General features: G+C 65.2%; 106 protein-coding genes, 1 tRNA gene, 1 other RNA gene, 3 pseudogenes and 1 riboswitch (1 of these 112 cut by a window edge). Of the genes and pseudogenes, 59 read left to right on the forward strand and 52 right to left on the reverse strand.

Translation table 11 applies throughout. The annotated features are described in order from the left end of the window. Both NXY83_RS03515 and NXY83_RS03520 read left to right on the forward strand, forming a co-directional pair. Window positions 1-90: the end of a hypothetical protein gene (locus tag NXY83_RS03515; RefSeq protein ID WP_258804717.1), read on the forward strand. 525 nt of this gene lie to the left of the window's left edge; 90 of the gene's 615 nt are visible here — the last part of the coding sequence; its start codon lies off the left edge, out of view; it ends in the stop codon at window positions 88-90. A gap of 69 nt (window positions 91-159) precedes the next feature. Further along, the gene (locus tag NXY83_RS03520; protein ID WP_258804718.1) at window positions 160-1200 is read left to right on the forward strand and encodes an alpha/beta fold hydrolase; all 1041 of its coding nucleotides are present in this window, start codon (window positions 160-162) and stop codon (window positions 1198-1200) included. Here NXY83_RS03520 and NXY83_RS03525 read toward each other — a convergent pair. Beyond that, the gene (locus NXY83_RS03525; protein WP_258804719.1) at window positions 1197-2027 is read right to left on the reverse strand and encodes an HAD-IIA family hydrolase; all 831 of its coding nucleotides are present in this window, start codon (window positions 2025-2027) and stop codon (window positions 1197-1199) included. The two genes, NXY83_RS03520 and NXY83_RS03525, sit on opposite strands and share 4 nt — an antisense overlap. A gap of 70 nt (window positions 2028-2097) precedes the next feature. Here NXY83_RS03525 and NXY83_RS03530 point away from each other — a divergent pair, with 70 nt between their 5' ends. The 3 genes from NXY83_RS03530 to NXY83_RS03540 all read left to right on the forward strand — a co-directional run bounded on the left by NXY83_RS03530 (window position 2098) and on the right by NXY83_RS03540 (window position 4349). Beyond that, window positions 2098-2766, forward strand: coding sequence for a TrmH family RNA methyltransferase (locus NXY83_RS03530; protein WP_258804720.1), 669 nt, complete (start codon window positions 2098-2100; stop codon window positions 2764-2766). Window positions 2767-2901: 135 nt separating this feature from the next. Next, the gene (gene fbaA / locus NXY83_RS03535; protein ID WP_142063048.1) at window positions 2902-3921 is read left to right on the forward strand and encodes a class II fructose-bisphosphate aldolase; all 1020 of its coding nucleotides are present in this window, start codon (window positions 2902-2904) and stop codon (window positions 3919-3921) included. A 2-nt stretch (window positions 3922-3923) separates the two neighbouring features. Continuing rightward, window positions 3924-4349 carry a DUF3151 domain-containing protein gene (locus NXY83_RS03540; RefSeq protein WP_258804721.1) on the forward strand — a complete coding sequence of 142 codons (426 nt, stop codon included), beginning with the start codon at window positions 3924-3926 and terminating at the stop codon, window positions 4347-4349. A 187-nt stretch (window positions 4350-4536) separates the two neighbouring features. Here NXY83_RS03540 and NXY83_RS03545 read toward each other — a convergent pair whose 3' ends face one another. Together NXY83_RS03545 and NXY83_RS03550 are read right to left on the reverse strand one after the other, a co-directional pair. Next, window positions 4537-5166 carry a uracil-DNA glycosylase gene (locus tag NXY83_RS03545; protein ID WP_258804722.1) on the reverse strand — a complete coding sequence of 210 codons (630 nt, stop codon included), beginning with the start codon at window positions 5164-5166 and terminating at the stop codon, window positions 4537-4539. 214 nt (window positions 5167-5380) lie between these two features. Then, window positions 5381-6589 carry a cobalamin-independent methionine synthase II family protein gene (locus NXY83_RS03550; RefSeq protein WP_258804723.1) on the reverse strand — a complete coding sequence of 403 codons (1209 nt, stop codon included), beginning with the start codon at window positions 6587-6589 and terminating at the stop codon, window positions 5381-5383. 12 nt (window positions 6590-6601) lie between these two features. Beyond that, window positions 6602-6706: riboswitch (SAM riboswitch) on the reverse strand. A 219-nt stretch (window positions 6707-6925) separates the two neighbouring features. On the opposite strand from NXY83_RS03550, the gene NXY83_RS03555 reads away from it, so the two are divergent. The 5 genes from NXY83_RS03555 (at window position 6926) to NXY83_RS03575 (ending at window position 11871) form a co-directional block, all read left to right on the forward strand. Further along, window positions 6926-7990 carry a M14 family zinc carboxypeptidase gene (locus NXY83_RS03555; protein WP_258804724.1) on the forward strand — a complete coding sequence of 355 codons (1065 nt, stop codon included), beginning with the start codon at window positions 6926-6928 and terminating at the stop codon, window positions 7988-7990. 243 nt (window positions 7991-8233) lie between these two features. Beyond that, complete coding sequence (locus NXY83_RS03560; RefSeq protein ID WP_258804725.1) at window positions 8234-9523, forward strand: adenylosuccinate synthase; 1290 nt, start codon at window positions 8234-8236, stop codon at window positions 9521-9523. Window positions 9524-9922: 399 nt separating this feature from the next. Further along, window positions 9923-10474: an RNA polymerase sigma factor gene (locus tag NXY83_RS03565; RefSeq protein ID WP_258806056.1), complete on the forward strand. Its 552-nt coding sequence runs from the start codon at window positions 9923-9925 to the stop codon at window positions 10472-10474. Further along, window positions 10471-11382, forward strand: coding sequence for a hypothetical protein (locus NXY83_RS03570; RefSeq protein WP_258804726.1), 912 nt, complete (start codon window positions 10471-10473; stop codon window positions 11380-11382). Before NXY83_RS03565 ends, NXY83_RS03570 begins: the two co-directional genes overlap by 4 nt. A 63-nt stretch (window positions 11383-11445) precedes the next feature. Next, window positions 11446-11871, forward strand: coding sequence for a CoA-binding protein (locus tag NXY83_RS03575; RefSeq protein WP_258804727.1), 426 nt, complete (start codon window positions 11446-11448; stop codon window positions 11869-11871). A 30-nt stretch (window positions 11872-11901) separates the two neighbouring features. On the opposite strand, the gene NXY83_RS03580 is transcribed toward NXY83_RS03575, so the two are convergent. Then, on the reverse strand, window positions 11902-12927 hold the full coding sequence (locus tag NXY83_RS03580; protein WP_258804728.1) for an isopenicillin N synthase family dioxygenase: 1026 nt from the start codon (window positions 12925-12927) through the stop codon (window positions 11902-11904). 45 nt (window positions 12928-12972) lie between these two features. Here NXY83_RS03580 and NXY83_RS03585 point away from each other — a divergent pair, with 45 nt between their 5' ends. The 4 genes from NXY83_RS03585 to NXY83_RS03600 are packed head-to-tail and all read left to right on the forward strand — an operon-like array spanning window position 12973 to window position 14557. Further along, window positions 12973-13368 (forward strand): MmcQ/YjbR family DNA-binding protein, encoded by a 396-nt coding sequence (locus tag NXY83_RS03585; protein WP_258804729.1) that lies wholly within the window; start codon window positions 12973-12975, stop codon window positions 13366-13368. Continuing rightward, the gene (locus NXY83_RS03590; RefSeq protein ID WP_258804730.1) at window positions 13361-13918 is read left to right on the forward strand and encodes a DUF1990 family protein; all 558 of its coding nucleotides are present in this window, start codon (window positions 13361-13363) and stop codon (window positions 13916-13918) included. The genes NXY83_RS03585 and NXY83_RS03590 overlap by 8 nt, the downstream gene beginning before the upstream one ends. Beyond that, entirely contained in the window at window positions 13915-14232 is a 318-nt protein-coding gene (locus tag NXY83_RS03595) for a putative quinol monooxygenase (protein ID WP_258804731.1), read from the forward strand. Before NXY83_RS03590 ends, NXY83_RS03595 begins: the two co-directional genes overlap by 4 nt. Before the next feature lie 31 nt (window positions 14233-14263). Then, window positions 14264-14557 carry a DUF503 domain-containing protein gene (locus NXY83_RS03600; protein WP_258804732.1) on the forward strand — a complete coding sequence of 98 codons (294 nt, stop codon included), beginning with the start codon at window positions 14264-14266 and terminating at the stop codon, window positions 14555-14557. Here the strand turns inward: NXY83_RS03600 and NXY83_RS03605 are convergent, their stop codons facing one another. The 4 genes from NXY83_RS03605 to purS all read right to left on the reverse strand — a co-directional run bounded on the left by NXY83_RS03605 (window position 14558) and on the right by purS (window position 18900). Next, a complete protein-coding gene (locus NXY83_RS03605) occupies window positions 14558-15385 on the reverse strand; it encodes an SGNH/GDSL hydrolase family protein (protein WP_258804733.1) in 828 nt (275 codons plus the stop codon). A gap of 182 nt (window positions 15386-15567) precedes the next feature. Then, window positions 15568-17877 (reverse strand): phosphoribosylformylglycinamidine synthase subunit PurL, encoded by a 2310-nt coding sequence (gene purL / locus NXY83_RS03610; RefSeq protein ID WP_258804734.1) that lies wholly within the window; start codon window positions 17875-17877, stop codon window positions 15568-15570. After that, on the reverse strand, window positions 17874-18647 hold the full coding sequence (gene purQ, locus NXY83_RS03615; protein ID WP_258804735.1) for a phosphoribosylformylglycinamidine synthase subunit PurQ: 774 nt from the start codon (window positions 18645-18647) through the stop codon (window positions 17874-17876). The genes purL and purQ overlap by 4 nt, the downstream gene beginning before the upstream one ends. Window position 18648: 1 nt before the next feature. Further along, window positions 18649-18900 (reverse strand): phosphoribosylformylglycinamidine synthase subunit PurS, encoded by a 252-nt coding sequence (gene purS, locus NXY83_RS03620; protein WP_003798434.1) that lies wholly within the window; start codon window positions 18898-18900, stop codon window positions 18649-18651. 255 nt (window positions 18901-19155) lie between these two features. On the opposite strand from purS, the gene NXY83_RS03625 reads away from it, so the two are divergent. Together NXY83_RS03625 and NXY83_RS03630 are read left to right on the forward strand one after the other, a co-directional pair. Next, the gene (locus tag NXY83_RS03625) at window positions 19156-19341 is read left to right on the forward strand and encodes a hypothetical protein (RefSeq protein ID WP_258804736.1); all 186 of its coding nucleotides are present in this window, start codon (window positions 19156-19158) and stop codon (window positions 19339-19341) included. Between the two features lie 275 nt (window positions 19342-19616). Further along, on the forward strand, window positions 19617-22724 hold the full coding sequence (locus NXY83_RS03630) for a S8 family serine peptidase (protein WP_258806057.1): 3108 nt from the start codon (window positions 19617-19619) through the stop codon (window positions 22722-22724). 82 nt (window positions 22725-22806) lie between these two features. Here the strand turns inward: NXY83_RS03630 and NXY83_RS03635 are convergent, their stop codons facing one another. The 4 genes from NXY83_RS03635 to NXY83_RS03650 are packed head-to-tail and all read right to left on the reverse strand — an operon-like array spanning window position 22807 to window position 25176. Beyond that, complete coding sequence (locus tag NXY83_RS03635) at window positions 22807-23139, reverse strand: serine protease inhibitor (RefSeq protein WP_258804737.1); 333 nt, start codon at window positions 23137-23139, stop codon at window positions 22807-22809. Further along, a complete protein-coding gene (locus NXY83_RS03640; RefSeq protein ID WP_397427557.1) occupies window positions 23136-24077 on the reverse strand; it encodes a 3-methyladenine DNA glycosylase in 942 nt (313 codons plus the stop codon). Before NXY83_RS03640 ends, NXY83_RS03635 begins: the two co-directional genes overlap by 4 nt. Then, window positions 24046-24609, reverse strand: coding sequence for a subtilase-type protease inhibitor (locus NXY83_RS03645; RefSeq protein WP_258804739.1), 564 nt, complete (start codon window positions 24607-24609; stop codon window positions 24046-24048). The genes NXY83_RS03640 and NXY83_RS03645 overlap by 32 nt, the downstream gene beginning before the upstream one ends. Window positions 24610-24624: 15 nt before the next feature. Further along, entirely contained in the window at window positions 24625-25176 is a 552-nt protein-coding gene (locus NXY83_RS03650; protein ID WP_258804740.1) for a MarR family winged helix-turn-helix transcriptional regulator, read from the reverse strand. 77 nt (window positions 25177-25253) lie between these two features. Here NXY83_RS03650 and NXY83_RS03655 point away from each other — a divergent pair, with 77 nt between their 5' ends. Both NXY83_RS03655 and NXY83_RS03660 read left to right on the forward strand, forming a co-directional pair. After that, complete coding sequence (locus NXY83_RS03655; RefSeq protein WP_258804741.1) at window positions 25254-25496, forward strand: hypothetical protein; 243 nt, start codon at window positions 25254-25256, stop codon at window positions 25494-25496. 188 nt (window positions 25497-25684) lie between these two features. Beyond that, complete coding sequence (locus NXY83_RS03660) at window positions 25685-25900, forward strand: hypothetical protein (protein WP_258804742.1); 216 nt, start codon at window positions 25685-25687, stop codon at window positions 25898-25900. Between the two features lie 99 nt (window positions 25901-25999). On the opposite strand, the gene NXY83_RS03665 is transcribed toward NXY83_RS03660, so the two are convergent. Continuing rightward, entirely contained in the window at window positions 26000-27358 is a 1359-nt protein-coding gene (locus NXY83_RS03665; RefSeq protein ID WP_258804743.1) for an aspartate kinase, read from the reverse strand. A 220-nt stretch (window positions 27359-27578) separates the two neighbouring features. On the opposite strand from NXY83_RS03665, the gene NXY83_RS03670 reads away from it, so the two are divergent. Continuing rightward, a complete protein-coding gene (locus NXY83_RS03670; protein ID WP_397427588.1) occupies window positions 27579-28535 on the forward strand; it encodes an ABC transporter ATP-binding protein in 957 nt (318 codons plus the stop codon). Further along, window positions 28532-29665, forward strand: a complete 1134-nt coding sequence (locus NXY83_RS03675) for an ABC transporter permease (RefSeq protein ID WP_258804745.1) — start codon at window positions 28532-28534, stop codon at window positions 29663-29665. The genes NXY83_RS03670 and NXY83_RS03675 overlap by 4 nt, the downstream gene beginning before the upstream one ends. A gap of 23 nt (window positions 29666-29688) precedes the next feature. Here NXY83_RS03675 and recR read toward each other — a convergent pair whose 3' ends face one another. The 4 genes from recR to NXY83_RS03695 form a co-directional block, all read right to left on the reverse strand. Beyond that, window positions 29689-30288 carry a recombination mediator RecR gene (recR, locus tag NXY83_RS03680; RefSeq protein ID WP_258804746.1) on the reverse strand — a complete coding sequence of 200 codons (600 nt, stop codon included), beginning with the start codon at window positions 30286-30288 and terminating at the stop codon, window positions 29689-29691. An 84-nt stretch (window positions 30289-30372) separates the two neighbouring features. Then, window positions 30373-33867 (reverse strand): DNA polymerase III subunit gamma and tau, encoded by a 3495-nt coding sequence (locus NXY83_RS03685; RefSeq protein WP_258804747.1) that lies wholly within the window; start codon window positions 33865-33867, stop codon window positions 30373-30375. Between the two features lie 21 nt (window positions 33868-33888). Next, an RNA gene (ffs, locus tag NXY83_RS03690) (signal recognition particle sRNA small type) lies at window positions 33889-33985 on the reverse strand. A 45-nt stretch (window positions 33986-34030) separates the two neighbouring features. Continuing rightward, the gene (locus NXY83_RS03695; RefSeq protein ID WP_258804748.1) at window positions 34031-34354 is read right to left on the reverse strand and encodes a hypothetical protein; all 324 of its coding nucleotides are present in this window, start codon (window positions 34352-34354) and stop codon (window positions 34031-34033) included. A 324-nt stretch (window positions 34355-34678) separates the two neighbouring features. Between NXY83_RS03695 and NXY83_RS03700 the strand changes: the two genes are divergently transcribed. Then, window positions 34679-34763, forward strand: a tRNA-Ser gene (locus tag NXY83_RS03700). A 73-nt stretch (window positions 34764-34836) separates the two neighbouring features. Here NXY83_RS03700 and NXY83_RS03705 read toward each other — a convergent pair. Next, window positions 34837-35760, reverse strand: a complete 924-nt coding sequence (locus NXY83_RS03705) for an oxygenase MpaB family protein (protein ID WP_258804749.1) — start codon at window positions 35758-35760, stop codon at window positions 34837-34839. A 608-nt stretch (window positions 35761-36368) separates the two neighbouring features. On the opposite strand from NXY83_RS03705, the pseudogene NXY83_RS03710 reads away from it, so the two are divergent. The 4 genes and pseudogenes from NXY83_RS03710 to NXY83_RS03725 form a co-directional block, all read left to right on the forward strand. After that, a pseudogene (locus NXY83_RS03710) lies at window positions 36369-36674 on the forward strand (M23 family metallopeptidase); the annotation flags it as partial. 164 nt (window positions 36675-36838) lie between these two features. Further along, complete coding sequence (locus NXY83_RS03715; protein ID WP_258806409.1) at window positions 36839-36991, forward strand: hypothetical protein; 153 nt, start codon at window positions 36839-36841, stop codon at window positions 36989-36991. A 687-nt stretch (window positions 36992-37678) separates the two neighbouring features. Then, window positions 37679-38191, forward strand: coding sequence for a glutathione peroxidase (locus tag NXY83_RS03720; protein ID WP_258804750.1), 513 nt, complete (start codon window positions 37679-37681; stop codon window positions 38189-38191). Window positions 38192-38353: 162 nt separating this feature from the next. After that, window positions 38354-39283, forward strand: coding sequence for a phosphodiesterase (locus tag NXY83_RS03725; protein ID WP_258804751.1), 930 nt, complete (start codon window positions 38354-38356; stop codon window positions 39281-39283). Window positions 39284-39385: 102 nt separating this feature from the next. Here the strand turns inward: NXY83_RS03725 and NXY83_RS03730 are convergent, their stop codons facing one another. Then, window positions 39386-41023: a stealth family protein gene (locus NXY83_RS03730; RefSeq protein WP_258804752.1), complete on the reverse strand. Its 1638-nt coding sequence runs from the start codon at window positions 41021-41023 to the stop codon at window positions 39386-39388. Window positions 41024-41085: 62 nt separating this feature from the next. Beyond that, window positions 41086-42015: a hypothetical protein gene (locus tag NXY83_RS03735; RefSeq protein WP_258804753.1), complete on the reverse strand. Its 930-nt coding sequence runs from the start codon at window positions 42013-42015 to the stop codon at window positions 41086-41088. Window positions 42016-42162: 147 nt separating this feature from the next. On the opposite strand from NXY83_RS03735, the gene NXY83_RS03740 reads away from it, so the two are divergent. After that, on the forward strand, window positions 42163-42462 hold the full coding sequence (locus NXY83_RS03740) for a type II toxin-antitoxin system VapB family antitoxin (protein ID WP_009358464.1): 300 nt from the start codon (window positions 42163-42165) through the stop codon (window positions 42460-42462). Beyond that, window positions 42455-43132 (forward strand): LytR C-terminal domain-containing protein, encoded by a 678-nt coding sequence (locus NXY83_RS03745; RefSeq protein WP_258804754.1) that lies wholly within the window; start codon window positions 42455-42457, stop codon window positions 43130-43132. The genes NXY83_RS03740 and NXY83_RS03745 overlap by 8 nt, the downstream gene beginning before the upstream one ends. Window positions 43133-43204: 72 nt before the next feature. Here NXY83_RS03745 and NXY83_RS03750 read toward each other — a convergent pair whose 3' ends face one another. Both NXY83_RS03750 and NXY83_RS03755 read right to left on the reverse strand, forming a co-directional pair. Next, window positions 43205-43855, reverse strand: coding sequence for a TetR/AcrR family transcriptional regulator (locus NXY83_RS03750; RefSeq protein WP_258804755.1), 651 nt, complete (start codon window positions 43853-43855; stop codon window positions 43205-43207). 55 nt (window positions 43856-43910) lie between these two features. Next, a pseudogene (locus NXY83_RS03755) lies at window positions 43911-44608 on the reverse strand (DsbA family oxidoreductase). A gap of 212 nt (window positions 44609-44820) precedes the next feature. Between NXY83_RS03755 and NXY83_RS03760 the strand changes: the two are divergent. Both NXY83_RS03760 and NXY83_RS03765 read left to right on the forward strand, forming a co-directional pair. After that, entirely contained in the window at window positions 44821-45882 is a 1062-nt protein-coding gene (locus NXY83_RS03760; protein WP_258804756.1) for a glycosyltransferase family 4 protein, read from the forward strand. A 59-nt stretch (window positions 45883-45941) separates the two neighbouring features. Further along, entirely contained in the window at window positions 45942-48113 is a 2172-nt protein-coding gene (locus tag NXY83_RS03765) for a glycogen debranching N-terminal domain-containing protein (RefSeq protein ID WP_258804757.1), read from the forward strand. Here the strand turns inward: NXY83_RS03765 and NXY83_RS03770 are convergent. Together NXY83_RS03770 and NXY83_RS03775 are read right to left on the reverse strand one after the other, a co-directional pair. Further along, complete coding sequence (locus NXY83_RS03770; protein ID WP_258804758.1) at window positions 48110-48685, reverse strand: GNAT family N-acetyltransferase; 576 nt, start codon at window positions 48683-48685, stop codon at window positions 48110-48112. The genes NXY83_RS03765 and NXY83_RS03770 overlap by 4 nt on opposite strands. A 15-nt stretch (window positions 48686-48700) precedes the next feature. Continuing rightward, window positions 48701-49660 carry a D-2-hydroxyacid dehydrogenase family protein gene (locus tag NXY83_RS03775; protein WP_258804759.1) on the reverse strand — a complete coding sequence of 320 codons (960 nt, stop codon included), beginning with the start codon at window positions 49658-49660 and terminating at the stop codon, window positions 48701-48703. 163 nt (window positions 49661-49823) lie between these two features. Between NXY83_RS03775 and NXY83_RS03780 the strand changes: the two genes are divergently transcribed. Continuing rightward, window positions 49824-51017, forward strand: a complete 1194-nt coding sequence (locus NXY83_RS03780) for a CynX/NimT family MFS transporter (RefSeq protein ID WP_258804760.1) — start codon at window positions 49824-49826, stop codon at window positions 51015-51017. 288 nt (window positions 51018-51305) lie between these two features. On the opposite strand, the gene aceB is transcribed toward NXY83_RS03780, so the two are convergent. Together aceB and aceA are read right to left on the reverse strand one after the other, a co-directional pair. Next, the gene (gene aceB, locus NXY83_RS03785) at window positions 51306-52958 is read right to left on the reverse strand and encodes a malate synthase A (protein ID WP_258804761.1); all 1653 of its coding nucleotides are present in this window, start codon (window positions 52956-52958) and stop codon (window positions 51306-51308) included. A gap of 92 nt (window positions 52959-53050) precedes the next feature. After that, window positions 53051-54367 carry an isocitrate lyase gene (gene aceA, locus NXY83_RS03790; RefSeq protein ID WP_258804762.1) on the reverse strand — a complete coding sequence of 439 codons (1317 nt, stop codon included), beginning with the start codon at window positions 54365-54367 and terminating at the stop codon, window positions 53051-53053. Between the two features lie 182 nt (window positions 54368-54549). Between aceA and NXY83_RS03795 the strand changes: the two genes are divergently transcribed. After that, the gene (locus tag NXY83_RS03795) at window positions 54550-56037 is read left to right on the forward strand and encodes an XRE family transcriptional regulator (protein ID WP_258804763.1); all 1488 of its coding nucleotides are present in this window, start codon (window positions 54550-54552) and stop codon (window positions 56035-56037) included. A 385-nt stretch (window positions 56038-56422) separates the two neighbouring features. Here NXY83_RS03795 and NXY83_RS03800 read toward each other — a convergent pair whose 3' ends face one another. Both NXY83_RS03800 and NXY83_RS03805 read right to left on the reverse strand, forming a co-directional pair. Further along, window positions 56423-57355 (reverse strand): TIGR01777 family oxidoreductase, encoded by a 933-nt coding sequence (locus NXY83_RS03800; RefSeq protein WP_258804764.1) that lies wholly within the window; start codon window positions 57353-57355, stop codon window positions 56423-56425. A 34-nt stretch (window positions 57356-57389) separates the two neighbouring features. Continuing rightward, on the reverse strand, window positions 57390-58046 hold the full coding sequence (locus NXY83_RS03805) for a TetR/AcrR family transcriptional regulator (protein ID WP_258804765.1): 657 nt from the start codon (window positions 58044-58046) through the stop codon (window positions 57390-57392). Window positions 58047-58240: 194 nt separating this feature from the next. Between NXY83_RS03805 and NXY83_RS03810 the strand changes: the two genes are divergently transcribed. Next, window positions 58241-58966 (forward strand): queuosine precursor transporter, encoded by a 726-nt coding sequence (locus NXY83_RS03810; protein WP_258804766.1) that lies wholly within the window; start codon window positions 58241-58243, stop codon window positions 58964-58966. Between the two features lie 22 nt (window positions 58967-58988). On the opposite strand, the gene NXY83_RS03815 is transcribed toward NXY83_RS03810, so the two are convergent. The 6 genes from NXY83_RS03815 to NXY83_RS03840 form a co-directional block, all read right to left on the reverse strand. Further along, window positions 58989-59819, reverse strand: coding sequence for a hypothetical protein (locus NXY83_RS03815; protein ID WP_258804767.1), 831 nt, complete (start codon window positions 59817-59819; stop codon window positions 58989-58991). Window positions 59820-60008: 189 nt separating this feature from the next. Continuing rightward, window positions 60009-61313, reverse strand: a complete 1305-nt coding sequence (gene tgt, locus NXY83_RS03820; protein WP_258804768.1) for a tRNA guanosine(34) transglycosylase Tgt — start codon at window positions 61311-61313, stop codon at window positions 60009-60011. A gap of 51 nt (window positions 61314-61364) precedes the next feature. Further along, on the reverse strand, window positions 61365-62090 hold the full coding sequence (locus tag NXY83_RS03825; RefSeq protein WP_258804769.1) for an SRPBCC family protein: 726 nt from the start codon (window positions 62088-62090) through the stop codon (window positions 61365-61367). Between the two features lie 49 nt (window positions 62091-62139). Beyond that, on the reverse strand, window positions 62140-63192 hold the full coding sequence (locus NXY83_RS03830; protein WP_258804770.1) for a DUF6707 family protein: 1053 nt from the start codon (window positions 63190-63192) through the stop codon (window positions 62140-62142). An 88-nt stretch (window positions 63193-63280) separates the two neighbouring features. Further along, the gene (locus NXY83_RS03835; RefSeq protein WP_258804771.1) at window positions 63281-63820 is read right to left on the reverse strand and encodes an NUDIX hydrolase family protein; all 540 of its coding nucleotides are present in this window, start codon (window positions 63818-63820) and stop codon (window positions 63281-63283) included. A gap of 9 nt (window positions 63821-63829) precedes the next feature. After that, window positions 63830-64582 carry a VOC family protein gene (locus NXY83_RS03840; protein WP_258804772.1) on the reverse strand — a complete coding sequence of 251 codons (753 nt, stop codon included), beginning with the start codon at window positions 64580-64582 and terminating at the stop codon, window positions 63830-63832. Window positions 64583-64679: 97 nt separating this feature from the next. Between NXY83_RS03840 and NXY83_RS03845 the strand changes: the two genes are divergently transcribed. Both NXY83_RS03845 and NXY83_RS03850 read left to right on the forward strand, forming a co-directional pair. Further along, on the forward strand, window positions 64680-65282 hold the full coding sequence (locus tag NXY83_RS03845) for a YdeI/OmpD-associated family protein (RefSeq protein WP_258804773.1): 603 nt from the start codon (window positions 64680-64682) through the stop codon (window positions 65280-65282). 133 nt (window positions 65283-65415) lie between these two features. Then, on the forward strand, window positions 65416-67407 hold the full coding sequence (locus NXY83_RS03850; protein ID WP_258804774.1) for a glycoside hydrolase family 32 protein: 1992 nt from the start codon (window positions 65416-65418) through the stop codon (window positions 67405-67407). Here the strand turns inward: NXY83_RS03850 and NXY83_RS03855 are convergent. Next, complete coding sequence (locus NXY83_RS03855; RefSeq protein ID WP_258804775.1) at window positions 67382-68695, reverse strand: glycoside hydrolase family 76 protein; 1314 nt, start codon at window positions 68693-68695, stop codon at window positions 67382-67384. The two genes, NXY83_RS03850 and NXY83_RS03855, sit on opposite strands and share 26 nt — an antisense overlap. A 136-nt stretch (window positions 68696-68831) precedes the next feature. On the opposite strand from NXY83_RS03855, the gene NXY83_RS03860 reads away from it, so the two are divergent. Together NXY83_RS03860 and NXY83_RS03865 are read left to right on the forward strand one after the other, a co-directional pair. Continuing rightward, window positions 68832-69623, forward strand: coding sequence for an SDR family NAD(P)-dependent oxidoreductase (locus NXY83_RS03860; RefSeq protein WP_258804776.1), 792 nt, complete (start codon window positions 68832-68834; stop codon window positions 69621-69623). Next, on the forward strand, window positions 69620-70831 hold the full coding sequence (locus NXY83_RS03865; RefSeq protein ID WP_258804777.1) for an acyl-CoA dehydrogenase family protein: 1212 nt from the start codon (window positions 69620-69622) through the stop codon (window positions 70829-70831). The genes NXY83_RS03860 and NXY83_RS03865 overlap by 4 nt, the downstream gene beginning before the upstream one ends. A 96-nt stretch (window positions 70832-70927) precedes the next feature. Here NXY83_RS03865 and NXY83_RS03870 read toward each other — a convergent pair whose 3' ends face one another. Continuing rightward, window positions 70928-71764, reverse strand: a complete 837-nt coding sequence (locus NXY83_RS03870; RefSeq protein ID WP_258804778.1) for a DUF1684 domain-containing protein — start codon at window positions 71762-71764, stop codon at window positions 70928-70930. Window positions 71765-71939: 175 nt separating this feature from the next. On the opposite strand from NXY83_RS03870, the gene NXY83_RS03875 reads away from it, so the two are divergent. From NXY83_RS03875 to NXY83_RS03885, 3 genes are all read left to right on the forward strand, one after another. Further along, window positions 71940-72485, forward strand: coding sequence for a hypothetical protein (locus NXY83_RS03875; protein WP_258804779.1), 546 nt, complete (start codon window positions 71940-71942; stop codon window positions 72483-72485). Between the two features lie 113 nt (window positions 72486-72598). After that, a complete protein-coding gene (gene ppc, locus NXY83_RS03880) occupies window positions 72599-75409 on the forward strand; it encodes a phosphoenolpyruvate carboxylase (protein WP_258804780.1) in 2811 nt (936 codons plus the stop codon). 113 nt (window positions 75410-75522) lie between these two features. Further along, entirely contained in the window at window positions 75523-75828 is a 306-nt protein-coding gene (locus NXY83_RS03885) for a hypothetical protein (protein ID WP_258804781.1), read from the forward strand. A gap of 6 nt (window positions 75829-75834) precedes the next feature. Here the strand turns inward: NXY83_RS03885 and NXY83_RS03890 are convergent, their stop codons facing one another. From NXY83_RS03890 to NXY83_RS03900, 3 genes are all read right to left on the reverse strand, one after another. After that, complete coding sequence (locus NXY83_RS03890) at window positions 75835-76452, reverse strand: DedA family protein (RefSeq protein WP_258804782.1); 618 nt, start codon at window positions 76450-76452, stop codon at window positions 75835-75837. A gap of 92 nt (window positions 76453-76544) precedes the next feature. Continuing rightward, window positions 76545-77510 (reverse strand): RluA family pseudouridine synthase, encoded by a 966-nt coding sequence (locus NXY83_RS03895; RefSeq protein WP_258806058.1) that lies wholly within the window; start codon window positions 77508-77510, stop codon window positions 76545-76547. 110 nt (window positions 77511-77620) lie between these two features. Further along, entirely contained in the window at window positions 77621-79120 is a 1500-nt protein-coding gene (locus tag NXY83_RS03900) for a PLP-dependent aminotransferase family protein (protein ID WP_258804783.1), read from the reverse strand. A 61-nt stretch (window positions 79121-79181) separates the two neighbouring features. Here NXY83_RS03900 and NXY83_RS03905 point away from each other — a divergent pair, with 61 nt between their 5' ends. Beyond that, entirely contained in the window at window positions 79182-79802 is a 621-nt protein-coding gene (locus NXY83_RS03905; RefSeq protein ID WP_258804784.1) for a YczE/YyaS/YitT family protein, read from the forward strand. Window positions 79803-79838: 36 nt separating this feature from the next. On the opposite strand, the gene NXY83_RS03910 is transcribed toward NXY83_RS03905, so the two are convergent. Genes NXY83_RS03910 through NXY83_RS03920 form a run of 3 tightly spaced genes read right to left on the reverse strand, consistent with a single transcriptional unit; the run spans window position 79839 to window position 87329 of the window. Then, complete coding sequence (locus NXY83_RS03910; RefSeq protein ID WP_258804785.1) at window positions 79839-80669, reverse strand: Fpg/Nei family DNA glycosylase; 831 nt, start codon at window positions 80667-80669, stop codon at window positions 79839-79841. Then, window positions 80662-85722: an ATP-dependent helicase gene (locus NXY83_RS03915; protein ID WP_258804786.1), complete on the reverse strand. Its 5061-nt coding sequence runs from the start codon at window positions 85720-85722 to the stop codon at window positions 80662-80664. The genes NXY83_RS03910 and NXY83_RS03915 overlap by 8 nt, the downstream gene beginning before the upstream one ends. 56 nt (window positions 85723-85778) lie before the next feature. Beyond that, entirely contained in the window at window positions 85779-87329 is a 1551-nt protein-coding gene (locus NXY83_RS03920) for an FAD-dependent oxidoreductase (protein WP_258804787.1), read from the reverse strand. Window positions 87330-87512: 183 nt separating this feature from the next. Between NXY83_RS03920 and NXY83_RS03925 the strand changes: the two genes are divergently transcribed. After that, entirely contained in the window at window positions 87513-87980 is a 468-nt protein-coding gene (locus NXY83_RS03925; RefSeq protein WP_258804788.1) for a DUF4383 domain-containing protein, read from the forward strand. 144 nt (window positions 87981-88124) lie between these two features. Here the strand turns inward: NXY83_RS03925 and NXY83_RS03930 are convergent, their stop codons facing one another. From NXY83_RS03930 to NXY83_RS03950, 5 genes are all read right to left on the reverse strand, one after another. Further along, window positions 88125-88781, reverse strand: a complete 657-nt coding sequence (locus tag NXY83_RS03930) for a DUF4232 domain-containing protein (RefSeq protein ID WP_258804789.1) — start codon at window positions 88779-88781, stop codon at window positions 88125-88127. A gap of 102 nt (window positions 88782-88883) precedes the next feature. Next, a complete protein-coding gene (locus NXY83_RS03935) occupies window positions 88884-89627 on the reverse strand; it encodes a YcnI family protein (RefSeq protein ID WP_258804790.1) in 744 nt (247 codons plus the stop codon). A 79-nt stretch (window positions 89628-89706) separates the two neighbouring features. After that, entirely contained in the window at window positions 89707-90339 is a 633-nt protein-coding gene (locus NXY83_RS03940) for a hypothetical protein (RefSeq protein ID WP_258804791.1), read from the reverse strand. Window positions 90340-90472: 133 nt separating this feature from the next. Further along, window positions 90473-91549, reverse strand: coding sequence for an NAD(P)H-dependent flavin oxidoreductase (locus NXY83_RS03945; protein WP_258804792.1), 1077 nt, complete (start codon window positions 91547-91549; stop codon window positions 90473-90475). Between the two features lie 155 nt (window positions 91550-91704). Next, the gene (locus NXY83_RS03950) at window positions 91705-91914 is read right to left on the reverse strand and encodes a hypothetical protein (protein WP_258804793.1); all 210 of its coding nucleotides are present in this window, start codon (window positions 91912-91914) and stop codon (window positions 91705-91707) included. A 211-nt stretch (window positions 91915-92125) separates the two neighbouring features. Between NXY83_RS03950 and NXY83_RS03955 the strand changes: the two genes are divergently transcribed. Further along, entirely contained in the window at window positions 92126-92473 is a 348-nt protein-coding gene (locus NXY83_RS03955; RefSeq protein ID WP_258804794.1) for a hypothetical protein, read from the forward strand. Window positions 92474-92568: 95 nt separating this feature from the next. On the opposite strand, the pseudogene NXY83_RS03960 reads toward NXY83_RS03955, so the two are convergent. After that, window positions 92569-92781, reverse strand: a pseudogene (locus NXY83_RS03960) (glutaminase); the annotation flags it as partial. A gap of 107 nt (window positions 92782-92888) precedes the next feature. Here NXY83_RS03960 and NXY83_RS03965 point away from each other — a divergent pair. The 9 genes from NXY83_RS03965 to NXY83_RS04005 all read left to right on the forward strand — a co-directional run bounded on the left by NXY83_RS03965 (window position 92889) and on the right by NXY83_RS04005 (window position 102992). Continuing rightward, a complete protein-coding gene (locus NXY83_RS03965) occupies window positions 92889-93947 on the forward strand; it encodes a LacI family DNA-binding transcriptional regulator (RefSeq protein WP_258804795.1) in 1059 nt (352 codons plus the stop codon). 84 nt (window positions 93948-94031) lie between these two features. Then, complete coding sequence (gene uxaC, locus NXY83_RS03970; protein ID WP_258804796.1) at window positions 94032-95438, forward strand: glucuronate isomerase; 1407 nt, start codon at window positions 94032-94034, stop codon at window positions 95436-95438. Further along, complete coding sequence (locus NXY83_RS03975; RefSeq protein ID WP_258804797.1) at window positions 95435-96901, forward strand: mannitol dehydrogenase family protein; 1467 nt, start codon at window positions 95435-95437, stop codon at window positions 96899-96901. Before uxaC ends, NXY83_RS03975 begins: the two co-directional genes overlap by 4 nt. Beyond that, a complete protein-coding gene (manD, locus tag NXY83_RS03980; protein ID WP_258804798.1) occupies window positions 96898-98127 on the forward strand; it encodes a D-mannonate dehydratase ManD in 1230 nt (409 codons plus the stop codon). The genes NXY83_RS03975 and manD overlap by 4 nt, the downstream gene beginning before the upstream one ends. 10 nt (window positions 98128-98137) lie before the next feature. Continuing rightward, complete coding sequence (locus tag NXY83_RS03985) at window positions 98138-98674, forward strand: gluconokinase (protein ID WP_258804799.1); 537 nt, start codon at window positions 98138-98140, stop codon at window positions 98672-98674. A gap of 204 nt (window positions 98675-98878) precedes the next feature. Continuing rightward, complete coding sequence (locus tag NXY83_RS03990) at window positions 98879-99085, forward strand: hypothetical protein (RefSeq protein WP_258804800.1); 207 nt, start codon at window positions 98879-98881, stop codon at window positions 99083-99085. 335 nt (window positions 99086-99420) lie between these two features. After that, the gene (locus NXY83_RS03995) at window positions 99421-100620 is read left to right on the forward strand and encodes a pyridoxal phosphate-dependent aminotransferase (protein WP_258804801.1); all 1200 of its coding nucleotides are present in this window, start codon (window positions 99421-99423) and stop codon (window positions 100618-100620) included. Further along, entirely contained in the window at window positions 100617-101576 is a 960-nt protein-coding gene (locus NXY83_RS04000) for a 2-hydroxyacid dehydrogenase (protein ID WP_258804802.1), read from the forward strand. Before NXY83_RS03995 ends, NXY83_RS04000 begins: the two co-directional genes overlap by 4 nt. Window positions 101577-102479: 903 nt before the next feature. Next, complete coding sequence (locus NXY83_RS04005) at window positions 102480-102992, forward strand: hypothetical protein (RefSeq protein ID WP_258804803.1); 513 nt, start codon at window positions 102480-102482, stop codon at window positions 102990-102992. 128 nt (window positions 102993-103120) lie between these two features. On the opposite strand, the gene NXY83_RS04010 is transcribed toward NXY83_RS04005, so the two are convergent. Together NXY83_RS04010 and NXY83_RS04015 are read right to left on the reverse strand one after the other, a co-directional pair. Continuing rightward, window positions 103121-103303, reverse strand: a complete 183-nt coding sequence (locus NXY83_RS04010) for an Lsr2 family protein (protein WP_258804804.1) — start codon at window positions 103301-103303, stop codon at window positions 103121-103123. A gap of 70 nt (window positions 103304-103373) precedes the next feature. Next, the gene (locus NXY83_RS04015; protein WP_258804805.1) at window positions 103374-103871 is read right to left on the reverse strand and encodes a hypothetical protein; all 498 of its coding nucleotides are present in this window, start codon (window positions 103869-103871) and stop codon (window positions 103374-103376) included. A gap of 772 nt (window positions 103872-104643) precedes the next feature. Here NXY83_RS04015 and NXY83_RS20980 point away from each other — a divergent pair. Next, the gene (locus NXY83_RS20980; protein ID WP_397427558.1) at window positions 104644-104778 is read left to right on the forward strand and encodes a hypothetical protein; all 135 of its coding nucleotides are present in this window, start codon (window positions 104644-104646) and stop codon (window positions 104776-104778) included. 28 nt (window positions 104779-104806) lie between these two features. Here the strand turns inward: NXY83_RS20980 and NXY83_RS04025 are convergent, their stop codons facing one another. Continuing rightward, window positions 104807-105697, reverse strand: a complete 891-nt coding sequence (locus tag NXY83_RS04025; RefSeq protein ID WP_258804807.1) for a hypothetical protein — start codon at window positions 105695-105697, stop codon at window positions 104807-104809. A 403-nt stretch (window positions 105698-106100) separates the two neighbouring features. On the opposite strand from NXY83_RS04025, the gene NXY83_RS04030 reads away from it, so the two are divergent. Beyond that, the gene (locus NXY83_RS04030; RefSeq protein ID WP_258804808.1) at window positions 106101-106388 is read left to right on the forward strand and encodes a hypothetical protein; all 288 of its coding nucleotides are present in this window, start codon (window positions 106101-106103) and stop codon (window positions 106386-106388) included. A 33-nt stretch (window positions 106389-106421) separates the two neighbouring features. Here NXY83_RS04030 and NXY83_RS04035 read toward each other — a convergent pair whose 3' ends face one another. Further along, window positions 106422-108227 (reverse strand): RDD family protein, encoded by a 1806-nt coding sequence (locus NXY83_RS04035; protein ID WP_258804809.1) that lies wholly within the window; start codon window positions 108225-108227, stop codon window positions 106422-106424. A gap of 185 nt (window positions 108228-108412) precedes the next feature. On the opposite strand from NXY83_RS04035, the gene NXY83_RS04040 reads away from it, so the two are divergent. The 6 genes from NXY83_RS04040 (at window position 108413) to NXY83_RS04065 (ending at window position 112791) form a co-directional block, all read left to right on the forward strand. Next, a complete protein-coding gene (locus NXY83_RS04040; RefSeq protein ID WP_258804810.1) occupies window positions 108413-108709 on the forward strand; it encodes a WXG100 family type VII secretion target in 297 nt (98 codons plus the stop codon). A gap of 195 nt (window positions 108710-108904) precedes the next feature. Beyond that, window positions 108905-109186, forward strand: coding sequence for a hypothetical protein (locus NXY83_RS04045; RefSeq protein WP_258804811.1), 282 nt, complete (start codon window positions 108905-108907; stop codon window positions 109184-109186). Then, window positions 109186-111270 (forward strand): alpha/beta hydrolase, encoded by a 2085-nt coding sequence (locus NXY83_RS04050; RefSeq protein WP_258804812.1) that lies wholly within the window; start codon window positions 109186-109188, stop codon window positions 111268-111270. Before NXY83_RS04045 ends, NXY83_RS04050 begins: the two co-directional genes overlap by 1 nt. Before the next feature lie 5 nt (window positions 111271-111275). Beyond that, window positions 111276-111890, forward strand: coding sequence for a hypothetical protein (locus tag NXY83_RS04055; protein ID WP_258804813.1), 615 nt, complete (start codon window positions 111276-111278; stop codon window positions 111888-111890). Window positions 111891-112008: 118 nt separating this feature from the next. Further along, a complete protein-coding gene (locus NXY83_RS04060; protein ID WP_258804814.1) occupies window positions 112009-112539 on the forward strand; it encodes a hypothetical protein in 531 nt (176 codons plus the stop codon). A 123-nt stretch (window positions 112540-112662) separates the two neighbouring features. Continuing rightward, window positions 112663-112791, forward strand: coding sequence for a hypothetical protein (locus tag NXY83_RS04065; RefSeq protein WP_258804815.1), 129 nt, complete (start codon window positions 112663-112665; stop codon window positions 112789-112791). The last annotated feature ends 336 nt before the right edge of the window (window positions 112792-113127 follow it).

Raw genomic sequence — 113127 nt, forward strand, 5'->3', positions numbered from 1 at the left:
CGCTACAAGGACATCGGCCAGGAAATCCAGCGGCGCCAGCAGCAGGCTGAATCGGCATTTCCTTCGGCCGAGGGCCAGGCTGCCAGCTGAGGCAGCGTCACTGAATGGTTACACCCCGCTTCTTGCGGCAGCGTCTTCGGTTGTGCCTACGGTAGAGGCGTGCCGTATGAGGGGGAAGTAAATCCGCAGGGCCGGCGCGGGGCTTCCGCTGCCCGGCTGCTGGCGGAAGCCGCTGCCCTGAAACAGTTCTCCCGGCGCGGTTTCCTCACAGGGGCCGGCGCCTCAGGCTTGCTGGCCGCGGACATGCTGCTCACCCGGGAGGTTCAGTCGCAGCGCCGGACCAACCGGATCCTCGCGGTCCCGGACGAGTTTGCCGACGCCTACTACCCGGACGCCAGCTGGTTCCTTTTCCCCGGCTACAAGACCAGTTGGGAAGAGGCGCAGTGGATCCTGAACTCCCTGCGCGGTGCGCTTAACAAGCGGGCCCGGCTGGCCGCCGTCGGGTACTCCAACCAGGGGCTGGACATTGACAGCCTCGTGATCACCCTGATCGAGTACGTCCGTGCCGAGAACCTCACCAAGCTGTTCTTCTACGGACACAGCTTCGGCGGCATGGTGGCGACCCAGGTGGCCGCCAGGCTCCTGGAAATCCATGGTGTGGAGGTCGAGTTCATCGTGCTCGACTCCAGCCCGTACAGCAAGCACGACGTCCTTGACCAAAGCTGGTTCGACGGCGTGGTGTTCCTTTACGAGCGGGGCTTCCGTTTCCCGTCCGCCCTGCGCGGCGGCTACGAGCTGGGCGAACGGGTCATCCACAAGGATGAACGCAGCTGGCGGCAGATCATGGACCAGACGCTGGAACAGCTGTCACCGATCGCGCCGTCCAGCGTGCTCATCCAGGCGGAATCCGCCTATATCTACTATTTCGAGGGTGCCCGATTTGCCGGCAAGCTCGGCAGCGCCAAGATGGCGTACATCGGCAACCCCCGGGACCGGACCGTGCGCTACCAAACTGCGGTCGAAGCGTGGGCGGTGGCATTCAAGGACAACATGGTGTCCACTGACCTGCAGACCACAGGTGCCGCCCCCGCACACGCCAGCCCGGGCTGGAACCCGAACATCTACCGGCCCATCCTGGAAGAGCTGCTGGACGGGTTCTTCCCGCTTCCCCGCGGCGGGTCCAGGGTGACCGTGTTCTAGATCTGGTTCTTCAGGTCCGCCACGGAGGTCAGGACCTGGTTGGGCCGGAACGGGAAGGCCGCGATGTCCTCGCGCTGGGTAATGCCGGTCAGGACCAGGACCGTGTGCAGCCCTGCCTCCATACCGGCGACGATGTCCGTGTCCATCCGGTCGCCGATCATGGCGGTGGTCTCGGAATGCGCATCAATCTGGTTCATGGCCGACCGGAACATCATGGGGTTCGGTTTACCCACCACGTAGGGCTCGCGGTCCGTGGCCTTGGTGATCAGCGCGGCGATCGCGCCGGTGGCAGGCAGGGGGCCGTCCTTGGAAGGACCGGTGGCGTCCGGATTGGTGGCGATGAAGCGGGCGCCGGCCAGGATAAGCCGGATGGCGGTGGTGATGGCCTCAAAGGAATACGTGCGGGTCTCGCCCAGCACCACAAAGTCCGGGTCCTGGTCGGTGAGGATGAAGCCGGCCTCATGCAGCGCCGTCGTCAGCCCTGCTTCACCGATCGTGTAGGCGCGGTTGCCCGAGCCGGAACCCTGCACCTGGTCCTTCAGGAACTGGGCGGTAGCCAGCGCGGACGTCCAGATGTTCTCCTCGGGTACTTCGAGTCCCGAAGCCCGGAGCCGGGCGGCAAGGTCGCGGGGAGTGAAGATGGAATTGTTGGTGAGCACCAGGAAGCGCTTGGACGTGTCCACCCACCGCTGGATGAGCTCCGCGGCACCCGGCACGGCCTGGTTCTCGTGGACCAGCACGCCGTCCATGTCCGTCAGCCAGCACTCGATGTCCTGGCCGCTGCGGTAAACCGCCGGGTTTCCCTTGACCTTGTCCGCTTCTGCCACGCCTACCTCCGCCTGTGATGAAAGCCCGAAAGGTCCAGTCTAGTGTTGAGGGGTGAACCAAACGCCCGGCATGACAGACCAGCCAAACCCAGTACCCGGGGAGGCGCCAGAGGAGCCGGCAGAGCCTAAACCGGAAGTCGGCGTCGGGCCCTGGGAAGGTGAACTGCCGGAAGGTGACCACTGGGACCCCGATCTCCTGGCCGACGGAGACCGGCGCAATGTCCTGGACCGGTACCGCTACTGGAAACACGAGGCGATCGTGGCGGAGCTGGACTCCAGGCGCCACAACTTCCATGTCGCGATCGAAAACTGGCAGCACGACCTCAACATCGGAACGGTGGTGCGCACAGCCAACGCGTTCCTCGCCAAAGAGGTGCACATCATTGGGCGACGGCGGTGGAACCGGCGCGGGGCCATGGTCACCGACCGGTACCAGCACGTCCGGCACCACCCCACGGTTGCGGACTTCGTGGCCTGGGCGCAGGGGGAGGGGTTGGCCATCATCGGGATCGACATCTTCCCGGACTCGGTTCCGCTGGAGACGTATGAGCTGCCCAGGGACTGCGTGCTGGTATTCGGCCAGGAAGGCCCCGGGCTGAGCCCGGAAGTCCATGACGCTGCAGTCACCACCCTGTCCATAGAGCAGTTCGGCTCCACCCGGTCCATCAATGCCGCCTCGGCGGCGGCAATCGCCATGCATGCCTGGGTGCGCCGGCACGTTTTCAACCAGCACGTGTAGCGGCCCTGCGGGTGCGGGTGCGGGTGGGGCGTAACCCACAGCACTCCATCCGCGGAAATGGCTAGGATGGTGCCTAGCCGTAAAGCGGTCTACGGGTTACCAGCCCACAGACGAAACTCAGCCATAGGAGTCAGCATGCCCATTGCAACCCCAGAGATCTACTCCGAGATGATCGACCGCGCGAAGGCAGGCGGCTTCGCGTTCCCGGCCGTGAACGTGACGTCCTCGCAGACGCTGAATGCCGCGCTCCGCGGGTTCGCCGAAGCTGAGTCCGACGGCATCGTCCAGGTCTCCACCGGCGGTGCCGCGTACTGGTCCGGCGCCTCCACCAAGGACATGGTTGCAGGTTCCCTCGGCTTCGCTGCGTTCGCCCGCGAAGTGGCCAAGAACTACAACGTCAACATTGCCCTGCACACGGACCACTGCCCCAAGGACAAGCTGGACGGTTTCGTCCTGCCCCTCCTGGCCGCTTCCGAGGCCGAGGTCAAGGCCGGCCGCAACCCGCTGTTCAACTCCCACATGTGGGACGGCTCCGCGGAGACGCTGCAGGAAAACCTGCGCATCGCCCGCGAACTGCTGGAGCGTACCGCTGCCGCCAAGATGATCCTCGAGGTTGAAATCGGCACCGTGGGCGGCGAGGAAGACGGCGTTGAGAACGAGATCAACGAAAAGCTCTACACCACCGTCGAGGACGCCCTGGCCACCATTGAGGCACTGGGCTCCGGCGAGAACGGCCGCTACATCACCGCACTGACCTTCGGCAACGTCCATGGCGTCTACAAGCCCGGCGGCGTCAAGCTCCGCCCGGAGATCCTCAAGGACATCCAGGCGCAGGTGGGTGCCAAGATCGGCAAGGACAGCCCGTTCGACCTCGTGTTCCACGGCGGCTCCGGCTCCTCGGACCAGGAAATCGCCGACGCCGTCTCCTACGGCACCATCAAGATGAACATCGACACCGACACCCAGTACGCCTACACGCGTCCGGTTGCCGACCACATGTTCCGCAACTACGACGGCGTCCTGAAGGTCGACGGCGAAGTGGGCAACAAGAAGACCTACGATCCCCGCGTCTGGGGCGCGTCCGCCGAAGCCGGCCTCGCCGCCCGCGTTGTCGAGGCCACCAAGCAGCTCGGCTCGGCCGGAAAGACCTTCTAGGAATGTCCGACGAGTTCCGCAGGAACCTGATGGGCCCCGAGCCCACGCTCCTGCCTGCCGAGACTGATGTCTACCAGCAGCTGGAAGCGGGGCAGGAAGCCCTGGACCTCGTGGAAAAGCACCCTACATCCTCGCTGTTGTGGGCCGTGCTGGCGGAAGAGGCCTGGGCTGACGGGCGCACCATCGATTCCTACGCCTACTCACGCGTGGGCTACCACCGCGGCCTGGACTCCTTGCGCCGCAACGGTTGGCGCGGCGTCGGCCCCATCCCGTGGGAGCACGAGCCCAACCGCGGTTTCCTGCGGGCGCTGTACTCGCTCGGCCGGGCAGCTGCGGCCATCGGTGAGGCGGAGGAGCCGGAGCGGATCGAGAAGTTCCTGAACGATTCGGACCCGACCGCCAAGGCAGCCATCGAAGCGAAGCTGTAAAGATGGGCCCACGCCCGCAGGGTTCCCTGGCCGTGGAGCCGCTCCGGCGAGGGCCCCGGCCCGAGCCTGGGAAGGTAGGGAGCCGGCGTGGACTTGCGGGGCCAAGGGTGCGGGTGGGGAACGACGGCGGGCCGTCACCTTTCTGGAAGGTGACCGCCCGCCGTCGTTAAGCGCGTGGGCAGTGGGGCTATGCCTTCTGCAACCCCGTGCGGGCCATGGCGTCGGCGTAGGCCACGCGCATGTCTTCGAGGTACTCCTCCTGGCGTGCCGGGGAACCGGCGAAAGCCCGGCCGCTCAGTGAGCGCACCTTGTAGGTCTTCAGCCCGCGGCGCCAGAGCAGCGGCACCTCGGTCTTCAGCAGAAGGTTTGCGAGGCGGTTGGCTTCGGTGCCGTGGGCCACGATCACGGAGGCGCGGGGGACCAGCGCCAGGAACTTAAGCAACGGCTTGAGGCCAGCCTGGATCTGGTCCGGGGTGAACTTCCCGTTGACGTCGCCCGGGACGTGCCACGGGTGCACGTTCCACGGCATCACAAACTCGGGGCGCAGGCCCAGCTTCCACTGGATACCGAGCATCCGGGTGGCTGCGTCGTGGTCCCCGGCAGTGATGAAGCCGGATTTGTCGGCCTCGCCGATGTTTGAGTACAGGCTGATGATGCGGCACTCGTCCACATCATGCATGGGGTCGACGTAGGGCACCACCGTGCCGGGCTTGGCGTCCTGCAGGGAATCGCACAGTTCGTTGACGGCGGCGACGTTGGGTTCGTATCGGCGGCTCAGGAGCTGCTCATGGAAAGATTCGGGTGCCAGGGCTGTCATGTAGTGCTTGATCTCCTGCGGGGATTGGCGATGCTGCCGCCGGCAGATGCAGGCGCACGAAAGCGAAACACATCAGCGGCGGTTGAAATGGGGTGGGCCGATTCCGGGTCAGCCTGTATCAGTTTAGCAAGCCCCGCGAAACGAAACGCCGGTCCCGTGCACCCAATCGAAGTGGGGCAGGGACCGGCGGGTTTTTTCGGCAACGGGCAGGGCGCTACCAGAGGCGCTTTGTGGCCCGGCGGGCGCCTTCGCCCAGTGCTTCCAGCTTGGCGATGGCGATCTGCGGGTGGACGCGCCCGCCCAGGCCGCAGTCCGTGGAGGCAATGACGTTCTCGCGGCCCACTACCTCCGCGAAACGGACGATGCGGTCCGCCACCAGGTCCGGGTGCTCCACCACATTGGTGGCGTGGGAAACGACGCCCGGGATGATGACCTTGCCCTCGGGGAGCCTGGTGTCTTCCCAGACCCGCCACTCATGTTCGTGGCGGACGTTTGCCGCTTCAAAGGAATACCCGCCGGCGTTGACCTGCAGGACCGATTCAACAATGTCCCCGAACGGGATGTCAGTGGTGTGCGGTCCATGCCAGGATCCCCAGCAGACGTGCAGGCGGATCTGTTCCTGAGGCAGGTCCCGCAAGGCCCAGTTTGTTGCCTCAACCCGCAGTTGGATGAACCTGAGGTAGTCCTCCAGGGACGGCTCAGGATTAATCTGGTCCCAGCTTTCAGCGAGTGAGGGGTCGTCGAGCTGAACCGTCAAACCGGCGTCGATGATGGCCTTGTACTCCTCCCGCATGACGTCAGCACACGCGTAGAGCAGTTCCTCATCGGACTTGTAGTACTCATTGGCGACCCGGGCACAGGAACCAGGCGAAAGGGACGCCACAAAGCCCTCCGTAAGTCCGGCGGCTGCCAGGCCCTTCTTGAGGTTGGAGATGTCCGAGGCCACCAGGTCCTGCCCCGTATAGGTGAGGGGACCCGTGATCTTGGGCTGGGTAACGCTCTTGCGGTGTGCCAGGATCCCGGACGACGGATCGGTATAGGCGTCATTGAACGCCAGCCGGTCCCGTCGGTCCGGGAACGAGGTGAGCACGATATGCCCGGGGGAAGACCGATGGACTGTGGCATCCTTCCAGCGGTCCACGTCAGTGGGCTCCAGACCCCCCAGCCGGGCGAAGGAGTAGTTCCACCACGCGCCGTAGTCGACCGAATTGGACATGCTGTGCCCGTATTCGCCGTCGTTCGGAATATCCACTCCGAGGTCCTTCTGCCGCTTGACGACATCGGCAACTGAAGCTTCGAGAAGTTCCAGGAACGCAGGCGTGATGCCTTCTGATTCCTTAGCGGCATTGGCGGCGATCAGTTCCGGGGTGCGGGGCAAAGAACCGGCGTGGGTGACGCGGATATGGTCAGTGTTGAGGGACATGCTGGAATTTCCTTTCCATCGGTCCTGGCAGTAGCACCGTCACAGGCAGGATACCTGCTGAATGTGGGGTTGCTGCGGCTTCAACGATCCAGGTCTCTCAGCCGCTCCGGATGGGTACTCACACTTAAATCCAGCACGGGGGGCGGTGGCAAATTCGCTTCGCTTTGTGTCGCGCCCGGTGGGCCGGACGGCAGACTTTCGATTCGTAATAACTGGCTGCATATTCCTGTCATGTCCATTGACAGTATTTGTCCACGTTGGTTGGCTGATGTCACAGCCGCAATGGGGGACATGGCGGCTGGTGGCAAACCAACGCACTCGGAAGAGGTAAAGCACGTGAGAAAATCCCTGGCAACTTTCAGAACTGTGGCCGTGTCCGGAGTCCTGGCACTGGCAGTCGTGGCAGGACCTGCCCCGCTGGCCAAGGCCGTTGGTGAAGGCCCCAACTATGACGGGAACGGCCAGATCACGACCTCGAAGCTGGCCACCTATGACCAGATGGTTTCCTTCTTGAAGGACCAGGACGCCCGCCAGTCCGCCATGGAACTCGAGGTCATCGGACAGACGGTCAAGGGACGCGACATCCACTTGGTCAAGTACATTTCGGACCCGGCCAAGCCGACCATCCTGTACCTGACGCAGCAGCACGGCAACGAGCAGCTCACCACCGAGGGCGCCCTGGAATTCGTGAAGCACCTGGGGCCGGGTAAGTCCGCCGACATCCTGGATGGCGTGAACATCCTGATTGTGCCCATGCTCAACGCGGATGGTGCCATGGGGGACGTGAACTTCCCGCTCGACGGCTATCTGGCCAAGGGTGACCGCCACATGACCCGCTACAACGCGGAGGAGGTGGACTTGAACCGCGACCACGTGGCCAAGATCCAGCCGGAAACCCAGGCATTGCACAACAACGTGATGCGCAAGTACAAGATCGACTACATGATCGACCTGCACCATCAGGGCACCCGCAGTGAACGCCACGGAAAGCTGGTGTCCGGCTCCATCCTGTACCCCACGACGCCGAACGCCGATCCTGCTGTGGTGGAGAAGTCCAAGCAGCTGGGCGCGGTGGTGTTCCACAACGTGGACTCCACCGGCTGGGGACACCTGGGCAAGTACGCGGGCGGCAGCGCCGAAACCATCAGCCGCAACGGCATCGCCGTCGAGTACGGGATCGCAACGCTGCTGTTTGAAATGCGCGGCATGTCCGACCACTACCTGGACGGTTACGCCCTGGGCCTCCGGAGCAACGGGTACCTGATCAAGCAGACGGTCACCACGCTCACCGCTACCGCCGCCGCCATTGCAGACGGATCAATCGCCGCCGCTGACACCTCCTTCTGGGACAGCCTCGCCACCCAGACCTCCCGGCCGGGTGAGGAAGCCGACGACGAGTAGCACCACCGCTGACAGTCCGCCGCGGTCCTTTACCCTGCAAGAAGGACCGCGGCGGTCCAGCGAGTGGATAAAGTCGCCCATCGGCTAAACTTGGGTGGTAAGAGCCCCGGAACTCTTGCGTCGCTGTGCTGCCCCGCGGACCAGCGAAGGCCGGTCCATTCGGGGCATTCTCATGAACGGCGCTTCGCCGGCCAGCCACTTTGTGGCCGGACCGGGCAGCCCGAACGAATGGGGGAGGATCCCATGCCAGCAATTGTGATCGTAGGAGCCCAATGGGGCGACGAAGGAAAAGGCAAGGCCACTGACCTTCTGGGTGGCCGCGTCGACTACGTTGTCAAACCCAACGGCGGCAACAACGCCGGGCACACCGTCGTCGTAGGCGGTGAAAAGTACGAACTCAAGCTGCTGCCGGCAGGCATTCTCAGCCCCAACGCGGTCCCCATTATCGGCAACGGCTGCGTTGTTAACCTGGAAGCACTCTTCCAGGAGATCGAAGGCCTCCAGGCCCGCGGCGCCGACACCTCCAAGCTCCGCGTCTCCGCGAACGCGCACCTTGTTGCTCCCTATCACCAGGTGCTGGACAAGGTGACGGAGCGCTTCCTCGGAAGCCGCGCCATCGGGACCACCGGACGGGGCATCGGTCCTGCCTACATGGACAAGGTTGCCCGGCTGGGCATCCGTGTCCAGGACGTGTTCGACGAGTCGATCCTCCGCCAGAAGGTGGAAGGTTCGCTGCGCCAGAAGAACGAACTCCTGGTCAAGGTCTACAACCGCCGTAGCGTGCTGGTGGATGAGATCGTGGAGTACTTCCTGTCCTTTGCCGAGCGGCTCCGCCCGCTGGTCATCGACAGCACTTTGGTCCTGAACACTGCACTCGACGAGGGCAAGGTGGTCCTGATGGAAGGCGGCCAGGCGACGTTCCTGGACGTGGACCACGGCACCTACCCGTTCGTGACCTCCTCCAATCCCACCGCCGGCGGCGCCTCCGTGGGATCCGGCATCGGGCCCACCCGCATTTCCCGCTCCATCGGCATCATCAAGGCGTACACCACACGCGTCGGCGCCGGCCCGTTCCCCACTGAGCTTTTTGACGAGATGGGCGTGTACCTCCAGAAGACCGGCGGCGAGTTCGGCGTGAACACTGGCCGCCCGCGCCGCTGCGGCTGGTACGATGCCGTCCTGGCGCGGCACGCTTCCCGGGTCAATGGCTTCACGGACTACTTCGTCACCAAGCTGGATGTCCTGACGGGCATCGAGCAGATCCCCGTATGCGTGGCTTACGACGTGGACGGCGTGCGGCACGACGAGATGCCCATGACGCAGACCGAGTTCCACCACGCAAAGCCCATCTTCGAATTCTTCGAGGGCTGGACCGAGGACATCACCGGCGCCCGCACCCTGGCCGACCTGCCGGAGAACGCCCGCAACTACGTGCTGGCCCTGGAAAAGCTGTCCGGCACCCGGTTTTCCGCCATCGGCGTGGGCCCGGACCGTGACCAGACCATCGTGGTGAACGACCTCATCAACGACTGAAATACCAAAGCACGACGGCGGCGGGTCACCCTGGTGGGTGCCCGCCGCTTCTTTTGGCTCCAGGGGGCCGCGCCGGCAGGGGGTGCGCCATGCTGACCACGGCTGCCCGCTGAACCGCCCAGGAAAAAGTTTTAGAAGTTTTTTTCAAAACGCGTAACCCTTTCGCCGTCCCTGGCGATTACCTCTACGTAGCGCCGGTCTGGAACTTGTCCCCCATCACGTTCCAGGCCGGCTCTTGCATTTCTCCGGCGGCAGGGAACGCTGCCATGTGCCGGGGCCGGTAGCGCCCGTGGCGTCACGGTGCAGTGGTTACCGGGGGGTAAAGTATGCAGGGAAAAGGCATTCCAGTGGATGGTTTCCCCGGCAAACAATCCCTCTATGACTGAAAGCACTATGTCCGTGACCGATGCACTGACAGAGGAGGCTCTGCGGGACGAGTCCCGTCAGCCAGCTCTGTTCAACCTCGTCTACCGGACCTATGCATCACAGGTTCTGGGGTATCTCGCAGCCCGGGGAGTCGAGGATCCGGAGGCGGCAATGCAGGAGGTGTTCCTCTCCGTCCTGCCTCGGCTGAACGGCGTGCACGGTGGTGCCGCAGGGCTTCGTACCTTCATTTTTTCGGTGGCTCACGCCCGCATGGTCGATGACCACCGCCGGCAAAGCCGCACTCCCGTGAAGCTGCCGTTTGAGCCTGAGCTGGACCAGCGGGAAGATTCGTCGGCGGAAACCGAAGCGCTGGAAAGTATGTCGCCCCAGGAAGTCCTCCGGCTGCTGGACGGGCTTGCCGACGACCAGCGGGAAGTCCTGTCACTCCGCCTCGTTGGCGGGCTCACCGTGGAGCAGGCGGCAGACGCCATGGGCAAGAGCGCCGGTGCCGTGAAACAGCTTCAGCGGCGGGCGCTCCTCAAGCTCAGGGAACTTTCGGCCGTAAAGGAGTACCTCAAGCCATGACACGCCATGCTGACAGCCTGCGGGACATGGTGGATGACATGCTCCTCGACGCAGGCTACGCCGGGGACGCCGGGGACGCCGAACTCCGCGGAGCACTTCTTTCACTGGGATCACTGGCAGCCCTTCAGGTGCCTCCTCCCTCCGGTCAGCTTGCCCGCATGCTGGCAGGCGCCGGTGAGGAGCCACCGGCCGCTCCATTTGAGCTGCCGGACGGATGGCAGGGTCATGGGAAAAGCGATGCTGGTGACGAGCTGGCGTCGCGGCGGCAGCTGCGCCGCCACCGGCCCATGGTCCTGGGCCTTGCCCTGATAGCAGGCATGGGTACGGGAATAGGCGGAGTCGCTGCCAGTTCCCCCGCCCCCGGCCACGCCGGGAGTTCCTCGGTCCAGCAGCTGCTGGAGGATTGGTCGCCCTCCTGGAGCCTGCCGGCGCAGGCAGCGGCAGGCGGGTTCCTGCAGACTGATACCGCAAAGGGCGCGGAAGATGCCATGAGCGGGCAGCCTGCCACGGAACCGCGCCCAACGGGACCTGGCCCTGCTGATATTCATCAGCTGCGGCAGGACCAGCCTGCCGGGCAACAGCAGGTTGTGGCGCCCCCGCCGTCGCCGGCGCCTCCTGAAGCGGCGGACACGCCTCCTGGCAGTGTCCACGACGGCGGCCAGGCACCCGGCCAGGACCAGGGCAGGGCGGCTGCTGAAGCTGCTGTGGCGGATGGCGGCGAGGCGGGGCAGCCGCCCCGGCACGGCAGGGTCATTGGCGGGGAAGGACAACCGGCTGACGGGGCGGGCCCGGCGGTTGAAGCTGCCGGGAAGCCGGTCAAGGAAGTTGTACGCCAGGCCGGGGATGCAATCGGAGCAGCAGGCAAGCCATCACCAGGCAACAGCTGGCTGGAGAAGTTCAAGCGGTAGTTTCGGGCTGGAAGGCCCTGGTTGTCCACCTCAGTGGAACCTGCGCGCGGGTAGGCTAAGCGAATGGGCCACACCAACGATCCTGCTGTCCTTGAACGCCTTATGCGGACCAAAGGGCGGTGGGCCATCGTGGGCCTCACCACCAACCAATGGCGCGCCGCTTACGACACCTCGCTGTTCATCAGGGACCGGCTGGGGATGGAGATCATCCCCGTCAACCTGCCCGGCGATCCGGTGCACGGCGAACAGGGGTACCGCACCCTGGCTGACATTCCGGCCGAAAAGCATCCGATCGACGTCGTGGACTGCTTTGTGAACTCACACAGAGTGGGAGCGGTGGTTGATGAGGCGATTGCGGTGGGCGCCAAAGCAGTCTGGCTTCAGCTTGGAGTGATCGATGAGGCTGCGGTGGGGCGTGCCAGGGCTGCGGGACTGGACGTGGTCATGGACGTTTGCCCGGCGCAGCTGGCCTGGAAGTTCAATCTCTGATCCTGCGGCACCGTTCCGGGACCGGCAGGCTCAGCGCCTCATCAGTTGGGGGTAGTGGCGCTCGGTAACATCCGGGTGGGCGCGCATGCGGCCCTTCAGCATGTTGAGGCCAAACGAGGCCAGGAGCGGGTTGGCGGGGTCGTCCGTAATGCCCCTCGCAGCCGCCTTCAGCTCCGGTGGCAGGGGGACCGGCTTGATCACGGCATCCAGCCGCGGGGACCAAAAGAACGGGACAGAGTACCGGTCGACGCCCGGGGGCGGTGCCTGGACCCGGTGGATGGTGGCCGCCAGGTATCCCTCCGTTGCCACTTCCAGCATCTCGCCGAGGTTCACTACCAAGGCGCCGGGGATAGGCTCCACAGGCAGCCACTCCGTGACGCCTGGAGGCTGGACCTCCAGCCCGCCCACCTCGTCCTGCAGGAGGAGCGTGACGAATCCGTAGTCCGCATGCGCGCCCACTCCCTGGTCGCCGGCTGCCTCGACCACGCCGCCGACGTAGTGCACCAGCTTGCCCATCCAGGCCGGTGAATCACGGAAGGGCTCGTCGAAGTAGTCCTCGGGCAGTTCCAGGGAAACCGCTATGGCACGAAGGAGTTCCATTCCAACCATGGACATCAGCTCGGCCCACTCCATCGCCGCCGGTTTGAGCTCGGGGAAGGACTCGTCCGGCCACAGGTTCGGGCCCTGGAGCAGCCAGTACGGCTGGTCGGCCGGATAGTCACTGACCGGCTCACGCTCGGGAGAATAGTCAATCTGTTCGCGCGCATCCGCCCTGCCTTGGGTCACCTCCGTGCCCATCCGGGTGTATCCCCGGAAGTGGGGTGACAGGCGGTTGTCCAGCTTCATCCGTTCCTCCAGGGGCAGGCTGAAAAAGCGCCGAATGACATCCAGGAGATGTTCGGGCTGGCCCGGCGCCGCACCGTAACCGGTGATTTGGAAGAAACCGACGTTATGGGTGGCGTACCGCAGCTGTTCAATGAATTCCGGACTGAAAGACCCGTAGGGCTGCCGCGCGGTGCTCAGGTCCAGAACAGGTATCCCCTGATCATGTGACATCCTCGCAGACTAGCACCGCAGTGCCCTGCTTTATAGGCTGACTTCATGGACCCTGACGCGCTAAGGAAAATCTGCCTGTCATTCCCGGGCGCCTTCGAGGACTATCCTTTCGGCCCGGAGACGGCAGTGTTCAAGGTGCGTGCCCGCATCACCGGCGGTGCCCGGCACGAGGCCAAGCTCTTTGCCCTGTCCTCAATGGACCTCCAGGACTTTTACGTAAACCTCAAATGCGAACCCTCCCTGGCCGTGCAGTTGCGTGCTGCCCACTCCGAAATCACGGGTGCCTGGCACATGAACAAGACGCATTGGAATGGTGTCCGGCTCGACGGGACGCTGCCGGACGACATGGTCAGGGACATGGTGGAGGACTCCTACGACCTTGTGGTGGCGGGCTTAAGCCGGAAGCAGCAGGAGCAGTTGGGGTGGGCACCGGATGAGTGACAGGAAGCGGGCTGCGAAAGGCGGGCTCAACTACCCCGGAATCGGGAACACGCAGCAGGGCAACGCTCCGGGGGTGTACTCCCGGGTACGGAAGGAGGTCCGCCTGGGCAGCGGGCTGGCGCTGTACCGGAGGGTTGCACGCGGCATCCTGGGCTGGGAACTGCAGCGGCGGGCAGGGCTTCGTGTCCGTGCGGAAGCGCCGACGGCGGTGCCCGGAACGCGGGTGGTGAGCGGCTTCGGCATCGGGCCTTTCAGGCTGGACGCACCGTGCGAGGTGGTCTGGGTCCGGCACCCGGCGCCGGACGGGGCGCCGCAGTCGGCTGGATTCGGCTACGGGACACTGCCCGGGCACCCGGCCCGCGGCGAGGAATCCTTTGAAGTCGAGATTGACAGCCAGGGCGAAGTGTTCCTCCGGATCCAGGCCTTCAGCAGGCCCGCCAACTGGTTCTATGCCGTGGGCGGGCCGGTGGCCCGCGCAGCGCAGCGCTACGTTACATCCCGGTACATTGAAGGGGCACGCACACTCGCCGCGGAAGGAACGCCCCCGTGATCTTTATCGTCGTCAAGTTCAAGGTCAAGCCGGATTGGTCGGGGCGCTGGCTCGACCTGGTGGCCGGCTTTACCCAGGCCACCAGGGAGGAACCGGGCAACCTGTGGTTCGACTGGTCCCGGAGCGTGGAGGACCCGAATGAGTTTGTCCTGGTGGAGGCCTTCAAGGACGACGCCGCGGGCGACCATGTCAACAGCGCACACTTCAAACAGGCCATTGCCGACATGCCCCAGGCCCTCGCGGAAACGCCCAGGATTATCAGCCGCCAGCTTGACGGTGATGACTGGGACCGGATGGGCGAACTCACCATCTAAGCCTGCAGCATGGTGTCGGTAGGCTGAAGCCATGTGGATCGGCTGGATCGAATTCGACATCCTCCTGGGCGACGTTCAAAGCCTGAAGGAGAAGCGCTCCGTCATCAGGCCTTTGCTGGCTGAGATCAAGCGCCGCTACGACGTCTCCGTCGCCGAGGTGGGTGACCACGATCAGTACCGGCGCAGCCAGGTGGGCGCCGGACTGGTGGCAGCGGACCGGGCACATGTAGTGGAGGTGCTGGCGGCCGTCGAGCGCCTTGTGGCCGGGCGCCCTGAGATCCAACTGCTCAGCGCGCGCCAGCGGGAGCTGCACAGCGAAGACTGACTACCGGTCCTCCCAGGCCGCGTCCCAGGTTATCCCGGCGAGCCTGGCCTGACCTAGCATGCTTGGGTGGAAGTAGTCGAGGACACTGACATCCGCTGCGCTGAAGGGGTAGCTGTAGACGGCGCCGCCGTCGTGGCGGCAGATTTCTCTGTAGGATCCGCAAGCGGCAGCCAGGATACTGTTGAAGGCCTTCTCCCGCTCGACAACCTGCCGGCGCGTTTCCCCGGTATTGCCTGCCGCAAGCATGGATTGGCAGACCTGCCCCGCCGACCAGACGGACTGGGCCGTAGGATCGGTGTGCAGGACGTTCCACAACTGATGGAGGTCCGGAATGCTGCTGACGAATACTTGCGGGCGCGGCCGCATGCTGTCCAGGACGGCCAGCGCCTGGTTCACACTGATCGTAAAGTCCTCCACAGACGTCATGCTGTCTGCAGAAGGGGCGCACAGGTCGTTGGCCCCTATCAGGATGGTGACATATTGGACCTGCCGGCCGGCGGCAACGGCAGCCTGGCGGGGAAGGTCGGAGACAGTCGCACCGCTCCTGGCCTCGTTGAAGCTGTTTCCCCGGATATGGGGCGTCAACTGGAGCAGCCGTTCGTAGTGGCTGGTCACGCCGTCGCTCGGACCGTCGCCGGTGGACCAGGAGTGTGGTAGCTGGTCACCCTGACGGCAGCATGCGTTGAAGGCCCTGGTCATGGAATCCCCGAGGGCGGCCATGCTGTTGGGGTAGGCCGCGTCCGGCGGCGATGGTGGTGTTGGTGCTGCAGCCAGCGTGACAAGGATCAGTAACAGCAGGAGACTGAGAAACCGCGGCAACTTGCCCACAGCACGATTAAAGCGGAAATCCGCGCCCCTCCGGAAAGGGGGCGCGGATTTCCGCTTACGAGGGAGGCGGTGGGCCCACGCCGCCAGGGTTCCCTGGCTGAGCTTGCGAGGCGAGGGAGGCGCTGGGCCCACGCCGCCAGGGTTCCCTGGCTGAGCTTGCGAGGCGAGGGAGGCGGTGGGGACTAGCCGAAGTACTTCGGCAGGGTCCCCTCGTGGGCTTCCCGGAGCGCGTCCAGGGACAGGCTCTCAACGCCGTTGATCTCCAGGGTGCCGCTGGCCGCGTCCACCACGCCAATGCGGGTGTGGGCGAAGCCGCGGGCGGTGCACATGTCCGTGAACCGCACTTCCTCCGAGCGGGGGACACCCACGACAGCACGGCCCTGGGACTCGGAGAACAGCGCCGTGAACAGGTCCACGCCGTCCCGGTCCAGGACATCCTGCAGTGCGATCCGGGCACCGACGCCGTAGCGCAGCGAGGATTCCACGAGGGCCGCCGCGAGGCCACCCTCGGACAGGTCATGGGCAGAGTCGATCATGCCGTCACGCGACGCGTTGATCAGGATTTCGCCCAGGGCACGTTCGGTGTCGAGGTCCACCTTCGGGGGCAGCCCGCCCAGGTGGCCGCGGATGTTGGCCCACTCCGAACCGTCCAGTTCGGCAGCCGTGGTACCCAGCAGGTAGATGGCCTGGCCGTCCTCACGCCAGCCCGACGGCGTGCGGCGGGCAACGTCGTCGAGCTTGCCCAGCACAGCCACCACGGGGGAGGGGTGGATGGGCGTGGTGCCCGTCTGGTTGTAGAGGGAGACGTTGCCGCCCGTGACCGGGATTCCCAGCGTCATGCACGCGTCGGACAGGCCGCGGATGGCCTCGGCCAGCTGCCACATGACGTCCGGGTCCTCAGGAGAGCCGAAGTTGAGGCAGTCGCTGACGGCCATGGGAACGGCACCAGAGGTGGCCACGTTGCGGTAGGCCTCGGCCAGCGCCAGCTGCGCGCCGTGGTACGGGTCAAGGTAGGTGTAGCGGCCGTTGGCGTCGGTGGCCAGGGCAACGCCAAGGCCGGTTTCCTCATCCACGCGCACCACGCCGGCGTCGTCCGGGAACGCCATGGAGGTGTTGCCTCCGACGTAGCGGTCGTACTGGTCCGTGATCCAGGACTTGGAGCACATGTTCGGCGACGCCACCAGTTCGGTGACGGCCTTGGCAAGCTCAGCCGGTGCGGAGGGCCGGCCGGCGTCCTGCACAGACCCGGTGAAGGAGTCAGCCTGGACGTTGTCCTGCCACTGGGGACGGGCAAACGGACGGTCGTAGACCGGGCCGTCGTGAGCCACGGTGCGCGGATCAACGTCGACAATCACCTCGCCTTCCCAGGTGATGATGAGGCGCCCGCTGTCCGTCACCTCGCCCAGCCAGGCGTATTCCACAGCCCATTTGTCCATGACGGCTTCGAACGCTTCAACGTTCTCCGGGGTGACCACGGCCATCATGCGTTCCTGCGACTCGGACATCAGGATCTCGCCCGGGGTCAGTGTGGGGTCGCGCAGCAGCACGGAGGTCAACTCGACGGCCATGCCGCCGTCACCGTTGGAGGCAAGTTCGGAGGTGGCGCAGGAGATGCCGGCGGCACCCAGGTCCTGGATGCCCTCCACCAGGGAGCCCTTGAAGAGTTCGAGGCAGCACTCGATGAGGACCTTCTCGGCGAAGGGATCACCCACCTGGACAGCGGGGCGCTTGGACGGCTTGGTGTCGTCGAAGGACTCGGAGGCCAGCACGGACGCGCCGCCGATGCCGTCACCGCCGGTACGGGCACCGAACAGGACCACCTTGTTGCCCTTGCCGGACGCGTTGGCCAGGCGGATGTCCTCGTGGCGCATAACGCCCACGGCCAGCGCGTTCACCAGCGGGTTGCCCTGGTAGACGGAGTCGAACACCATTTCGCCGCCGATGTTGGGCAGGCCCAGGGAGTTGCCGTAGCCGCCGATGCCGGCAACGGCACCGTGCATGACGCGCGCCGTGTCCGGGTGGTCGATGGCGCCGAAGCGCAGCGGGTCCATGACTGCCACGGGGCGGGCGCCCATGGAAATGATGTCGCGGACAATGCCGCCGATGCCGGTGGCGGCACCCTGATAGGGCTCCACGAACGACGGCGAGTTGTGCGATTCGATTTTGAAGGTGACGGCCCAGCCGTCCCCCAGATTGGTGACGCCGGCGTTCTCGCCGATGCCCACCAGCATGTCCTTCTTCATCTCCGCGGTCACCTTTTCGCCGAACTGGCGCAGGTGGTTCTTCGAAGACTTGTAGGAGCAGTGCTCACTCCACATCACCGAGTACATGGCCAGTTCGGCGCCTGTGGGGCGGCGGCCCAGGACCTTGATGATCTCGTCGAACTCGTTGCGCTTCAGGCCCAGCTCGGCCCAGGGCAGCTCGGTATCAGGAGTCTTCGCGGCGTTCTCGACTGTGTCGATGTTGAACTTCTTGGTGGTTTCGATGCTCACTTGGCGCCTCCCACAATCTTGGTCAAAACGGAAGTGAAGAAGCCCAGTCCGTCGGTGTCCGAACCGCCGATGCCGTCCAGGGATTCGGGTCCGAAGCCCACCTCCACGGCGTGCTCGGGGTGCGGCATGAGGCCAACAACGTTGCCGGCCGCGTTGGAGATGCCGGCGATGTCGCGGCGGGAACCGTTCGGGTTGAAGCCCACGTAGCGGAACACCACGCGGCCTTCTGCCTCAAGCGCGTCCAGCGTCTTGTCGTCCGCGATGTACTGGCCGTCCTGGTTCTTCAGCGGGACGGTGATCTCCTGGCCCGCTTCGTAGTCCACGGTCCAGGCGGTGTTGCTGTTTTCGACGCGCAGCACCTGGTCACGGCACATGAATTTCAGATGGTCGTTCTTAATCATTGAACCCGGAAGCAGGTGCGACTCGGTGAGAATCTGGAAGCCGTTGCAGATGCCCAGGACCGGCAGTTTGGCATCGGAGTTTGCTGCGTCGATGATCTTGGACATCAGTGGTGCGAAGCGGGCAATGGCGCCGGCGCGGAGGTAGTCGCCGTAGGAGAATCCGCCGGGAATCACGACGGCGTCAACGTCACCAAGCTCAGTGTCGGCGTGCCAGAGTTCGACGGCGGTGCCGCCGGCCAGGCGTACGGCGCGGGCGGCGTCGCGGTCATCCAGGGTGCCGGGGAAGGTAACGACGCCGATGCGCGCGCCTGCCAGGCGCGGCTCGGCCGCGGCTGCAACGGCTTCGCCGATCAGGGGAAGTTCAGTCATCTCAGGCCTCGACGACCTCGACGTTGACGACGTCCTCGATCACGGGGTTGGAGAGGAGGGTCTCTGCGGCGTCGCGGGCCTGGGCCAGGATGTCCTCGGTCACCTCGCCGTCGACCGTCAGTTCAAAACGCTTGCCCTGGCGGACAGAGCTGAAGCTGGTGAAGCCCAGCCGGGGGAGAGCGCCGACGATCGCCTTCCCCTGCGGGTCCAGAATCTCGGGCTTGGGCATGACGTCAACAACGATCCGGGGCATCCGGTAACTCCTGTGCGTGAGCTTGGGTAAGGGCGCAGCGGAGTGGTGCCGTCTCACGCCGTACCGGGTTGTGATGACTGTTGGTGGACAGTGAGGACGGGCGCTCCGCGAGCTTGCCATATCATTCTACCGGCCGGAATGCCTGCGCCTGTATTCGGCCGAATCGGCCCCCTGGCCGTTACAGCATGCAGCGTTCGACGGCCCCACCGGCCAGTGGTTCTGGAGTTGCCGGAGCCGCTTCATTAGGATTGCTGGATGACAGAGAAATCGAGGTCCGTCCTATTGCCGATGGTTGCCGCGGCCGTGTTCGCCGGTCTGGGCCGGATGGTGCTGCAGAAGGTCAAGGCTGACCGCCTGGCGCGGCAAAACCGGGTGGCTGGTCCGCTTGATGAGAAGACCCGGCAGTGGATCAGCGAGGTGGTCCGGACGCCGCGGCAGTAGCGAGGCCCGTTCTTCAACGCCGTGACGAGGGCGCCCTTCGGGGCGCCCTTTTTTCGTGTCTGGCTCATCTCCGCACTGCCCTGTGACCCGTCCAAAATTTACGTTTATGTCCTATGTCATATCTGGCTATCACTCTGTACTGTTTGAACGAGCTGGTCATATTCATTGACAAGATCTGTAATTGGATGTGCCACGCCTGTCGTTTCGGGCCCCCAACCATGGCTGGGCCGGTACATCGTGAAAGGGTGCAGGTGGGATCAACTGGAAAGAGCACCATCCGGGGCGGGGGACTCCGGAAGGCGGCGGCGCTGGCCGTCGGGTTGCCGCTTCTCCTGACGTCAATGGCTATGAGTCCCGCCACCGCGGCGCCGGCCAGCCAGGAGAAGCAGGCAGCAACAACAAGCCCGGCCGCTGCCCACTTCGAGGACGGCCGCTACATTGTGGTGCTGGCAGGGGCGGCTGCAGCGGCCTATGAAGGTGATATTCCCGGCCTGGCTGCCACCAAACCCCGGAAGGGCAGGAAGCTGGACGCCGGCAGCCCCAACTACAAGGCCTACGACTCACACCTCCGCAAGCAGCAGCGGGATGTGGCGGCTGCCCAGGGCGTTACTCCCGACAAGCAGTACACCGCAGCCCTCAACGGATTCCGTGCCGAACTCACCGCTGCCCAGGCCATGGCCCTTTCGAAGGACAACCGGATACTGGTGGTGGCGCCCGATGTGGAGAACGCCCCCGATTACACCACCACGGATTTCCTCAGGCTCACGGGCTCCGATGGCATCTGGGCCAAACAGTTCGGCGGGGAGGCAAACGCGGGTAAGGGCGTGGTGGTGGGAGTCATCGACTCCGGCTACGCACCCGACAACCCGTTCCTGCAGGGCGAACCGGTGCAGCCGCTCCAGGGCCCGGCGCAGGTGGGCGTTCCGTACCGCACGGCAGAAGGCCGGATTGCCATGCTGAAGGCTGACGGCACCACCTTCGAAGGCGAATGCCAGAAGGGCGAGGGAACCGGTGCTGCATTCGACGGTTCGTTGTGCAACTCAAAGGTCATCGGTGCGCGCTACTTCGCCGACTCCTTCCTGCAGTACGTTGCCCCTGAAAACCGTGCACCGGAAGAACTTATTTCCCCCGTTGATGTTGGCAGCCACGGAACCCACACCGCCACCACGGCCGCCGGCAACGCGAACGTTGAGCAGGTGATCGACGGCGCCGGCTTCGGCAAGAGCTCAGGTGTTGCTCCCGCCGCCAAGGTGTCGGTGTACAAAATCTGTTGGGAAGACACCAACCCCGCCACCGGCGGCTGCTACTCGTCCGCTTCCGTCGAAGCGGTGGAAGCGGCCATCAAGGACGGCGTGGATGTCCTGAACTACTCCATTTCGGGCAACAACAACAGCACCACAGATCCTGTTGCGCTGGCCTTCCTGAATGCCGCCGCGGCCGGTGTGTTTGTTTCCGCATCAGCCGGGAACTCAGGCCCCGCCGTCTCCACGGTCAACCATGCCTCACCCTGGCTAACCACCGTTGCCGCCTCGACTTTCCCCAGCGACCTGCTCGGAACGGTCAAGGTCTCCGACGGCTCGCAGTACCGCGGCGCATCCATCATGAAGACTGAAGTGGCAGACAAGCCGGTGATGGTCGCTGAGGCCGCGGCCGCGGCGGGAGCAGTGAACCCCAACCTCTGCGCTCCCGGCACCCTGGATCCAGCCAAGGTGGCCGGCAAAGTAGTGGTGTGTGACCGGGGAGTTGTAGACCGGACAGCGAAGAGCCAGGAAGTCCAGGACAAGGGCGGCGTGGGCATGATCCTGGTGAACCTCACCAGCAGCTCCGAGGACGCCGACAACCACGTGCTCCCCACCGTTCACGTCAACGCTCCCAAGAGCCTGCAGCTGAAGTCCAGGCTGGAGGCGAACCCGGCACTGACGGTCAGCCTGGTCAAGGGCGACCTGACCGGTGAACCGCCGGCTCCGGCCCCGCAGATCGCCGGCTTCTCCTCCCGCGGCCCCACCCTCGCATCCGGGAGTGACCTGCTGAAGCCGGATATTGCAGCACCCGGGGTCAACGTCCTGGCAGGCGTCTCCACCATCGGCAACGACGGCGACCAGTTCGGCTTTATGTCCGGTACGTCCATGGCGGCTCCCCACATCGCAGGCTTCGGTGCCCTGGTGCTCAGCAAGCAACCCGCCTGGACCCCGGCCATGGTGAAGTCGGCGATGATGACCACGGCCTACCCGCTGGTTAACCCGGACGGTTCCGCCAACAACGACCCCTTCCAGGGCGGCGCCGGCCACATCGACTCCACCCGGGTCCTCGACCCCGGGCTGGTCTACAACTCGGGCATCAAGGACTGGCTCGGCTTCCTCAACGGACAGGGAGTGGACACCGGCGCGCCGCAGGCCGGCACCATCGCCGCCCGGGACCTCAACCTGCCCTCCATCGCACTGGGCAGCCTCGTGGGAGAAGTCCAGGTCAAGCGTCAGCTGACTGCCCTGGTACCAGGCATGTACCGTCCGGAAGTCAATATGCCCGACTTCAACGTCCAGGTGGAACCCAAGGCCCTGAACTTCGCCAGGGCAGGCCAGACCCGTGAAGTAACTTTGACGATCCGGAACGGCAGCGCCCCGGTCGGCAAGTTCAGCACCGGAACCCTGGCATGGAAGGGTCCCCGTACGGTGAGCTCACCGATAGCCATCCGGCCCGTCGATGCGCAGATCGCTCCGTCGTTCTCCTTCAGCTCCGCAACCGGCAATGGAAGCGCCACGATGGAACTTGTGTCCGGTTCGGACAGCCCAATCGCCGTGGGCGTGGAGGGGCTGGCGCCCCTGGGCCAGACCGCCATCACGAAGACGCCCGGCGAGTACGCGCCCACAAACGATGCGCACAATGCACTGCTGCAGATAGATGTTCCTGCGGGAGCATCGTTCGCCCGGCTGGGCGTCCAGGCCCAATCCGACGACGTCGACTGGGACATCGTGGTGTACGCACCGAACGTTTTGGGCGGCTTCACCGCCACCCAGGTGGCCACCGCCTCCGCCAGCGAATTCCTGGACCTTGAGTCTCCCCGTGCCGGGACGTATTACATCGTGGCCAACCTGTACTCCACCCCGGACAGCGGCGCTGCCACGGCGTCCGTTCAGGCGGTGTCCTTCGCGGGCGACGCCGGCAACCTCACGGTGGAGCCAAACCCGATTGCCGCACCGAACGGCACCGCCACGTCGGCCACGCTGTCCTGGTCCGGGCTGTCCCAGGGGTCCTATCTCTCACGCCTGAGCCTGGGCGGGAACGGCATCCGCACCTGGGTGAGCGTCCAGATTGGCCCGGCAGCCTCCGCAGCTCCGGCCGGGGCTCCTGCGCTGGCCCTGGCGCAGGCGGTACCGGCAGCCTGACAACTGCATCCTGGGAGGAAAGCGGGTCCCGGACGGCGAACACCGTCCGGGGCCCTTTGCTTTTCCCGGCCGGCCGAAGGGCTCAAGTGGCGGCGCCGCCCAGCAGTGGTGCCATGGTGTTCCAACGGGATATCTCGCAGCCATCAGTCCGGGAAAAGGCGGACTCCACCTGCCGCCCATTGAAGGTGCCGCTGACCACTGCAACCTGTGGTCCCCCATACTGCTGCGTGCAGAGCTTTGGCGGCCCCGGTTCCGGAAAGAAAATCTGCTCACCGAACTGTTCCACGGCGGCCAGCGCCGCCTGTGGGTCCGGCACTGTGCTTTGACCCACCGGCCGTCCGCCGTCTGCCACGAGGCGGAACACATGCTCGGTGGCATCGGGATGTTCACGCAGCCGGATGGTCAGGTCGATCATTCCAGCACACCGGCCGATGCCTCCGCCAGCACAACTGCCAGCCTCTCCCGCAGCACGGCAGCCTCCGCCGAGAAGGACCGTTGGTACTCCACATACGCGGCCTTGCCCTGCGGTGTCTCGATGGGAATTGCAGGGTAGCCCCATTCGGCCAGGTCGTACGGGGAGGCCTGCATGTCCATGGCGCGGATCCGCCAGGACAATTCGAAGCAATCCATGACCAGTTCGCTGGGAAGCAGGGGCAACAGTTTGTAGGCCCACTTGTACAGGTCCATGTTGGCGTGCAGGCAGCCGGGCTGTTCCATGTGCCGCTGTGTTTCCCGGCTGGGTGCAAGCTCGTTTAGGGGAGTGGCATCCGGTGTGTAGAAACGGAAGGCGTCGAAGTGCGTGCAGCGGATCCGGTTCTCCTCCACCACCTTGTCCGTGCCGGCAGGCCCGAGGCGGAGCTGCAGGTACTCGTGGCGCTGGTCGAACCTGTCCTGGTGGTAAACCATCGCCCATTCGTGCAGTCCGAAGCAGCCGAACTGGGCCGGCCGGGCTGCCGTGCCCCGCAGGATGATGCCGGCAAATGCCACGGCGTCGCGGCGGTCGGCGAGGAAGGCGTTTCGGTCAACGGTGACCGCGGTGCTTTCCGCCGGCAGCCCCAGGGAGGCGAGCTCGGCGTCGTCGAGCGCCCGGTAATGTTTCCAGCTCCTGCGCGCGGCCGCTGCGTCACCCACCAGGACAGCCCCGGCCCCGGGATGCCAGCGCCGCAACTGTCCTGGTTTCTGGGTGTAGTAAGTGAAGAGGAAGTCCTCCACAGGGTGCTTCCGGCCGGCGGACCTTCGTGCCAGGTAGGGATCCGCGTAACGGTCAACGCGTTGGTGGTGGGCTGCTTCCCGTGCCTGCCGTTCGTCCGCCGCCAGGAGCCTAAGCTGCTCCACCGGCGGCACCAAGTACATCCTTCGCAGCATCCCAGGCGCTGATCTCACAGCCGTTGGTGCGGGCGAATTCAGCGTCCACGGGAACGCCGTCCACCATGCCCGTTACGGTAGCTTTTTGGGGTCCGCCGTACTGCTGGGTGCATGCCTGGTCGGTGCCGGGAGCAGGATCGCTGAGCAATGCGGCGTTTTGCTTAAGGGCTGCGCACGCGGCTTCCGGTGCGGGGTGGCTGCTTTCGGCGGCAGGGATGCCTGCTTCACACACCAGGGTGTGGCTCACCTCGGGCTCGCCTTCGGCCGGGATGATGATGATGGCCAGCTCGGCATTGCCCTGGCCCGGCCCTGCAGCGGGTGGCTGTGGGGGTTCCGGCGCGGGCGCCGGAACGGAGGTCTCTGCGTCGGGTGAGGGTACAGGAGTCCCGGGAGCCGTCGCGGAGGGGGAGGTCTGCATTGGCGAAGGCGAAGGGGACCCACCCTCCGGTGCGGGGGTGCAGGATGTCAGCATCCCTGCCGCGATGGCCAGCGCTGCAGCCTGGAGTCGCAGATTACGCATCGCCCGACGCCTCATTCATCCCTTGATTCTACCCGCAAGGCGGATGTGGTTCCTGCTTGTCCCGCTGGCCGGATCGGCGGCTTCCGTGGATCCCGGCGGCCAGGAAGTGCTGCTGGAGGTGGCCGCAATGAGACCCATCATGGCTGCGTGGAGTTCGGTGACCTGCTCCCGGGTCAGCCCGAGCCGTTCCATCATTGTTCCCGGTACTCTAAGGGCCTCCTGCCGCAGCGCAGCTCCTTTCGGGGTAAGTGCGACGGCGAGGGCACGCTCGTTTCCGTCCGCCCGGCGTCGGGTGATGAAGCCGGCTGCTTCGAGGCGCCGGAGCAGCGGCGAGATTGTGGCCGGTTCCTGTGCCAGGGCCTCGCTGATGTTGCGCACTGTCCGGGGGCTGGATTCCCAGAGGCACAGCATCACGAGGTATTGCGGGTGGGTGAGGTTAAGCCTCTCCAGGACCGGCTTATAGGCACCAACCACACTGCGGGCCGCAACGGTCAGTGCGAAGCACAGCTGGTGTTCCAGGAGCAGGTCATCGTCCTGCGTGGTGTCCAGAGTGGTGTCCGTTGTCACTGCGCCTCCAATTGTTAGTGCACTAATGATTAGCGTACAGTCATCTCAGGAGCAGGATAAAGCGGAAGGAACCGTTCATGGCCAAGGGGAACTCTCAGGACAAGGGCAACGCTTCGCAGCGGTTTATGCGGGCAACCGGCAAGCTGCGGGCCATCTTCGGTCCGGCCAACCGTTCCTCCCTCGTCCACGACATGACAGAGGAAAACCGCAGGCTGCTTGCCCAGCGCGAAGCTGAAAGCCGGCAGTGGGAGACCGTTACGCGGCCCGACGGCAGCACCTACGTGCTGCCCAGGAACCCGGACGACAAGTCGCTGCGCTGACCGGTTGACGGTTGCCCGCCGGACGCGTCCGTCCCGCCCTGTCCGCCCTGCCACCTCCGGGCGCCCTCACATCTGCCGCCGGCCCCGCAGCGGAGCCTTTTACTCCACCCCGGCGTAAAATAAGGGCACTGGCTCCGGCAGGAGGCAGCGGCACTTTCCCCCGGAATGCGGGAAGGGGGTGGAAAACAGTGGCACATGTCATCAGTGGATTTATGGGCCTCACGGACAGGCTCCGCTTCGTCTTTGGGCCTGCCGCCCGGCTGGACGCCGATACGCCGGTGGTGCACAAACACGATGAGTTTGAACAGGCCTCGGAAGAAGAACTTTCGCACTTCCTGGTTGAAACGGATTCATCCGGCCATCACTACGCTGTCCGCCGGGAAGACCTGGAGCGGGAAGCTTAAACCGTTAGCTGGAATTCCGCGTCAGCCAACTAAAAAGCCGGGGCGTGTTCCGAAGTTCGGAACACGCCCCGGCTTTTTGCCGCTTGTGGTTCTGTGGGATTAGCGGCCGGTGCCGCCGTAGACCGTTGCCTCGTTGTCGCTGTCCAGCTCGAAGGCCTTGTGGATCACTCGAACCGCTTCATCGAGCAGGTCTGCGTGGGTTACCACCGAGATGCGGATCTCCGAAGTGGAGATCATGTTGATGTTGATGCCGGCGCCGGACAGCGCTTTGAAGAATGTTGCCGAAACACCGGGGTGCGAGCGCATGCCCGCGCCAATCAGGGAGAGCTTGCCGATCTGTTCGTTGTACTCGATGCTCTCGAACCCGATCTGGTCCTGCGCTGCGTGCAGGGCGGCCAGGGCGTCGGCACCTTCGACGATGGGCAGCGTGAACGAGATATCTGTTCGGCCGGTGCCGTGGGTGGATACGTTCTGCACGATCATGTCGATGTTTGAGTGGGCATCAGCAATGACCTGGAAGATTGCAGCCGCTTTGCCGGGAATGTCCGGAACGCCGACAACTGTGACCTTGGCTTCGGAACGGTCGTGTGCAACGCCGGAGATGATTGGCTGCTCCAAGGCAACTCCCTCTTGTGTGGTGATCTTGTCTTCGGCGCTGGGGATGACCCAGGTGCCTTCATGCTGGCTGAATGAGGATCGGACGTGCAGCGGCACGCCGAACCTGCGGGCATACTCGACGCACCGCAGGTGCAGGATCTTGGCGCCGGAAGCTGCAAGCTCGAGCATTTCCTCGCTGGAAATGGTCCCAATCTTTTGGGCAGAGGGGACAACGCGGGGATCGGCCGTGTAAATGCCGTCCACATCCGTGTAGATTTCGCAGACGTCGGCTTCCAGTGCGGCAGCCAACGCAACAGCGGTGGTGTCCGAACCGCCGCGGCCCAGGGTGGTGATCTCGTTGGTGGACCGGCTCATGCCCTGGAACCCGGCAACAATGGCGATGTTTCCCTTGTCGAGGGCGGTACGGATCCGGTGCGGGTCGACGTCGATGATCCGCGCCTTACCGTGGATGCCGTCGGTGATCATGCCGGCCTGGGAACCGGTAAAGGACTGGGCGGAGGCGCCCAGCTTGTTGATGGCCATGGCCAGCAGCGCCATGGAGATGCGTTCGCCGGCGGACAGCAGCATGTCCATTTCACGGGCGGGGGCAGAATCGGTCACCTGTGCGGCAAGGTCCAGGAGTTCATCGGTGGTGTCGCCCATGGCGGACACCACAACCACCACCTCGTTGCCGGCTTCCTGCGCGTCAACCACTCGCTTGGCAACCCGCTTAATGCCGTCAGCGTCCGCCACGGAGGATCCACCGAACTTCTGCACGATGAGCTGTTTAGTCACCGCACGGCCGGTGGGCAGCACCGTGGGCTGCGTTGCGTTGTGCACTTCGGTAGTGGGCGTACTCATGCGCGTACCTTCACTGGATCAATTGGAGTTCTGGAGGCCAGGCAGCCTGACGCCAGGACGGCGCGACTTCCTCCGACAGTTTATCGCCGCCCCCGCTGTGGTGTTGAATTGTGACCGAATCTCAGCCCATAAGGGGAGGAGCGGGGAAGGACGGCAGGCGTACGCTCAAGGGGTCAATGCATGGAAACTCTGGGGGACAGGTGTGCGATAAATGGCAATGATGCCGGAAACTTCGGAAGGGCCGGATGGGCAGGGACCCGACGGCGGGATAACGGCCACGGGGGTCAGCCGCAGCTTCGGCGCGGTGCACGCCGTCGAGCACATGGACTTCCATGCCCCGGCCGGCAAGGTCACGGCCCTGATCGGGCCCAACGGCGCAGGCAAGACGACGCTCCTGCTGATGCTGGCATCGCTGCTCGCCCCGGATGAGGGCACCATCAGCGTAGGCGGGCTTGATCCCAACACGCACCGGGTCGAGGTCCGCAGCCGGCTCGGCTGGATGCCTGACACCCTGGGCGTTTGGGAGTCGTTGACCGCACGCGAAATCCTCACCCAAATTGCCCGCTTCTACCGGCTCCCCGCTTCCCGCATTGGGCAGCGGGTCGCCGAGATGCTTCAACAGGTCCGGTTGGACGACCTGGCCGACCAGCCCGCCCGGGTATTGTCCCGCGGGCAGCAGCAACGGCTCAGCCTTGCACGGGCGCTGATCCACGATCCCTCTGTCCTGCTCCTTGACGAGCCTGCATCGGGGCTGGACCCGGGCTCGCGGGTTGAGCTGCGGATCATGCTGAGGCAGCTTGCCGCCGAGGGCAAAGCGGTAGTGGTTTCCTCTCACGTCTTGAGTGAGCTCGATGAAATCGCGGACGGCGCCGTCTTTGTGAACAAAGGACGAACTGTCCGGCAGCAGACCACTGAGGAGGCCGCCGCCGCCGGCCGCCGGTACGCCATCTACGCATCGGACATCTCCGCGCTCGCCGGCAAACTCACTGAGCTGGAACTGGTGTTCCGGCGGGAGGACGGGCGCCGCCCGGGGGTAAGCCTCATGCTTCGGACCGAAGGCGACGCGGAAAGGCTCCTGCGGGACCTGGTGCTTGCCGGCGTCGGAATCAACTCCTTTGCTCCTGCCTCCGGAGCCCTTGAAGAGACGTACATGAACCTCGAGGGGGACCGGCAATGAGCCATCAGACAGACAACCGGCAGGAAACCGCCCGCTCCGGCCAGGCGGGAGCCTACTTCGCCGGCATCGGCCATGTGATGGCCCTGGAACTGAAACAGCGGCTGCGTTCGCGTGGCTGGTACATCATGCTGGCCATCTGGTTCGTCCTGACGGCCTTGGTCACCTGGCTGACATGGGCGAGCTGGAACGCCTCACAGGCTGCCCAACGTGCCTACGAAGGCTACGTTCCTCCCGGAGCCACCGGACCGGGCTCCATGATTTTCGAAGTGGTGCTTGCGTTCGTCCTGTTGTTCGCATTGTTGGTGGCACCTGCTCTCTCGGCCAATGCCGTGAACGGCGACCGTGCGGGCGGAACACTGGCGATACTCCAGGTGACCCTGCTGGAACCCGGCCAGATCCTGTTGGGAAAGTTCTTTGCCGCCTGGCTGGCAGCCCTGGCATTTCTCGCGGCGAGCACACCGTTCCTGGTCATCGGGGTGGCACTCGGCGGACTGACACCGGGCCACGTGCTGGTGTCACTGGTGATGCTTGCCGTGGAAGTGGGCGTCGTGTGCGCTTTGGGTGTGGGGATATCCGCGCTCGCCGGCCGGCCGTTGTTTTCCATCGTGGTGACCTACCTGGCGGTGGCCGGCCTGGTTTTTGGAACGTTGATTTCCTTCGGTCTCGGCACAGGGCTGACGCAGGGAACGGTCATGGCCAACAATCCGCAGTACCGTGAATACGCACCATTGCAGTCCGGACGCCTGGAACCGACGTACACCTGCTCGGGACCGCTCCGCGAACAACCGGCCGTCCACACCGAGCGCGTGGCGTGGACGCTGGGAATGAACCCCTTTGTTGTGGTGGCGGACGCCATTCCCTACCCGGACCGCACAACCCAGCAGGGTTCTTCGTCCGTGGGGGCCATCGAGGGCATCAGCCAGGCAGCACGCCAGGCCATGGCGGGTCCGGAAGGCACCGTCCCCTGTGCGAACGGCACGGTGCAGCCCACCTACCTTGCGCAGAAAACACCTTTGTGGCCCCTCGGCCTTGGCCTTCAGCTCTTGTTGTCCGGGCTCCTGCTGTGGCTGGGCTGGCGTGTTCTCAGGACGCCTGCGCACCGCCTTGCCCTGGGCACGCGTATCGCCTAGCGGGGCCGAACCTGGCCGGCGGGTCAGGTCAGCGCGTTCCGCCTGCCTTCGAATGCACGTCCCAGGGTGACCTCGTCCGCGTATTCAAGGTCGCCGCCCACCGGGAGGCCGGACGCGAGCCTGGTCACGGTGATGCCGATGGTCTTGAGCATGCGGGCGAGGTAAGTTGCCGTCGCCTCGCCCTCAAGGTTGGGATCGGTGGCGATGATGACTTCCTGGATGGCGCCGTCGTTAAGGCGCGTCAACAGTTCCCGGATCCGGAGTTGTTCGGGGCCAATGCCGGCGATCGGATTGATAGCCCCGCCCAACACGTGGTACCGGCCGCGGAACGAGCGTGTGCGCTCCACGGCCAGGACATCCTTGGACTCTTCCACCACACAAATGACGGCGGGGTCGCGGCGGGGATCGCGGCAGATATTGCAGAGTTCCTGTTCCGTCACGTTGCCGCAGACCGTGCAAAACTTCACCCGGTCCTTGACGCTAGTGATGGCGTCCACCAGCCGTTTCATGTCCTGCGGATCTGCTTCGAGGATATGGAATGCCAGCCGCTGTGCGGACTTGGGTCCCACGCCGGGAAGGCGTCCGAGCTCGTCTATCAGCTCCTGGACAGCACCTTCGTACACGTTTTCCTCTTTAGCTTGATGTGGACAGCGGGTAAAGCAAAAGCTTGCGGAACAGTAACGCCCGCTTCAGGACGGTCAGGCCCGTCAGTATCGGGGCGGAATGGGACTTCCGTCAGGGGAACGCTCCTCAATCAGCTTTCCGCCCAGAATACGCTCCACGGCCGCCCGGCCGAACACTCCGGACTCCTCGATGGTCTCGTCATCAGCGCTCGGAATGTCCTGGACGTAGGTGGCGGCTGCCGCAACCGCCCGGGCAGGTGCCTTGGCACGCCCGGCCTCGGCTTCAGGGCTGTTCGACAGCCGCTGGTAGAGGCTTTGCCGGGTTTCTCCCGTCCCGGCCGCAGGGGCCACGGCCGGAGAAGGCGCACTGCTCCTGGAAATCGTGGGAGCCGGAGATGCGGCAGGGGCCGGCCGGGACGGAGCAGCCGCGGCGGGACCGGCAGTGGGCACAGCCGAAGCCATGGCGTACTCGGGTGCCCTGACGGGCTTACTTTCCGACGAGCCCGTCAGCGGGTAGGACTGCATCGGAGATGACGGCGCTGGGGTGGTCGCCCAGGATGACATCGACTGTGACCGGTCCGCATCGGTGGGGGCAGGGGCTGAAGCAAGGCCCCAGTCGGGCTCTGTGGGCGTCCCCGGCGTCGTCACCGGGATGGACGGCGGGACCTGGGCCGTGGCGGGCTCGTAACGGGGCGTTGGGACGCTCCCGCTTTCCTCCTCCGGGGTAGTGGCGGGAGGTGTCCTGCCTATGTTGCTCTCGTTTCCAACCACCCAGACACCCGGGGCCTGCTCGACGGCGCGGGTCCAGGGATCGTGGACAGCATCAGGTGCCGCGGGACGCTTGGGCTCGACCGCTCCGGACGTGGTGCCGGTTTCCTGTTGGCTGCCCGCACTGACAGGGTTCCGGGCTGAGGCTTCAGCAGACGTGGATTTGCTCCCCGCTTGCGCGGAAGGCTGCCAATCCAAGGGCGGTTCCTCATCCAGCGGGGGAGCGTCTTCGTCCCGCGGCGGACCCCAGTCATCGTCTGAGTAGGAGTAGTCACCGGCCAGTGCGGTGTAAGGGTCTGCACCAGTGGCCGCAGGCGCCGCACTCTGAGGCTGCTGAGTGGAACCTGCAGCCGGCCGCCCAGGTGCTTCCTGTGGCGGGCGGGCGGGGACCGACGTCTCGTGATCGGCGTGCGCGTGACCGGTACCGGCTGCGGCGGCACCTCCAGCGCCCGCCACCGCGCTGCTTCCTGATCCGCTCCCCTTACGGGTGGCTGCGGGCCGGGGTCCTTCCGGGCCGGGACCGGCTGCCGAGTGTGGGGGTGCGGGCGAAACAGAAGCTGTCGGCGCGGCCGAAGCAGGAGCCGTGCGTGCGGATGCGGGGGCCGTCTCGGCAACGGTGGAGGGGGCTGGGGCAGCCGTGGGTGCGGCAGAGGCTGACGGGGCAGGCGCGGGTGCCAGGCCCCAGGCGACGTCAGCTGAAGTGGCCGGAGCTGCTTGGCTGGTTAGTGCTTTTGGGTTTGGCTCAGAGCTCGCCTGGCCGGAGCCACCAGCCACCGCATGGATCTGGCAGTCAATGCCCACCGTCTTATGAATAGCCTGGCGCAGGTTTTCTGAGTGGTCGGCACGGCCAAAGGCGCCCGCTAGTCCGGTTGTTGTGAATGAAAGAGTGAGCACGGTTCCGTCGAAGGCACTCACTTGGGCATTGGGTTCCACGAGTGCCCATGTGCTGCGCTTGATCTTGGACAGCGTCTGCAGTACGTCCGGCCAGGCCCGGCGCAGGACTTCGACGTCACCCATGGCTGCGGGAGCAACGGGCTGCGCGGCGGCGGCGCCGGCGTTGGTGGCGGGGAGGGCAGCCGCGGCACCCTCTGTCCGGGCAGGAGCCAGTGCAGCCGGAGGAGCAGCAGGTGCATGATCGGAGCGTTCCGGGGCGGGGCGTGCCGGAGCAGGGCGTTCAGCCGGCGGCCGGACGGCCGACTTTTCTTCCACCGGCCAGTCGCTGGTGCTCACGCGGGGAGCAGTCAGAGGTTCCCGGCCGGCGGCAGCCGTAGCTGCATCGCCAGCGGGTCCGGGGACATCCCGGCCTGCTGCCGGGTGTGCCGGTCCGGCCATGACCGGTTGGGGTGAATCGTCGCCCGGCGACAGCGGCGGTACCGGAAGCCCGGGAGGTTCCGGCTGGGTCGGGCGCGCTTCGGGGGACTGCGCCGACCTGGTGTTGGCCCCGGCCCCCACTACTGGTGGCGCCGGCACGGACTGCGCGGCTGCCTGGGGCTGCATCGCCACAGTTGCAGCAGCTGCCGCCGCCGGCTGCGAAACGGGGGAGCCCCCACCGGATGCGGTGGCTGCGGCGCCGGCCGCACCCGGGCCAGCGGGAGCACCGACGTCGTTCCCGGCGTAGTTGAGGCGCCGTTCCACCCGGTCAATCCTCGCCGCCATGCCGCGTTCGTTCTGCTCTGAACTGGGGAGCAGGATCCGGGCGCACAGCAGCTCAAGGTGCAGCCGCGGGGACGTGGCGCCTGTCATCTCGGTCAGCGCCGTATTGGTGACGTCAGCAGCCCGCGACAGTTCGGCGGCGCCCAGGTTGTGGGCCTGGTTCTGCAGCCTGGCGATCTGGTCCGCGGGCATTCCCCGCAGGATGGCCTGGGCGCTCTCCGGCATGGCCTGCACGATAATCAGGTCGCGGAACCGCTCCAGCAGGTCCTCCACGAACCGCCGGGGGTCATGGCCGGTCTGGATGACGCGGTCCACGGCCCGGAACACAGTGGCGGCGTCGGACGCGGCAACGGCCTCCACCACATCGTCCAGGAGCGAAGCGTGGGTGTAGCCGAGCAAGGCGACGGCGAGTTCGTAATCGAGGCCGTTGGGACCGGCGCCAGCCATCAGCTGGTCCAGGACGGACAGCGAGTCGCGGACGGACCCGCCACCGGCTCGGATGACCAGCGACAGGACCCCAGGTGCAACCGGAACGTTTTCCTGGTTGCACAGGAGTTCCAGGTAGGCCATCAGCGGCTCGGGCGGCACCAGGCGGAAGGGGTAATGGTGCGTGCGGGAGCGGATGGTCCCGATAACCTTGTCCGGCTCGGTGGTGGCAAAGATGAACTTGATGTGTTCCGGCGGTTCTTCAACAATCTTCAACAGGGCGTTGAACCCGGCCGAGGTGACCATGTGGGCCTCGTCAATGATGAAGATTTTGTAGCGGTCCCGGACCGGGGCGTAGGTGGCCCGCTCCCGGAGGTCCCGCGCGTCGTCCACGCCGCCGTGGCTCGCGGCGTCGATCTCGATAACGTCGAGTGATCCCGAGCCGCCGCGGGCCAGTTCCAAACAGCTGGGGCAGGTGCCGCAGGGGGTGTCGGTAGGGCCTTTGGCGCAGTTCAGGCAGCGCGCCAGGATGCGGGCGGAGGTGGTTTTTCCGCAGCCCCTGGGACCGGAAAAGAGGTATGCGTGGTTGACCCGGTTTTTCCGTAGCGCCGTCATCAGCGGCTCGGTGACATGCTCCTGACCGATAACGTCAGCGAACGAGTCGGGACGGTATCTGCGGTAGAGGGCGGTAGTAACTGTCACAGAGAAAACCCTACCAATCCGGGCTGACATCCTGCCGCCCTGTGGGGGAATAGTAAAGACCCCCCATGCACCCGCCAGAGCCCGCCTACCCTTGCTACCTTCCGGTCCTGGGGGAGTTCAACAGGATGACGCCACATGAGGGGCCGTCAGACACTTTACCCGAACATCCCGCCCGACTCGAATCCGCCGTTCCTCACCGCCAGCCGTGCACGGGCCAGGTCATAAAAGCCGGTTCCTCGTAGGGGTGGGCTGCGCGCAAAGCGGCAACCACTCCTTCCAGGAAAGGCTCCTCGACCACGCATTCAATCCGGTCCTCCACCACCATTTCGGGCCTGCCCACTTCCCCAAGGAAAGGCTCCGCTCCAGCTTGCGGCGTGAAGCGGCCGGTTCCCGGCGAGACAAAAGAGCAGTGGGAATAGTTTCCGATCCTGCCTGCTCCGGCGTCGCCGATTGCCCTCAGGACCAGGTCCGTATGGGTTGCGGGGGTGTAGGCCACCAGGGCATGAAGCTCTGTCATGGGCTTAATCGTGCCGGAAGATTCCGCGGATTCCATGGAATTTCATTGCTTATCCCTGCGCCACCCACGATCATGGGTATGTACACCGATTGGGGCAATCTCAAGGTTGTGAACTGTGTGGCCTGGCTAAACGGCGCCGGACCCGGCAGTTCAACGGAGTACCAACGGAATGGGCGCGTTGGGGGCGTCCATTTCTGCGTTAAAGCTGCGGGGAAGCGGCTGCCGGGCAGCGGCCGCGGTAGCAAAAATGGTGTCCTTGCGGCCGATTGGGCGATGCGCAAAACATCAGGTACTCTAGTATCTGCTTTTGATTCAGAAGCAGCTGGAGAATTCGCCTAGCGGCCTATGGCGCACGCCTGGAACGCGTGTTGGGTTAACGCCCTCGGGGGTTCAAATCCCCCATTCTCCGCCGGTTAAGAACCCGGTCCCGCAGTCTTGGGACCGGGTTCTTGCGTTAAGGCCAGCCGCTGAATTTCCGAAGGCTAACCTTCGTCTACCGCCGGCAGGCCGAGGCGACGCAGCCGCGCCCTGGCTGCAAGTTCGCTGGGTCCCCGCGGGCCAAGGGCCAGGCGGACGACGCCGAGTACCGCCTTGGTGGCCAGCCTCACCGGCAGGGGAAAGGGACCCAGCCGTGGAACCTTTAGCCCGAGCATCCGGCGATACCTTGGCTCCAGGCTGTACACCGCTCCCGCGAACAGGATGCGGTAACCGGGACGCAGCATTGGATGCAGCGGCGCGTTGCGAATGAATTCCACGGTCTCAGCCACACGTTTGTCAACGCGGAGTTCGCCGCTGGCATACCAATGGTCCAGCTCCCTGCGCATCTCTGCCTCCGTCAACGGCGGCTCGTCCACTCCCATCAGCCTGCCCGCCTGCGCCCACTCCCTAACGTACTCGTCGGGCCCGCCCGGGATTGGCCCGCCCCAGATCTTGTGTGCGGTGAGGAAGGCGTCCGTGAAGGCGATATGGATCCAGCTGGCCAGTTGGGGATCATTGGCGCTGTAGCTGCGCAGCGCTCCCTGGTTGTCGCTGTAGTTCCCCTGGACCTGTTCGTGGAGCCGGCGGACCATACGCGAAGCGTCCTCGGCCGCTTCCTTCGAGCCGTACGTTACGGTGAAAATCCAGCGGATGGTGTGGGCGAGCCGGCCCAATGGGTCTTCGCGGAAGTTGGAGTGCTCGTGGACGCCGGCCAGGGCTCCCGGATGGAGGGACTGCATCAGCAGGGTCCGGATTCCCGCCACGATGGGGGACATGGAACCGTGCACCGCCCAGACCGCCGAGCCGGGCAGGTGGTAACCGGGGTCAGCGCCTTCTTCCAACCGCAGTGCCCAGCCTGGCGGCGCATCGGCCTCCCCCGTAAACGTCTTTTTGAGCTCGTCCTGCCATTTCCGAAGGAAACTCCGCATACCCCATTGTTGCCCAACAGGACCCCCTGGGGGAGGGTACCCATTAGGGGCAACCCCCTTATTTTCCGGGTGATATCCACAAAAAAACCGCATAGTCGAGGTGCAGGGTTCACACCGCATCGGCTCTGTGTTCACATGGGAGATACCGTCAAGACAGCGTGCGGGTGGGACACCTTCGGGGAGTCAGTTCATTGGGCAAGAATCGGGCATCCGGCACGGGCAAGAAAGCCCAAAATTCATATCTTCCCGCTACCCGCGTCCTGGCAGCCGCCGGTGCCTTGGCCGTTTCCTTTTCCGCCGTCAACCTCTCGGGCGGCTATCACGCGCCACGAATGTCCTCGGCCTCGGAGTTGCCAAAGGGCAGTGTTCCGGCACCAGCAGGCAATCGCGCAGCTTCCGGTCCTGAAGTGCAGGCCACAGGCCCCGCGGGCGTTGTGTTGCCGGCGCCTGACAGCCATGGTGCGCGCGCCCTGCCCCCCGCGATTCTTACAGACCCACATGCGGTTTTGTCGTTTCCGCGGTCGATGATCAGCAGTTCCATTCCGGATATGCCAGCGCCAGCGGCAGTGGGATTTTCGGGTATAGGGAGGCCTGCCGTCGGTTACCTGATGGCCCCACTGGAGCTCCTGAACCCCAGCTCGCCCTTCGGGTTTCGGGTCAGTCCCCTGACCGGGGCGGCCGGCGATTTCCATTTGGGTCAGGATTATGCGGCTCCCTGCGGAACCAAGGTATACGCTGCGGATTCCGGAGAGGTGCGTGCTGCTGGCTGGCATCCATGGGGCGGCGGCAACAGGGTTGAAATTGACCACGGCAACGGACTGGTCACCACGTACAACCACCTCGAGTCGGTGGCGGTCCGCCGAGGGGACACAGTCCAGGTGGGACAGGTCATCGCCCGGGTGGGGAGCACCGGATGGTCAACAGGCTGCCATCTGCATTTTGAGACAATCCTGAACGGCAGGCACACGAGCCCGCTGAAGTGGAGGCTGGTTGGCCTTCATGCCGTCGCTGGTGCCGGCCCCGCGGAGGCACTGTCGTACGGCCCCGACTTTGTTTGGCCCTCCGATGAAGGGACCCGTTGGACATTTCCGTTCAGAAAGAGCACAGCGCCTCTGCGGGGAGCAGCGGCACAGTCTCCCACGACGGCCGCCCCACCTCCGCCGGCATCGCTAGTGCCGGCGTTCGCGCCCACCGGGCCAGCGCCGTCACCGGCATGGCCCTCGTCCACTGAGCCTTCGACATCGCCGTCGCCGTCGCCGACTGAGCCGTCGCCAACCCCGACTGAGCCGTCGCCAACCCCGACTGAGCCGCCGCCGTCGCCGTCGCCAACCCCGACTGAGCCGTCGCCGTCGCCGACTGAGCCGTCACCGTCACCGTCGCCGACTGAGCCATCGCCTTCACCGTCACCGTCACCGTCACCGTCGCCGTCGCCGTCGCCGTCGCCAACTGAGCCTTCGCCGTCGCCTACAGAACCAGCGCCGTCGCCCACCCAGCCAGCGCCATTGCCTGTTGAGCCGGCGCCATTGCCTGTTGAGCCGGCGCCTGCCCCAGTTGAGCCGGCGCCTGCTCCGGTTCAGCCGGCGCCTGCTCCGGTTCAGCCGGCGCCTGCCCCGGTTCAGCCGGCGCCTGCCCCGGTTGTGCCCGCGCCTGCCCCGGTTGTGCCGGTGCCTGCCCCGGTTGTGCCGGTGCCTGCCCCGATTGAGCCGGCACCGTCGCCGGTTGAGCCGGTACCTACTCCGGTTGAGACGTGGACGGTTGAGCCGGTTCCCACCACCACTGCCGAACCGACCAGCCCGGCAACCGAAACATCGGCTTCGGCGGCCCCGACCCTGTAGCAGAACCCGTAAAGCCGAGGAAACAGTTCAGGAAACTCCCAGCCCCGACCAGTACCTTGGGTTGCTGGCAACGAACTTCCGGCATGGACAACTTCCTGAGGACGCAACCTTTGGCACCCTTGTACCCGATACCCCTGACCCTCAACGACGGAACTGAGACCGACTTCGGCAGATTCAGGGGAAAAGTGGTGATGGTGGTCAACGTGGCCTCCAACTGCGGCTTTACACCCCAGTACGCCGGCTTGGAGACGCTCTACGGGAAATTCCGCGACCGCGGATTCGAGATCCTGGGGGTTCCCTGCAACCAGTTTGCCGGACAGGAACCGGGCAGCGACAGTGAGATCGCAGAGTTCTGCCAGCGCAACTTCGGCGTCAGCTTTCCCCTGACGGTCAAGGCCGAGGTCCGTGGGAAGGACCAGCATCCACTCTACGCGGAGCTCACAAAGTTCAAGACGGGCCTGCTGCCGGGGCTGGTGAAATGGAACTTCGAGAAGTTCCTGGTGGGCCGCGACGGCCAGGTGGTGGACCGCTTTGCTCCCACTCTGGAGCCGGACTCGGCACAAGTCATCGACGCCATCGATAAGGCTCTCGGCTGAAAAGAAGTGCTTTCACGCATCAGGTCTGCAAAAGCGCAGTTCTTTTACCTTTTTCCACATCGGCCACGGCGATTTGCCCAAAGTTTGCCAAATGTCTGATTGGATAAATATTACTGAAGGGTACAAGGGAAGCGCCGTTTCCCACCGACCACAGAGGCAGCAATGGAGCACATCGAGGCCGAACACCCCCGGCCACGCCACTTCCTACTCCACCTGAGTGATCCCCACTTGATGGCAGGGCCCGACCCCCTTTACGGCGTGGTCGACAGCGAATCGCGGCTCATCCAACTCTTCGAAGAGGTGAAGGCATCCGGTGCGCGGCCGGAGGCTGTCATCTTCACCGGGGACCTTGCCGACAAGGGAGACCCTGAGGCCTACGTCAAACTCCGTGCCATCGTTGAGCCCGCTTGTGAAGAACTCGGCGCAGAAGTCATTTGGGCGATGGGCAACCACGACAACCGTGCCAACTTCAGGAAGGGCCTGCTGGACGAGCCGGCAAATGACGCCCCCGTGGACAAGAGCTACTTCATCAATGGGCTCCGTGTCATCACCATGGATACATCCGTGCCGGGATTCCACCACGGCGAGCTGAGCCCCTCCCAGCTGGACTGGCTTACGGGGCAACTGGACACTCCCGCCCCCGACGGCACGGTTCTGGCGCTGCACCACCCGCCCGTTCCGTCCGTCCTGGATCTTTCGGTCCTGGTTGAGCTGCGGGACCAGGCTTCGCTGGAGGCGGTCGTCCGCAATTCGGATGTCCGCACCATCCTTGCCGGCCACCTGCATTACTCAACGACGGCGAGCTTCGCCGGCATCCCCGTGTCCGTGGCCTCGGCCAGCTGTTACACCCAGGACCTCAACGTTCCGGTTGGCGGCACCAGGGGACAGGACAGCGGACAGTCCTTCAACCTGGTCCATGTCTACGAGCACACGATCGTGCACTCGGTTGTCCCCATGGGCAGGTCGACGACGGTGGGCGAGTATGTCTCCCCCGAAGAGACAAAGCGTCGGCTGGCCGCCGCCGGAATCCGGATCCCGGAGACCGCGAAGCAACGCAGCACCCTCAAGCCCGGAGTGCCGTCCGGCCGCTAGGGAACGCCTTACGCCGACAGCCATGACTTACGCTGAAGGCCGGTCCCTCAGGGGACCCGGCCTTCAGCTCCAGGGGCTGCCATAGCGCCGCTCTAGGGGGCTCTACTTTTCCCAGGGCGCCTTGATGGGGAAGTACTTCTCCAGGAAGTCGGTGACCAGGTCGGCGCGCTCGTCGGCATCCACCTCGGGGAAGCTGCCGTCGTTCAGGCAGAAGAAGTCTTTGTTGCGCTTGGACAGCAGCTTGGGCAGGTACTTGAGCCCGGACCGCATAGTGGTGTCCACGTAGCGGACCTTCGCCGCTGTCTGGGTTACCGCGCGGCCCGTGAGCAGGGCGTAGTAGTGGTAAAAGGAGTTGGTGACGGAAATGTTGTCCGCCGCCCGAAACCGGCTGGCCGCCGTCTTCCGGAATTCCTCCGGGAACTCGCGCTCCATTGTGGCCACAACGCTGCGGCGCAGCGGAGCGGCACTGTGCTCAAGGTGCCGGGTGGTGATCCGCCCGAACCGGTTCCACAGGAGTTTGCGGTTGACGCGGGCCGCGTTCTCGAATCCGCTGCGCTCTGCGGCGTTCTCACCCAGGCCGATCCGGGTTTCCGCCTCGATGAACTTGGTGATGCCGCCCGGCGTGAAGAACATGTCGGGACTGACCGGCCGGCCGAAGAACATGTCGTCATTGGAGTACAGGAAGTGCTCCGAGAGGCCTTCGATGTTGTGGAGCTGGCACTCCACCGCCTGGGAGTTGTGCGTGGGAAGCACTGAGGGGTCAGAAAAGAACTCCTCACTGCGGACGATGGTCACCGAGGGATGTTCCGCCAGCCATTCAGGTGCCGGCGAATCGGTGGCGATGAAGACGCGACGGATCCAGGGAGCGAACATGTAAACGGACCGGAGTGCGTACTTGAGTTCGTTGATCTGCCGGAAGCGGGCTTCGTGGTCGTCGCCTTCGCCCAGGACGACGTCCTTCTGCTGGGCACGCCGGGCGGCAATGTACTCCGGGGAGCTTCCATCAACCCAGGAGAACACCAGATCGATGTCGAAGCTGATGTCACTGGCGTGGTCAGCGAACATGTTCTCGATGGTGGGCCAAGTGTGGCCGTAGCGCTCAACGGTGCCACGGACGGCATCCTGCCGGAGCAGGGTCCTGCGCGTGAGGGAGTTCTCGATCGGCAGCGTGATCTCATTGGACTTGAAGGACCAAAGCTCAATCTGCACACCTGCGGAAGCACCGAATTCGAAGCCGCCGGCGGGCTCCACGCGGGGCCTGTACAGGCGGAAGATGCGCGCCTCCTGATTGGAGGAGAGCTCGCCGTCCGCAACCAGCAAGGAGGTTTTCTTCTTGGCATCCACGGTCATGGAATAGAAAGGCTCGTCCCGGCAGGCTTCCACCAGGGCCGCCCGTAGTTTCTTCCTGTCTTTCCAGTCCAGGGCAATGACGGGGCGGTCATTGTTGCCCCTGACCAGCAGGTACTCCAGTTCCGCGTTGGCAAGAACATTGCGTACGAACAGCAGGTCCTCCACCATGGCCTGGTAGGGAGTCCTGTTGTGGTTGATCAGCGCGATGCGGCCCTTATGCGTGATGACATCAGGGCGGGGGTTAAGCCGCTGTTCAGCTTCGGGGGAAGTGATTTCCGCGTGAATTTGTTCCTCTACGGATGCCTGGCCGCCGTAGTAGACCTCGTCTTGAACCGGTGCTTCTGTAATGGTCGTCTCCGTGCTCGTCAAAGTAAGCGTTTCTACCTGCATGATAGCCGCGCGGCGGAAACAGCAGGTTTCGGACAGGGCGCAGCCCGCGCCGGGGAACCGGCTTAGGGGCCCAGCTCTTCCCGCCAGCTGCGCAGGAAAGCGCCGCCGGCGTCGTCGTGGATTACGGAAGCCTCAAGCCCCAGATCCCCGGCCGTCAGGACCGGGTACGGTTTGTCCGGGATGCCGTCGGCCGGGCGGACGTCCACGTGCTTGACTGCGTGGTCGTTGTGGTGGAGCCAGTCTGCCATGGCATAGTCGGTGCGCGAATCGCCCACCGTCCGCCAGGCTGCCGGGGTGATGCCTTGCGCGGCAAGCAGCTCCACAGCCCGGCTGGCGCCCAGGTCCTTTCCAAGCCGCACCGACTCGATGTCCGTGGAGATGATGGTGGGATCCACCCGGTAGTCCACCTCGTCGTCGGAATTGGGGGCGTGGTGGTCCAGGCGCACCACTCCCAGCCCGTGGCGGGTCATCAGTTCCATCGCGTCGGCGTCGAAGAGTTTCTGCTCCGCGAGGTAGTCGGCGCCGGGTACCTCGATGTGCTGCTCCACGGACACCATGGCGCGCTTCGTTTCATCAAAGAACATGTGCGCGGCGTAGTCCTCCGCCACCATGCGCCGGATGTCGTCCCCGTAGGCTGCGGGAACGGCCAGTTCCCGGTCAACGTGGATGGGCCCGGGCCCGGCGGACGTGTAGCTGAACCAGACGGCGCCCTTTTCGCAGACGGCGTGGATGATGGTGCCGGCCGGGATACCGGCCTCGATCATGGGTTCCATGACCTGTTCCCGGATGAAGGCGTCGGAGCGCCCGGTGTTGAAGATGACGGGGATGCCGGCCGCAGCCAGTGCCACCAGGTCGGCGACAATTTCCGGTTTGACGTCCCGCGTCAACGGGCTTGCCACCGGCCCGTCAACATCCAGCAGGAGTGCCAACGGAGGCGAGGACGGCAGGCGGACACCGGGCATGGATACGGCGAGGGACTCGGATGCTGTCATGGCTCCATTCTGTCAGCAGCGCCGGCAGCTCCCGTGCGGGCAACCGAAAGATCACCGCGTATGACGTATGGTCACCGTTTGGCTACAACCTGCCGCCGCCCGGGCTGGGTACTTTCGCTGGGCCGGCAGGATGCCTAGGGTGGCATGGTGATATTCAAAGCTGTGGGCGAGGGCCGCCCTTACCCGGACCATGGTTACAGCACGCCCAAGGAGTGGGCTTCGCTGCCGCCACGGCCGGTCCGGCTGGATGAACTGGTGACCACCAAACGCACCCTGGACCTGGAAGCGCTGCTGGCCGAGGACTCCACCTTTTTCGGCGACCTTTTTCCGCACGTGGTTCAGTACCAGGGAACCCTTTACCTTGAGGACGGACTGCACCGCGCAGTCCGTACCGCGCTGCACCAGCGCACGGCGATCCACGCCCGGGTCCTGGTGCTCGATGGCTAGGAAGCGGCTCAAGGACCCGAGCATCCTGCACGGCCACCACGTAGTCAGCGGCCCGGAGCTGCGCGCCACCTTCGAAGCAGCCGCCCGCGGCGCCGACGATACCGCCCGTGTGCGCCGCCGCGTCCTTCACGGCGTGGTCCTGGTGCTCCTGATCGGCCTGATCGCCGCGGCAATCATCGCAGCCCTGGCAATCATCAACGGGAAGCTGGCCATCCCCACCGCCGAACCTGCGCAGGAAACCGTCTCCACCTGCCCGGCCGGGACGTTCGACTACACGCCGCCCGAGCAGATCAACCTCAATGTGTACAACTCCACCAGCCGGCCCGGGCTGGCCCGTTCGGTGGCCGACGAGTTCCTTGCCCGCAAATTCATGGTGGCTGATGTGTCCAACGTTGATGCCGGCTACCGGGGCGTCGCGGCAGTGATTTCCGGAGCCGCCGGGCACTCTGCGGCCTTTAGCGTCCAGCGCAACCTGCCCGGGTCGGACTATTTCCAGGACGGCAGGACGGACGGCAGCGTGGACGTGATCCTCTCCCAGGACTACAGCGCCCTCACTCCACCGGACCTTGTGGACCAGACACCCGGCAAGCTCAGCTGCCCGCGGGAAAGCCGCCGCATCGCCGACGACGACATGTGGCCCGTCATACCGTCCGCGCCGGCAACGCCCTGAAGCCTTCCAGCAGTTGCGCTGTCACTTGGGTGCCTAAACCGGCTGCAAGGGGACGGAAACTGACAGGGCAACTCAGCCAGCCACAGAGGGAAGCGGGGCCAGCCGGATGGGGCGGCCCTCGTCGTCGAACCTTGCTCCGGCACCCAGCTGGATGAACCGCACCGTCCTGGCCACCCGCGCCTCCAGCTCTCCGGGCTCGTCGCTGCCCCTGGCCGCGCTGGAGGACAGCGTGCCAAGGATCAGCTGCGCCTGCTGGCCGATGTCCGCCACCGGCAGGTAGCCCTGCTCCATCCCCTGGCGAAGGATGCCCTGCAGCAGCACGCTCAGCTCGCCCACGTGGTCGGCAAGTTTGGCGAAGGACGACGGCGACAATACCGCGCCCATGGCAGGGCCGGGCGGCAGGTGGCGACGGCTGAGGTCCACCACCTGGGCGCGCACGTACAGGGCCAGCTGTTCCACCGGGTTGTCCAGTCGGCCGAGGGAGTCGCGCAGCTCCGCGAGGAACTTCTCTGTCTCTTCCAGGGCGTAGGCGATCAGCAGCTCTTCGATGTCCGCGTAGTAGTTGTAGACGGCGGTGCGGCCCACTCCGGCATGGCGCGCCACGTCCGTCATTGTCAGGCCGGGCAGGCCGTGGGAGAAGAGGAGTTCGCCGAAGGCGGTGAGGATACGGCGCTGCGTATCTGCGCGTTGCTCGGCATTGCTGGCCGCTGAAATCCGGGGCATACAGACACTTTACCGCTATGTGTCAGTAAACGGAGTGCCGGACCTGCCGCAACGGCTAGGCGGAGCAGCCGTCCGGGCCGCAGGCGTCCCCTTCACCGGAATTGACCAGCACCAGGGGATTGGCGTCCTGCCACGCCTGGTTCAGCGCGGCCGTGAACGTCCCGGTGGGCTGGGCGCCGGAGAGGCCGAACTTGCGGTCAATTACAAAGAACGGGACGCCGCTGATGCCCAGGGACCGCCCCTCCTCGAAATCGAAACGCACGTCATCGGCGTATTTGTCCGTGCTGAACAGCTCGTCCACCTCGCCTGCACCGATGCCGAGGTCCTTGCTGAGGGACGTCAGGTACTCGCGGCTGCCGATGTCCTTGCCGTGCTCGAAGTGGTCGCTGAGCAGGCGCTCCTTGGCAGCGTCCTGCTTGCCATGCGCGGCCGCGAGGTGGATCAGGCGGTGGGCTGTGAAACTGTTGGCTACCACCACAGAATCGAAACTGTAGTTCAGGCCCTCGTCCCTGCCCTGCTTCGCAACATGGTCGAACATCTGCGAGACCTGCTGCGGAGGCATGCCCTTGCGGGTGCTCAGGTACTCCAGTTCCGTGCCGTCATAGTGCTCCGGAAGGGGGGGGCCAGCTGGTAGCTGCGCCACTTCACCTCGACGGCATCCTTGTGGGGGAAGGAGGCCAGGGCAGCTTCGAAGCGGCGTTTGCCGATGTAGCACCACGGGCACGCGACGTCTGACCAGATCTCAATCTTCATGCTGGGCATAACCTGCCGGTCCCGGCTGCCATTCCGGGTGCACGGTGTTAGATACCCCACAGTAGGACTTGTGGCCGGATGGATCGTGGGCAATAGTCAGAGTTAGGTGAAGCAGACGCCGTAGAAAGCCAATACCAAGGGCCGTACAGGCCCGGATGCGGTTGTGCCCGGCCAGCTGGGGAGCCCGGCCTTTATTTCCCTGGAGGCCAGGAATGCGGATCGGACTAATAGCGGGACCATGGATTCCTGTTCCCCCACCAGCCTACGGAGGGACCGAGAGAGTGGTGGACACCCTGGCCCGGGGCTTCACTGCCGCCGGGCATGAGGTCCTGCTCGCCGCTCCCTCGGACAGCACCTGTCCGGTGCCGGTCATCGACGGCATGCGGCCCTCCACACCTGACGATATGGGCTTCACCCTCTCCGAGTTCAGCCACGTAATCAGGGCTTACCAGGGCCTGCAGGACGTGGACATCATCCACGACCACACTTTGGCCGGACCGCTGTACCTGCACAGGCCGGACCATATCCCGCTTGTCACCACCATCCATGGCCCGCTCACCATCCAGGCCACGGACATCTACCGGGCCATTGCTCGAAAGGGCGCCATCATTGCCATCTCCCGCGACCAGGCCTCGCATGCCCCCGAAGTGCCTGTCACCCGGGTCATCCACCACGGCATGGACATCCGGTCCGTGCCCGTAGGGACGGGCCGCGGGGGCTACCTGTGCTTCGTTGGCCGTTCCTGCCCGGACAAGGGATTGCTGGAGGCCATCATGATTGCCCGGCAGGCGGGCATCCCGCTGCGCATCGCCGTCAAGATGCGGGAGCCGGACGAGGTTGACTACTTCCGGGACGTCATCGAACCGATGCTTGGACCCAACGAGGATTTCGTCGGGGAAGTGGACAATGCAGCCAAGTACCGGCTGATGGGTGAAGCCATTGTGTTCCTGAACCCGATCCAGTGGTCCGAGCCGTTCGGGCTGGTGATGATCGAAGCACTGGCCACCGGGACGCCCGTGGTCGGCACGCTGATCGGTTCCGCCCCGGAGATCGTTGAGCACGGACGGACCGGCTGGCTGGGCAGCATGGAGCAGTTGGCCGGGTTTGTCGAAGCCGCCGCAGGGCTTAGCAGGGCCGACTGCCGGGCGGCCGTGCTGGAGCGGTTCAGCATGGAGCGGATGGTGGCGGACCACCTGCAGCTGTTCACGGAACTAATTGATGCGAGTACCCCGGCGGGGGTTCCGGATGCGCCGCGCGTGCACCAGAATCTTTAAGGGCAGTTGTGGCCGGATTTCCCGGCAGCATCCCATTCGTTTGAGGAGGGAGCCCTTCCATGACCGCATGGAACGCCGATACTGAGGCCGCCGCATCCGAATCCGGGTCGGTGACAGTGGTGGAAGGGTCCTCGTTTTGTATCTCGTCGGGCAGCGGGGACATCACGTCCGACGGCGGCACGAACGGAGCGTTCTTCCAGGACACCCGCATTATTTCGAGCTGGGTCCTGCGCATTAACGGCGCGCTCCGCGAACCGCTTGTGGCGCAACGGCCGCAACCGTTCCAAGCCACGTTCGTGGGACGGGCCAAATGGCCGGACGGCAGGTTTGACAGCCCGCTGGTAGTCCGCCAGGTCCGTCACATCGGCCCCGGCCTGCAGGACGACATCACGCTGGAAAACCACTCCGCGGAACCGGTGGACTGCGACATAGAGCTGCAGGTCGACGCGGACCAGGCTGACCTCTTCGACGTAAAAGGCAGCCGGACCCCGACCCCGGACAATGCCGTGCGGACGGTCCGCGACGGCCATCTGATGATCGAGCACGTCCGCAACGGCCAGCAGCGCGGCACCGCTGTCCGTGCACGCGGTGCCGAGGTCAGCACCGAGGGGCTTCGCTTCCGGACCACAATACCGGCCCGGGGCAAATGGGCCACCAGCATCATCGTGGTACCCCTGGTCAATGGCGAGGCTCCGCCCGAAGCCTTCACCGAAACCGGGCTTCCCCACCACCGGGAAGGGGTACGCCGGCACCGGGACTGGGAAGAAAACGTCCCCCTGATCACCGTGACGGACAGTAAACTGCAGGCCGTGCTGAACCGCAGCCAGAAGGATCTTGGCTCGCTGCGGATCTTTGATGTCCACCACCCGGAGCGTGCCGCCGTGGCAGCGGGTGCGCCGTGGTTCATGGCGCTCTTTGGCCGTGACTCGATCCTGTCCTCCTACATGTGTCTTATGGTTGATCCGAATCTTGCTGCCGGCACGCTGCAGACCCTGGCCGGACTCCAGGGCTCCACCGTCGATCCGGACTCGGAGGAGGAACCGGGCAGGATCCCGCACGAAGTCCGGCTGGGCGTGACGGCAGGGCTGTCATTGGGCGGCACCGCCTACTACGGCACGGCAGATGCCACCCCGCTCTTTGTCGCACTCATTGGGGAGGTGAGCCGGTGGGGGCTCTCCGGGGACATCATCGAATCGCTCCTGCCCCATGCCGACCGCGCCCTGGACTGGATTGAGCAGTACGGGGACCGGGACGGCGACGGGTTTGTCGAATATCTGCGGCCCAACGACCATGGGCTGGTCAACCAGGGTTGGAAGGACTCCTGGGACGGCATCAACTTCGCGGACGGAACCATGGCTGAGGCGCCCATTGCCCTGTGTGAGGTGCAGGCCTACGTCTATTCGGCCTACATCGGCCGTTCCCTGCTCGCCCGCTGGAGCGGTGACGGGGCACTGGAGCACCATTGGGCGGAGCGTGCGGCCGAGTTGAAGAAGGCCTTCAACGAAAAGTTCTGGTTGCCGGACAAGGGCTACTTTGCCGTCGCCCTCGACAAGGACAAGCGTCCTGTGGATGGGCTCACGTCCAACATTGGCCATTGCCTCTGGCTGGGCATCGTGGACGAGGATAAGGCGCCGTCGGTGGTGGAACACCTGATGTCGCCCCAGATGTTCACCGGCTGGGGCATCCGCACGCTCGCTTCTGACATGGGCGCCTATAACCCGGTGAGCTACCACAACGGCTCGGTCTGGCCGCATGACACGGCCCTGGTTGCCACCGGCCTGATGCGGTACGGATTCGTGGAGGAGGCCCGGCGGGTGGCAACCGGCCTCTTCGAGGCTGCCGAACATTTCGGCGGGCGGCTGCCGGAGCTGTTCTGCGGCTTCGACCGCGGCGAGTTCGCCGGTCCGGTCCCGTACCCCACAGCATGCTCACCCCAGGCCTGGGCAGCTGCGGCGCCGGTGCAGCTTGCCAGGATACTCCTGCGCTTCGACCCCGATTTCACCCGGAAAGTAGTGCACCTGGCGCCCATCCTTCCTGAGGACATCGGCGAGTTCCGGGCCGAGAACGTGCTGCTGGATGCGGCCCGGGTAACCATCACGGGCCGCGGGACCGAGGGCAACATCGACGGTCTTCCGCCGGGACTCAAGCTGCTCAGGGAGCCCCGCCCGCCCCTGGAATCCCTGCTGGCGGAGTTCGGCGAAGGGCGGGAGGCGGCCAAAGCCGGCAGCTAGCACCGCTCCATGGTGCCGGCGTCGGAGGAAATAGGGGGCTCGTCCAAGGCCAGCTCCAGGACGAAGTCGTGCTCCACGGTGGTGCCCAGCTGGAAGGACTTGGTGCCCACCTTCCGGAAACCGGACTTCTCATAGAAGCGGATGGCCCGGGCGTTCTGGCTGTTGACTCCGAGCCACACCCCGGCCCCGCCTGCATCTGCTGCTGCCCGGAGGCTGGCGTGCATCAGTTCGGCCGCAGCACCGAGGCCGTGGTGCTCCGGATGGACATAGCACTTGCTGAGCTCCACCGACGGCACCAACGTGAGTACCGATGCCACATCAGGGTCCGCCGCCGGGCGGTTCACCAGCAGGCTGTACCCGTTAAGCCGGTCGCCGGAGTCGAGGACCAGGATGGTGATGTCCGGGTCCGCGAGGTAGCGCTCGAAGTGCTGTTCGCTGAGGGTGTTGGCCAGGTGGGCGGCGATGTCCTCAGCCGACGACGACGGCGGGCAGGCGAGCGGAAAGGTGACGGCTGCCAGCGCGGCCAGCGCCCCGGCGTCGTCCGCTGTTGCTTTGCGGATGGTATGGCTCATGTGGTGACTCCCCGATCATGCGGGGATGGTACGGATGGGCGAGCCGGCCAGCCAGGCAGTCACGTCCTCGAAAGCGCCGCCGTAGAACTGCCGGTAACTCTCCTGGGTGACGTATCCAAGATGCGGGGAGAGCACGGTGTTTGGAGCGGCCAGCAGCGGATGCCCGGCCGGCAGTGGCTCCTGGTCGAACACATCCAGGGCTGCCCCCCGGATCCAGCCTTGGGTGAGAGCCCGGATCAGGGCGTCCTGGTTCACCAGGGGGCCCCTGGCCGTGTTGACCAGGATGCCTTCGGGGCCAAGCAGCCGCAGCTCCTCTTCACCCACGGTGTTTTCGGAACGTGCAGACAGCCGAAGGTGGAGCGTGGCGATGTCCGACACGCGGAACAGTTCTTCCTTCGGCACGAGCCGTGCCCCGGCGTCCGCGGCGGCCTCCGACGTCAGGTTTTGGCTCCAGGCCACCACGTCCATCCCGAACGCCTTCCCGTAACCGGCGATCCGGCGTCCGATTTTGCCAAGCCCCACGATGCCCAGGGTCTTGCCCGCCAACTCGAATCCCACCGTGGACTGCCACGTCCCGGCGCGCAGGGAGCTCTCTTCTGCGGGCAGGTGCCGCGCGACGGCCAGCAGCAGCGCCCACGTCAGCTCGGGGGCAGCGGTGGCGGAACCGGGTGTGCCGCAGACCGTCACGCCGTGCTCCGCGGCAGCGGCAACGTCAATGGAGGCGTTGGCCATCCCGGTGGTCACCAGCAGCTGGAGGGCCGGCAGTTTCTCGAATACTTCCCGGGGAAACGCAGTGCGCTCCCGCATGGCGATCACAATGCTGACGTCCGCAAGTGCCGAGACCAGTGCGTCCGGTGACGCAAAGGGTTCCCGGAACGTGGTTGTGGTGACGCCCTCCGCTTCCAGCGCCGACCAGTCCGCGAAGCCGTGGGCCACGCCCTGGTAATCGTCGAGGATGGCAAGGCGGTGCTGCATGGCGCTGTCCTTCGTCCCGGTGTTCCTGGCGTGAACTTCATCGTAAGGCAGTACATCATCCGGTTGCCCGCACCAACCCGCGATCACCCGCGATCAACCCGCGATCAATCGGCGTGATAGCAATGGGAGTAATGAAACTGCCGCCTATTCCGTTCTCCGCTGCATGAGCGGCCGGATCCTCTCCCGAATTCCCAACAGCTGGATCCTGCTGGCCTGCATTGGGCTGCTGGCGTTGAACCTCCGGGGCCCGTTCGTTGCGGTGGCCCCCGTGGTAGGCCTGATGCAGGCAGAGTTGGCCTTCTCACCGGTCATGCTTGGCCTGTTGACCAGCATCCCCGTACTCTGCTTTTCCCTCGCAGCGCCCCTGGCTTCCCTGGCGGCGAGGAGGTTCGGTGCCGAGTTGGCCGTGACCCTGACCATCCTCGGCGTGCTGGCTGGCGTGCTGGTCCGCTCGGCGGGTGGACCGGTTCTGGTGGTGGCTGGAACGGTGATGATTGGCCTTGCCATTACCGTGGGCAACATTGCGGCGCCCCTGATCATCCGCCGTGATTTCGCGACTGCCCGGCAGGGGACGGCGATGGGGATCTACACCGCCGCGCTGAACATCGGGTCATTCCTGACCTCCGTGGCCACCGCGCCGTTGGCGGGCCTCGCGGGGTGGAGGTTCGCGCTCGGCTCGGTCGCTGTCCTGGCCGTCGCCGCCATAATCGTCTGGACCCTTGCGGTGGGTCCGCGCAATGCGTTCCTGGCATCGCCGGAGGACGGCGGGGACACCAGGCTGCCATCGGTGACCGGTGCGGGCTGGACCACAGCCGGCCTGACGGCAGGCTTCGCCGGACAGGCCTTCTCCTACTACGGAGTCACGGCGTGGCTGCCCACCTACCTGCATGACGAGTTGGGCATGTCCCTCTCCGAGGCCGGCGCCGGGTCCTCAATTTTCCAGATCCTGGCCATCGTGGGTGCCTTGGGCGTGCCCTTCGCCGCCAAATTCATGGGTACGACGGCGGTGGCGGTCACCGTGGGGGCGTTGTGGACGGCCGTGCCGGCCGGCCTGCTGCTGGCGCCCCAGCTCTGGTGGCTGTGGTCCACCTTCGGCGGGGCCGCCCAGGGCGGCGGCATCACCATCATCTTCATCGCCATCATCAGGCTGGCCCGCGACCAGGCGTCGGCCGGGCGGATGTCCGCCACGGTCCAGGGGCTGGGATACGCCTTTGCCGCCGTGGCACCGCCACTGGTGGGTTTCGTGCACGATGCGTCAGGATCATGGACACCGGCGTTGCTGGTCATCCTGGTGTCGGTGCTGACCTTCTTCGTCAGCACCACCCTCTCCGTCCGGCGGGTGCCGAAGGGCCGCTGAGTCCTGGCCCGCCGTCGTACGTTCTTTCACCCAGCTTCCGTCGCTCTCTCAGATCCTGCAGCAAATGCCAGGACGCTCTCTCGCTTTCCAGAAGAAAGTGAGAGAGCGTCCTGGCTTTCCCCGCAATAAAGGAGAGAGCGTCCGGGGAGTGCAACAGGTGGTGCCTCCTGCCGTCGTCTCTTTGCTCAAGGGTGTTCCGTTGCCGGACCGGCTCCCCGGATTTCGGGGTGCCTGTTGCGGAGGGCGTGCCGGCCCGGCGGACGGAAGTCTGGACGGGTTGCCCGCTGGTTAGGCCGCTGCGAGTTCCTCGGCGGTTGCCTTCTCGCGGGCCTCCGTCAGGTACCGCGCGTAAGCGGGGAGGGTGAGGAAGGACGGGAAGTCCCGGGCGAGGGTGACTTCTTCGAAGATGTCCCGGGCGTCTTCGAAGCGGTCGCCGTCGAAGCGTTCCAGCCGGGCAAACTCCTCGTCCAGGAGCTCCTCCACCCAGTGGTGGTTGATGATTTCGCCGTGGTCGGTGATGGCACGGGCGTAGATCCACTGCCAGAGCTGGGAGCGGGAAATTTCGGCGGTGGCGGCGTCTTCCATGAGGTTGTGGATGGCTACTGCACCGTTGCCGCGGAGCCAGGATTCGATGTAGCGGATGCCTACTTCGATGTTGTTCCGGATGCCCTGTTCGGTGATGGTCCCGGTGGTCGCGGCCACGTTGATCAGGGCGCGGTCGTCCGGGGTGACGTCCTCACGGAGCCGGTCCAGCTGGTTCGGCTTCTCGCCCAGGATGGAGTCGAACACTTCCCGGCAGACGGGAACCAGGTCCGGGTGGGCCACCCAGGAGCCGTCGAATCCGTCGTTGGCCTCGCGGGTCTTGTCAGCACGGACCTTCTCCAGGGCGTTGGTGTTCGCTTCGGGGTCTTTGCGGTTGGGCACTGCGGCTGCCATGCCCCCAATAGCCATGGCACCCCGTTTGTGGCAGGCGCGGACGAGCTGTTCGGTGTAGGCGCGCATGAAGGGCTGGGTCATGGTCACCTGGGCGCGGTCCGGGAGGACGAAGCGGGGGCCTCGGGTGCGGAAGTTCTTGATGAGGGAGAAGATGTAGTCCCAGCGGCCGGCGTTCAGGCCGGCGGCGTGGTCACGCAGCTCGTAGAGGATCTCCTCCATTTCGAAGGCTGCGGTGATGGTTTCGATCAGGACCGTGGCGCGGATGGTGCCCTGGGGGATGCCGAGCAGGTCCTGGGCGAGGATGAAGATGTCGTTCCAGAGCCGGGCTTCGAGGTGGTTTTCGATCTTGGGCAGGTAGAAGTAGGGGCCCTTGCCTTGGGCGAGCAGGCGGCGGGCGTTGTGGAAGAAGAACAGGCCGAAGTCCACGATGCCGCCGGCGATCGGTTCGCCGTCGATCAGCATGTGCTTTTCCGGCAGGTGCCAGCCGCGGGGACGGACCACGATGGTGGGCAGTTCCCCGGCGGGACGGAGCTTGTATTCCTTGCCCTCCGGGCTGGTGTAGTCGATCCGGCGCTCCAGTGCGTCGGTGAGGTTCAGCTGGCCCTTGATGACGTTGCGCCAGGTGGGGGTGGAGGAGTCCTCCATGTCCGCGAGCCACACCTTCGCGCCGGAATTCAGGGCGTTGATGGTCATCTTCTTGTCCACCGGGCCGGTGATTTCCACGCGGCGGTCCTCCAGCCCGGGTGCCGGGGGAGCAACCCGCCAGGACGGGTCATTGCGGATGTCCTCGGTTTCCCGGAGGAAGCGTGGGTCCTGTCCGGCGGCAATCTCAGTACGCCTGGTCCGGCGGGCCTGCAGCAGTTCCTGGCGCCGCGCCGCCGTCGCCCGGTGCAGCCTGGCCACGAACTCCAGGGCATCCGGAGTAAGAACCTCGTTCTGCCGGCAAACCGGCTGCGCGGTCAGGGTTATCCCGTTGATGGTGAAACTGTCTGTGAAACTGTTCATTTCTGTCTCCTGGTGCAGGACCCAACTGGGTAGCAGTAAGTGTCGTTTTGAGCCTCCAAAACGACACTTAGTGCTACTTACTTGGGAAAGATTTAGTGGAATTGGCCCTCTTCGGTCGATCCGACCAGTGCGAGGGTGGAGGCGTTCGGGTTGAGCGCGGTGGCGATGTCGTCGAAGTAGCCGGTGCCGACTTCGCGCTGGTGCTTGGTTGCGGTGTAGCCGCGGGATTCGGAGGCGAATTCCTTTTCCTGGAGTTCGACGTAGGCGCTCATGCCGTCGCGGGCGTAGCCGTGGGCGAGGTCGAACATCGAGTAGTTCAGGGCGTGGAAGCCGGCCAGGGTGATGAACTGGAAGGTGAAGCCCATGGCGCCGAGTTCGCGCTGGAACTTGGCGATGGTGGCATCGTCCAGGTGCTTGCGCCAGTTGAACGACGGTGAGCAGTTGTAGGAGAGCATCTGGTTGGGGAACTCGGCCTTGACGGCTTCGGCGAACTTGCGGGCCAGCTCCAGGTCCGGGGTGCCGGTTTCCATCCAGATCAGGTCCGAGTAGGGGGCGTAGGCCTTGGCGCGGGCGATGCAGGGTTCGATGCCGTTGCGGACCTTGTAGAAGCCCTCAGCGGTGCGCTCACCGGTGATGAACTCCTGGTCCCGCTCGTCGACGTCGGAGGTGATGAGGGTTGCTGCTTCGGCGTCGGTGCGGGCAATGACCACGGATGGGGTCCCGGCGACGTCGGCTGCCAGGCGGGCGGCGTTCAGGGTCCGGACGTGCTGCTGGGTGGGGATCAGGACCTTGCCGCCCAGGTGGCCGCACTTCTTTTCCGAGGCGAGCTGGTCTTCCCAGTGAACACCGGAGGCGCCGGCCTGGATCATGGATTTCATGAGCTCGTAGGCGTTCAGCGGCCCGCCGAAGCCGGCCTCGGCGTCGGCGACGATCGGGACCAGCCAGTCCTCAACGGTCTGCACGCCCTCGGAGAATTCGATCTGGTCAGCGCGGAGGAGGGCGTTGTTGATCCGCCGCACCACGGTGGGCACGGAGTTGGCCGGGTAGAGGGACTGGTCCGGGTAGGTGTGGCCGGAGTTGTTGGCGTCCGCAGCAACCTGCCAGCCGGAGAGGTAGATCGCGCGAAGGCCGGCCTTGACCTGCTGCACGGCCTGGTTGCCCGTCAGGGCGCCCAAGGCGTTGGTGTACTTGCCTTCCTTGTGCTCCTGGGTGAGCTGCTTCCACAGCTTCTCTGCGCCGCGGCGGGCCAGGGTGTGTTCTTCGGAGACACGTCCCCGGAGACGGACGACGTCGGAGGCCTTGTAGTCCCGGGTCACACCTTCCCAGCGGGGGTTGGCGGCCCACTCAAGCTCCAGGGCGGCGGCCTGCTGTTCGGGCGTCTGCTGGGTGGGCTCAAATGCTGCAGTCATCGTTGATCTCCTTGATTGAGCTCCGGGGCGGTTTACGCCGGCAGGAACTGCTCCTTTGCAGTCCCCGCCGGCTGCCCCCGGTGCGGTGTTTCTTTCCGTGAACACCACTTTTCAGCACTTTCAAAGGGGTTTCTAGATGAAAAGGCTGGAAAGAAACGCACTTCTTCGCGTATTCTTCAAAAATGTCGCCTTCAAGCTGGAACAGGGAAGTTTCACAGCCGCCGTCGTCCACCCCGGCCGCCCAACTGGATGTCATCAGCCTCGGCCGCCGCGTGCGCCATCTGCGCAAACAGGCCGGCCTGACGCTGGAAGCCCTCAGCGCCGCCGTCGGGACAGCGCCCAGCCAGCTGAGCCTGATCGAGAACGGCAAGCGGGAACCCAAGCTTGGCCTGCTGCAGCACCTGGCCGCGGCCCTCAACGTCAGCATCGACCAGTTGCTCGGAGCAGAACCTCCCAGCCGCCGCGCCGCCCTGGAAATCGAGCTCGAACGCTACCAGCGCGGACCCCTCTACGAGTCCCTGAACCTGCCAAAAATCCGCATCAGCTCGCGGTTGCCGGTGGACGTCCTGGAGGCGCAGGTGGGCCTCCTGCATGAGCTCGAACGCAAGATGAACGAGCAGGTGGCCACGCCGGAGGAAGCCCGCCGCGCAAACGGCGAACTGCGCGCCATGATGCGGGAGCGTGGCAACTATTTTCCGGAATACGAGTCCGAGGCACAGAAGGTCCTCAAGGAGGTGGGGTACACCACCGGCCCGCTCAGCCAGCACGTCATCGCGGACATCGCCGCGCACCTGGGGTTTACCCTCCATCACGTGGGCGACCTGCCCCATTCCACTCGTTCCGTGACCGATTTGAAGAACCGCAGAATTTACCTGACCCAGAGCCAGCGGCAGGACCACGACCCACGGTCCGTCCTCCTGCAGGCCCTGGGCCATTACGTGCTCGGCCACGAAACGCCCCGCAACTATGGTGACTTCCTGGCCCAGCGCGTCGCCACGAACTATTTTGCAGCCGCGCTTCTCCTGCCGGAACAGGCAACCGTGGAATTTCTGCAAAAAGCCAAAGCCGCGAAGGAAATCGCCGTCGAGGACATCCGGGACGCTTTCGCCGTTTCCTACGAAACCGCGGCCCACCGCTTCACCAACCTGGCTACCAAGCATCTGGGCATCACCACCCATTTCCAGAAGACGCACCAGAGCGGCATCATCTACAAGGCCTACGAAAATGACGGCGTGGACTTTCCCCAGGACCACACGGGCGCCATAGAAGGGCAGCCGTCGTGCAAAGCATGGACGTCCCGGGCCGTATTCGACGTCCCGGACAAGTTCAGTGCCTACAGCCAGTACACCGACACGCCGTCCGGCACCTACTGGTGCACGGCCCGCACCGAACGGTCGGCGAGCGGTGAGTTTTCGCTCAGCATCGGGGTGCCGTACCAGCATGTGAAGTGGTTCCGCGGGCGCGAGACGACGGCCCGGGCCACCTCAAACTGCCCGGATCCCACCTGCTGCAAACGCCCGCCGGAAACGCTGACATCAGAATGGGCAGGCAACGCCTGGCCCTCGGCGCGGGCCCACTCCCACCTCCTGGCCGCGATGCCGCCGGGGGCCTTCCCCGGCGTGGACGAGACCGAGGTGTACAGCTTCCTGCAGGCGCACTCAGGGAGCTGAAGCACGCTCTCTCACGTCTTGCCCCTTTTCCCGAAACCCTCTCCCGCATTTTGCAGAAGTTCCCGCGCCGTTCTCTCAATCTGTGCGATAGGGCTTTGCGTTATTCCGCGGAAGGTGAGAGAGGGTTTCGGTTTATTCCGCGGAAGGTGAGAGAGGGTTTCGGTTTTGCACGGCCCTCCGCCACGCCGCGCCCATTTCAGGGCTACGGGTGCCGAGGGACGCGCACCACAGGCGGGGCGGTTACGGACGATGTTGCATTCGCGGAAACGGAAGTCATGCACCCGTCCTGCCAGCCGCCGGCGGGCGATTTCCTTGTGTTGCCGTACAGCGGAAAGGGATCGGGGGTGTTCAGGGCCACAAGCGCCGTTGTTTTCGCCGGAGCCGCTTACGCTGTTCCCTTGGCGATCTGAAGCAGTGCCCTGCCCAGTTCAGGCTGGCTGTAGACGAACCCGGTATCCAGCAGCTTTTGGGGCTGGACCCACCGGCTCTTGAGCACCAGCTCTGTTTCGGTGCGGATCAGGACTGCCCCTGCACGAAGCAGCCAGGCAGGGGTGGGAACACCGAAGCGTGCCCCGTAAGCGCGTCGCACCAGCCGCATCAGCTCGCGGTTACTCACCACATCGGGCGATGCCACGTTGACGGGCCCGGTGATGTCCGTCCGTGCATGCAGGAACCGGGCGCACCGGTACAGGTCCTCCACGTGCACCCAGCTGAACTTCTGCGTACCCTTGCCCATGGACCCGCCAAGCCCGAGCCGCGCGAGGTTGGCGAAGGGCCGCAGCGCGCCTCCTCCCCGGCCCAGCACAATGGCTATCCGGAGCGGAACCTTACGTGTCTTTGGCGTGACGGCAGCCTCCAGCTCCGCCTCCCAGGCGCGGGCTACCTCTACCGAAAATCCAGTCCCCAATTCACCGTCAGTCTCTGTTTGCGGGGAGTCCCGGGCGTCCCGGTAGATCGTGCCTGTGCTGGCGTTCAACCAGGTCGACGGCGGTTGCGGGCATTGCGCGATGGCCCGGCCGAGTGCCGCCGTTGTGGAGACCCTGGACCCAAGGATGGCCGCCTTGTTCCGCGCGCTGTAGCGGCAGGACACGGACCGTCCGGCAAGGTTGATGGCAAGGTCGCTGCCGTTGAGCACCTGGATGATGGCGGCGTCGTCGTCCCATGATGCCGACGTTGTCCCGGTGGCACCTTTGCTCCCGGTGGTGGGCGCCCGGCCGATGGTGTGGACAGTCCAGCCGTCCTGCTCAAAGCGGGTGCGGAGGTACTTGCCGATGAACCCGGAAGCCCCGGCGAGCACGACTGTCTTGGACCTGGCCATTCTTCTCCTGCGGTGGTTTGTTGCTGTCCGGGGGCTATGCACGGATACTCCGGCTGAGCCTGAGGATATCGTCCAGGGCCTTGCCGGCTCCCGGGACGCGCGCCAGCGAGAGCACTTTGGCAATCAGCGGAACAGCCCCGTCCACAAGCTTCCTGGTGCGCTGCTGCCCCTCGGAGGTGTCGTAGACCCAGAACAGCGTCACGCCCATGTAGCCGAGCCACAAAAGTTCGGGAAGTTCGCCGCGGAGTCTTTTTGGTGCCTGCGGCCGCGCGCCATCCACCGCCGACCGGAAGATGTTGAGGGAAGCTTCCCGGGCCGGTGCGGAACGCGCAGCGAAGGGGTTCACCGGGGACGTGGGGCGGATGGCCGTGGTGAGGAAGTCGGCCCCGAAGCGATGGTACGGCGCCATGGCATCCAGGCCGGCGTGGAGGGTAGCGCGGAGCCTGCTGGTGAGATCGGTGGCACTTTCCAGGGCGGCCCTTGCCCTTGCCGCATGCTCTTCCTGGACCTGCAGGTACAGTTCCTGGACCAGATCGTCCTTGGAAGCGAAATAGTAGTAGGCGTTACCCACTGAGATGCCCGCCTCGGCAGCGATAGCGCGCATGGTGGTCTTTGCGAAGCCCACCTCGCGGAACATCCTCAGCGCCACATCTGCCACACGTTGCCGTGTCTGCTCGCCTTTTGCCGCCATGGTTCCCTTTTTTGAACGTGTTCAAAAAGTATTCCACACATTTCAACATGTTCAGTTTCTGTTGTTGCCTGCAATGATGCTGCCCGTCGTGCTGCGGACCCTGCCGCTGGTGGGAGAATGGTCCGACAGTGCTAATACAGCCGGTCTCCTGCACAGCTCCGGGACCGCGCGAACCACTTTGAACGGACTCCTTCATGTCATCTTCCTCAGGCCGGAACGCCCTGCCCGAAACCAGCCCCACCGGAACCGCTGCCAGGTTTGCCTCCATCGGGTCCCCGTACTTCGGCATCATGCTGGCGGTCATGGCGGTGGTTCTGATCCTGTCCAACATCGGGGCGTCCAAGGGCGTGGTCCTGGGGCCCATCGTTACGGACGGCGGCTTCTTCCTCTTTCCGCTGGCGTACATCCTTGGTGACGTGATCAGCGAGGTGTACGGCTTCAAAGTGGCGCGCAAGGCCATCCTGACCACGTTCGCGCTGTCGGTCTTCGCCTCTCTCTGCTACTGGGTGATCATTGCCCTCCCGGGCTTCGATGATGAATTCGGGACATCCAAACAGGCAGCCCTTGAGGGGGCCCTGGGCCCGGTGCCGCAGATCGTGCTGGCCTCGCTCCTGGCATTCCTGGCCGGGCAGACCATCAACTCGTGGATCCTGGTGAGGATGAAGGCCCGTTCCGGGGAAAGGTCCCTGTGGGCCCGCTTGATGGGGTCCACGGGTGCCGGCGAGTTCGTGGATACGCTGATCTTCTGCAGCATCGCCGCGTCCGTCATCGGCATTACGGATTTCGGAACCTTCGTGAACTACGTGGTGGTTGGCTTTGTGTACAAGACCCTGGTGGAGTTCATCCTGGTCCCGGTGACGTCCCTGGTGATCGGCTGGATCAAGAAGCGGGAGCCGAGCTACGGCACGGCGACCAGCTAGTTGTACCCGTTTCGACGGTTCCCTACGAAGACGACGTCCCGCGACGCCGTGTGGGCAGGGAACCGTCGAAATGGAGACTGGTGCGATCACCACTGGGCACCCCGGTTCGGAGCCCGAAGCACCCGGTACTTGAATTCGGCCTCGTCAAACAGGTCTTTCCATTCCAGGCGGATAAAGGTCCAGCCATCCTCCGTGAGTGCTTTTCGCGCCGGCGTTCCTCAAACAGGACCTCGTTGGTGGGGTGGTAGTCGAAATACTTGGACCTGCCGTCATATTCAAGGGCCACCTTGCGCTTCGGCCACGCGAAGTCCAACCGGTGGCGGCCGATTTGAGTGCGAACCTCGAATTGCGGAACGGGAAGCTCAAGTTTGAACCTTACAAGTAGCTCCCTGGTCAGGGTTTCGCCGGGGGATTCCGCCAGGGGATCCGCAGCAGACAGGACACGGCGCAGGGTTCTGGCTCCGCGCCGGCCGTCGAGGGCTGCAGCCCTGTGCTCCAGGAAATCCCGGTCCGCGCCCAGGCGAAGTGAATGGTCCATGAGTATGAGCGATTGCCGGTAGGGCAGCAGGAGGCAGCTGTCCACTACGGTCCGCTCCAGGCTGGTGGTCCGCAGCCCGCCGACAACTGCTGTGTCATATTCATCCACTCCGGCGGTACGGCAAACAACTTCGCATGCATGACGGTCGTTCGAGGCCCGCACCGGTTGGCTCACGTGGATGCGGCTGTCCACGTTCCAGAGATACACCCCGTGGAGCCGCGCTGCGGAGGTGTGGCTGTAGACGAAGCTGCCGGTCGTCGTCGTGCGTGTTGCGTGGGCGTGGGCCGTCAGGGCGCGCTGGCCGATCCCCGGCAAGACTGGCGGGTGCGCCAAAGGTTTCCGGTCGCAGGGAGGAGCTCTGTAGCCATTGAACAAGCCTCGGCGCCTGGCTGGCAGCCCTCAAGGTGCCGACGTCGGTATGTGCATAATCTGAGTTCGCGGGAGCGCATGCGGGATCGCTGTATAACTCCGGCGATTCCGAAGGCTTCCCGCGAACTCGGCGGATCAGGAGTAGTACTGCCCCAAGGTCTCGGCCTTGAAGTCGAAGAACGTGCCGGACTCGATGGCCAGGCGCGCGTCGTCCACCATCTTCACTACGAACCGCTCGTTGTGGATGGAGATCAAGGTGGCGGACAGCATCTCCTTGGCCTTGAACAGGTGGTGGATGTAGGCGCGTGAGTAATGCGTGCATGTGTAGCAGTCGCATCCCTCCTGCAGGGGCCCGAAGTCGCGCTTGTACTTGGCACCGGACAGGTTGAACCGCCCGAAAGGCGTGTAGAACGCCGAGTTGCGGGCCACCCGGGTGGGGGAGACGCAGTCGAAGGTGTCGGCGCCGTTTTCGATGGCGGTGAAGATGTCGTCCGGCTCGGAAATGCCCAGCAGGTGGCGGGGCTTGTCCTCCGGCAGTTCCTCATTGCACCAGCGGACAATCGTGCCGAGGTTCTCCTTCTCCAGCGCGCCGCCGATGCCGAAGCCGTCAAAAGGCATGGCCCCCAGGTCGCGGCAGGCTTTCCGGCGCAGGTCCTCGTACTGGGCCCCCTGGATCACGCCGAACAGGGCCTGGTACGGCTTTCCCACCCTGGCGGAGGTCAGCCGGAAATGCTCCTCGATGCAGCGCAGCGCCCACAGCCGGGTCCGTTCCAGGGACTCCTCCTGGTAGCCGCGGGAGTTCTGCAGCGTGGTCAGCTCATCGAAGGCGAACATAATGTCCGCGCCGATCCGGTGCTGGACCTGCATGGAGATCTCAGGGGAGAACCGGTGTTTGTCACCGTTGAGGTGGCTCTTGAACCAGACGCCGTCGTCATCGATGTGGGCCAGGCGCTCCTTGCCCGGCGCCACGGCGTCGTCGGGCCCGGAGGCGTCAACGGACTTCATGTCGATGACTTTCTTGAAGCCCGAGCCCAGGCTCATCACCTGGAACCCGCCCGAGTCCGTAAAAGTGGGTCCGGACCAGTTCATGAAGGCCCCCAGCCCGCCGGCCTCATCCAGGACGTCAGCTCCGGGCTGCAGGTACAGGTGGTAGGCGTTGGCCAGCAGAGCCTGCGCGCCCAGGTCCGCCACGGATTCGGGCAGCACGGCTTTGACCGTGGCTTTGGTCCCGACGGCGATGAACGCCGGGGTGCGGATCTGACCGTGCGGGGTGGTGATGGTCCCCGTGCGGCCCAGGAAGTAGCCGCCGTTCCCGGCCACCTGCCCGGCAGACGGCGGGCAGGACTCAGCCAGGCGGGTGCTCACTTTGAAGGAGAACTGGGACTGGTCAGCGCCGGAAGCAGGGTCAGCAGGCAAAGCGGAGGCAGGGTTGGCTGGCACCGTACCAGTGTGCCAGCAATCAGCGCGGCGCCAGGAAACGAACCAGGCCCGTCAGCTGACCGGTTCCGACGTGGGGTAGTTCTCAGACCGCCAGGAGTCCCAGGATGTGCGGATCGCATCAAGCCTGGCGGCGCCCAGGTCATAGGTGGAGGCGATGATCAGGGAGCCCTCACCCTCCTCTCGCACGTCCTTGATGGCAGGATGATCGGCCACCACCAGGAGCCCCTCGCCGTGCTCTGCGTAGCTGTGCACCGTGAGCCCCACCTGGTGGCTGGTCCGGTACCAGACCTTGCCGGAGATTTCCTCGCCGGTGCCCAGGGTCAGCTGATAAGGCTCCCCGGGTGCAGGGAGGTCAGACATTCCGAGCTTCTCAATCGCCGAGCCCGGCCCGGGAAGCTGCAGGAAGAGGGTGTGGCGTTTACCGTGCGGGTGGCGTTCCAGCGCGAAGCGGAGCTGCTGCAGGAACGTCAGCCAGCCCTGGGTGATGTCCTCATCCCAGGCGGCCCACTCCGAGTTGTGGTCCAGGGCCCCCCGCGTCACGCTGACCCGGGTTCCATTGGCTACGGGATGGAGCTCGAAGGTGTCTCCGCCATGGACGGTCAGGCTGGTGTGGTCCGGGGATTCCTCCACGTCGCCGGAGAAGTAGATCTCCTTGATTTCGGCGTCCAGGTCCTCGGCCTGCCAGCCATGCCATTGGGCGACTTTGGACGGTTCACGCAGCATGGTCCAGACCTGCGGCGCGTCGGCGTTGATCACTACGCTGAGATTGTTCGTCATAGCCCCGAATGTACAGCCCAAGGCAGGGCGCCGGGTAGGGGTTATTTGTTCAGGAACGGACGGCCTCAAGCTCGTTGCTGATGCGCCGCTGCAGTTCGCTCATGCCGATGGTTTCGGACCCGCCGTGCGCCCGCAGGAACAGCAGGGATTCCAGCCGCAGCAGGCGCCATTCCCGCTCGGCGTCGTGGTTGGAGTTGTCGATGGCGCGGAAAATTTCCTTGTCGTACAGGTTGGGCTCGTTGAGTGAGCGCTGCCGGACCTTGGCTGCCATCCGGGCCTTGAAAGGGTCCGTTTCCTGGTTCTCGGGGGTCCGGATCAGCTTTTCGTACACCGCTGCCCGCTCATTCTGGCCGTCCTGCCGGCAGATGTAGCTGGCCAGCGCCAGGGAGGCCTCCACGGACGTCCAGCGGCCGGGGTTTCCGTCGTAGGGGAGGACGGTGAGGAGGTCCGCGACAGACAGCGAGGTTTCAGCGTCCTTGAGTGCGATGAACAGTTCGTGTGCGAGGTCGCTGAGGTCCTTGAGGCAGCTTCCGGACTTGAAGTTGACGCCCTTTGCCAGCCGGTCGGTCAGCAGCAGGACACCCACCGCATCCGGATGCGCCTCCGCGGCGGCTTCCACCACGGCTTCCGGGGTACCCTTCGGGGCCGGGATCAGGGCAAGTTCCTCTTCGCTGGGGCCGTTGGCGGCCGGCGGGACGGGAGGAAGGGGAGGCACGACGACGGCGGGCCCACCCGCTGCCGGCGCCGGCGTTTCGCCGGGCTGCTCCCGCGCTGGTTCCGTCAACTGCCCGGCGCCCGGGGACTGGACTGCCTCCGGGGACTGCGCCACCCCCAGCGGCTGGGCAGGTGCCAGCGGAAGGTGCGCGACGTCGTCGGGCGTTCCCTCAACAACTGTCACTGTGCTGCCGACGGCGATGCGCAGTGTTCCGCCGCCGGAAAGGCTGGCGAGCACCAGGGCGGGGGCACCGAAATCGTCCCGTTCAAGCTCCACCTGGTGGACCTCGGCCATCCGTTCACCATCCGGCAGGAGGATGAGGCTTCCGGTGGTCAGGGATCCAGCCTGCTGTTCACGATGGTGCCTGGCGGCTGGTGTTTCGGTCATGGGAGTCCTTAAGTTCTCTTGCGGTCCGCCCTACAGTCTACAAAGGCAGGCACCTGAAATCGGGGACCCCCAGGTTCCCGCGAGGGTGTCAGGAGCCTACGCCGGCGAAGGCCAGCGCCTGGCGGATCAGCCCGCCGCGGCCGCCGGCGAACTCCATCTGGACGCCGGGGCTGAGGACTTCCTCGGGGGTCATCCAGGTCAGTTCCAGGGCGTCCTGGCGGGGCTCGCACTCACCCGTCACCGGGATGACATAGGCCAGGGACACGGCGTGTTGCCGCTCGTCCGTGAAGCCGGTCTGGGACGGTGCCGGGAAGTATTCGGCCACGGTGAAGGGCACCGGGCTGATGGGCAGCTGGGGGAACGCCAGCGGCCCCAGGTCCTTTTCCATGTGCCGCAGCAGGGCCGCCCTGATGGTTTCACGGTAGATGACGCGGCCGGACACCAGGGACCGGATCATGGTCCCGTCCTCGTCGGCCTGCAGCAGGGTGCCCACTTCGTTCACGTACCCCAGGGGGTCCAGCCTGACCGGCACTGCTTCCACGTACACCATGGGCAGCCGCCCGCGCGCCTCAAAGAGGTCTTCTTCGGAGAGCCAGCCGGGATTCGGGTCAGGTGTGCGCACGTTCATGGTTAAGTTCTACCCCATGGGACGGTGCTGCGAGATCCAGACGGTCGCGGGCACGGAGGGCGCGTCGGCCCCGGCTGCGTCCGGGTTGGCAACGTGAAGGGTGCTTCCGAAGGCTTCCTCGGTGAGGCTGACGTCGAACCCGGCTGAGGCGAGGCGGCTCCGCAGCGGTTCCAGCCCGCCGTCGTACTCGAAGCCCAGGCCGGACCGCGGCGGCCCGGACGCGGGCCGCACCAGGAGGACCCCGCCGTTCTTCGCGGTGAAGTCCGCGGTTTCGTCGTTGTCAGGCACCGGCCGCGGCCTGGCCCCGATGTGGCGCAGGGTGCGGGCGGCAGCGTCGGGATCCGGCGTGAACCAGACCCCGACGACGGCCAGGGCCTGGTCGGCGTCGGCGCACTGGGCGCCGTGGGCGGCTTTGTCCGCCAAAAAGCTGAACCCGTCAGGTGCGGTGATCCTGCATGCTTCGCCGTGGTCCGCGGTGACCAGTTCGGCGGTAACCAGGTCCGCGGGCGTGGCCGCGTCGTCCCCGGCGGCGAGGTTGGTGCGGCGGGCGAATTCAGCCAGGTCGCCAACCTCCACGGCCAATGCCGTGGTCCCGTCCTCTGCAGCCCCTTCCGGAACGGCGTGGAGGGCCAGCCGGCCTGCCGCGGAGTCGAAGACGCGCCACCCGCCGTCGCCCTCGGTCAGGATCAGGCCCAGGGCCGCGAGGAGCCGCTGCCAGGAGTCGATCCTGGACGTGAAATGCAGGGGACGGACGCGGAGCATGGGTGTCCTTTGTGTCGGCAAGGGGACGTTATGGCCATCATGCCACGGAGACCGGGCTTCAGGACATGCCCTTGCACTTCAGGGGCAGAATAGGCTCATGGGCATTGAACTCGAGGAACTGCTGGTGCCCGATGCTGCCGCCTGGCGCTCCTGGCTGGAGGCGAACCACAGCACCAGCCCCGGAGTATGGCTGGTCCTGCACAAGAAGGGCGGGCAGGTCACCGAACTTGATTACGCGGCAGCCCTCGACGAAGCCCTCTGCTTCGGTTGGATTGACGGCCAGGCGCGGCGCCGGGATGACGGGAGTTCCTACCAGCGGATGACGCCCCGGGGACCCCGCAGCATCTGGTCGGCCAGGAACGTTACCTACGTGGCGCGGCTGGAGGAAGCGGGAAAAATGGCCGACGCCGGCCGGGCAGCCGTCGAGGCCGCCAAGGCTGACGGACGGTGGGACGCCGCCTATGCCGGGCAGGCGACGGCGGAAGTGCCGGCCGATCTTGCCGCCGCCATTGCTGCGGTTCCGGCAGCCCAGGCGATGTTCGATGTCCTCACCAGGACCAACCGTTACGCCTTGATCTTCCGGACCAACTCGGCCAGGCAGGCCGCCACCCGGGAGCGCAGGATCGCCGGTTTTGTGGAGATGCTGGCACGCGGGGAGACTCCTTATCCCCAGAAAAGGCGTCCGGGGGATGCGTCCTGACCGCGCGCGCGGACGGTAAACAGGCAAAATTGGGTTCCGCCCGTCCAACCGGTAAAGTAGACGGTTCACTTGCGCTGGTGCCGTTCCCCGATCCGGGGGACGGCACTTGTGCGTTCAGCGACGGATTGAAACCATGCCTCGAAATATCCTCGGAAACGTACTCCCCGCACTCAAACGCTTCGCCCCTGGCCGGCACCACCTGCTGTGGGCCGTGGCTGTGGCGGCGGTCCTGGTCCTGGCCGTCTCCCTGGTGGTCACCGGGAACGCACGGCCCGGCGCAGCCACTGCCGCCGGGCGGGTGCTGGATGAGGTGGCGGCGGCCCAAACCGCAGCCAAGGACCGGAGCGGCGGTTATGCCTCGCTCTGGATCAAGGGCAACGATGCCACCCTGGTTGAACGCGGCGGAAACATCCGGGCCGACGGGGCGGAGGACGTCCGCAGCATCGAATGCGGCACCGGCTGGCTGGCCGGGGTGCGGGCTGACGGCAAGGTCTACCTTCGAAGCAACGTTGCCGGCGCTGTGGAGGAGGACCACGCAAAAGTACAGCTTCCGGACTGCATCAGCCCGGAGGCCCGGGACGCCCTGCTCGCCGATCTGGGCAGCCAAAAGACGTGGCCGGAACCGGATGCGGCGCGGCTGGACGTACCGGCAGAGGACCCGGGGTTCCGCCCCGCCTACCACCTCACCCCGGACCAGCGCTGGATGAATGATCCCCAGCGGCCGTTTTTCCTGGACGGGCTGTGGCACTACTACTACCTCTACAACGTGGACTACCCCGAGGGGAACGGCACCGAATGGTTCCACGCCACGAGCACCGACCTGGTGCACTGGAAGAACGAGGGCGTTGCCATTGAGAAGTTCCGCAACGGACTGGGTGACATCGAGACCGGCTCCGCGGTGGTGGACACGGAAGGAACAGCGGGTTTCGGCAGGGGTGCCGTGATCGCGGTCCTCACCCAGCAGCACGAGGGCGTCCAGCGCCAGTCCCTGTTCTATTCCACGGACAACGGCTACAGCTTCCAGAACTACGAACAGAACCCGGTGATGGACAATCCGGGCGCCGAGCACTGGCGTGATCCCCGGATCGTGCGGGACGAGTCCGGCAACCAGTGGCTGATGCTGCTCGCCGAGGGCCACAAGATCGGTTTCTACACCTCTCCGGACCTCAAGCAGTGGACCTACGTCTCGGCTTTCGGACGGGACGGACTGGGCATCCTTGAGTGCCCCGACTTCTTCCAGATGGACGTGGACGGCGATCCCGCCAAACGCACCTGGGTCCTGGCGGCCAGCGCCAACGGCTCGGAGGAGGGACGCACCACCGGCCTGGCGTACTGGACCGGCAGCTGGGACGGCAAGGGCTTCACGCCCGAGGGCAGCCACCAGTGGCTCGACGCCGGCTCCGACTTTTACGCGGCCGTCACCTGGGATGATCCGCGCCTGACGGACGGGCAGCGGAAGGCTTCCCGGCACGCCATCGGCTGGATGAACAACTGGGCCTACGCCCGGCAACTTCCCACCGAAGGCTGGTTCGGTGCAGCCTCGGTGGTGCGGGACATCAGGTTGTCGTCCGACGGCGGCCGGCCGGCCCTCGTGTCCACGCCGACGCCCGCGCTGCAAGCACTGGAGGGGGAGCCGGCCCCGGTGCCCGGCGGTCCATTGGATGGCCTGCCCGCACTGCCGGTGCCGGAGAGCGGTGCGTTCAAGGCCGACATCGAGCTGGAAAAGCCGGCCTCAGGAACAGGGGAAGCCAGGATGCTCCTGCAAAGCGGAGGCAGGACCTACGCCACAGTGGGCTACGACTTCGAAGCCGGCAAGGCGTTCATCGTCCGGGACGGCGATGCTGTTGCCGCGGAACCGGAGCGGGCGGCCGGAGAAGGTAAGCGCACCGGGCCAGACGAGTACCGGCAGCTGCGCGCCGTTGACGCCGCGTCCGGCGGCGACACCGTGCGCCTCACGGTCTATGTTGACCGGTCCTCCGTCGAGGTGTTCGTGGACGGCGGCCGCCGGACGCTGACCTCGCTCGTGTTCCCGCCGGAGGGCAGGAAGGAAGCACGGTTGGCGGCCGGGAGAGGCCCGGTATCGCTCACGGCCGGCACCGTCACGCCCCTCGCGGCGATCCGGTAGGGAGCGGGCCGGAGGGGCCGGAGTTCATAACCGCAGCCGCCTCAAGCGTCATCCATGCCTGCAGTTGGGTGGACAGCTCGACGGCGGTGCCCGGCGGATACGTCTCCTGCGCCGGGTGCCCGGCGTTATGGGAAAAAATGCTTTTGCCCCGCTGGTTTTCCGGTGCCTCCCCGGCGTCCAGGACGCGCCTTCCAGCCCAGAAGGCCTGGGCGGTATCCGTGACCAGCCGCGCGGCGGTGGTGCGGGTTCCTTCGGGAAGCCGGGGATCTGCTGCCGTGAGCGCAAGGTAGCGGCAGAGGATGCCGGTGAACAGGCCGCCGTCGCCCGTCCCGTCACAGCGCAGCACGGTGCCACCGGAAGCGGTACCCGCGTTGCCGCCATGGGCCCTCCTGGCCAAGGCGGGCACGGTCAGCAGCCGGTTCACCCCATCCACCACCTCGGCCACCCGGGCAAGGTTCGCGTCCCCACCAAGCTCCAAAAGAGCGCCCAGTACCGGACCCTGGTTGTAGGTGTACACCGCCCGGTCCACCTGGACCTCCCCGGCGGCATTCAGCCGTACGCCGTCCAGGTAGAGGCCCTGGGCGGGATCGAAGAGGGTCCTGTCCAGCCAATCGACTAGTGCTTGTGCCTTTGCCTGCTGGCCGCTGCGGGCATAGAAGAGTGCCACGGGAGCCGTTGCAGGGGTGTTCTTAAAATCCCGTTTCCTGCTCCAAAAGACGCCGCCACCCATGTGGTCCGTGCTGGCCGCATCGAACTGGAGCGCGAGCGTTTTGCGGACGGCGGCATTGCGCCGGCGTCCCGGTTGCCCCGTTTCCAAAGCCAACGCGTCCAGGCGGAGGGTTGCCAGGGCAAGCCAGGCCATGTCGTCGTAGTAGTTGTTGACGTAGGTGCCTGCGTTGCGCAGCCTGATCCCCGTCAACAGCCGGGAGGCGAGCCTGCCGGCGCCGGGCTTTTGGGGCCGGAAAAGAGGCCCGCTGAATCGTGCCGCGGTCGTTGCCTCCGTTGCCGGTTCCTGCCCGCCACGTTGACGCCTCCCTGTATCCACCAGGCAGTCGACGTAGTGGGCCTGCCACCAGTAGTGCCACGGAACCTGCAGGGCCGCGAGTGAACCCAGCCGCTGCAGCGCCGCCTGCCATTTCAGTGTCGGCTGCCGGGGGTTCCAGGTCACGGCGGCCAGGTGGGTGCCAGGCACGAACAGCAGCTTCCGTCCGAAGAGTGCGGTCACTGATTGTGCGGCGTGGTTGGCACGGTCCTGCCAGACCGGATCAGGGGCGTGGCTGGAGGTCATGGTTTCCACCCTAGCGGGGTGCCCCGGCCTCCCCGGAAGCGGCGGATAGTGCGGGCGGAGTGCATTTCAGTTAACATTCACTAACTGTTACTCCGTGGTCCTGCCGCGGGGACGGGGGCCACATCAAGGAGGATGGATGGACATCACTGGCAGTGTCGCGCTTATCACCGGGGGTGCGTCCGGACTGGGGGCCGCGACCGCCCGGACCCTGTTCGACGCCGGCGCGTCCGTAGTGCTCCTGGACCTTCCGCAATCCGCCGGGTCAGCCCTCGCGGAGGAGTTCAACCGCTCAGCGGACGGAAGGACGGCCGTCTTTGCCCCGGCCGACGTGACCAATGAGGATCAGGTGCAGGCCGCCGTCGACACCGCCTCCGGATTGGGGCCGCTGCGGATCGTGGTGAACTGCGCGGGAATCGCCACCCCCGGAAAGGTGCTGGGGCGTGAGGGAGTGCTGCCCCTCGAGGCATTCAACCGGGTGGTCCAGGTCAATCTCCTGGGAACCTTCAACGTGCTGCGCCTGGCGGCCGCGGCCATGGTGGCCACAGAGCCGGCCATCACTGACCTGGGCGGGCCCGAGCGGGGCGTCATCATCAACACCGCCTCCGTGGCCGCGTTCGAGGGGCAGATCGGGCAGCCGGCCTATGCGGCGTCCAAGGGCGCCGTGGCGGCCATGACCCTGCCCCTTGCCCGGGAGCTGGCCCGCTCGCTGGTCCGGGTGGTCACCATCGCGCCCGGAATCTTCGAAACGCCAATGATGGCGGGCCTGCCCCGGGACGCGCAGGAATCCCTGGGTGCACAGGTGCCGCACCCGTCGCGGCTGGGGAAACCGCAGGAATACGCCAGGCTGGTGGCGCACATTGTGGACAACGCCATGCTGAACGGTGTAACCATCCGCTTGGACGGCGCCATCCGGATGGGGCCGAAATGAGCGCCGCCGGAAGCAAACTGCCGGACCTGCCCGCGGCCGATTTCTTCGCCTACGAATCCCTGCTCAGCCAGCCGGAACGGGACAAGCTTGCCGAACTGCGGGCCTTCCTGGCGGCCGAAATCGCTCCGTATGCGGGGGAGTGGTGGAACAAGGCCGAGTTCCCCGCCCAGATCCTGCCGAAACTGGCCGCCCTGGAACTGAGCACCCCGGCGCAGCGCGGCTACAGCCACCTGTTCGCCGGCCTGGTGATCGCCGAGATGACTCGCGTGGACACTTCCATTGCCACGTTCTTCCTGGTCCACCACGACCTCTTCGTGGAGTCCCTCTACGCCTTCGGCACGCCGGAACAGCAGCAGCGGCTGCTGGCGGACGCCGCCAACCTGCGGATCACCGGCGCCTTCGCCCTCACCGAGCCGAACCACGGCTCGGACGTGGCCGGCGGGATGGAAACGAGAGCCAGGAGGATCTCCTCCGCGACAGGCCGGCCCGACGGCGGCGGGGACGCCTGGGTGCTGAACGGCGCCAAGCGGTGGATCGGCAACGGGACGTTCTGCGACTACATGCTGGTGTGGGCCCGGGACGAGGCTGACGGATCGGTCCGCGGCTTCATTGTGGACGCCACGCTGCCGGGCGTCAGCCGCAGCCGGATCGAGAACAAGATTGCCCTGCGGACAGTACAGAACGCTGACATAGTGTTCGAGGACGTCAGGGTGGCGGAAACAGACCGCTTTGCCGCAATCAGCAGCTTCGAGGACACCAAAGAACTCCTGCGTGGCTCCCGGATCATGGTGGCATGGCAGACGGTGGGCCAGCAGCTGGCGGCGTTCGACGTCGCCCGGCAGTACGCCGTCGAACGGCACCAGTTCGGCCGCCCGCTGGCCCAGTTCCAGCTGATCCAGCAGCAGCTGGTGACCATGCTTGGCAACGCTGTGGCGAGCATGGGAATGATGGCTGGACTTGCCCGGCTGCAGGATTCCGGCGCCGCAGACATGCCCCAGGTGGCCCTGGCCAAGTCGTACCTCAGCGCCCGGATGCGCGAAACCGTGGCGATGGGCCGTTCCATTCTTGGCGGGAACGGCATCCTCACCGATTACCGGATGGCGAGGATCTTCTCCGACGCCGAAGCCATCTACACCTACGAGGGGTCCTTCGAGATCAACACCCTGATTGTTGGCCGCGCCGTCACCGGGGTGTCGGCCATCGCCTGACACCGGCGGGTTGTGCCTGCCTGTACCGGACTTCAGCAGGCTCGACAATCGGTGCCGGGCTCCTCACCGGTGCCGGGCTCCTCACCGGTGCCAGGCTCACTCAGGGGCGAAGGGCAGCTTTTCGCCGGCTTCCACGCGGATGTCCAGGCTGTTGTTCCGTACGGGCATGGGGCAGGTGCCGTAAGGCGTGAAGGCGCTCGGATAATTGATTGCCCGGTTGAAGTCCAGGACCACGGTGGCAGTGCCGTCCGCGTTCGGCCTGGGCCGCGGTGCCGAAAGCTTCCGCCAGTCGTCGGTGGTGTCCCCGTTGGTCTCGTCATGGAAGGTGACAGTGAGGGCGCCGAGCTTCTCCTCCTCGGCCTGGAGGCGGAATTCGTGACGGCTGCCGGGCAGGGTGAACACCACCTCGCCCACTGTCCGATGGATGCCGTCCACCAGCGGGTTGGCCGTGGCGATGGGCACGTCCACCGGCTCCGGGTAGGGCTCAAAGCGCGCCGTTACTTCCCAGTCCGGGTTGTAGGCGTACGTGGGCACGCCGTCGAACTCCGTGAAAACGGGCGAGCTGGAGTCCCTGGTGCGGATTGCATAGCGCCCGCCGCGCATCGCCAGCTCCACCACTACCTGGGCGCCGTCCGCGCCGCCGAACCGCACCCACATCAGGGACTCTTCGCCTGCGAGGACGGCCGTGATGGTGCCGTCCACCGCTTCACCTGTCTGGACCAGCGTCAACCCGTCCGCCGGCACCGCGGTGAGTGCCGCCGTCGTACCGTCCGTGGACCAGAGGCCCGGAACCAGTTCGACGGCGGCGGGGGATGCCTCCAGCCATTGGAAGGAAGTGAGGGTGAGCCAGCCGTGGGGTGCCGCGAGGGCTTTGTTCCGGTTGTCGCGGAAGCGCTGCCAGCGTTCCACCTTGGCTGCTGGGATGGTGGGCATGATTCCTTCCGGTCGGTGCTTGCCCCGGTACAACTGCCGCGGGCCCGGCTTCATTCCGGAGGGCTGGCAAAAACCCGGAGCCGGGATGCTGCTGCCCCTCTGGTTGCGGCTCTACACGGTCCTGCGCACAGCGCACTTTAACATTCAAGGCGGTCCGCGCGGTTGAATAGGTGATGTGGATATCCTTGCGGGAGTAAGCAGTGAGTGGCTCAAGGCGCTCACCTGGATCGCGGCCCTGGCCTGCGGAGTGGCGCTGTTGTTGTGGCGCCCCAAGCGCCCGGATCTTGCGGCGCTCGCCGCCGTCCTCGTTTTTATGGCCGCCAGCGTCGGCGCCGGCATCTACGTCCTGAACCATTTGGCGGATGGGCGCTGGGGCGGTGACAAGGAGGCAAGGCTCCACCCGCCGTCGTTCTCGGAAACGCCGGTAGTGGGGCAGTTCCTGGAACCCCTGGACGGGATGATGGCAGGCGTGGCCGACGGCGTCAACGACTTCGTCGACTTCCGCTCTGCCCTTCCCGTGGCGCTGGACTACTTTGCGGCGGCCGGGTGGGCCTTGGCCGTTCTTGTGCCGCTGGGGCTCGTGGCCGTGACCATCAATGCGGGGCGGGCCCGACGGCGGGATGCGGAGTCCGCCGCCTACCGTACCGAGGTGGCCGAGCTCCGCGCGGAGCTCGAGCGGGTGAAGCGCCATGTTGGTTACCCGGCGGACGACATTTTCTGAGACGGATTGACCCGCGGCCCCGCCCTGCGGGTAGCATCTTTAGCTAGTAACGTGGCTCACAGTATCCAGCGCAGTGTACGAGCCAAGTCCGAAACACTCGAAAGATAGCTTCCATGGCTCACACTGCAGCACACCCCGAAACTGACCTTGCCTCTGAACTGAGGGCAGACGTCCGGCGCGTTTCCACCCTTCTGGGCGAATCACTCGTCCGCCAGCACGGGCCTGAACTCCTGGACCTTGTGGAGCAGGTCCGCCTCCTCACCAAGGAGTCCAAGGAGGCCGCCCGCGGCGGCGCCCATGCCACAGGGCCTTGGAGCGCGCACGACGTCGTTGCCCAGGTCCGCGAACTTCTCGGCTCCTTGCCCATTGAGCAGGCCACGGACCTGGTGCGTGCCTTCGCGTTCTACTTCCACCTCGCCAACGCCGCCGAACAGGTCCACCGCGTCCGCGGGCTGCGGACCCGTGCGGAAAAGGACGGCTGGCTGGCCAAGACCGTAGCTGAGATTGCCGGCCAGGCCGGACCCGCGGTTCTGCAGGAAGTGGTCAACAACCTGGATGTCCGGCCCATCTTCACGGCCCACCCCACGGAAGCCTCCCGCCGCTCGGTGCTGGACAAAATCCGTAAACTCTCGGACGTGCTGGCCCAGCCCACAACAGAGGGCACCACGGCACGCCGCCGCCAGGACCGGCAGCTCGCTGAAATCATCGACCAGATGTGGCAGACCGATGAACTGCGGCAGGTCCGGCCCACGCCTGTGGACGAGGCCCGCAACGCCATCTACTACTTGGGCGGCATCCTGACAGATGCCATGCCGGAGATGCTGACGGAACTGTCCGAACTGCTGGGCGAACACGGAGTCAGCCTGGCGTCCCAGGATGCCCCCATCCGGTTCGGTTCATGGATCGGCGGTGACCGGGACGGCAACCCCAACGTCACCGCGGCGGTTACCCGCGAGATCCTGCAGATCCAGAACCAGCACGCCATCCGCATCAGCATCGGCATGATCGGTGAACTGATCTCCATCCTCTCCAACTCCACCGCGCTCGCCGGTGCGGATCGGGAGCTGCTGGATTCCATCGATGCGGACCTGGAGAAGCTGCCGGGCCTGGACAAGCGGGTCCTGGAACTGAACGCCCAGGAGCCCTACCGGCTGAAACTCACCTGCATCAAGGCCAAGCTCATCAACACGGGAAAGCGTGTTGTTGCAGGGTCCAGCCATGAGCACGGACGTGACTACAGCGGCACCGACGAACTGCTGGCCGACCTTGAGCTGCTGGAACTCTCGCTCCGCAACCACTCGGCATCCCTCGCCGCCGACGGCGCCCTGGCCAGGGTCCGCCGCGCCGTCGCATCCTTCGGCCTGCACCTGGCCACCCTGGACATCCGCGAACACGCCGACCACCACCACGACGCGGTAGGCCAGCTGATGGACCGCATCGGCGGACCGGGCCTGCGGTACGCCGAACTGAGCCGCGGTGAGCGTTTCGAGGTGCTGGGCTCCGAGCTCGCCTCGCGCCGCCCGCTGTCCGGCCACCCGATCAAGCTCGACGGCGCCGCCGACGGCACCTACGACGTCTTCCGGGAAATCCGGCGCGCCCTGCGCACCTACGGGCCGGACGTCATCGAGACCTACATCATCTCCATGACCCGCGGCGCAGACGATGTCCTCGCAGCCGCCGTCCTGGCCCGTGAAGCCGGCCTGGTGAACCTCTTCGGCGAGAAGCCCTACGCCAAGCTCGGGTTTGCGCCGCTGCTGGAAACCGTGGAAGAGCTGCGTGCCTCGGCCGAGATCATCGACCAGCTGCTCTCCGATCCTTCATACCGGGAACTCGTGCGGCTGCGCGGCGATATCCAGGAAGTGATGCTGGGCTACTCGGACTCCAACAAGGAATCCGGCGTAATGACCAGCCAGTGGGAGATCCACAAGACCCAGCGCAAGCTCCGGGACGTGGCCGCCAAGCACGGGGTGCGCGTCCGCCTGTTCCATGGCCGCGGCGGATCCGTGGGCCGCGGCGGCGGACCCACCTACGACGCCATCCTGGCCCAGCCCAACGGCGTCCTGGAAGGTGAAATCAAGTTCACCGAGCAGGGCGAGGTCATCTCGGACAAGTACTCCCTGCCGGAGCTGGCCCGCGAAAACCTCGAGCTGTCCCTGGCCGCCGTGCTGCAGGGATCAGCCCTGCACCGCGACCCCCGCACCTCGGCGGACCAGCGTGAACGCTACGGGCACGTCATGGAGACCATCTCCGATGCCGCCTTTGGCCGCTACCGGAACCTGGTGGACCACCCCGACCTGCCCGCCTACTTCATGGCGTCCACCCCGGTGGAGCAGCTCGGCTCCCTGAACATCGGCTCCCGCCCGTCCAAGCGCCCCGATTCCGGAGCGGGACTCGGCGGCCTCCGTGCCATCCCGTGGGTATTCGGCTGGACCCAGTCCCGCCAGATCGTTCCTGGCTGGTTCGGCGTCGGGTCCGGGCTGAAGGCGGCCCGCGAGGCCGGCAACTCCGCGGAGCTCGTAGAGATGATGGAGCACTGGCACTTCTTCCGCTCCGTGCTGTCCAACGTGGAGATGACCCTTGCCAAGACCGACCTGGACATCGCGGGCTATTACGTGGACACCCTGGTGCCCAAGGAACTGCACCACATCTTCCGGACCATCCGGGAAGAGTACGAGCTGACCGTCGCCGAGGTCCAGAACCTCACCGGAGAGCGCGTGCTCCTGGATGCGCAGCCCACGCTCAAGCGTTCACTCGAAGTCCGTGACCAGTACCTGGACCCCATCAGCTACCTGCAGGTGGAGCTCCTGCGCCGCATCCGTACCGAAAGCGGAAGCATCAGCCCGGCGGAGATCGACGAACGGCTCCAGCGCGCCATGCTCATCACCGTCAACGGCGTGGCGGCGGGCCTGCGCAACACCGGCTAGCCAGACGCTCTCTCACCTTTTGCGGCTTTTCCCCAAACCCTCTGGCGCGGCGTGCCAGAGGGTTTGGGGTTTTGCGGCGAAAGGTGCAAGAGGGTTTGGATAGGGTGGAGGGCATGCCTTCGTTCCAGACCCGCCTGAAGATCACCGGGCTCCGGCCGGGCAACCCGCCGGAGTCGGTCATGGAGGCCGCCGTCGAGGCCCTGGGGACACGCCATCACGTCGAATCGCACCAGCTGCAGATCGCCGGCGGCGTGCCGCAGCTCAACCTGCGCTTCCTCGTGGAGGCGACCGAATACAGCGGCGAGAACCAGCAGGCGCGGGAATCGGCAGCCATGATGCGGGACGCCGTCGAACGCGTTGCCCTCACCGGCTCCCTCAGCGTGCTCCGCCGCAGCCGCGGCCGCTGGGCACCTGTTTAGTGCCTGTCAGCCCAGGGGCCCGGGTTCCTCCACGGGAGACCGGTTGCCGCGGCGCCGGGTGACAATAATTCCGACGACGGCGCCGACAACCAGACCGAGCCCCACCCCGATAAGCGAGCTGGCCCAGAACGGCAGCCCGGTTGCTGAACCTGTGTAGTAGCCCAGGCCCACGAGCCAGCATGCCCACAGCAGGGCGCCCAGCCCCGCGCAGAGGCTGAAGCCGCGGACGGAAACGTTGGCGATGCCGGCCGCGGCCGACGTGGCCAGGCGCCCGCCCGGGATGAACCTGGCACCGATGATTGCGCCGTAGGTGGATGATCGTCCCGCTTTGGCGAGCGCATCGTGGATGCCTTGGTGGACCCGGCGTCCCCACTTCCAGCGGTCGAGTACGTGGCTCAGCCGCTTCCGGAACAGTTGGAAGACCACCATGTCGCCGAGCCAGGACGCCACCGCAGACAGGGCCCCCACCAGGAACACATTGGTCCGGCCATCAGCGGAGAGCGCCCCGCCGGTGATAACCACCATTTCGGATGGGATGGGCGGGAAGATGGCGTCACCGAGGACTACGGGGATGATCCAGAAATAGATCGCAGTCCCCCAGCTGTCAGCGCTGCCGAAGTCCATTGCCACAAGTTACCGCACTTTCGCCGGGCGGGCTTCCGGGTTTTTCTCGCAGGCCGGACGGCCTTTGATTTCAGGCGATCCGCAGTCCGCGCTCAGGGGGCCCGGGACGCCTCGCTGAGTTCCAGGCTGCTGCGGTACTCCACCGGTTGTCCGGAAATGGGATCCATGAAACGGATGCCGCGGGCCAGGAGCTGCAGGGGCCTGGCGTAGTCGTCCGGGGCCTTGTCCAGCAGGTCCGGGTAGAAGGCGTCATTGAGGATGCCCAGTCCCAGGGACGCCATGTGCACCCGCAGTTGGTGCGTCTTGCCGGTATGCGGCTCCAGGCGGTACCGGGCAAGCCGGCCACCGCCGGCCCTGCCTGGGGCACCCGCGGCAGCGCCGCCGTCGAACGTTTCCAGCCGCTCAATCCGGGTTTCGGCGTTGGGCTCGCCTGCGGTCACCTCCGCGAGCAGATAGCTGCGGGACTTGGTCATCCGGTTGCGCACCACCACCGGGAACTCGACGGCGGGATGCCCGGGTGCGGGTTCGGCCGCCGATACGCACTCGTACTCCTTCTGGACCTGCCGCTTTTCGAAGAGCACCTGGTATTTTCCGCGCGTCTGCGGGTTGGTGGAAAAGAGGAGCACCCCGGCTGTCATGCGGTCCAGCCGGTGCATGGGAATGAGGTCCGGCAGGCCGAACTGGTTCCGCAGCCGTACCAGGGCAGACTCCTGGATGTAGGTGCCGCCCGGAGTGGTGGGCAGGAAGTGGGGCTTGTCCACCACCAGCAGATGCCCGTCCTGGTGGAGGATGCTGATGTCCACGGGAATCCGCGTCTCCGGTGGCAGCGTGCGGTAGTACCAAATGAAGGTGTGGTCCTGCAGGGGAGTGCTGCGGTCAAGCCGAATACCGCCCTCACCCACGATCTCGCCGGCGTCAAACCTGTCCTCGATGCCCTGCGGATCGATGTGCCCCCAGCGGTGCATCATGTAGTCCATCGCCGTATCCCACGGGCCCTCTCCGGGGAGGCGCAGGCGGGTGGCGTTGACGCCGTCGCGTACAGGGAGGGGGGATTGCATCACCGGTCCATTCTACCGGGGGCGCATTGCCTGCCGGATCCGATCGGGACCCGGACTCCGGAAATTGGTTCAGCCCGGATTCGGCCATATCCCGGCGCCCCGTGAAAGCTTTACGCGATGGCGACGGCGGGCGCATTCTTGAGGGTGCGCCGGAGCTGGGGGGCGGCATCGAGCCGGTCCTGGGCTGCGCGCAGCGCCAGCACCGCTGCCTCGAGCTGCCCGGGCGGCAGGGTAAACGGCAGGCGGAGGTTGCGTTCAAAGGCGCCGCCGATCCCGAACCGCGGTCCTGCCGCAAGCCTGATGCCATAATCAGGGGCGATGACGGTCAGGGCCGTGCTTGACGGCGCGGGCAGGCGGCACCAGACCGAGAGGCCACCTGCGGGCCGGGTGGTTGTCCACTCCGGCAGATGTTCCCGAAGCAGCTCAAGCAGGGCTGCCCGGTTGTCGCGCAACGCCTGCAGCCGGGCGGGCAACGGCTCCTCCAGTGCCCGGACCAGGTGGGCGGCGGCAAGCTGTTCCATCATCGGGCCGCCCAGGTCCAGGGTGGTCCGTACCGCGGCAAACCGCTGGATCATCCCTTCCGAAGCCCGGATCCACCCGGTCCGGAGACCACCCCAGTGTGATTTGCTGAGCGAGCCGATGGTGACCACGGCGGAACTGAAACCTGCTACCGGAGTGGTGGCGACGCCGTCGAGGTTCAAATCCCTCAGGGTCTCATCCACCACCAGCACCGTTCCCGCCGCTGCCGCGGCACGTGCCAGCCGTCGTCGCTGGGAGTCGGGCATGGCCATGCCGGTGGGGTTGTGGAAGTCCGGCACCACGTAGGCCATCCGGGGGCGTTGCTGGGCCAGGGTCGCCTCCAGGGCCGGCAGGTCCCAGCCCGCCGCCGCGAAGGCGACAGGAACGGGACGGCACCTGGCTGCCCTGATGGCATCCAGCGCGTTGGGGTAGCTGGGGTGCTCCACGAGGACCCGGTCCTGCCGGTCCGCCAGGGTGCGGATTACGATGGTCAGCGCATGCTGGGCTCCGGAGGTGACCATGATTTGCCCAGGGTGGGTTGGCACTCCTTCCGCTGTATAACGGTCCGCGATCGCCTCGCGCAGGGGCAGCAGGCCGATGGCGTCGTATCCGAAGCCCGGCAGCAGCGCAGGAAGTTCGGTGAGTGCTGCAGCGAAGGCCCGGTGCACAACCTCGCCGCTGGCCGGGAGGGCCGAGTACGCAAGGTCAATCAGGCCCTCCGGGGCGGCAAGCCCGGGAGCGGTCATGGACTGGAGCCCCCTTGGTGGTGCCGGGCCCAGGAGCGCCGGTCCGGAAGGGGTGAGTTCGGGAATGCGTGTCCTGCCGCGGCTGCCCTGTCCGCTGCTGAGGAAGCCCTGTTCGCGGAGGCTGGCATAAGCGGCGGTCACAGTGGTCCGGCTGATGCCAAGGGCTTCAGAAAGGGCGCGCTCGCTGGGTACGGCGGTTTCAAGAGGCAGCCGGCCGTCCAGGATGAGGAGGCGCACCACGTCCGCCAGTTCACGGTAGGCAGGAGCCGCCCCGGTGTTCCATGCCCCGAGGAGGCGGGACATCGCTGCTGCGTTCAAGCCTGCGGTGTTCAGGGAGGAGGGCATAGAGCCAGTATCTCAAACTGGCTATTCAATTCAATGCCAGTTGCATGGAACAGTTGTTTCCATGATGACCCGCAGACTGATCCAGCTCTTCTCCGGCCTTGCCATGTACGGCATTTCCCTGGCCCTGTTCATCCGGGCCGGCCTGGGACTGGATCCATGGGACGTCTTCCATCAGGGAGTTGCCAACCGGACGGGCCTGAGCATCGGTGCGGTGGTGATCATTGTGAGCTTCCTGGTGCTGCTCTTGTGGATCCCGCTGCGGCAACGGCCGGGTTTCGGAACCTTGTGCAATGCCGTCCTGGTGGGCGTGTTTGCGGATGTCGGGTTGGCCCTGATCCCGGCCGTGTCCCATCCGGTCGCCCAGTTTGGGATGCTTGCCGGGGCGGTCCTGCTGAACGGCGTCGCCTCGGCCTGCTACATCGGTGCCCGCTTCGGACCGGGAGCGCGGGACGGACTGATGACCGGGCTGGCGCGGCGCACGGGTTGGTCGGTCCGCTTGTCCCGCACCCTCATCGAGATCTCCGTCCTTGCCATCGGCTGGCTGTTGGGCGGTTTGGTGGGCGTAGGAACCGTTGTCTACGCGCTGGCCATCGGACCCTTGGTCCAGCTGCTGCTGCCATGGTTTATGGTTCCCACCGCCGTTCCGCGGCCTGCCGGGAAAGCTCCCGCGCCGGTTCCATGACCCGACGTCGTGGACGCGGAGTTGGGACAGGCAGGATCAGGACGGAACCGGCTGGCACTGCGGGCAGAAGTAAATGTCCCGTTCTTCCTCGCCGTTGTGCCTGCCCAACAGGCCGCGGCGGATCGGCGTCCCGCATTTCAGGCATGGCTGGTGCTCCCGCCGGTAGACCCAGTATCCGGGGCGCCCGGCCATCCTGCCCACCGGCATCCCGCGGGCGTTCAGGATGGTGACGCGGCGGCCGGGACCCAGATTGACCTCCAGTAACTGCTTGGCGTCGGTCATCATGGTCCCCAGGTCCGCGACATCGGATACAGGCGTGGCGGGATGCACGCCGGAGAGGAAGCACGCCTCGCACCGGTAGATGTTGCCGATGCCGGCGAGGTTGCGCTGGTCCAGGAGGGCCACGCCGACGGGAATTTCCGGCGCAGCCCTGACCCGGCGTTCGGCCTCATCCGGGTCCCAGTCCGGGCCCAGAAGATCCGGGCCAAGGAACCCCACAATGGAGTCCTCATCCGCTGTGGCCACGACTTCCAGGAGACCCAGGGAAAATCCGACGGCGTCCGCAGCTTTGGTGCGCAGCACGCACCGTGCGGTGTAGCCGGGCTTGCGCCACTTGCCTCCCGGCGGATAGACCTGCCAGGTTCCCTCCATCTTCAAATGCGAGTGGATGGTGAGTCTCTTGTCACCGGGCCCCGCCACCCGCATCAGGAGGTGCTTGCCGCGGGGCACCACCTCGATGATGGTCCAGCCGGCCAGGTTCAACGTGGCGAACCGTGGAACGCGGAAATCGGAGGCGAGCAGGACCTGCCCCGCCAGGGCCTGGTGCAGCTGGTTTGCCGCACGCCAGACGGAATCCCCCTCAGGCACGGATCCGCAACCCCTTCGGGGTGGAGTAGGCTCCGGCGGAGCTGAGGGCGGCCGCCACGGAAGTGTCCAGGATGCCGTGCCCGTTGACTTTCTCCATGATGAGCTTGTCTACCGCCCCGCGTGTCACGACGCCCACCAACGCCGCGCCCGCTGCAGCCAGGACGGCTTCGTCCTCGCTGAAAGCCAGCAGTGTCTTCCCGCCCCGCTCCACGTAGAGGACCAGTGCCCCGTCCACCAGGACAACCAGCGCCCCGGCCTTTCGTCCGGGACGGTGCCCGGTGCCGGCGTCGTCCTGCAGGGCGGGCCAGGGAAGGGCGGCGCCGTAAGGGTTGGCTGGATCTGTGGCTGCAAGTGCGAGGGCAACGGGATCCGGCTTGGCGAGTTGCGTGTCCTCGGCGTAGGAGCGCAGCCGGTCCACAGTGGCGGGTACGGCGAACTGGGCTGCCCCGAGGTGTTCGATGAAGTAGCCCCGGCGGCAGCGTCCTGCTTCCTCGAGCCTGGCCAGCACCTTGTACATCAGGCCAAAGCCGCCCAGGATCTGCTCCGCCATCACGGAACCCCTGGTGACCACGCCGTACCGGTCCAGCAGGAGTTCGGCGGTGGCCCGTGCGTGGATGGTGGCGTCCAGTTCCGGTTCCGGCAGCGCAGACCAGCGTCCGGCGGCCATGGGAGGAATAGCCCCGGCACCGGAGGTGCCATAGCGGCCGCCGGCAATGCCGGCCGAACCCAGCAGCCCGGTGCCGTGGGAGCGGCCCAGCCTGCTCAGTCGCGGTGCCCTGGCGCGCGGTGCGCGGGCCACCTGGCGGTGTGCCGTATGCCCGCCTGCTATCAGCGCCCGGACGGGGGCGAACGTGTCACCGGTGATGCGGCCGGCCCACGCCAGCTCCCACAGCGCCGTCACCACTTCCTGGTCGCTGAGTACAGTATCCATGCCGCCGGCGACGTCCGTCAGCTGGCGGAAGAAATAGCCGCCGCCGTTGTTCCGCAGGTGGTCCAGCAGTCGCTGCCCGGCGTCGCCCGGCTGGTAATCCGGCGCCGGGTTCAGCGTCAGCCCGGCTGAATCGGCCAGGTGCAGGCTGATCCAGCCGTCGTTCCCCGGCAGGGCTCCGGCCCCGGACCACAGAACCTCGCCGGCAGCCATCAGCTCATCCAGCATGGCCGGCTGGTAGTTGGACACCCGGCTGGCCAGGATGAGCGGTTCCCAGGCTGACGCGGGAACTGGTACGCCGGAGAGCTGGTCGATGGCGGTGACGATGCCGTCCAGTCCACGCAGCGACGGCTGCCCCCGGCCGCTGCCAGGAACCCGGACGTGCTGCCAGGCAGGCAGGAAACGGCCGTAGGCAGCGGCGTCCACCGGTTCAACTTCCGCGCGCAGGGCAGCCAGCGAACGACGGCGGAGCTTCCGCAGCACCTCGGCATCGCACCATTCGCTGACAGCAGTGTGGGGAAGCTCCGGTGTTGCCGGCGGTGGGCCGGCCACGTCAGCCGCCTCGGCCTGCGGGGGTTCTGCCGGCGCCCCATCTGCCGGGTGGGCTTCTCCCGGCGCATGGACGTCAGCGGGGCCGGCGGCGTATTCCGGGGCGGTCACATGGGGGCGGAACTCACCCTCCACCACCCGTCCGTCCGCGGCGAACCGCTTCAGGGCTGTGCCCACCACCGCCACGCCGAGCCCAAGCCGTGCTGCTGCCTCGCCTGCGGTAAATGGGCCGTGGGTCCGGGCATAACGGGAAACGAGGTCTCCCAGGGGATCGGCCACAGGCTCGATAAAGGCCAGCGGCACACCCATGGGCAGAGGCACGCCGAGGGCATCCCGGAGCCGGGCGGCGTCCTCCACGGCGGCGAAGCGCTCCACTCCGCCAATATTGACCTTGATGGCCCGGTTGGCCCGCTGCAGCGCGAGCAAGTGGGCTGTGGCCAGCTCAACACCGGCCGGCGCGTCCGCTTCCCCGGCCTCCCCTTGAAGCCGAGCACCGGCCTCCTCCGGCGCCAGCGGACCGAGCAGCCGCAACAGGTCGGCTACGCCTTCGAGGCCCCGCGCCCGGCGGTCCGGGACCAGCCGCTGCAGCTCCCGTTCCGTGGCCTCTATGACCTTGGCATCCAGGAGCTCCCGCAGTTCAACGCGCCCCAGCAGTTCGTTGAGGAGCGTGGAATCCAAGGCCAGGGCTGCGGCCCGCCGTTCGGCCAGCGGGGAATCGCCCTCGTACAGGAACTGGGCTACGTAGCCGAACAGGAGGGACTTGGCGAACGGTGACGGCTGTGACGTGGTGGTCTCCACGATCCGCAGCTCCCGCCGTTCCACTGAGGCTGCGATGTCCTTCAATGCCGGGAGGTCGTAGACGTCCTGCAGGCATTCCCGGACGGTTTCCAGCACGATGGGGAACGTGGGGTACTTCCGCGCGACGTCCAGCAACTGGGCCGACCGCTGCCGCTGCTGCCAGAGGGGCTGCCGCTTGCCGGGGGTCTGGCGCGGCAACAAAAGGGCGCGGGCGGCACATTCGCGGAACCGCGATGCGAACAGGGCGCTGCCGCCCACTTCCGCGGTGACAATCTGCTCAAGTTCCTCGGGATCGAAGAGGAACAGCTCAGCGCCGGGCGGTTCGTCCTCCATCATGGGAACGCGAAGGACGATGCCGTCATCGGCGGCCATGGCCGAGCCGTCCAGCCCGTACCGCTGGTGCAGCCGCTGTCCAACGGCGAGGGCCCACGGAGCATGCACCGGCATGCCGAACGGGCTGTGCAGGATGACGCGCCAGTCGCCCAGTTCATCGTGGAACCGCTCAACCACCAGCGTGGTGTCGCTGGGGACCACCTCGGTGGCCTGCTTTTGTTCTGACAGGTACTGGATCAGGTTGTTGGCGGCGTAGTCATCGAGGCCGCTGGCTTTGCAGCGTTCCGCGGCGGGTCCGGCATCGGACGCGGACAGCTCTCGGACGAACGCGCCAAGGGCACGGCCCAGGTCCACCGGCCGGCCCAGCGAATCGCCCTTCCAGAAGGGGAGTTTGCCGGGCTGGCCGAATGCGGGGGACACCAGCACCCGGTCATGGGTGATGTCCTCGATCTTCCAGCTGGTGGCGCCGAGGGCAAAGACGTCCCCCACCCGGGACTCGTAGACCATCTCCTCGTCCAGTTCGCCCACCCGCCGGCCTCCCTTGGGAGCTGGCGCAGGCTTGCCGTCGGCAGAAGGCGAAGCCGAACCTTCCACCTCTGTCCCGATGATGTAGACCCCAAACAGGCCGCGGTCCGGGATGGTGCCGCCGGAGGTGACGGCGAGGCGCTGGGCACCGGGCCGCCCTTCGATGGTGCCGGCGTTGCGGTCCCAGATGATCCGGGGGCGGAGCTCGGCGAATTCGTCGGACGGGTAGCGGCCCGCCAGCAAATCAAGGGTTGCCTCGAACGCTGAACGGGGGAGGGAAACGAAGGGTGCGGAGCGGCGCACCGTCGAGAACCATTCCTCGACGTCGATGCTCCCCAGGGCGGTGGCGGCAACAGTCTGCTGGGCCAGGATATCCAGTGGGTTGGCGGGGATGCTCAGCCGCTCGATCCTGCCGCCGAGCATCCGTTCCACAGTGATGGCGGTGTGGACCAGGTCGGCTCGGTGCTTCGGGAACAGGACGCCCTGGGAGATTTCGCCCACCTGGTGGCCGGCGCGGCCCACCCGCTGCAGCCCGCTGGCCACGGATGGCGGTGACTCGACCTGTACCACCAGGTCAACGGCGCCCATGTCGATGCCTAGCTCCAGTGAGGACGTGGCCACCACGCACCGCAGCCGGCCGGATTTGAGGTCGTCCTCGATGAGTGCCCGCTGGTCCTTTGAGACGGAACCGTGGTGGGCGCGGGCGAGCACCGGATCAGCTCCCGCCGACCTCCCCGCCTGCGCCATCATGTGCGCCGGGGTGGCAGTGGAGGCGGGGACGCCCGACGGCGGGACGCCGGGCCGGGACGCACCCTCGTCTTCCAGCCCTCCCGGACCTGCATCGTCCCAGCCGCCACCGACGGCCACCAGCTGGCGTTCGGCGTAGATCTCATTGAGGCGCGCTGTCAGCCGTTCGGACAACCTTCGGGAGTTGGCAAAGACGATGGTGGACTGGTTGGCCAGTACCAGGTCAACAATCTTCTCCTCCACATGTGGCCAGATGGATGCCTGCGGCTGGAGTCCGGACGCAGGCCCGGAGTCGAACGCGCCGGCCGCGCCCTGGAGGTCGGACATGTCCTCCACGGGTACCGACACCGTCAGGTCCCAGTTCTTCTTCGCCGGCGGAGCGACAATCTCCACCGGAGCCGAGCCCGCGAGGAACTGTGCCACGAGTTCCCGGGGTTCCACGGTGGCGGAGAGTCCGATCCGCTGGGCGGGTTTGGGCAGCAGGGCGTCCAGCCGTTCAAGGGAGACTGCGAGGTGGGCGCCGCGCTTGGTTCCGGCCACGGCATGGACCTCGTCGATGATGATGGTGTCCACTTCGGTGAGGGTCTCGCGGGCCCTGGAAGTGAGCATCAGGAACAGTGACTCCGGCGTGGTGATAAGGACGTCCGGCGGGTTGCTGAGCAGTGCCCGCCGGTCCGCCGTCGTGGTGTCCCCGGTCCTGACGCCCACGGTGATGAGGGGCGCCGGGAGCCCCAGCCGTTTGGCGGTCTGCGTGATGCCGATCAGCGGGGAGCGAAGGTTCCGTTCCACGTCCACGCCCAGCGCCTTCAGCGGTGAGATGTAGAGGACGCGGGTTTTCCTCCTGGGAGCCCGGAGACGCCGGCCTTTTGCCCCGGCCTGTGGGCCGGCAGCGGAAACCGCAGGTTCGGCTGCGACCGGTTCCGGATGTGCCGCGGCAGCGGAGAGAAGGCGGTCCAGCGCCCAAAGGAAGGCGGCCAGGGTTTTACCGGAACCGGTGGGAGCGACCACCAGGGCGTGCGAGCCTGAGGAGATGGCGTTCCAGGCCCCTGTCTGGGCGGGTGTGGGTTCCGAAAAGGCGCCAAGGAACCAGTCACGCGTGGGCATGCTGAACTGGCCCATGGGTATGGCCGCAACGGAATGCCTGCCGCCCGCGGCGGGCTGTTCCTGGTTCATGCCTCCATCATGCCCCAAGGCACCGACAGGGGAGCCGGAGCCTGCGGAACCTTTGCTCAAGCCTTCCCGGCCTGCGGAAGGTCCTTGGTGGCGGGGCCCTCCAGGAGCTTGCCGTCGCTGGTGAAGCGGGAGCCGTGCAGGGGGCAGTCCCAGCTCTGTTCACTGTCATTCCAGTGCACGATGCCACCCATGTGCGTGCAGACGGCTGACAGCCTGCAGGTGGTGCCCTCCAAAGTGGAGACCGCCACGGGCCGCGTTCCCTCGCGGTAGACCTCGCCCCGGCCTTCGGCGGGAACCACCGGCGCTGGTTGGGGCGCAGCTTGTTCCTTGCCCTTTTTCAGCGCCTTGCCGCCTTCGGTGGCCACTCCTTCAGCAGCCATTTTGCCCCAGCCGGACGCGAGCTTGGCGGCCACTCCGGCGTTGAGGGCGACGGCGGACAAGGCCCCGGAGGGGGAGGTGACGCGGTGATGGATGGTGTCCGCCCACGGCACCTGGCCGCCCAGGATGTCCGCGGAGATCCCCACCGCTGCGGCAACCGCATTGGTCATGCCCCACTTGTTGTAGCCGGTGCCGAAATAGATCTGTCCCTTGCCCCTGGGGAGCTTGCCGAAGAAGGGCATGAGGTTGGTGGGAAGGTAGTCCTGGGCGGACCAGGTGTGGGTGGTTACCGCTCCGGGGTAGTGCTGGCCGGCCCAGTCGAGCAGGCCGGCGAGATGGGCCTTTTCCGATTGCGTCCGGCCCACGTGGTGCCCGTGGCCGCCCACGAGCAGCAGCCTCTTGCCGTCCACCTCATAGTCGCGCAGCGAGTGGGTGGGCTGCTCCACCGAGATGTACATCCCGGGCGGGGGGGCTTGGCCTTCCGGCAGCTCAAGCGCTGCCGCATAGGAGCGGCTTGGCTTCAGCTTCGCGAAATACAGGCCGCGGTCCAGGACCGGAATGCCGGTGGCGAGCACCACCCTGTCCGCACGCACACTGCCGCGGTTCGTTTTGACGGCGGAGGGGGCGTCCCCGGTCACGTCCCGGAGCCGGACACCGCTGACGATTGTGCCGCCGCGGCTTCGGATGTCTTCCATCAGGGTGTCCAGGACCTGCACCGGGTTGATCTGGGCCTGGCCGGGGAGCCGGACGGCGCCGTGCACGGCGAACGGGAGTCCGGCGTCGCGTACATACTCCATGTCCAGCCCGGCGGTGGTGCCGGCACTGACCTCCTCCCGCAGTTTCTCCGTGCCCTGTGCGGTGGCCGCATAGGTGTAGGCATCCCGGCGCTGGTAGGGAACCCGGTGTTCGTCAAGGTAGCGCAGCAGCCATGCCTGGCCTTCACGGTTGGCGTCCACGTACGCCTGCACCTGTTTCTGCGAATACTGGCGCGCAAGCTGGGCCAGGAAGGTGCCCTGGAGCAACGTCACCTTGGCGGTGGTGTTGCCGGTAGTCACGGCTCCGGGGAACCGTGCCTCCAGGACCAGTACCTTCTGCCCGGAGCGTGCCAACAGCAGGGCAGTGACCAGTCCGGTCAGTCCGGCGCCGGCCACTACCGTGTCGTATTTGCTGTCGGGCTCGAACGGATCAGAAGTGAACGTGTCAGTGCGGTCCAACCAAATCGACGTCATGAACTCAACCTGCCTCCGGTCTAAATGCGCTGGTGGGGCCGTTTTGTGATGGGTCTGTTATAGACCCTGACCTATCGGTCGCGCATTTGCTAAGTATACTTACTTTGTCGGGGTTTAAGTCTATGGTCAGGCACAGCCCGGCAGCCATGATGTGAACGTTAACGACAAAGAGCAGGAGAAATCATGACAAGCATGAGCGACGGTCGCACCGTAGGCCGGACCAACATACAAAAGGCAGCCCTTGCCGTGGGAGCGGTCTTCCTTCTGGTGGGCGTCCTGGGATTCATCCCCGGAATCACCAGCAACTACGAGACCATGGGGCTTGCTGGGCATGAATCCCAGGCCATGCTGCTGGGTATTTTCCAGGTATCAGTGCTGCACAACATAGTCCACCTGCTGTTCGGCGTGGCCGGCATTGCCATGGCCCGCAGTGCTGCTCAGTCCAAGAACTACCTGGTGATAGGTGGCGCCATCTACCTGGTGCTGTGGCTGTACGGCCTCCTGATCGGCCTGGACACTGCCGCCAACTTCGTCCCCGTCAATATGGCGGACAACTGGCTGCACTTCGTCCTGGGCATTGGCATGCTGGGCCTGGGCCTCGCCCTTTCCCGCGGTACTGCCCGTGCCGGACGCACCACCACGGCGCACTAGCAACCACAGTCAACAAGCAGGAACCAGCGGACCAGGGATCAGTAGCAAGCCTGGCGGCGGACATAACAACTGCAGGCGGCCGGCATCTTGCCGGACCGGCTGCAGTTGTTTGCTGAGACTGTTGAGGAAAGTGGGGAAAAGGCCCTAGGCCGGCTGGAATGCGCCGATGCTCAGCAGTGTGATGTCGGCATTGCTGCACGCTTTGGTGGGCTGCGGCAGGAACAGGGAAGCGGTGTCCTCGGGCGGATAGATCCGGTAGCCTGCGGCGTCCACCATGGCGCAGTCCATGTAGTTTCCGGCCTGGGTGTAGCGCAGCACTGCGGAGCCGGTCTGGCCTGGCGCCAGGAGGACATCGGCAACGGGAGCAGAGCCATCGCGGGTAGCGGGCGCGCCGATGGGCGCGCCGGCGTTGTCCGCGGCCAGGGACACTCCGGGAAAGCCCCTAAGGAGGCAGGGTTCAGATCCGGTGTTGGTCAGGTTGAGCTTCATGTAGACGCTGCCGGCGGCACCGCCCCCGGATGCGTCCGTGGCCGCGGAGAGCGCCGCCGCTTTGCAGAGCGCGGGAGTCACCGGCGCGGGTGCGGCGGGGGCAGCGGACGACGGCGCAGCGGACGTGGCGGGCGACGCGGAGGACGCCTCCGGGCTGGGTGAGCCGGCTGAGCTGGTGGCCCTGGCTGCCGGGGCCGTCGTCGTTTGCGTTTGCGTTGGTGGCTCACTGGGGCCGCACGCGGTGAGCATCAGGGCAGCCGCTGCGGCCGCCGTCGACATGGCTATCCCTTGGAAGATTTTCTGAGACCTCATGGCACCACCTTCGCGGCAGCCGTTGCCCGCGTCAACGACGTGGCGTCCCCGGTGCGCATTTGATGCCCGGATCGTGATGATCCGGGCACCAAATGCATCGAATTACTTGGCGTGGGTGCTGTCTGTAGCCTTCCGGCGGACACCGCTGCGGAGCAGGGCTGCCCCACCCAGGGCCAGGCCCCCGATGCCTGCCCCCAGCCCTGCCCAGCTGCGGGCCCCGGCTCCACTGTCGGTGATGGCCTGCTCCGTGGAGTGCGATGCCGGGCTGGCCCCGCCCTCCCCGTGGCCGTCAGCGCTGGCTGCCTCCGTGACGGTGACGGACGGAGCCGGCGCCTCGAGTGAATGTGGGTCCTCGCCATCCTCTGCAATCTGCGACCAGTCCGTCCGGCCGGTCTCGCACGTCTGGAGGGTGGGGAAATGCAGGGTTGTCCCGGCTGCGTCGGGGAGTTTTACGGACAGGACCAGTGCGTCGCGGAGTTCGTGGGCAAGGGGCGCCTTGGCGGTGTAAACGATCTGGCTGGTGCGCTTGGTGATGGACGTGCCGTCCGCAAGCTTTTTGGCCTCCGGCAGTTGCTCGGTGACTTTTTCCACCGTCCAGTTGGGGTTGACGGTGGGCTGGGCGTCGTTCAGTTCCTGGGGCAAGGTGATGGCCACCTTTGTGGTGCCGGACTGGTCGCAGCCATGCGGAATGCCGAAGGTCAGCAGGGCGTAGGAGTTGGCGGAGGTCTTGTCCGGCGTGACGCCGACATGGGCCGAGGCGCCGCCCGCGGCGGCGAGCAGCAGCGCCGCGGCGCCGCCGGCAGTTGCGGCGGCGGTCAGGGAACGGCGAAGGAATGGGGTGTTCATGGTTGCCTTTCTGCCGCACGCCCGGAACCGGGGTGCGGGAAGTATGAAGGCCCGCAGCCGGAAGGAAACCCGCTGCGGGTTAGGACGACATAACGACGGCGGAAGGCGGGCCGCGTCGGTTGTCCTGTTTGAGGTTGCGCCACGGGCACCCGGGCGCGGCGACGGGCGGGAAGGCTGCGGCAACGGGGGCAACGGAGTCGGGCGCTACCGCCCAAGGGAGGGAGCCAAGCGGACGAAGCCAGGCGGCGAGGGCCCAGAGGGCGGCCTCACCCTTGGCCAACAGGAGGGCGCAGCCGAGCGTCGCCATAGCGTGGGCAGCGAGCATCACGGGTGCGGAACCGGGGTCCGCGGGGTTCAGGTGCCCGGCCAGGGCAGCAAGTTCCGCCGGGACCGTCATGCCCCCGCCGTGCTGATGGTCGCCATGTGAGAGCCCCGGTGCTGCGGTCAGGACCGGGGGGCCGGACATCGTGAACAGCTCGTGCAACACAACCTGCCCTGCACCAAGCAGCGCTGCCATCGCAGGAAAGGCCAGCCGCAACCGCGTGGCGGCGGTGCTTACCAGCGCAGTGAGGGCCAGCACCGCCAGCATGATCCCGGGGGCTGGCAGTTGGGCGCCACCGGCAACGTGGGCGCCGGCCGCCAATGTGAGGATTCCGATAGCCACGGCGGAGGCACGGAAAAAGTGGAAAGGCGTCCGTGGGTGCGTGGGCACGGATACTCCTTTCCCGGCGCGGCGCAGTGGCGCTGATGGCGGTAAAACTGCGGATCAGGCCGGGCTTCCGGCCGTCCAGATTCTATCGGTGATTCGGGGCACCAGCCTCGCCGGATGGAAAGGGTGTGGGCGACTAATCCGGCAGGCCGGCGAGCAGTTCGGCCAGGACGTCCGCGGCAGTGTCGTATCGAATCAAGGGGGCGGCCTGCCCCGCCCAAAGGGACATCAACTCCGTATTTCCGCGGACGGCCGCCTCTGGCCGGAAGCGGCCTGTCAGCCAATTCTGCACCGGGAACGGGGCAACGGGCCCGGCGCCGGCAAGGTCCGTCGTGATCCTGTTGGGGATGCCTCGGGCCAGCCTGCCGCTCAGCGCACGGGTGAGGACGGTATGGCCGGCGGCGGCGCTGTGGAGTAGCGAGCGGTAGGCGGGGACGGCGGCCGACTCGCGGGTGGCCAGGAACGCCGTGCCCACCTGCACGGCGTCGGCGCCGAGCGCCAGGGCAGCGGCAAAACCGCGCCTGTCTGCGATTCCCCCGGCAGCGATGACCGGCACAGCCACGGCATCCGCCACCTGGGGGACGAGGGCGAAGGTTCCCACGAGGGATTCTTCCGCCGGTCTCAGGAAGGAGACGCGATGGCCTCCGGATTCCATCCCGCTGGCGACGATGGCGTCCACGCCGCCCTCCTGCAGCGCTACCGCCTCCTCGGCGGTGGTGGCGGTGCCGAGCACCTTGATGCCGCGGCGGTGGGCTTCCTCCACGACCTCGGGTGCAGGGACGCCGAACACAAAGCTGACGACGGCGGGCCGGGCTTCCAGCGTGGCCTCCACCTGTTCGCCATAGTCGGGAAGGTACCGCGTCGGCGTCTTCGGCAGTGGTAGGTCGAGCTCCTCGAAGTAGGGCCGGAGGGCGTCCACATAGCGGTCAAAGTCGGCCTGCGGCACCGCTGCGGCCTCGGTGCCCGTGGGGATCCAGAGATTGAGGGCGAACGGCCTGGCCGTGGCGGCTCGAAGGTCCGCCGCCGTACGTTGGATCGCGGCGCCGTCGTAACCGTAGAGGCCGTAGGAACCCAGCCCGCCGCCGTCGCTCACTGCTGCGGTGAGCTGCACGGAGGAGACGCCGCCAAAGGGGCCAAGGACCACGGGAACCCCGATTTCCAAGAGCTCGGTGACCCGGTTGCCCCGGGAAGCGGCGCGGTCCTGCGGAGTCATGTCGGCCTCCTGGCGGGCTAAGTCGGGCTGGTCCGCCCCCAGTCTTGCAGGAGCGGGCACCAGTCCCAAGTCAGCCGGCGGTCGGGTCAGCAGGCGCCCGCTTCAGTCCGCCTCCGGTCCGCAGCAGTAGTGGCAGTTTTCGGGGCAGCTGTCCGTCATGCCGGTGAAGCCGCGAGGTCGTAGCCGTCAGCGATGTGGAACAGCCGGCGGCCTCCGGCAGGGGCGACGACCCACACCACATCGCCGTCTGCAGTGCGGGCATCCACCATACCGGTGAAGACGGGGGCTTTATTCCTTTGGAGTTCCACGCTGTCGCCGATCTCGACGTCATCCCAGCGGGCGGAATTTGTGACGCGGTTCGCCATTGAAGACACGGTTTTTCTTTCTGTTTCCGGTAGCGGCCTTACCACCGCTTCCTGCCATCAAACAGGGCTGGACCCGGCCGCATCAATGGAGGACTGGCCACAGCCGCGGCCGGCCGTTTGTGCGGCCCTCCAGCAGGCTGGCGGGTAGGCCAGCCAAACGGGGCGGCGCTAGACTGCCTGCGTAAGCGCCAGGCGATCTAAGGAGAAGTTCATGGACTACACCGGAAGCCAGTCAGAGAAGGCCATTCCCGCAGGTGAGCTGGACCGCTCCCATGTTGGGCATACCGTCAGCTTTCAGCCGAACGAATTCACCGTTGTGTTCGGCAGGATTGCCGGAATAGCCCGGACCGAGGCAATGGTCTACCTCTCCCTTGACGGCGTTGCGGGCGGCACGCACCTGAAGGATGAGTACGACCTGCCCCTGACGCACGAGGTTTACCTGCAGGTCGACGTCATCACAAATGCCGAGTCCACCATCAAGGACTTGTTCGGCAAGGTCCAGGAAAACCTCCGCGGGGCCGGCCACAAGGGCGGCGACGGCGGGACGGACCGGCTTTAACAGCCTGCTGATTTAACAGCCTGCTGACAGAAAGCGGACGACGGCGAAACTTTCCGCCGCCGTCCGCTTTACCACTGCATTTCGTCACCTGGGGGTTAGAAAACGGACCAGCCCGTGCGGTCCGAAAGATCGGCAAGGGCTGCGGTGCCGGCGAGGGAGTTTCCTTTGGCGTCCAGCTGCGGGCTCCAGACGCAGATGGCGCACTGGCCCGGGACGATCACCAGGAATGCGCCGCCCACGCCGCTTTTGCCGGGCAGGCCAACGCGGTAGGTGAACTCACCCGCGGCGTCATACATGCCGCAACCCAACTTTTCGGCAACCCCTTGCCCAAGTAAGTAGCATCAGGTGTCGTTTTGGGCCCTCAAAACGACACCTGCTGCGACCTCGTTGGGGTGTTCGTCGCTAGGATGGGCCAGTGACTGAACCCAAGACGCAGGGGGCTGCGGCATCGTCCGGAGCCGTAAAAAAGGCCCGGGACGGTAAGGCCAACGCCACCATCTATGACATCGCCAAGGTGGCCGGCGTCAATCCCTCCACGGTCTCCCGGGCCCTCAGCAAGCCTGGCAGGGTAAGTGCAAAGACGCAGAAACTCATCGAAGACGCCGCCGCCGAGTTGAACTACCAGGTCAACCCGTTCGCCCGGGCCCTGCCCACCGGCAGGACCCACACTTTCGGCCTCATCGTCGCGGATATCACCAACCCCACATTCTTCGACATCATCCGCGGCGCCCAGACCACCGGCACCCAGCGTGACTACACCCTGGTGCTGGCCGAGTCCGCAGAGTCCGCCATCACTGAACTGACTTCAGCCCGGCGCATGATGTCCACCGTGGACGGTCTTATCCTGGCAAGCCCGCGCATGAACGACGACGACATCCGGACCCTTGCCGGCGATAAGCCCGTGGTGGTGATCAACCGCGAGGTGGAGGGCGTGCCGTGCGTCATCCCCGATGTTCGGAAGGGCACCGGCGAGGCGGTCCGCAGCCTCGCCGGAAACGGACACAAAAAGCTCGCATTCGTAGCTGGCCCTGCCCGGTCCTGGATGTCAGCGCGGCGCTGGGAAGGTGTCCAGGCCGCGTGTGAGTGGTCACGGCTTGAGGCCGTGCGTGTGGAGTCCAGCAAACCAACGGTCGACGGCGGCAGGGAAGTAGCACGCGACGTGCGCGCCACCGGTGCCACGGCGGTACTGACGTACAACGATCTTCTGGCCATAGGCCTGATGCAGGAACTCCAGGCGGCGGGCATAGTGGTGCCGGACGAGATCAGCATCGTCGGTTTTGACGATATTTTCGGGGCGGACTTCACCACACCACCGCTGACCACCGTACGCTCGCCGCTGGGGGAGTGCGGCTCCGCAGCCGCCAGCCGGCTGCTCGAACTGCTGCACAACGGGGGTGGGTCCACGGAGACCTTAAGGGTGGAAACGGAACTGGTTGTGAGGGGCTCCAGCGGCAGGCTCCTGCCTGCAGGCTGATGCCGGACCAACAGCAGCCCAGCTGCTTCGGCAACATTTGGCAACCGGTTGACAAAAAGCGGTTGGAGACCGGACCATTGACCTATGTCACAGTCGATTGCCGCCAACCCAGACCGGCTCCTGCCCGCTGATCCCCGAACCCGCGGCATTGCGCGCGAGCTTCTGCAGCGCGTCCAGGACCTTCCCATCATTTCCCCGCACGGGCACGTTGACGCCGCAGTCCTTGAGCAGAACACGCCCTTTCCGGACCCGGCAGCGCTGCTGGTCAGCCCTGACCACTACGTCACCCGGCTGATCCACGCCAGTGGAGTTCCGTTGGACCGGCTCCGGGAATCGAACACGTTCCGGCCGGACAGCCGTTCCGTGTGGCGGGAGTTCTGCAAGGCGTGGCCGCTGTTCGAGGGCACTGCGTCCGGGTACTGGCTGCGGACGCAGTTTTCCAGTGTCTTTGGCCTGGCGGGGGAGCTGGGCGAGGAAACAGCCGATGCCAGCTACGATGCGGTCTCGGCAAAGCTCCAGGAGCCCGGCTTCCGGCCCCGCGAGCTGTTCAAGGACTTCAACATCGAGGTCCTGGCCACCACGGACGATCCCCTGGACACCCTGGAAAGCCACAAGGCCATCGCCCAGGACCCCACCTTCCACGGGCGCGTCCTGCCGACCTTCCGCCCCGACGCCTACCTCAACATCGCCCACCCCTCCTGGCTGGAGAACGTGGACCGGCTCATCGCGGCAGCGGGCGACGGCGGCACGGGCTATGGCGCTTACCTCTCCGCCCTGGAGAACCGGCGCCGCTATTTCGTGGAGCACGGCGCCGTCTCGGCGGACCACGGCGTACGCACCCCGGCGACCCTGAAACTCAACCCGCCTGAAGCTGCGAAGCTGTTCGACCGTGCCCGCTCCGGCAAGGCGACACCGCAGGACCGCGATGACTTCGAAGCGCACATGATGTACCAAATGGCACGGATGTCGGTGGAGGACGGCCTGGTGATGACCATCCACCCCGGCTCGTACCGCAACCACCACGAGCCCACGTTCAACGCCCTCGGCGCGGACACCGGGCACGACATTCCGTTCGCGGTCAACTACACCGAGGCCATCCGCCCGGTGTTGCAGGACTTCGGCACCGCGAAGGACTTCCACCTGGTGCTCTTCACGTTGGACGAGACCGTGTTCTCCCGCGAACTCGCCCCGCTGGCAGGCTTCTACCCGTCTGTCTATATCGGTGCCCCGTGGTGGTTCCTGGACGCCCCGGACGCGATGCTGCGATTCCGTTCCGCCGTTACCGAGACCGCAGGCTTTTCCCGTTCCTCCGGCTTCATCGACGATACCCGGGCCTTCTGCTCCATCCCGGCACGGCACGATGCTTCCCGCCGGATCGAGGCTTCGTTCCTGGCCCGGCTCGTGGCGGAACACCGTGTCAGCGAGGACCGCGCGCACGAGCTCATTATCGACATCGTCGATGCCTCACCCCGGCGGGTGTTCAAGCTGTGAACACTGAACTGCGAACCCCGGCCCGCCCCGCTGCAGCCGCGGAACTTCCGCGGCTGAACCGCGCACTCCGCCCTGCCCCGAAAGCCCCGGTCCGCATTGTCCACCTGGGCCTTGGCGCCTTCCATCGTTCACACCAGGCCTGGTACACCCAGCAGGCAGGGGACGCCGCGGAGTGGGGGATTGCCGCCTTCACCGGGCGCCGCCCGGATGCTGCCGCTGCCCTGGCTGACCAGGACGGGCTGTACACGTTGGTGGAACGGGCAGACACCAGCGATTCCTTCACCGTGGTGGGCAGCATCGTTGAAGCGGTGGACGGAGCCGACGTGGAGCGGCTTGCCGAACTGGTGGCTGCGCCCGCCACGGCAGTGGTCACCCTGACGATCACCGAGGCCGCCTACGGCCTGGGCACTGATGGAAAGCTCGATACAGCAGCGCCCGACGTCGTCACCGACCTTGCGCTGCTGGGTTCCGGCAGCGGGCACCCGGCCACGCCGCTGGGAAGGCTGGTGCTGGCACTCGCCGCCCGCCGCGATGCGGGATCGGGGCCCTTGGCCGTCGTGTGCTGCGACAACCTGTCCAACAATGGCACTGTTGCACAGCAGGCCGTGACCGGATTCGCCCACGCGCTGGATGCCGGGCTGGCCGGCTGGATCGACGCCAACGTCAGCTTCGTCAGTACCTCCGTTGACCGGATTACCCCGCGCACCACCGATGAGGATGTGGCTGACGTCCAGGCCGCGTGCAGCTACCGCGATACGTCACCGGTGGTGGCAGAACCCTTTTCGAGCTGGGTAGTCAGCGGGAAGTTCCCCGCCGGCCGGCCGCGCTGGGAAGACGCCGGCGCCCTGTTCGTGGACGACATCGGACCCTACGAGAACCGGAAGCTGTGGCTGCTCAACGGCGCACATTCACTGCTGGCCTACGCCGGGCAGCTGCGTGGCCACAGCACCGTGGCCGAAGCCCTGGCGGACACGGTCTGCCGCCAGGCGGTGGAAGCTTTCTGGGACGAAGCCGAGGCCAACCTTCCCGGTGATGAGCTGCAGATTCCGGAGTACCGTGCCGCGCTCCTTGCCCGCTTCAGCAACGCCAGGATTGCCCACAACCTGGCCCAGATTGCCATGGATGGCAGCACCAAGCTCCGCATGCGGGCCGTCCCGGTGCTGCTCGCAGAACAGGCCGCCGGCCGGTCCGGTGCGGCAGCGGCGCTCATGATCGCGGCGTGGATGGACTGCAGCTCCGCACTTCCCGGCTTCCAGGATCCCTTGGGCGATAAGGTGGCTGCCGCCAACGCAATTTCGGGGACAGAGCGGGTCAGGGCTCTACTGGCCGTTGTTGACCCGGTCCTGGCAGCTGACGCCGCCGTCGTGCAGCTAATTGAAAGCCTCACCGGCACCTTCGCAGAAGCGCTCCCAGCTACTGAACCCTGTAACTGCCTCACCTCACCTGAAAGGACCCAGCTGTGAAAATTATTGCCGCGGAAGTCTTTGTGACCAGTCCCTCGCGTAACTTTGTGACTCTCCGGATCACCACTGAGGATGGTGTGACGGGTATTGGTGATGCCACGTTGAACGGGCGTGAGCTGGCTGTGGCCGCGTATTTGAAGGAGCATGTTGCGCAGCTGTTGATCGGGAAGGATCCGCACCGGATCGAGGATACGTGGCAGTTCCTCTACCGCAGCTCGTATTGGCGGCGGGGTCCGGTGACGATGGCGGCGATTGCCGCGGTGGACATGGCGCTGTGGGATATCAAGGGAAAAATGGCGGGTATGCCGGTGTATCAGCTGTTGGGTGGGGCGTCCCGGAACGGGCTGCGGGCGTACGGGCATGCCTCCGGGGCGGACCTGCCGTCGCTGTTCGATTCGGTCCGCGAGCACCTGGAACTGGGCTACAAGTCCATCCGGATCCAGACCGCCGTCCCGGGGATCAACGCCGTCTACGGTGTCGCCGCACAGGCGCAGGCCTCGGGGGAGCGGTACGACTACGAGCCCGCCGGCCGCGGTGCCTTCCCGCTGGAGGAGGACTGGGACACCCGGGCCTATTTGCGGCACCTGCCCAGCGTGTTCGAGGCGGTCCGGAACGAGTTCGGCCCGGAAATCCCGCTGCTGCACGACGGGCACCACCGCATGACCCCGATCCAGGCCGCCAAGCTCGGAAAAGCGCTGGAACCGTATGATCTGTTCTGGCTGGAGGACTGCACCCCGGCCGAGAACCAGGAGGGCCTGCGCCTGGTCCGCCAGCACACCACCACCCCGCTGGCGATCGGTGAAATCTTCAACACCGTGTGGGACTTCCAGACGGTGATCAAGGAACAGCTGATCGACTACGTCCGGGCCGCGTCCACCCACTTCGGCGGGATCTCGCCGTTGAAGAAGGTGATGGATTTCGCCGCGCAGTACCAGATCAAGTCCGGTTTCCACGGGCCCACCGATATTTCCCCGGTCGGGTTCGCCGCGCAGTTGCACGTGGGCTTGGCGATCCATAACTACGGGATCCAGGAGTATATGCAGCACTCGGAGAAGACCAACGAGGTCTTCGAGCAGTCCATGACCTTCGTGGACGGCTACCTCCACCCCGGGGACAACCCGGGCATTGGGGTGGAGTTCAACGAGGAAGCCGCCGCGGCCTACCCGTACCAGCAGGCCTACCTGCCCTATAACCGCCTGGTGGACGGCACCGTCCATGACTGGTGAGGCGCAGGCGGTGACCCAGTACCGCATCATTGTCATGGGTGTCTCCGGGTGCGGCAAGACCACCATCGGTGACCTCGTGGCCCGCGGACTCGGCGTGTCTTTTTTGGACGGTGATTCGCTCCACCCGGTGGAGAACGTGGCCAAGATGGCGGCCGGGACACCGTTGGCGGACGAGGACCGCTGGCCCTGGCTCGCCACCGTGGGTTCCGCACTGGCCAATGCAGGGGACGGCGGACTGGTGCTGGCCTGCTCTGCGCTGCGCCGCAGCTACCGGGACGCGATCCGGCAGCAGGCCCCGGCCACCGTCTTCCTGCACCTGCACGGGACCAAAGAAGTGCTGAAGGCACGCACCGAGGGCCGGTCCGGCCACTTCATGCCGCCGGCGCTGCTCGAATCCCAACTCGCCACACTGGAACCACTCGAAAAGGACGAAGCCGGCATCGTCGTCGACATCGCCGCCCCCGTCCAGCAGATCGTGGCCGAGGCACTTGCCGGGATTGCCGCCGTCGTAACTCCTGCACCTGCCGCAGGGGCCAAGCCGCGGTAGTTCGACGTCGCATGCCGGCACGCGAGAGGCCATCCGTGCCGCTGGAGAAGATCCAGGGCAAATAGGAGTTCCAGGGCACCTTCAATGAGAACGGGTTCTGCGGCTCTTCCGATACGCGGCTCTAGGGCGGTAAAGCTCTCCTTGCGCCGGTGTTTAACCCCTTCGCCCCTGCCCGTTTAGCTGCCGTTCGGTTAGTCTTTTGCGATGGCTGACATGGAATTCAAGAAGCGTCTGGACCAGGTTGAAGCGTTGTACAACGAGCTCTATGAGTTGCGGCAGCGCGGTCCGGCTGCCGGCAAGGAGGAGACCGTCCTGGCCGAGATGCGGTTGGATAACGCATGGCGGGAGTTGTACGAGTTCATGCAGTTACCCTTGTCACCTGACGCCCCGATTGGTCATAGTGCGGAGTAGTTCCAAGGGCGCCTGAAGTTCGCTTTGATGCCTGCTCGGCCTACAACGCGCACCCCGGATCCCGAGCTGGTTGCGCAGCCGCCTGCAGAGCGGGCCACGGACTTTCCCTGGCTGCTCCGCCTCGTGGAAATGCGTAGTAGCTGGAGACAAACGTAAGACGCGCGCTGCTGGCCGCTATCAGACAGCCCTGCACCTCTGCGGCAGCGGACTTCAAAGCCCACAAGCTCCTTCTCGGACGGGGCTTGTATATCTTATTTCGCTCTTTGATATATTAGTCTTATACTAGATCTGAATCCCCGAGGATCAATCGCTAACTCGATGAGGAGTGGAACAGCATGCAGCAACTCGCGCACCGGCTCGAACGCCTGGGCACCGAAACCGCCTTCAGCGTCGCCCAGGCCGCGGCCGCCTGGAAAGCGAAGGGGAACCGCGTGTACCCCTTCCATCTCGGCGACATCAACATACCGACGGCCCCGCACATCGTTGAAGCGATGAATCGGGCCATCGCCGACGGCTATACGGGTTATTGCCCCGGACCCGGCATCCCCCAGTTGCGCGAAGCTCTGGCCGAAGACATCGGGGCCCGCCGCGGTATCGAGTTCTCCCCGGACAACGTCGTTGTGATGACTGGCGGCAAGCCCGTTATCACGAAGTTCCTGCAGGCGGTCATGAACCCCGGCCAGGAAGTGCTCTACCCGAACCCCGGCTTCCCGATCTACGAATCGCAGATCGAGTACCTCGGTGGCACGGCTGTGCCTTACCGTTACCTCCCCACGAGCCAGGGCTTCGCGATCGACCTCGACCAGGTCCGGGCATCAATCACCCCGAATACTGTCGCAATCATCTACAACGACCTGCAGAACCCCATCTCGGCCGAGTCGACTGCCGCCGAGCGGGAGGCAATCGCACAGCTCGCGCAGGAGCACGACCTCTGGGTACTCTCCGATGAAGCGTACTTCGAGACGCGCTATGAGGGTGTCTCGAAGTCGATCGCGTCGCTTCCCGGCATGGCCGAGCGCACGGTGATCCTCTACACCTTCAGCAAGAAGTTCGCCATGACCGGCTCCCGCCTCGGCTGCGCCGTCGCCCCGATCGAGATCGCCAAAATTCTCAGCACACTCAACACCAACGATGAGTCTTGCACGACGCACTACGTGCAATGGGCGGGCATCGAAGCGCTGCGTGGCACCCAGGAACCCGTACAGCAGATGCTCGACATCCTGCGCGGGCGCCGGGATGCCGCATGCGAACTCGTGAACGACATCTCCGGCATGCACGTCGCCGTGCCGCAGTCGACGTTCTACCTGTTCCCGGACGTCACCGAGGTCATGGAGCGCATGGGTTACACGGCAGTTGGCGATTTCGCCTCAGCTGCGCTGTACGAAACCGGCGTCTCCTTCTGCACGCGTGAGCACTTCGGCCGCCGCCAGCCCGGCGAGGAGCGGCAGTACATCCGGCTCGCCTACTCGGGCATCGACGTCGCCGATATCCACGACGGCCTTGGCCGCCTGCGCAAGTGGATCGAGACGGCATGAGCCGGGTCGTCGTCACGGGACGTATACCCGAAGCCGCACTCGAGAAGCTGCGCACCGAGCACGAAGTCGATGCCTGGGAAGGTCCTGGCTCGATTGGCCGCGAGGAGCTCCTGCGCCGGGTAGCCGGGGCCGATGCCGTGGTGAGCCTGCTCACCGAACGAGTCGATGCCGAACTGCTCGACGCCGCCGGGCCGCAGCTCAAGGTCGTCGCGAACGTCGCCGTCGGCTATGACAACATCGACGTGCCCGCCTGCACCGAGCGGGGCGTGGTCGCCACCAACACGCCGGGCGTGCTCACGGAGGCCACGGCCGACATCGCGTTCGGCCTCATCCTCTCAGCGACCCGCCGGCTCGGCGAGGGGGAGCGGCTCATCCGCTCCGGCCAGGCATGGAAGTGGGGCATGTTCTTCCTGCTCGGCAGCAGCCTGCAGGGCAAGACCCTCGGCATCGTCGGTATGGGCGGCATTGGCCAGGCGACCGCTCGCCGGGCCAAGGCCTTCGGGATGGAAATCGTCTACCAGTCACGCCGTGAGATCGACCCCGTGCTCGCCGACGAGCTGGGCGCCCGGCGGGTCGAGCTCGATGAGTTGCTGGCCATCTCCGACGTCGTCTCCTTGCACTGCCCCTACGGGCCGGCTACGCACCACCTGATTGGCGCCGGGCAGCTTGCGGCGATGAAGGATTCGGCATACCTCGTCAATACCGCGCGCGGGCCAATCGTCGATGAAGCAGCGCTCGCTTCTGCCCTTCGCGAGGGGCAGATCGCGGGTGCCGGGCTCGACGTTTTTGAGAACGAGCCCAGCGTGCACCCCGGATTGCTCGAGCTCGAGAACGTAGTGCTCGTGCCGCACCTCGGCTCCGCCACTGTCGAGACCCGTACCGCAATGGCGATGCTCGCCGCAGACAACACCTTGGCTGTGCTCAGCGACGAACGGCCGCCCGCGCCGATCAATTAGTGGCAAAGGGCGCTGACGTGCCAGTCGGGTTTCACTTGCGGCAGGCTTTGCCGAGCCTGGCCCCAGTACGTCTGGATGCATGATTATCTGGGACGGATCTGGTAACCCGCAACGTAGAACCGAGTATGAGCCCCGTCCGCATGGACGGGGCTCATACTCGTTTCCAGTACGTCACGCCGCCGCCAACGCATGCATCCTGACGAGGGATTCAATCAGGCGTAGTCGGTAGCGAATTGTTGGCGCTGCTTACCAGGACAATGCGGAAGACCTTCGCCCATCCCGGAAGATCCGTCCGGCTCCCTGGAAAAGCCTGCACTTGAAAAGTCATAGAGCAATCCTCAAACGGAGGCATGAAGCCACCGGCGCATCCACTAGGGTGCTTGCAAGTTTTGTTCTATTCCACCGGCCGCGACAGATTCCGGGTAGAGCGGAGCTTCTCATTTGGTGTTAGCCCGCAATACCTTCTCCAAGAGGACGGGGAACTGCCCCATCAAGTGGAAGCCAAGCTTGAACAGGTGCGGACGAAGAGGCGCGCCCAAGTTCGTGACTTCGCTTCCCAGGTTCTGGGTCAGGTGGACCCTGAAGCGTTCCGGGCAGTAGCCAAGATCCTTGATGAGGAAACCCCGAGCCCTTACCGGCCGGAGTGAAAAGGGGGTGTGGCGCGATGAATGATCAGCAGATGCAGGAGATCGGCGACAGAGTTGTTCCTGCCATGGAGGGGCTTGTGCAGCTCGATCCATGGTGGTGGACATACGTCGCAGTATTGGCGCCCGTCGCTCTCCTGACTACGCCATCGTGGTCACAGTGGTCGGACTGCGGAACCTGCGACGTCAAGAGAGTGCTTTCAAGCACAAGGTCGCAAGTGGGGCAAGAAACATGCACCGGACGCGTGACAGTGACGCCATGACCGAATGGTGGAGGCGCGCCCAGTGGGCTTTGACTGCCACTGCCTCGACCAACGACACGATGTACTCCTACGGCATGGGGATCCTCGAGGTTCTGGCCAAGATTGATCTGGCCGGCTCCGAGGAAAAGTCCCTGTTCGATGCTGTCTGGGAAGGGTCCTGCACGAAAATGCGGGACAACGAGATCCGGCATCTCCTGGAGCAACTCCGGGGCTGCGCTCGGCAGGAGGGGGGTGGACCCCTGATCGGGCACCCTTCTAAACAAGAATTAAGCCGCCCAAGCCCAGTCAAGGATCCCCCGGTCTCGGGAGAGAACCGAAGCAGCAAGGAGGAATCTAACGGATATCCACGGGGAAACGACCCGACGCGCAAGGAGCAGGCGTTCGCCACGCTCCGTCGCGAAATCCTCGCTGCACGGCTGAAGGTCGTCCTCGACGAGCAGTTGAACCGTGGGACTTCCCCGACTGTAAAGGCTCTGGCCCGGATGAAGCTGCCGTCGATCGTCAGATAAAAACAATCAGGATCAGAACTCTAATGAGTTCTGATCCTGATTGGGTTTGTGGAGTTGGGGGTAGAAAAGTCCTATCCGGCAGTAGCGGATCTCCCTCCGGCAATGTCTATTTCCTGGCTGGTACTGGCCTAATTCGCAGCCTGGTACTTTTCGATGATGTCCGACTGAATACGGCCGCGTGCATTTACCTGGTAGCCATTGTCGATGGCCCAGAGACCTACAGCCTTGGTGTCGATATCTCCACCGCCAGATTTACGAGCGGCGCCTCTACGAAGTAGCTCTAGGAGCGTCAGATGGACGCTGAGGACCACAGGCCAATGAGGATTGCCTGACGGACAGTCGGCGCTTTGTGCCGGGGCTCGGCGTGGTTACCTCATGGAGTTATTGCGGCGGGTCTTCTTCAACGACGAGGCCTTCGTCTCCGGGGAGTACTTTGCCTTGCTTCCGCTCTGCTTCGTCCTCGTCGTTCAAGGCAACCGCGTCTGCCGGTGAGCACGGGGCAGTGGCACCAATGCTGTACGACTGGTCAGATGCATCAGTGTAGAAGCTGGCCCGAAGGACGGGCCCGCCCTCGGCGAAGACGGTCGGGTGTGTTGTCGGGTTCACGGTGCGTACGGTCATGCCGAGGGACTCCCAATACTCCGCTACGCGTTTCGCGTCCTCAATATGCGCTGTTCCTTGGGGTGCCCACCGGTCATAGCCATAACTGGCACCCTCCTCGCCCTCTCCCGGGGAGCACTCCTGCGCCCACGCTACGCCGTTACGGGGCCACCAACCGGTGACGTCGAGCTGTTTGGTGGTATTCATGACGAGTTCGACCACACGGTCCCGTCCCTCCCGGGCAGTCATTGTCTGTTCTGGCGTCGCCTTCTCTGACATTGTGTTCCCTGGCTCCTTCTCAGCGCATGCGGTTATTGTCATTCCCATCATGAGCACGGCCGTTGCGGCTGCGAAAATCCTCACATGTGTCTTAGCGGCGGGCATGGGACATTCCTTCCAGTAAGGCCTTCTGCAGATCCGTCGGCCCCAACGGGACATACGGGGTGATCTTCTCCGCTTCTCGCTTGATTGCCCAGGCCAAGCTCAGGCCGACGCGGATCCTGGACGAAGCCGGACCGTTCCGGCCGGACGGCAACGCCCCGGCGCGAACAAACCTGGCAGTCCCGACTGGACGAAGTAGCTGATTTCACGAGAACTTACAGCCGGCCGCCACATGTAAGCTCCACCGACTTCGACGAGCGGCGCCTGGCGGCAATCGTCGCCCGGTACCGGCGCCCCACGAACCGGCAGCAATACCCCGAACGGATCAAGGAACTGGATGCCAAAGCCCCCGGATGGGATCACAAGCTCACGTCGTAGGCCCTGTATCTAGCCGCTGCGCAGCACTCTGCGACCGGTGGCTACAAGGCGGCAGTCAGTCGATGGGATTCGGGATAGGCAACTTCACATTTGTTTGGCTCGGAAGCTCCTGCCGGGATTTCCTCCGCGCCGGTAACGGTGCATGTTGCGACCAAGCGGTCGCTCACCGAAGCTGTTATTTCCCCCAGCGTCCGCTCTCCAGCGGGGTTGTTAGGGGTCCGGAGCGCATCAAATACCGCCACCGTGTCCCCGCTATTACCTTCCGAGGGGGCACATCGTCGAGTGCTTCATCGTGAAGGACGGCGTCGTCGTGGCGCGTGATCCCATCGGCGTGCCGATCAACAACACGAGCGGGACATCAGTTGGCGTCTCATGGTCAACTCCTTCGCGGGACACGAAGATGGCTCCGCCCTTCCGCGGACGCTGATCCGAGCGCCAGATGATGGAATTCTGCGTCACTTCCGGCCTGTGGCGGCCATGCCGTAGCCGCCGCCGAGGCCGAGGCCGGCAGCGATGACGGCAACGAGAATCAAGAGCCACCACGGAAAGTCCGATGGTGCGCTTGCTTGGGTTGACTCTTCTGCCGTGGCCCCGTCCAGCGGGCTTTGGCTGATTTGTGATCCACCGTCTTGCCCGTTCGCCTCGAGGCTCGGATCCTGGCTGAGGAGACCGCCTGTGGCGGCGTTAGGGGTCGCGGAATTCAGGTCCGGGAGCCTGTTGGTAAGCAGCCGGGTGAACGGGTCTGTCGTGGGTGCCGCGATGATCTTGTGGGTCAGAGGTACCGGGGCCGGATCCGGAGCTTTTGCCGTGGGGTCGGTCGGTAACGGAGCGACCGGAACGATGGGGACTACGGGGGTGACCACTGGCAGGACCGGTTCATCAGGAGTCACGACACTGGGCTTGGGGAATACAGCGATCCAGGTGGCGGCGAGACGGGCTTGCCCGGACGTAGCCGCGACCTGGTACAAACCGGCCGGTGTGTTTGCCGGGATGGTGACCGCTGTGCCGGCCAAGGCACCGTCCTTTACCGCAACGTTTTGCGCCAGCTGGGCTATGATGTTGATCCCGTCGGAGCTGTAGAGAGTCAGGTCGAGCTCATAGGAACCGGCTGAGAATCCTGTGCCGCTAATCGTGGTCGTGTACCCGCCCACGACACCTGTGCTTACAGTGGACGAAAGCGAAGCGTTTGCCCGCAGCACGTAAACCGAAAGCTGGGCACTGACACCAGTGGTGTCATCAACAATGCTCACGAGATACTGGCCCTCAGGGGTGAAAGGGCTGGACATCAGGGCGTAGTCGAAGTTCCCACCCGCGTCCGCAGTTGCTGTCCCACCGGGCAGCAGCACGCTACTCGTAGTGAGGCTAATAGTTCCGCCTGGAACGAATCCTGATCCTTTGATGTTGGCGGGCGTCCCCGGAGCGATCGGCAGATTCGGGCCTGTGACGCGGGGATCGTAGACAGCTGTCTGCACGACGTAGACCGGAGCAGAAACGCCCGTCCGTGTTTTACCACCGGCGTCGGTTTGAGTTACGACGATTTCATAGGCACCCTGGGGCTGGTTGCCTGGCAGGGCGCAGGTTAGAACCTGGTGTGCGGGTTGCGGGGTGAGGGCACAGCTCGATGTGATCGCAGGGTTTGCAGCGTAGGTTCTGTGCAGTGTTGCCTGCGCGGGAAGCACAGGATCGAGACCCTGCACGGTTCCGGTGAAAGTGCCGCCGGGTTGGGCTGAGGTCTGATCAACGTTAACGGTGATAGGCCCTGATGGTGCCGGCGGTGTCGGGAGCTGCGAGGGTGACGGCGGGGCAGGGGGAGTGGCCGTGGCCGGTGCGGAAGGAACCGCGCTTGGAGTCGTGGCCGGGAGGTTTCCACTCGCCGGTGCACTGGCGCTCGGAGTAGGTGTTGCCACCACGGTGGCAGTTGTCGCCGCCTGTGAGGCGACAACCGGCAAGCCAAAGAGGCTGCTGACGGTCAACGCTGCCAGACCTATCCGCAATGCTGTGACGTTTTTTGGCGCGGCTCTTCCCACGATGATCTAGTCCCCTTCTAGTCAGTCCTGCGGCGCAGCCCTGTCACCTGGCAGCGAATACTTGTATTTCGTTGTCTCTGGTTTTGACAATCGCCCCGCTGGGGGTGATGGCCAGAGGTGTGACCCCGTTGTAGGGAGTTACCTTGTTTTGCTGGATGAACACAGGGCCCTCATCGTTGGCCCCCAGGGCACCGTCGGCGAGAATGCCGGATCGTTTGATGCCTTGGGCCTTGAGATCCAATACTGGTAATCCAGTCGATTGATTATATGCATAGCCAGCGAAAGCAGCCCACACGAACCCGTTTCCCCGGACCCAGACAGGATCTTCTTCGACCCTTGAGTAACTGATCTCCATGCTGGAAAGAAGTTCACCCGTGCTTTCGCGGTACACCGCCACCGTCACTGGATTCTGCGGGTCGCGGCTCTCAGGGAAGACCGACCACAGAATCACAGCCAATCCGTGACCGGCGGTCACCCATTTCATGACGTTCTGGTTCTCTTCCGGGGCATTCAGTGGTACGTCCTGACGCGTTTTAGCGTCAGGACTGCTCAGGGTCAGTGAACCTGAGAATTTGGCGCTGAGGAGTTTGTCCCCGTCCACGCCAAGTGCAGTCTTTCCCTCGATGGCCGTCAATGCGACAAGCCCGGCTTTGGTAAGAGTCGATAGTTTCCCGTCACCCGTTGTGATCAGCAAATCAGTCCCGGCTGTGGATATTGCCGCATCAGCGGGTATTTTTGCCGCGATCGCAGGGGCCTTGCCAAGGCTCGGCATCCAGCCGTGAAGAGTGTCGCCGATGCGCCAGACCATGCCGGGCTCATCGCTGATTTGTGTTTCCTGGGCAAACAAGACCTCACCATCGACTGACTGCTCGCTGAGGACGGTACCGGTGGCGTTGTCCAGAATGGTCAGCGATCGGTTGTCGAAGATGAACGTGCCGGCCTGCGCGGCTGTGACCTGCGCTGAAGCGCTGAGAGGTTTGCGCCAGACGGGTCCCTCCGGGTATCCGGGGAAACCAGTGCCCGTGCCTGCTGTGAGCGGAGGTTTGATGAGGGCGAGATTTGCGGCGCTGAATTGGTTGGGTCGGGTCGGGCGCTCCAAGGGTTGCAGGAACGCAACGCCCCAGGCAGAGCTGATGGAGAGCGCACCGATGACGATGGCCGACACGATGCCCTGGACAACCGGCACCAGCCACCTCGGCCGACGGGGGAGCGCGCTCGATGGTCGAGACTCGGGCTGGGGCGGGGACGGCTCCGGGATGGCAACACTTGAAGGTTGTGCATTCTCTGACCAGACCGGAAGCTGTGGAGGGAAGACCTGAGTAATATGCGCGGCAGTTCCGGCCTTGACCCAGTCCTCGACCACTTGCGAGTAATAAGTGGGTGAAGGGTTGAGAGGATCCGTGCCTCTATTGATGTCTATGACTGTTGATTCGCCCAGCTTATGGAGCCAGGTGTCCTGATCGCTGTGCCTTTTCCGGAACTCCAACACGAAGATCAGTGGCCCGACGGCGGCAAGCAGCAACCCGCCCAGGGACGCGAGGCCACGTTTGAGTGTCCGGCCGCGGTTTACGGGCGTTGCGGCGTCCTCGGCGAGGACCCGCAGTCCCAGGAGGCGGCCTCCAATGGATTGGCCGGTCCTTGCGAGCATGGTTGAGAGAACCAGCCCGTACACTGCGCCGATCACTGTGATCGTGACGAGTCCAAGGATTCCCGGTCCCGGCACAGGCGTAAAGCCCGCGGGGATCAGCAGCAGAACAGCCGGGCAGGCGGGAACAGCGAAAATGGCCAAGTCAATGATATAGGACGCAGCACGGCGAGGCAGTGACGCAGCAACGAGGCCTTCAGGCACAACAACACTTTCTATTCGAGGACAGGGAGAGGGAATCCTTTCGAGTGTAACGACATAGGGCGGTGCCACGTCCCAAAGAAGTCTCATATGCGAGAAGATCTCGGCCTCGGCTTGCTCACCGCACCAACAGTTTATAAAGTCGATGTTGTAATAGGCTTTTCCCTCATAAATCAAGGAATTCAGTCATGGCGAACCTTAATGTCACCTTTGATGAACTCGAAGCTGCCGCGAAAGGTCTGGAAACAGGCAAAATGGATCTCGAGGCGAAGCTGGGCGAGCTTCAGAAGCAGATCCAAGCCTTGGTCGCGAGCGGTTATGTGACTGATCGGTCCTCGAAGGCCTATGAAGCCGAATACCAGCTGTTCACCCAGGGAGCACAGCAGACCATTGGCGGCCTTGATGGTCTTTCCCGGTACCTCCACCACGCGGCTGAGACTCTGCGCGGCACCGACGAGCAACTGGCCAGCCAGATCGGCCGGTAGCATTCGAAGCGAGTCAGGCCCCGACACATCAGTGCCGGGGCCTGAAGTCCTCCGCCCCGGAGTTTGCCTGGACGGTGGTACCAAGACAGGAACCGGCTGGCTCCCGAGGCTGCGCCTGAATGATTCCTCGTGGCAGGGCCAAAGGGGCGAAGGCCGTATTCAGCAACACGACGGATGGATTGATGTGGGGGCGGAATGGGTTCTCTGAAAATCAGCAGCACGGCGCTCGATGCTGCCGGCGGGGTACTGGCACAGGCAAGCGGGTTCCTTGGGGATGCCAGTCGTATCAGCGTCGGCGATGCCGGCTACAGCCGACTCGTAGCCAAAGGCCAGGAGACTGCTACTGCATGGCAGTCGGCCATCGGCCCGCTGACCGAAGCGGTAACCATCGACGGCAAACAATGCATCGCGGCAGGACAAGAATTTGGTCGCGTCGACGAGGCACTTACGGGCGCACTCGCAGGCGGGAAGCCCTGATGGGCAGGCCAGGAGACTGGTCCGTGCTGGGTGGGGCTGATCCGGCACCGGGGAACGTTCAGGACATGCAGGAGGCGGCACGGGCTTGGGGACAGAATGCCGGACGGCTTGGAGATGCCCGTGTTGTTCTCCAAAGTGCCACGGTCGAAGGTGCCGGTTCCACGGTAGAGGCTGTCCGGACTCTGCTGCATCGCGACGCTGCTCTGATCGGCATCTATCAAGGCGCTTGTGAAACTAACGCCAATGTCTATCTTTCCTGGGCCTCAAGCCTGGAAGATTTCCAGGCAGAGGCAGACCGATTGCGCGTCCAGGCCGAACAAGCGCAACTGGAGCAGGCCCAAGGGGTCGCCTTGTTACGTGTCCAGGCACCCCCATCGTTGTTCAATGACGCCCCTGCCCGCCCCAACCCCCTGCAGGAACTGTGGGAAATGGACCGGCGTCGGGGACATGGCATTCTCGCCAGCGCCAACCAATCCCTGGCCGAAATCCAGCGCCAGGCCGACGACCTCAGAGCCCGCTACAAGAACGAGGGAAACCGGTTAGCCGAAGCCCTTCATGTTCCGGCACCCTCGGACGCAGCTCAACAGGCCCATCTCGACGGCAGCGTTCCCGTCGGAAGCGGTGCTCTGACGGCTCTGCTGAACCCGGGGAAAGACCCGCAGCTGAAGCAGCTGAACAGCCTCAGGGACAAAGTCAACACCGGGGACGTAGACGCCCGGGCAGAATACCTCTCCTTGCTGGCCTCGTTGACGCCTGCCCAGTTGGCCCTCTACGGCGTCTGGAATCCGGACGCAGCCAGGAACTCCATCCCTGCCCCCGTTGGCGAAGATGTCCTGGCTGCCGCCAACTGGTGGGCATCACTGCCTCAGGCAAGTAAAGCCGCGCTCATCGCTGCTGTGCCAGGCATCATCGGCAACCTTAACGGCGTTCCCTACTCCGATAGAGCCAAAGCAAACAGCACCAACATCGACGCCATCTACAACGACCCGAACACCACCGACGCCACAAAGAAGACCCTCGACACCATCAAGAAGCAGCTGGAACCCAAGCGGGACTTGGCGGGGAATCCAATCGCAAATCGAACGGTTATCACCTTCGAACTGAACAACGGCAAGCCCTTGGCAGCACTGGCCATCGGGGATATGGACACAGCAGGCAACGTCACCTGGAACATCCCCGGAATGGGCACTACCGTCGACGACGGACTGGAATCCTGGACCGGTTCCGCGCAAGACCTTTTTGATGAACAGCGGCAAGCACTGGTTCTTCGTGGCCAGAGGGGTACGACGACGGCAGTCGTGTCATGGGTTGGGTATGACACGCCGGCGATGCCGCTAAGTCCGGAAGTGTTGACTCCGTACAAAGCTCTGGCAGGTGGGGACCGTCTGGCTGCTGCGCTGGATGGATTTCACACCACCCGGAACGGCAGTACCGCTGGCCTGCCGAAAGTGAACGTTGTGGCACACTCCTACGGGACAACAACCGCCTCTTACGCGCTGACGAAGACACACTTCAACATTGACACGGTTACGATGTTTGGATCTGCAGGAATCGACCCCCACGCCGTGCCAAACGCATCCGCTTTGCATGTAAAGTCAGGGCCGGATCACCAACCAGCGGTCTACGTGACCCAAGCCTCGAACGACCGGGTGGCACCCTACCTTGGCATTGGCGGGAGCCAAGCTTTGGGCCAACAGATGCAACAAGATGAGTGGATGAGAGTTAGCCCGTCAGATCCTGACTTCGGTGGCCATAACTTCTCATCCGAAGGCGGTTACGACCCGGTGACGGGGCAGGCATACAAAATGGTCACCGGCCATGGAGCGAAGGGTTCATCAGAAACATTCGGGGTGTTTGTTACCACCACGGATCACGGTTATCTCGACCTGGGAACACAGTCCGCTCATAACATTGCCTTGGCTTCCACCGGACACGGAGACCAGATTCCAAAACTGGTCCCCCTAAAACAAGAATGGGCCCCGGTACTTCCGGACGAAGATAGTTTGATCCGTGTGAACATTGACCCTTGGCGGACTTTTCCTGACGAATCGGACCAAGACCCCGCAACCCTGACCAAAGGCTAACCACCATGACCCGCTCGACCCGCCCGGCATGCCGGATGCTTGCCACGTTCACCATCGCATCAGCACTGGCGCTGACTGGCTGCGCTCCCACAAATACCCCATCCGGAGGAAACATGACCACCAACGGCAATGAAGAACCCGTCAATGGAACCAGGGCAGCTAAGGAAGTCTTCATTGACTTCCGCGAGGCGATCGATGACACCATCCAACACTCTGGAACAACGTTTCCGGGATGGGACCCGAAAAAGACTGCTGGATACAGCACCGAACCATGCGGAATCACGTCAAGGGAGGACGGACACCGATACTCGGTGCAAGGAGAGGGCGGGGCGATCGGCGACCCGAAAGCCGCGATCGAAGCCATGAAATCCCATTGGGAAGCCAAAGGCTACAAAATTGGCAACATTTTTGACGAGAGCGAAACCACAGCCGGCAAGGGTGTCCAAATCAACGCCACGACCCCCAGTGGTGTTTCCGTGCAATTTACTGCGTCCACTTTTGGCTCCTTTGTGAATGTGAAGAGTGATTGCACCCTCGACCCCCTGGCGAAAGAGACAACAACAGACACGATCCCGCTAGGCGAAGCAGGCAATACGTCCTCTGGTTCAGCCGGGTCATGACGAGCACAGCATGACCCCCTACGCCCGACGGGCATGGAGCGTGCTCGCCGCGTTTACGATCGTGTCTGCCCTGGTACTGACTGGCTGCGCTCCTACAAATAGCCAGCCCGGAGGAACCATGACCACCAACAATATTGAAGAGCCCATCAGCGGAACCCGCCCGGCCAAGGTAGTTTTCGCTGATTTCCTGGACACCGTCGACGACATCGTGCAGCACTCCGGCGCAGCCTTCCCTAAGTGGGACCGCCGGAACGTTGCCGGCTACAATGCCGGAGCTTGCGCGGTCAAGGGTGGGGAAGACGGAAATCGCTACACCGTGAGCGGGCAGGGCGGGCCAGTAAAAGATTCAGACAAGGCCATTCGCGAAATGAAGTCGCACTGGGAAGCCAAGGGCTACACCATTGGAAACATCTTCACCAATATGGGTGGAAACACCACGGCTCGAGAAGTAAATGCCACCACTCCAAGCGGGATTGTTGTGCAGTTCACTCCCGGCAAGACCCGCTCATATGTCACGGTTCAGAGTGATTGCACACTCGACCCCTTGGCGAAAGAGACAACAACAGACACAATTCCGCTCGGTGAAACAGGCGATACGTCCTCTCCTTCAGCCGGAACTCAGGAAGCACAGGATGATTCTTTTTCCTGACTGGTGCTCGTGCGGCATTAAGAGTGCCAAGTAGGTTAACCCGGGCGTCGAGCCGACGTGCCCCGACGAGGAATCGGACGGGCAACGAGCCGGGCACTGTCCGGCAGTCGAGAAGGGGAGCGAATGACGAACTTACCGAGGTACCCGGCCGGCAATGACATGGCTGCCCTCAAGGCCAACAAACGTGCCCGGGCGGGGGCCCGGGACGGCATTACCGCGTCCGGGCCGCTGCATGGCTGGCCGGGTTGGTAACGTATCTGGTGGCCTGCTTCGAGGGTGCCAGAGTTTCCAGCGCGGCCACAGGCGGCGATACTGATGCTGCTTGGGCTATCTGGATACCCTATCTATTCTGCCCTGATATGGGGTCCGTTGATTCTGCTGGCCCTTATTCTGGCAATCGTAGCCAAGGCAAGGAAGAGTCCACGCCCCGCGCTCTCAACTACCGTCATCGTGCTGTCCGGTGCTTTCCCTGTCTTGGCTGTGCTGGTGCTGGTCATCGCATCCTTCATCTACCTGGACACTAGCGGATGATCACCAGGGGAAATTCCGTGGACCTGCACCATTGCGTGATGTTGCCAGTCACATCTC

This window comes from Pseudarthrobacter sp. NS4 (assembly GCF_024758005.1).
In the GTDB taxonomy this organism is placed as follows: domain Bacteria; phylum Actinomycetota; class Actinomycetes; order Actinomycetales; family Micrococcaceae; genus Arthrobacter.

Bases quoted from the DNA above. Each gene is read 5' to 3' on its own strand.
- NXY83_RS03530 (WP_258804720.1), top strand. From the start codon at position 2,098: ATGACAGACCAGCCAAACCCAGTACCCGGGGAGGCGCCAGAGGAGCCG.
- fbaA (WP_142063048.1), top strand. From the start codon at position 2,902: ATGCCCATTGCAACCCCAGAGATCTACTCCGAGATGATCGACCGCGCG.
- NXY83_RS03540 (WP_258804721.1), top strand. From the start codon at position 3,924: ATGTCCGACGAGTTCCGCAGGAACCTGATGGGCCCCGAGCCCACGCTC.
- NXY83_RS03545 (WP_258804722.1), bottom strand. From the start codon at position 5,166: ATGACAGCCCTGGCACCCGAATCTTTCCATGAGCAGCTCCTGAGCCGC.
- NXY83_RS03550 (WP_258804723.1), bottom strand. From the start codon at position 6,589: ATGTCCCTCAACACTGACCATATCCGCGTCACCCACGCCGGTTCTTTG.
- NXY83_RS03560 (WP_258804725.1), top strand. From the start codon at position 8,234: ATGCCAGCAATTGTGATCGTAGGAGCCCAATGGGGCGACGAAGGAAAA.
- NXY83_RS03570 (WP_258804726.1), top strand. From the start codon at position 10,471: ATGACACGCCATGCTGACAGCCTGCGGGACATGGTGGATGACATGCTC.
- NXY83_RS03575 (WP_258804727.1), top strand. From the start codon at position 11,446: ATGGGCCACACCAACGATCCTGCTGTCCTTGAACGCCTTATGCGGACC.
- NXY83_RS03580 (WP_258804728.1), bottom strand. From the start codon at position 12,927: ATGTCACATGATCAGGGGATACCTGTTCTGGACCTGAGCACCGCGCGG.
- NXY83_RS03585 (WP_258804729.1), top strand. From the start codon at position 12,973: ATGGACCCTGACGCGCTAAGGAAAATCTGCCTGTCATTCCCGGGCGCC.
- NXY83_RS03590 (WP_258804730.1), top strand. From the start codon at position 13,361: ATGAGTGACAGGAAGCGGGCTGCGAAAGGCGGGCTCAACTACCCCGGA.
- NXY83_RS03600 (WP_258804732.1), top strand. From the start codon at position 14,264: ATGTGGATCGGCTGGATCGAATTCGACATCCTCCTGGGCGACGTTCAA.
- purQ (WP_258804735.1), bottom strand. From the start codon at position 18,647: ATGACTGAACTTCCCCTGATCGGCGAAGCCGTTGCAGCCGCGGCCGAG.
- purS (WP_003798434.1), bottom strand. From the start codon at position 18,900: ATGCCCCGGATCGTTGTTGACGTCATGCCCAAGCCCGAGATTCTGGAC.
- NXY83_RS03625 (WP_258804736.1), top strand. From the start codon at position 19,156: ATGACAGAGAAATCGAGGTCCGTCCTATTGCCGATGGTTGCCGCGGCC.
- NXY83_RS03635 (WP_258804737.1), bottom strand. From the start codon at position 23,139: ATGATCGACCTGACCATCCGGCTGCGTGAACATCCCGATGCCACCGAG.
- NXY83_RS03640 (WP_397427557.1), bottom strand. From the start codon at position 24,077: ATGTACTTGGTGCCGCCGGTGGAGCAGCTTAGGCTCCTGGCGGCGGAC.
- NXY83_RS03645 (WP_258804739.1), bottom strand. From the start codon at position 24,609: ATGCGTAATCTGCGACTCCAGGCTGCAGCGCTGGCCATCGCGGCAGGG.
- NXY83_RS03655 (WP_258804741.1), top strand. From the start codon at position 25,254: ATGGCCAAGGGGAACTCTCAGGACAAGGGCAACGCTTCGCAGCGGTTT.
- NXY83_RS03665 (WP_258804743.1), bottom strand. From the start codon at position 27,358: ATGAGTACGCCCACTACCGAAGTGCACAACGCAACGCAGCCCACGGTG.
- NXY83_RS03670 (WP_397427588.1), top strand. From the start codon at position 27,579: ATGCCGGAAACTTCGGAAGGGCCGGATGGGCAGGGACCCGACGGCGGG.
- NXY83_RS03675 (WP_258804745.1), top strand. From the start codon at position 28,532: ATGAGCCATCAGACAGACAACCGGCAGGAAACCGCCCGCTCCGGCCAG.
- NXY83_RS03685 (WP_258804747.1), bottom strand. From the start codon at position 33,867: ATGTCAGCCCGGATTGGTAGGGTTTTCTCTGTGACAGTTACTACCGCC.
- NXY83_RS03695 (WP_258804748.1), bottom strand. From the start codon at position 34,354: ATGACAGAGCTTCATGCCCTGGTGGCCTACACCCCCGCAACCCATACG.
- NXY83_RS03705 (WP_258804749.1), bottom strand. From the start codon at position 35,760: ATGCGGAGTTTCCTTCGGAAATGGCAGGACGAGCTCAAAAAGACGTTT.
- NXY83_RS03720 (WP_258804750.1), top strand. From the start codon at position 37,679: ATGGACAACTTCCTGAGGACGCAACCTTTGGCACCCTTGTACCCGATA.
- NXY83_RS03725 (WP_258804751.1), top strand. From the start codon at position 38,354: ATGGAGCACATCGAGGCCGAACACCCCCGGCCACGCCACTTCCTACTC.
- NXY83_RS03730 (WP_258804752.1), bottom strand. From the start codon at position 41,023: ATGCAGGTAGAAACGCTTACTTTGACGAGCACGGAGACGACCATTACA.
- NXY83_RS03735 (WP_258804753.1), bottom strand. From the start codon at position 42,015: ATGACAGCATCCGAGTCCCTCGCCGTATCCATGCCCGGTGTCCGCCTG.
- NXY83_RS03745 (WP_258804754.1), top strand. From the start codon at position 42,455: ATGGCTAGGAAGCGGCTCAAGGACCCGAGCATCCTGCACGGCCACCAC.
- NXY83_RS03750 (WP_258804755.1), bottom strand. From the start codon at position 43,855: ATGCCCCGGATTTCAGCGGCCAGCAATGCCGAGCAACGCGCAGATACG.
- NXY83_RS03760 (WP_258804756.1), top strand. From the start codon at position 44,821: ATGCGGATCGGACTAATAGCGGGACCATGGATTCCTGTTCCCCCACCA.
- NXY83_RS03765 (WP_258804757.1), top strand. From the start codon at position 45,942: ATGACCGCATGGAACGCCGATACTGAGGCCGCCGCATCCGAATCCGGG.
- NXY83_RS03770 (WP_258804758.1), bottom strand. From the start codon at position 48,685: ATGAGCCATACCATCCGCAAAGCAACAGCGGACGACGCCGGGGCGCTG.
- NXY83_RS03775 (WP_258804759.1), bottom strand. From the start codon at position 49,660: ATGCAGCACCGCCTTGCCATCCTCGACGATTACCAGGGCGTGGCCCAC.
- NXY83_RS03780 (WP_258804760.1), top strand. From the start codon at position 49,824: ATGAGCGGCCGGATCCTCTCCCGAATTCCCAACAGCTGGATCCTGCTG.
- aceB (WP_258804761.1), bottom strand. From the start codon at position 52,958: ATGAACAGTTTCACAGACAGTTTCACCATCAACGGGATAACCCTGACC.
- aceA (WP_258804762.1), bottom strand. From the start codon at position 54,367: ATGACTGCAGCATTTGAGCCCACCCAGCAGACGCCCGAACAGCAGGCC.
- NXY83_RS03795 (WP_258804763.1), top strand. From the start codon at position 54,550: ATGTCGCCTTCAAGCTGGAACAGGGAAGTTTCACAGCCGCCGTCGTCC.
- NXY83_RS03800 (WP_258804764.1), bottom strand. From the start codon at position 57,355: ATGGCCAGGTCCAAGACAGTCGTGCTCGCCGGGGCTTCCGGGTTCATC.
- NXY83_RS03805 (WP_258804765.1), bottom strand. From the start codon at position 58,046: ATGGCGGCAAAAGGCGAGCAGACACGGCAACGTGTGGCAGATGTGGCG.
- NXY83_RS03810 (WP_258804766.1), top strand. From the start codon at position 58,241: ATGTCATCTTCCTCAGGCCGGAACGCCCTGCCCGAAACCAGCCCCACC.
- NXY83_RS03825 (WP_258804769.1), bottom strand. From the start codon at position 62,090: ATGACGAACAATCTCAGCGTAGTGATCAACGCCGACGCGCCGCAGGTC.
- NXY83_RS03830 (WP_258804770.1), bottom strand. From the start codon at position 63,192: ATGACCGAAACACCAGCCGCCAGGCACCATCGTGAACAGCAGGCTGGA.
- NXY83_RS03835 (WP_258804771.1), bottom strand. From the start codon at position 63,820: ATGAACGTGCGCACACCTGACCCGAATCCCGGCTGGCTCTCCGAAGAA.
- NXY83_RS03840 (WP_258804772.1), bottom strand. From the start codon at position 64,582: ATGCTCCGCGTCCGTCCCCTGCATTTCACGTCCAGGATCGACTCCTGG.
- NXY83_RS03845 (WP_258804773.1), top strand. From the start codon at position 64,680: ATGGGCATTGAACTCGAGGAACTGCTGGTGCCCGATGCTGCCGCCTGG.
- NXY83_RS03850 (WP_258804774.1), top strand. From the start codon at position 65,416: ATGCCTCGAAATATCCTCGGAAACGTACTCCCCGCACTCAAACGCTTC.
- NXY83_RS03855 (WP_258804775.1), bottom strand. From the start codon at position 68,695: ATGACCTCCAGCCACGCCCCTGATCCGGTCTGGCAGGACCGTGCCAAC.
- NXY83_RS03860 (WP_258804776.1), top strand. From the start codon at position 68,832: ATGGACATCACTGGCAGTGTCGCGCTTATCACCGGGGGTGCGTCCGGA.
- NXY83_RS03865 (WP_258804777.1), top strand. From the start codon at position 69,620: ATGAGCGCCGCCGGAAGCAAACTGCCGGACCTGCCCGCGGCCGATTTC.
- NXY83_RS03870 (WP_258804778.1), bottom strand. From the start codon at position 71,764: ATGCCCACCATCCCAGCAGCCAAGGTGGAACGCTGGCAGCGCTTCCGC.
- ppc (WP_258804780.1), top strand. From the start codon at position 72,599: ATGGCTCACACTGCAGCACACCCCGAAACTGACCTTGCCTCTGAACTG.
- NXY83_RS03885 (WP_258804781.1), top strand. From the start codon at position 75,523: ATGCCTTCGTTCCAGACCCGCCTGAAGATCACCGGGCTCCGGCCGGGC.
- NXY83_RS03890 (WP_258804782.1), bottom strand. From the start codon at position 76,452: ATGGACTTCGGCAGCGCTGACAGCTGGGGGACTGCGATCTATTTCTGG.
- NXY83_RS03895 (WP_258806058.1), bottom strand. From the start codon at position 77,510: ATGCAATCCCCCCTCCCTGTACGCGACGGCGTCAACGCCACCCGCCTG.
- NXY83_RS03900 (WP_258804783.1), bottom strand. From the start codon at position 79,120: ATGCCCTCCTCCCTGAACACCGCAGGCTTGAACGCAGCAGCGATGTCC.
- NXY83_RS03905 (WP_258804784.1), top strand. From the start codon at position 79,182: ATGATGACCCGCAGACTGATCCAGCTCTTCTCCGGCCTTGCCATGTAC.
- NXY83_RS03915 (WP_258804786.1), bottom strand. From the start codon at position 85,722: ATGAACCAGGAACAGCCCGCCGCGGGCGGCAGGCATTCCGTTGCGGCC.
- NXY83_RS03920 (WP_258804787.1), bottom strand. From the start codon at position 87,329: ATGACGTCGATTTGGTTGGACCGCACTGACACGTTCACTTCTGATCCG.
- NXY83_RS03925 (WP_258804788.1), top strand. From the start codon at position 87,513: ATGACAAGCATGAGCGACGGTCGCACCGTAGGCCGGACCAACATACAA.
- NXY83_RS03930 (WP_258804789.1), bottom strand. From the start codon at position 88,781: ATGAGGTCTCAGAAAATCTTCCAAGGGATAGCCATGTCGACGGCGGCC.
- NXY83_RS03935 (WP_258804790.1), bottom strand. From the start codon at position 89,627: ATGAACACCCCATTCCTTCGCCGTTCCCTGACCGCCGCCGCAACTGCC.
- NXY83_RS03945 (WP_258804792.1), bottom strand. From the start codon at position 91,549: ATGACTCCGCAGGACCGCGCCGCTTCCCGGGGCAACCGGGTCACCGAG.
- NXY83_RS03950 (WP_258804793.1), bottom strand. From the start codon at position 91,914: ATGGCGAACCGCGTCACAAATTCCGCCCGCTGGGATGACGTCGAGATC.
- NXY83_RS03955 (WP_258804794.1), top strand. From the start codon at position 92,126: ATGGACTACACCGGAAGCCAGTCAGAGAAGGCCATTCCCGCAGGTGAG.
- uxaC (WP_258804796.1), top strand. From the start codon at position 94,032: ATGTCACAGTCGATTGCCGCCAACCCAGACCGGCTCCTGCCCGCTGAT.
- NXY83_RS03990 (WP_258804800.1), top strand. From the start codon at position 98,879: ATGGCTGACATGGAATTCAAGAAGCGTCTGGACCAGGTTGAAGCGTTG.
- NXY83_RS03995 (WP_258804801.1), top strand. From the start codon at position 99,421: ATGCAGCAACTCGCGCACCGGCTCGAACGCCTGGGCACCGAAACCGCC.
- NXY83_RS04000 (WP_258804802.1), top strand. From the start codon at position 100,617: ATGAGCCGGGTCGTCGTCACGGGACGTATACCCGAAGCCGCACTCGAG.
- NXY83_RS04005 (WP_258804803.1), top strand. From the start codon at position 102,480: ATGACCGAATGGTGGAGGCGCGCCCAGTGGGCTTTGACTGCCACTGCC.
- NXY83_RS04015 (WP_258804805.1), bottom strand. From the start codon at position 103,871: ATGTCAGAGAAGGCGACGCCAGAACAGACAATGACTGCCCGGGAGGGA.
- NXY83_RS04040 (WP_258804810.1), top strand. From the start codon at position 108,413: ATGGCGAACCTTAATGTCACCTTTGATGAACTCGAAGCTGCCGCGAAA.
- NXY83_RS04045 (WP_258804811.1), top strand. From the start codon at position 108,905: ATGGGTTCTCTGAAAATCAGCAGCACGGCGCTCGATGCTGCCGGCGGG.
- NXY83_RS04050 (WP_258804812.1), top strand. From the start codon at position 109,186: ATGGGCAGGCCAGGAGACTGGTCCGTGCTGGGTGGGGCTGATCCGGCA.
- NXY83_RS04055 (WP_258804813.1), top strand. From the start codon at position 111,276: ATGACCCGCTCGACCCGCCCGGCATGCCGGATGCTTGCCACGTTCACC.
- NXY83_RS04060 (WP_258804814.1), top strand. From the start codon at position 112,009: ATGACCACCAACAATATTGAAGAGCCCATCAGCGGAACCCGCCCGGCC.
- NXY83_RS04065 (WP_258804815.1), top strand. From the start codon at position 112,663: ATGACGAACTTACCGAGGTACCCGGCCGGCAATGACATGGCTGCCCTC.